Origin of the sequence: Rhizobium sp. FY34 (assembly GCF_005222845.1) — a bacterium.
GTDB lineage: Bacteria > Pseudomonadota > Alphaproteobacteria > Rhizobiales > Rhizobiaceae > Neorhizobium.
Window position 1 is genome coordinate 486648 of record NZ_STFZ01000011.1, and the last position, 112334, is coordinate 598981.

Here is a 112334-nt window from a genome sequence, read left to right on the forward strand (position 1 = left end):
CTTCGGTTGCGTCTCGGGTCACGACTGCGCTAATCGAAATGCCAGCACGTTTCGGCAGCGCGTCGATTCGAACGTCAGAGGATGAACGCCATGGAAAGACCGCAGATCCCGGTCGGCCTGCCGGACAATATCGAAGACAAGAAGGTGCGCGCCCGCGCCTGGTTCGAAAGCCTGCGTGACACGATCTGTGCAAGCTTCGAGGCGCTGGAAGACGAGCTTGCAGGCCCCTTGAGCGACCAGCCGGCTGGCCGTTTCACACCGAAGGACTGGCTGCGGGAAGAAGGCGCCGGCGGTGGCGGGCGCATGTCGATGATGGAAGGTCGCGTCTTCGAGAAGGTCGGCGTGCATACCTCGACCGTGCACGGCGAATTTTCAGAGGAGTTCCGCAAGCAGATGCCCGGCGCATCGGAAGATCCGCGCTTCTGGGCCTCTGGTATCTCGCTGATCGCTCATCCAGTGAACCCCAATGTGCCGGCCGTGCACATGAACACGCGCATGGTGGTAACGTCCAGCCAATGGTTTGGCGGCGGTGCCGATCTGACACCGGTTCTGTCGCGCCGTCGCACGCAGGACGACCCAGACAGCCAGCTCTTCCACAAGGCGCTGGAAATCACCTGCCGCCGCCATGAGACGGTTGCCGATTACGATCGCTACAAGACATGGTGCGACGAGTATTTCTTCCTGCCGCATCGCAACGAGGCGCGCGGCATTGGCGGCATTTTCTTCGACTGGCTGCACCCGCAGGCAGAGAAAGGCGGCTGGGACGCCAATTTCGCCTTCGTGCAGGATGTCGGCAAAGCCTTTCACATTGCCTATCCGAAGATCGTCCGGGCCAATTTCAACAAGAGCTGGACGGAAGCCGATCGCGATGAGCAGCTCATCCGGCGCGGGCGCTATGTGGAGTTCAACCTGCTCTATGACCGCGGCACGATCTTCGGTCTGAAAACCGGCGGCAATGTCGAATCGATCCTGTCGTCTCTCCCACCGGTTGTGCGTTGGCCCTGACACATTAGTGCATTGACAAATGCGATATCCGAATCATCCTGCCGGTGTTAGTCTTTGTCGACTGCACCGGAGGAGGATCCGCCATGGTCATATCGAACAGCGTGCCAGTACCCCCGAACGCCGACCCGGCTCGGATTATAGAGAGCCCTGAACTGATTGATCGAATGGCGGCAGAGCTGCGCGCGCGCAGTGATACGGACTTGCCCCACTCCTTCTATGTCGAGCAGATACGCCGCCAGTTGGCCGGCCAGGCCATTGCCGCACAGGCGGTCGCCAATGACGATCCGATGCAGACAAAGCGTGCTGGACAGGCTCATCCATCCGTCTTTCACGCCTGGGCCCTTTCGGACTGATTGTCGGTCTGACGGGCGGACCATGCATTTACGTCAAGGCGGACCGAGACCCGCCTTGACCGTTCGGTGCATGACCGTGTCGGCCTTCATTCAGCCGAGCGTTTCGCGCCCATGCGTGCTATCGAAATCCAGAAGCGGCCCGAGCGGCACAATACCGGTTGGATTGATCGTCTCATGGCTGCGATAATAGTGCTCCTTGATATGACGCAGGTTGACCGTCTCGCGCACGCCCGGATGCTGGTAAAGATCGCGCAGATAGCCTGAAAGGTTCGGGTAGTCGGCAATACGGCGCAGATTGCACTTGAAGTGGCCGACATAGACCGCATCAAACCGGACAAGCGTGGTGAACAGGCGCCAATCCGCTTCCGTCAGCCGGTTGCCGACGAGATAGCGGTCGGCGGCAAGCCGTGCGTCCAGCTGATCGAGCGTCTCGAAGAGGATCGTAACAGCCTCCTCGTAAGCCTCTTGCGTGGTGGCAAAGCCCGCCTTGTAGACGCCATTGTTGACGCTGTCATAGACGAGGCTGTTGACCGCATCCACCTCTGCCCGTAGCGCTTGCGGGTAAAAATCAACGGTAGAGCCGGTGATCCCATCAAAGGCGCTGTTCATCATCCGGATGATATCCGCCGATTCGTTGGAAACGATGGTATTGTTCTCTTTGTCCCAGAGGACCGGCACGGTAACGCGGCCGCTATAGTGCGGATCGGCCTTCAGATAGACTTCGTAAAGCGCCTGCGACCCGAAAAGAGCATCCGCCGTCGCATCCGCATCGTCCTGTGGGCGAAACTGCCAGCCCTTGTCGCGCATCAGCGGATGCACGACCGAGAACGAAATCGCCGCCTCCAATCCCTTCAGCGCCCTGAAGATCAGTGTGCGATGCGCCCAGGGACAGGCAAGCGACACATAGAGATGATAGCGGCCGATCTCTGCCGGAAAGCCACCCGCGCCGCTTGGGCCAGCGGCGCCGTCGCGCGTCACCCAGTTGCGAAACTGCGACTGGGACCGCTTGAAGCGCCCGCCGGTGGATTTCGTGTCATACCACACGTCCTGCCAGACGCCGTCCACGAGCATTCCCATGATATTTCCTTCCTGCAATCATCCAACAAGTACACTTTGCCAGCCTCGACAGCCGATGGCGAGGTCGCAGACAGTGACGGTGTGTTTTATATGGACGACCGGAATTTTTGCTGTTATTGGCGATCGTCAAGCAAGGATCATATCCCGACATGAGTGAAGCTAGGACCCTACGACGACGCTGAACGAGATGCCCGACACCTTTCGTGTGTCGCTCACGATCCCGTTGTCCTGTCCGTATATTGGTTTCCGCTTCTCATGCACAGCCACGAACTTGTTTACCTCACAGAGGACGCGTCGCATGACGCCATCATCGAACTCATCAATGCCGAGGCCTTCGGTCCGGGTCGCTTCGCGAAGGCTGCGGCGCGCATTCGCGAACAGGGCCCGCATGATCGTTCGCTCTCCTATATCTGCGCCGACGATGGCGAGACCATCGCCTCGGTGCGAATGACGGCGGTGAAAGCCGGTGGGGTCGATGCCCATCTGCTTGGTCCTCTGGCCGTGCGCCCCTCGCACAAGAACCTCGGCATTGGCCGCGAACTGGTGCGCATCGCCATTGAGGCGGCGCGGCGCAAGGGCTCGGAAGCCGTCATTCTGGTCGGTGATCCGCCCTATTACATGCCGCTCGGTTTCGAGAAAGTCTCCTATGGCGCGCTGACTTTTCCAGGCCCCGTGGATGCCGGTCGCGTGCTCGTCGTGCCGCTGGCAGAGGGCGTGCATGCGCGGCTGAAGGGCGTGATTGCCTGGCAGGACTGGCAGCCGCAGGCCGTATCGCTGGCTGCCGCGGCGGAATAGGTTTCGCGCCTACGGCTTTTTCCATTCCATCAAATGCGCATAGGGCACGCGGTTATAGGCATCGCGTGTCTCCGGTGGCCCTCCGATGGCTGGCGGCTCTTCGAAGCGGACGAGATGCAAGCCGGCCTGAAGCAACAGCGTCATATAGCGGCTCATCGGGCGGTGATAGTTCAGGATGCGGATGCCGCGCCATTCCTGCCACTCAGCATGTTCCGTCAGATAGGTATCGACCTGCACAAACTTTTTCTTACCCGCACCATCTCTGACCCAGGCGCCGCTTCCGCAAGCAGTAATGAACGAATTGAGATTGGCGATGAGCAGGCTACCGCCGGGGGTAGTGACGCGGGCCATTTCATTGATCGCCGTTTCGATATCGGCAATATCGATCAGGGTGAAATAGCTGACGACAAGGTCGAAACTGCCATCCGGAAAAGGCAAAGCCTCTGCTTGGGCAAACCGGTAGTCACCAGCCGGATCACGGCTGCGGGCAGACGCCAGAAGCGGTTCTGTGGGGTCAATACCGGTAACAGAGGTGACCTTCTGGTGCTGCTTCAGGCGTCGGCAAAATCTGCCTTCGCCGCAGCCTACATCAAGCGCTCTTTGAAAAGATCGCTGCTCAAGCAGCCGGTCTATGGCCGGATCAAGCACAAATTGGCGATTGAAATCGCCGTCGCGACCTTGGCTTTCCACCCAGGCCGGCGCCGATTGAGACCAGCCGTTTTCCACATTGCTCACTGTATTACCTCCGGCCCATCGAAGCGCTTGGACAGCCAGGTGATGCTGAGATCGCCCGTCATCGGGCCATGACTGCCGTTTACCGCATAACCGCACCGCAGATAAGTGTTCAAGGCCTGCGGGTTCATCGTGTCGAGATAGGCGCCGATGCAGCCGCGGGCTTTCGCCTCGTCTTCGGCCAGCGCCAGAAGCTTGGGCGCAAGGCCCTGGCCGCGCTGATGTTCCGGAATGAAGAGAAGCCGCACATAGAGCCAGCCGCGCGCCGTATGGCCGATCAGCCCGCCCTCGACATCGCCTGCCTCGTCCCGCAGCAGAATGGATAGCGACTTGCGATCGCTCTTTCCGAAGGTTGCGACATTATAGGCAACCAGACGATCCTCGACCGCCTTTTCGTCCTCCGGCGCGACGTATTCGCTGATGCTGAATTTATGGCTCATAGGCAACCGCCTCCATGCTGGGAGGTGATGGTTAGCAGCCTGCCGGATGCGCGGCAAATGGGTATCGCCGATATTTACCGCCCCTCGCGCCACCACATGGCCGAAACCGCCAGCAGCAGGGCCGCCAGCCCGGCAAAGCCGGCAAATAGCGGTGTCGTGTCGATCCCGCGCAGCACTGTCTCATCGGTCATGCGAATGATCATACGATCGGGATCATTGACCCGCACCTCGCCACGCACCGGCAGGATATCAGGCAGCGTCACCCCATCGCCATTTTCAACACGGGCCACCAGGCCTCGGGTTTTCTGCGCATAGGGGGCAAGCGTCTCGGTGGTCGAGATCATCGCCTTGAATTCCGGCGCGTCCACCGTGCCGATATGCACCAGCGTCGAGAATGTGCCGTTCGACACTTCGAACAGGCCGATCTCGTTCATGCGCTGCTCGATCCGATAGAGGCCGGGCCCGGCAGCGGTAAAGGGCACCGTTTCGATACGACCGGACGGATATTTGATCGTCGCCGGTCCCGGATCATCACCGATGGTCTGGCGGGTCGCTTCCAACGTGCGGCCAAGCGCGCGCGCCGTCAGCGCCTCTTCCTCCAGTTCCGGTTCCTTCATCAGCCAATGGGCAATGCGGCGATAGAGCGACACATGCGGGCCGCCGCCTTCAAAGCCGCGCGCCCAGAGCCAGCCCTGATCGGAGAGAAGCATGGCAACACGGCCCTCGCCCTGGCGATTGAGAACGAGCAACGGTCGGCCGCCATCGCCCTGCATGACCGTCTGGCCCTGCGGCGGATCGACATCGATGGTGCGGAACCAGCGGCCCCAGGTGGGCGGTTCGCTGCCAGACCCATCGAGCCCACGGGTGACGGGATGTTTCTTGCCAGCCTCCGACAGGCGCGGAAAGAAACCGGCTGTGTGCACAGTGCCGGTTGGTGCCGCCGGCAGCACGGTGGAAAGCGGGGTCGCCGCAATCGAAGCCTCGCCGGCATGTTCGGGGCCGGCGGCAATCAGCAGCGCCCCACCCTTTTCCACATACTGGGCGATATAGTCGTAATAAAGGATCGGCAGCACGCTACGATGCTGGTAGCGGTCAAAGATGATGAGGTCGAAGTCCTCAATCTTATCAACGAACAATTCGCGCGTCGGAAAGGCAATCAGCGACAATTCGTTGATCGGCGTGCCATCCTGCTTTTCCGGCGGGCGCAGAATCGTGAAATGAACGAGATCGACGGACGCATCGGATTTCAACAGGTTGCGCCAGGCGCGCTCACCCGCATGCGGTTCGCCCGACACCAGCAGCACGCGCAGGTTCTGGCGGATGCCGTCAATGACGTGCACGGCGCGATTATTGGCCGTCGTCACTTCGCCTGGCAGTTCTGCGACGGAAAACTCCATCACATTATTGCCGCCACGCGGCACCGTGAAATTGAAGGGAACGGGCGCGCCGGGCGTTGCCTGCAGCGTGGCAATCACCTCGCCATTCATGCGCACGGTTAGAGGTGCCGCCCCGCCCCGCGCGCGCCCGTCATCGAAGACGCGCAGCGTCATAGACTGTTCTTCGCCGACAATGCCGAAACGCGGCGCACGAACCACTTCCACACGTCGGTCGAATTCATCGGCACGGCCGGTAATCAGCCCATGCAGCGGCGCATTGAAGCCAAGCTCCTGGTTGACGTCCGGCAGATCGTGGATCTGCCCGTCGGTGAGGAACACCGCACCGCCGATACGGCTCGGCGGCACATCGACCGTGGCGGAAGATAGCGCCGTGAACAGCCGCGTCGAGGGCGTATCGGACCGCTCGTCGTCCTGGACCTCCACCACGCGGGTCTCGATGCGGGGAAAGCGGGAGAATCGCTCTTGCAACTGTGCGAGAGCGGCATCGGTCTGGGCCAGACGCAGTTGGGTATCCTGGCTCTGTGAGCGGTCCACGATAACCGGCACAATGGTGGAAAGCTGCTCACGGTCTTCCTGCGTCAGCGTCGGATTGGCAAGCGCGAGAAGCAGAGCGGCCAGCGCCAGACCGCGCAAGGTCGCGCCACGCAAGCCGCGCCAGAAAGACATGGTAACCAGGCCTGCGGCAAACACACCGAGCACCAGCAGCACGGACAGAGGCAGGAAGGGCGCGAATTCGATCGTCATGGCCACCGCCTCCTCATTGTCCAAGCCGCTCGAGCAGTGCCGGCACATGCACCTGGTCGGCCTTGTAGTTGCCGGTGAGCATATACATCATGATGTTAACGCCAGCGCGGTAGGCATATTCGCGCTGCATGTCGTCGGGCGGCACCGTCGGCAGGACCGAATTCCCATTGCCATCGATCGCCCAGGCGCCGGCAAAATCATTGCCGGTAATGAGAAGCGGCGTCACGCCATCGCCGGAGGATGACAGCTCACTTTCGGAATTTCGGGCATCCTGACGCGCTTCCACCCAGAGCGGGCTGCCGGAATAGCGGCCGGGAAAACTGGTGAGCAGATAGAAGGAGCGCGCCAGCACATGGTCTGTCGGCGTCGGCTCAAGCGGCGGAATATCGACATTGGCGAGGATTTCCTGCAGCCGCTGGCTGTTGGCGCTCAGGGCACCGACCCCGTCCAGCGTCGAAATCTGATCGCGCGTATCAAACAGAACCGTGCCGCCGCTGCGCATATAGGTATCGATGCGCGAAATGGCCGCCGCAGTCGGCATGGGGGCGGTGGATGAAATCGGCCAATAGATGATCGGATAGAAGGCCAGTTCATCCTTGGAAATATCAAGGCCAACCGGGGTGCCGGGCTCCAGCGTCGTGCGATAGGAAAGAAACTGGCTCAAGCCTTCCAACCCCTGTTCGGAAATGCGATCGACATCAGCTTCACCGGTGATCACATAGGCGAGATGAGTTACATCGAGCCGTTCCAGCGCCTGTTCATCGCCCGGTTTTGCATCCTGCGCACGCGCATCCGACAGCGACAGGGCAAAGGGTGAAAGCGCCAGCAACAGGATGGCAGCAGCCGAGCGCCCTGCTCGCGACAGGCGCGAGAAGCCACCATTCATGAAGAGCACGACAAGACTATCGACCAGCAGCAGCAAAAGGGCGATGGTAAACAGCGCCGGGCGCAGCGATACGGCCTCGCGCCCGATAAGGCCTTGCCGCGTAACCGAGAGGCCAGCAATATTGGTATCGATCGGGTTGAGTTCGGTGCCCGGCGGCAAAAGGTTGACAGCGGTAAAACCATCCTCGGACCCATAAAGGCCGGGCGGATGATCAGGGCTTGCCACCGGCACCTGGCCCGGCGCGGGCGTGATCGGCTTGGCAGGTCCCGTCTCCGTCGTCAGCACTCCATCGGCGGTCAGCAACCGGTAGGGCGGCAAGGCGACAGCCGCGGCACCGGCCAAGGACGTGGTCTGCGCGCCACTGGCACGGGCAAGCTGCACCAGACGCCGCAGCATTTCGACGAAATCACCCGACAGCGGCAGATCAGACCAGGTGGCCTCGGCGCTCACATGAAAGAGCACGATACGGCCGGCCTCCACTTCTCGCGTCGTCACCAGCGGCGTTCCATCGGCAAGGCTTGCCCAGGTGCGTTCCGCCAGATCCGGCGTCGGCTCGGCCAGTACCTGGCGCTTGACGAGAACGCTTTCAGCGTGCGGCATGCCGGCAAAGGGCCCGAATGGTGGGAAATCGGCAAGCGGCTGTGGCTCGGCCCAGGACAAGGCCCCGCCCAGCGCCCGTTCGCCACGCCGCAGGATAACAGGCACCAAAGGATCATCGGTCGGTGCCGCGGCAAGCCGCGACCCGGCAAAGCGGATCAGCATGCCGCCGCGCGCGATCCAGCGCTGCAGTGGTTCATAGGTATCTGCCGGAAGCCGACCGATATCAGCCATGATGATGGCCGAGGGGTTGTTGGCAAGAACGTCTGGAAGCGAGGTCGAAAGGTCGGAGCCGCGCGGCTGGATGATATCGGCATAGGGTTGCAGCGCACGGCTGATATAATAGAGCGGCAAAAGCAGCGGCTGCATTTCATTGCCGCTGTCGCCCGACAGAAGCGCCACCCGGCGGCGCTTGAACCCATCATCCAGCAGATGCGCGGCACCGGCCGTCGCATGGCCTTCAATGGAAAGGCGGGCAAAATCATTGCGCAACTCGAAGGGAGCGGAAATCTCTGCGCTCGCCGTGCCTGAGCCGACGGCAAAGGAAAGCGGTGCCGAGGCAAGCGTGCGTCCCCGCTGGTCAAGCGCATTCACGGTAAAGCTCTGCCCTGCTGCGCGATTGAGGCGCGAGGCCGTCACGCTCATCGAAGTTGCGTTATTGGTCGCCTGCGTCAATGCCAGGGCTCCGTCGCCATCACCTTCGATAAGGCGCAGATCAGCAGGCGAAAGGCTGGCAAGATCGGCCATCATCTCTTGATCCTCGGCTGCCGCCACACCATCGGTGAGGAATGCGACAGTACCGGGGCGCAAACCGTTGAAAGCCTCGGTCAGGGCTTGCGCCGTGCGCGCCCGCTGCGGCACCAGGGGCTGCGGCCGGGCAGCCGCCAACTTTTCGCGCGCCGCCGCTGCCGTTCCCGGCACGGCATCATGGGTAGCGTCTGCGGTAAAGACGATCGAGACCGGCAGGTCTGCCTGTTGTGCATCGTCGATCAGCATGTCGGCGGTTTCGACCCGCCGTTGCCAATCCTTGGCCGCCGCCCAGCTATTGTCGACGACCAGCACCAGCGGACCACCAGACGACAGCGAGCCAATGCGCGGGTTCATCACCGGATCGGCAATCGCAAAGATCAGGGCCGCTGCCATCAATATGCGCAGCAATGTCAGCCACCAGGGGCTGTTGGCCGGCGTTTCCTGGCGTTTCAACACGGTGGCAAGAATGGCCAGCGGCGGAAACACTTCCGATTTCGGACGCGGAGGTGTCAGCCTCAGCAACCACCAGATGGCCGGCAGTGCGATCAGCGCAATCAGGATGGCGGGACTTGCAAAGGCAAAGGCGCTCATGGGCGGGCTCCGGCCATGCCCGACGGGTTGCCGGAGAGATAGCCGTAGACGGCACCCAGCGCTTCCGATGCCAGATGATCGGTGCGGTGGAAGGCAAAACTCCAGCCAAGCCGTCGCAGCGATTGGCCGAGGCTCTCCCGGCGCGCCAGATAGGCCCGCTGATAATCCTCGCGCAGGGTCTCAGCCCGGCCGGACATCAATTTTTCCCCGGTTTCCGGATCGGTAAACTCCGTGCGCCCCGTAAACGGGAACGTCTCTTCGGCCGGATCGGCCACTTCCACCACATGGCCGCGCAGATTGCGCCGGGCCAGCGGCGCAATGCGCTCCATGATCCGGTCGGCATCATCGAGAAAATCACCGATCAGCACGATATCGCTCGATCCGCGGATCATCGCCGTATCAGGCATGCCTTCCGTTTGCGGCGCATGCATGATGGCAGCCGCCAGCCGTTCGGCAGCATTGCGGGCCGAAACCGGTTCCATGACGCCAGGGCAACCGATGCGCTCGCCTGACCTGGCAAGGATTTCAGCCAGTGCCAGCATCAGCACCAGCGCCCGGCTTTCCTTGGAGACGGAACCGAGCGTCGATTTATACATCATCGAGGGCGACAGGTCGGCCCAGAGCCAAACCGTATGGGCTGCCTGCCATTCGCGGTCACGCACATAGGTATTGTCATCGCGGGCGGACCGGCGCCAGTCGATGCGCGCCAGGCTCTCGCCTTCGGTATAAGGGCGGAACTGCCAGAAATTCTCGCCTATGCCGCGCTTGCGCCGGCCATGCCAGCCGGCAATCACGGTATTGGCGATGCGGCGTGCCTCGACCATGCAATCCGGCACAAGGGCGGCTCGCTGACGGGCGCGGGCAAGAACTTCGCCGCCGGGGGTCTGCGGAACGATCTGGCCTATGGATGCCACGCCTGCTCCTTACCTGTTTTTCCGGTCTGTACTGTCCTGGTCAGCAACACGCGGCGGGTCAGCCGCGCGCCTGCTTGACCAGGCCCGCAATCACGTCGCGCACGGACATCCCTTCGGCACGCGCCGCAAAGGTCAGCGCCATGCGATGTTCCAGCACCGGTTCGGCCAGCGCATGCACATCATCCAGCGATGGGGCAAGCCGGCCCTGATAGAGGGCTCTGGCACGGGCGCAGAGCATCAGCGCCTGGCCGGCACGCGGGCCCGGCCCCCAGGCAACATGCCGGTCGGTCATCGTATTGCCATGGCCGGGACGCGCCGAGCGCACCAGCGACAGAATGGCATCGACCACCGTATCGCTGACCGGCATCTGGCGGATGAGAGACTGGATCTCCTGCAGGCGCGGCGCATCGATAATGCTGCGCGCCTTCGCCTCGGATAGGCCTGTGGTGTCGAGCAGGATCTGCCGTTCGGCGGCCAGATCCGGATAGAGCACGTCAACCTGCAAAAGGAAGCGGTCGAGCTGGGCTTCGGGTAGCGGGTAAGTACCTTCCTGCTCCAGCGGGTTCTGCGTGGCCAGCACATGGAAAGGCGCCGGCAGGTCATAGCGCTGGCCGGCCATGGTGATATGGTATTCCTGCATGGATTGCAGAAGCGCCGACTGCGTGCGCGGGCTGGCGCGGTTGATTTCGTCGGCCATCAGCAATTGCGCAAAGACAGGTCCCTTGACGAAGCGGAACGAACGGCGACCATTCTCGTCCTGGTCCATCACTTCAGTGCCGAGAATATCCGACGGCATCAGGTCGGGTGTGAACTGAATGCGGTTGGCGTTCAGGCCCAGCACCGTGCCAAGCGTGGTGACGAGCTTGGTCTTGGCAAGCCCCGGCACACCGACCAACAGCGCATGGCCGCCGGACAGGACTGCGATCAGAGTGTTTTCCACCACCTGTTCCTGGCCGAAGATCACCTTGGAGACTTCCGCCCGGATTTCGGCGATATCGGAGAGCGCCCTTTCGGCGGCTGCGATGATGGCTTTTTCATCGAGTGGAGTTTCGGTGGAAGTCATCACACCCATGTCGGTCTCCATCAGGCTTTCAACCCGGCATGATGCCCGGTCTGGCGAATCGCTCTCAATAGACGAGTGGTCCATTCTGTCCAACTTATTCCCGCCTTGGCGGCTGACAAGAACGATCTGAATGACTATCTCGTGAGACTGGACGCATAAACCGCAACCATGACGGAAATTATGGCAGGCATGACGATAAATACCGCGACGGACGCAGCAGGTCTTGCCGCATTGATCGGCCGCGCCGCCGAGCAGACCGGCGAGCAGAATCGCGGTTTGCCGCCCGTTGAGCGCTGGAATCCGCCATTTTGCGGCGATATCGACATGGAAATCCGCGCCGATGGCAACTGGTTCTATCTGGGAACCCCGATCGGCAGGCCGGCACTGGTGCGGCTTTTCTCCACCGTTTTGCGCAAGGATGAGGACGGCCAGACCTACCTCGTCACGCCTGTGGAAAAACTCGGCATTCGCATCGAGGATGCGCCGTTCCTGGCCGTGGAGATGACGCTCACGCAGCGTGACGGTGCACCGCTCATCACACTGCGTACCAATGTCGGCGATCTCGTGGAGATTGATGCGGATCATCCGCTACGCCTTGCCATCGAGCCTCAGACGGGGGCGCTCAAGCCCTATGTGCTGGTGCGCGGGCGGCTGGAAGCCCTCGTCACGCGGGCGCTCACCTATGAACTGATCGAGCATGGGCAAGTGATTGACGTGGATGGCATCGAAATGTTTGCACTATGCTCGGGCGGCGCCATCTTTCCCATCATGCCGGCCGCAGAACTGGATCGTCTGTCGCAATGAGTAACCTGCTGCTGAACCCGGATTTTTATTCGGCCGATGAATTTCGCCGCCGCGCCGCACATCAGGGGGGCCCGCCAATCGAGCTTGCCTCGCGTGAACATGGCGACCACCTGCTCAATCCCGGCATTCTGGCGCATCTGGAAGGTCTGACACTGCGCGATGCAGCGGTGCTGGTACCGGTCGTCAATGATCCGGATGGGGCCAAGATCATCCTCACACAGCGCACGGCAACCTTGCGCAAGCATTCGGGCCAGATCGCTTTTCCCGGCGGCGCCGTCGATCCGGAAGATGCAAGCGTCGAGGCGGCAGCCCTGCGCGAAGCAGAAGAAGAAATCGGCCTCGACAGGCGCTTCGTCGAGCCTGTTGGTCGCCTGCCGGATTATTTTGCTGCTACCGGTTTTCGCATCACGCCAGTGCTGGCGGTCGTCGAGCGCGGCTTTGATCTGAGGCTGAACCCGACCGAGGTCGATCAGGCCTTCGAGGTGCCGCTTGCCTTTCTGATGGACCCGGCCAATCACGAGACCGGCAGCCGCGAATGGCAGGGCGCCGTTCGCCACTTCTACCGCATGCCCTATGGCGAATGGAATATCTGGGGCATTACCGCAGGCATTCTGCGGACCCTCTATGAAAGGTTATATGCATGACGAGCCTTGCCGGACAGACCTGGCTCACCGATCCCGCTGTAGAGCGGGTGTTTGCACTTCTGAATGCAGAGGGTGGCGAGGGGCGCGTCGTGGGCGGTGCCGTACGCAATGCCCTGATGGGCGTTGCGATCTCGGATGTCGATTTTGCCACCACCAACCTGCCGCAGGTGGTGATGGAGCGCGCGCGCGCCGCCGGCCTCAAGGCCGTCCCGACCGGCATCGACCACGGCACGGTGACGCTGGTTGTCGATGGACGCGGCTTTGAGGTGACGACGCTTCGCCGGGACGTGACAACCGATGGACGCCATGCGCAGGTGGCCTTCGGCACCGATTGGCAGGAGGATGCCGAACGGCGCGATTTTACCATCAATGCGCTCTACGCGACCGTCGATGGTACGGTGGTCGATCTCGTTGATGGGCTGAAGGATATCGAGACGCGCACGGTGCGCTTCATCGGCGACGCCTCGACGCGCATTGCCGAGGACTATCTGCGGGTTCTGCGTTTCTTCCGTTTCTTTGCCACCTATGGCTCCGGCCGTCCGGATGCCGATGGCTTGCGGGCCGTTGCCAAGGCCAGGGATCGGCTCGACCAGTTATCGGCAGAACGGGTCTGGGCCGAGATGAAGAAGCTTCTGTCTGTTCCCGACCCATCACGCGCGCTTTTGTGGATGCGCACCACCGGCGTGCTGACCGCCATCCTGCCGGAAACCGAAAAATGGGGCATCGACGCCATCCATGGCCTGGTCACCACGGAACAATCCCTCGGCTGGACGCCCGACCCGCTGCTTCGGCTGGCGGGCATGGTGCCGCCGGATGGTGAGCGGATCGCCGCCATGACCAAGCGGCTTCGTACATCCAATGCAGAGGCCGAGCGGTTGGCGCTCTGGGCCAAGGCGCCGGCGCCCACGCCTGAGCTTGCCGAGACGGCACTCGACCGGCTTCTCTACTGGAATGGCAGAGACGGAATGTTGATGCGCCTGAAACTGTCTTTGTCCAGCGCTCGCACCAATGCCGTGGCAAGCGATGCCGACATGCTGAAATCCGCACGGTTTTCCACCTTGCTGAAACGTGCCGAACAGTTCAGCAAGCCGGCTCTGCCGCTGAGCGGTGCCGACGTCATGGCGCTTGGCGTGCCAGCCGGTCCAAAGGTCGGGCAATTGCTCGGCGATATCGAAAAACTCTGGGTGGAGCGCAATTTCGCGCTGGACCGCGAAGCGCTGAGCACGAAGCTGGCGGAGATGGTCGCCGGCTGACCTCTTCAGCAGAAGGCGGTCAGTGCCAGCGGTCGATCACCAGATCTCCGCCTTCTCTGCTTTGCCGGCCAGTTCGTTCAGGCGGGCAAGCGTTGCCGTCGTCACGTCTGCCGGCAGGGCATCGAGAGCAAAGAAACCGCTCTCGGCGATTTCCCGATCAGCAAGTCGCGGCGCGCTCTGGCGCACTTTCGCCCGGTAGAAAATCACATGGTCGCGCGCACTTGCCCGGCGGTTCTGGTAGACATGGAAAATCTCCGGGCTCTCCAGCAATTCGAGATTGCCTTCTTCCCGCAGTTCCTTGACAAGCGCCGCCTGCACAGTCTCACCGCGCTCCACGCCGCCGCCCGGCATGTACCAGCCGGGCACATAGGTATGGCGCACGAGGAATACCCGCCCCTCATCATCGAAGCAGGCGGCGCGCACGCCAAGCGTCATGCCACGGGTCAACGCAAAGATACGGTGCAGAAAGAACACCATGGTCCGCGTTTTCCAGCCTGAGATTTCCGCGACACCTTCGCGCTGCATGCGCCTTGCCCCCCTGCCTGCTTGGCTTTATGTCTCCTGGCATGTACACGTTTGCGCACATCTCCGATATCCATCTCGGGCCCCTGCCCCGCCTGTCAGTGCGTGAGCTGGCATCGAAGCGCATCACCGGCTTCATCAACTGGCATCGCAACCGGCGCAAGCACATGCAGGCGGATACGCTGGACCTTTTGCTCGGTGACATGCGCTTGCGCGCGCCGGAACATCTGATGATTACCGGCGATCTCGTCAATCTTGCGACGCCGATCGAAATCCGGCTGGCTGGCGAATGGCTTCGCTCGATAGGCGAGCCTCTGGATACCACAGTCGTGCCCGGCAATCACGATGCCTATGTGCCGGGCGCCCATCATCGCTCCGTACGCGAATGGTATCCCTTCATTGCCGGGGACGAAGGACCAGTGGACTGGCCGGACGAGGAACATGTGTTTCCGACCTATCGACGGCGCGGGCCCATCGCGATCATCGGTTGTTCCACGTCGAATGCCACTATTCCGTTTTCCGCCGCCGGCTATTTCAGCGCCCGCCAGGCACGCGAACTGGCCAATCATTTAAAGCGCGCGAAGGATGAGGGCTTGTTCCGGGTCGTTCTGATCCACCATCCGCCGGTGCGGGGGGCGGCCTCATCGCACAAGCGCATGATCGGCATAAGGCGCTTTGCCGCCGCCTTGTCGATTGGCGGCGCAGAACTGGTCTTGCATGGCCATACTCATCTCAACACGGTCTATACGCTGAAAACCCATCACGGCCCCGTGCCGGTGATGGGCATTGCCTCGGCCTCACAAGGGCCAGGCGGCCATAAGCCTCCGGCCGCCTACAATCTGTTTTCGCTGACGGGTGAACCGGGCGCCTGGAACCTTGCCTGCGACCGTTACGGACTGACGCCAGCAGCCGATGCCATAGTGCACGAACAGAGGCACGTGCTGCATGGCGATGCCACGGCGATCCCCGCGCAAGAATTCCTGCAACCAGTGGATTGAGCCAGCTTGGCGAAAGCCCGGCCTGCTTTATTGTTAAGCCAGAACTGATTTAGCAATCACAAGAAACCCAGGGCTCGACGGGACCGCATGGACGCACATTCCCCAGGCACGGATATTCGGCGTGAACTCGTGGCGCTTCTGCCGCAGATCCGTCGCTTTGCCATGACATTGACATCCGATGCCGGGCGCGTGGATGAACTCGTGGCGTCAGCCTGCGAGCAGGCCATCCAGAAATCGCATCAGTGGCACGGAGAAAGACGGCTTGAGCCGCGTCTCTTTGCTCTCCTGCGCGCACTCTCGCGGGATGATCCACGCAAGCGCAAGGCCGGGGAGGCTGATGCAAGGCCCGAAAAGCCGGCCGCACGCGAGAAGGCTCGACATTCGATCATGGACACGCTGACAAAGGACAATGCCGCTATATTCCTCCTCTGCGTCGTCGAGGGGCTTTCCTACCTTGAAGCAGCGGCGGTGATGGGGATCGCGCCAGAAATTATCGCCGATTCCATGGTTTCGGCACGCCGTGAACTTGCAGCAGCAGCGGCCGCCGCTGCCGAACGGAGAGCCTGATGCACGACGGGCGCGTGAAGCCAATCGATCTGCAGGTCTCGCTTCTGCTGGATGGCGAGCTCACCGACAATGAGCGCGAGGCACTCGAGGCGATATTGCAACAGGATCCGCAGGCACGCGCGCGTCTGGAGGAATTGCGCCTGTGCGACGAGCGGGCGCGCAAATCCTTCGAAGACATGCTGAAGGAACCGGTATCGCTGGACCTGGTGCGCTCGATCCGCACGGCTACACCGCCGCGTCGCGCTGTGCGCCTGCCGGGTTCCGCGCGTCCACGTCTGCCCGTCAAGCCCAGCGTCACCGCCATCATCACCGCCTCTCTGGTCATGTTCGCATTGGGTACCAGCGCAGGCTACATGCTAGCCGGTCGACCGGGCATGACGACCTATGCCGATCTTGCCGGAGATCCCAACAAGGCATGGCTCGACGATGTGGCCTCGCATTACCGACTGTTTTCGCGTCAATCCCGCCATCTGGTGGAAGTGCCGGCCATCGAATCGGCGCATATCGTTGACTGGCTGATGGCAACCACCGGCGTGTCCTTCCGCATCCCGGACCTGTCCAAGGAAGGCCTACAGTTTCTCGGTGCACGCCTCTATTCAGCCGGTGGCCGCCCGGTTGGACAACTGATCTATCGCAATGGCGATTCGGACGTGATCGCCATTTCCTTCACCAAGAGCATCGCCCCGTCGGAAACCGGCATGCGCGAGGTCATCCGCGATGATATCGGGCTCGTCGTCTGGCAGGGGCTGCAGGCAAGCTATGTGCTGACGGGCCCCTCGGCAGATGCCATGCTGGACACGCTCGCCTCCAAGGTGGCCGGGATTATCTGAGCGGGATCAGCGCGCAAAGCGTCTCGCCCCCACCACACACAGCACCACGCAAAGAGTGACCGCAATCATCATCGGGCTCACCGGTTCATGCAGCAAAAAACCGGCCAGCAGCAGGCCGAAAAAGGGTTGCAGCAATTGCAGCTGGCCGACAGCTGCGATGCCGCCCAGCGCCAGCCCGCGATACCAGAAAACGAAGCCAACCAGCATGCTGAACACCGAGACATAGGCAAGCCCGCCCCAGGCGCCCACCCCCACCGCCGACCAATCCGCCGGCAGAGTGGCGAGCGCAATGACGAGCATCGGCGCGAGGGCCAGAATCAGCGCCCAGCAGATCACCTGCCAGCCGCCAAGCCGACGTGACAGCCTTGCCCCTTCCGCATAGCCAAGGCCGCAGACGATCACGGCAGCCAGCATCAACAGATCGCCCGGTAGCGCGCCCGCGCCGCCAGTAACCAAAGCGAACCCGGCGACAACTGCACTGCCGAGGCAGGAAAACAGCCAGAACAGCGGTTTTGGCCGCTCACCGCCGCGCAGCACACCGAAGATGGCGGTGGCAAGCGGCAAAAGTCCGATGAAGACAATGGAATGGGCCGAGGTGATGGTCTGGAGCGCAAGTGCCGTCAGCAACGGAAAGCCGACCACCACGCCAGCCGCAATGACCACAAGCGAAGCAAGATCGGCACGCACTGGACGCTTTTCGCCCAGGCAAAAGAGCAGCATCGCCGCCAGCCCAGCGGCAATCACCGCGCGCGCCGAGGTCAGAAACAGCGGAGACAGATCCGCCACCGCCACCCGCGTCGCCGGCAGCGATCCGCTGAAGATCACCATGCCCATAAACCCGCTCAACCATCCATCCAGAGAAGCTTTCATTGTCCCTCGCTTTCTGGTGCCTGCTTAGGCAAAGGCGCTTGGCAGCGACAGATACGAAGAGATACAATCCATCCAAACTGTACTGGTATATTATTTGTTACACTTGGAGGAAGAATGCCCAGCAAGTCCGCCGGTACGCGCACAATGGAGGTGATGGCGGCGATCCGCACTCGCATCGAAAGCCGTGCACTCCTGCCCGGTGATCGCCTGCCTTCGGTGCGCAGTTTTGCTGGTCTGATGAAGGTTTCCCCGACCACCGTGGTGGAAGCCTATGACCGGCTGGTCGCAGACGGGTTGATCCGTGCGAAACGCGGTTCCGGCTTCTACGTCGCGGAAAGTGCCTGTGCGCCACTCTCCCTGATGAAGGCTTCAACGCCACAGGCGCGGGCCGTCGATCCCTTCTGGGTATCGCGCCAGTCCCTTGATGCTGACCAGACCGTGCTGAAACCCGGCTGTGGCTGGCTTCCCGCCGACTGGATGCCGCAGGAGGCCCTGGGCCGTGCCATGCGCCACGTTGCGCGCTCGGATACCATGCTGCTTTCCGACTATGGCAGCACGCGCGGCGCACCCAACCTGCGCCGACTGCTTGCCTCCCGCTTTGCTGACGAAGGCATGGCTGTCGATCCTGATCAGGTGCTGTTGACGGCCACCGGCACGCAGGCCCTCGATCTGACTTGCCGCTTCCTGTTGCGCCCCGGCGATACGGTACTGATCGATGATCCGTGCTATTTCAACTTTCAGGCGCTGTTGACTGTACATCAGGTGCAGACTGTCAGCGTTCCCTTTACCGCCACCGGGCCAGATCTCGACGCCTTCGAGGCAGTCCTGACCAACCATAAGCCGCGCCTCTACATCACCAATTCCGGCCTGCACAACCCGACCGGCGCAACGGTTTCGCCACAGACGGCCCATCGGCTGCTGAACCTTGCCGCCCGGCACGGTGCCACCATTGTCGAGGACGACATCTTTGCCGATTTCGAGCCAGAGGCTTCGGCAAGGCTTGCAGCACTGGATGGCCTTACCAATGTGATCCGCATCGGCAGTTTCTCAAAAACGCTGTCGGCCTCCATCCGCTGCGGTTACATTGCTGCACGAGCAGACTGGATCGACGGTCTTGTCGACCTGCAGGTGGCCACCAATTTCGGCGGGCCGAGCCCGATCTCCGCAGAAGTGGTCGCGCATGTTCTCTCCGCCGGCGGCTATCGCAAGCATATGGAGGACCTGCGTCGCAAACTCTCGCATGCCAGACGGGATGTGGGCGAACGGCTCAGCCGGCTTGGCATAGAACTGGTTTTGTCGCCCCGCGGCGGTTTTTATCTCTGGTGTCGCCTGCCGCGGGGCGCCGATTCGGCAACGATTGCGCAGCTTGCCTTGTCGCAGGGCGTAGTGCTGGCGCCGGGCAATGTGTTCAGCCTCAGCCAGACCGCCGGCCCCCTGATGCGCTTCAACGTGGCGCAGATGCAGGACCGTCGTATTGATGCGGTGCTGGCAGAGGCCTTGCAGCAGGTTTGTTGAGACACGTCGCGAGATGCTGGGTTCTGTGAGCGGGCGGATTGCCCCCTCACCCCGCAGGGTAGAAGGGACCGAAAGCGTTGTGGCATTCCATCTTCTCCCCAGCGGGGAGAAGATGCCGGCAGGAGGATGAGGGGGGCAAAGGTCACTGACGCAACCTGTTTCAACAGCCTACCGGCCTTTGTTTTATTACAAAAAACGCCCGGCGCTTGGTAGCACCGGGCATCTCCTGCACATCAAACACGAAACACGTTACTTGCCGGCCAGGACCTGGTTGGCGGCTGAGACAATCGCCTCCAGCGAGGCTGCGACGATATTGGTATTGATGCCGACACCAAACAGCTTGCCGCCGGCATGCTCCACCTCAACATAGGCAATGGCCGAAGCATTCGAGCCATGTTGCAGCGAATGCTCGGAATAATCCGCCACCGACAATTCAACGCCGAGATAGATCGACAGGGCATTGATGAAGCCGTCGATCGGGCCGGTGCCCTTGCCCTCGATGCGCTTTGTCTCGCCCTTATCGGTGATTTCGGCGGCCACCACGCGGATACCCTTCTGCTCCATGCCGGCCGGGTAGGTGTGGTGATCGACAAATTTGAGACGGCCTTCCGGCTGCTCCACATAGCGCGCGATAAAGCGGTCATAGATGCTTCTGGAAGGCAGTTCCTTGCCTTCCTCGTCGGTAATGCGCTGGATATCCTCGCGGAATTCCACCTGAAGATTGCGCGGCAGGTTGATGCCGTAATCGGCCTGCAGGATATAGGCGATGCCACCCTTGCCCGACTGCGAGTTGATGCGGATGATCGCCTCATAGGTGCGCCCGACATCCTGCGGATCGATCGGCAGGTAAGGCACTTCCCAGACCGGGGAATTGGCGGTCTTTACCGCCTTCATGCCCTTGTTGATGGCATCCTGGTGCGAGCCGGAAAACGCCGTATAGACCAGTTCACCGACATAAGGATGGCGCTCGGGAATGACCATTTCATTGGAATATTCGTAGACGGCCTTGATGCGCTCGATATCGGTGCAATCCAGTTCCGGATCAACGCCCTGCGTATACATGTTGAGCGCCAGCGCCACGACATCGACATTGCCGGTGCGCTCGCCATTGCCGAACAGCGTGCCTTCGACACGGTCAGCGCCGGCCATCAGGCCGAGTTCGGTCGCGGCAATCCCCGTACCACGGTCATTGTGCGGATGCAGAGAGATGATGACGTTTTCGCGGTTATCCAGGTTGCGGCACATCCATTCGATCTGGTCGGCATAGATATTCGGCGTCGCCATCTCGACGGTCGATGGCAGGTTGAGGATCAGCTTGTTCTCGGCGGTCGGCTTGATTTCGGCAATCACCGCGTTGCAGATCTCCAGCGCCACTTCCAGCTCGGTGCCGGTAAAGCTTTCCGGCGAATATTCATAGCGGTAGCCGCCGCCAGCCTTCTCAGCCATATCGATGATCATCTTGGCGGCATCCACAGCGATCTGCTTGATGCCCGGAACATCCTTGGCAAACACGACGCGGCGCTGCAGTTCCGAGGTGGAATTATAGAAATGGATGATCGGCCGGTGCGCGCCTTGCAGCGCCTCGAAAGTGCGGGTGATCAGCTCCGGCCGGCACTGCACGAGAACCTGCAACGAGACATCTTCCGGCACGCCGCCCTCTTCCACGCACCAGCGGGCAAAATCGAAATCGGTCTGTGAGGCGGACGGGAAGCCGATCTCGATTTCCTTGAAGCCCATGTCGAGCAGCAGCTTGAACATGCGCGCCTTGCGGTCATGCCCCATGGGGTTGACCAGCGACTGGTTGCCGTCGCGCAAATCGACCGAACACCAGATCGGCGCCTTGTCGATCACCTTGGAGGGCCAGGTGCGGTCAGGGATCTGGATCTGCGGATAGGCGCGGTATTTGCGCGATGCGTCGGGCATGCCCTTTTTGGCCGAGGCGGTCACAGTGGCGGCGGAATTCTTGGCGTCCATGGTCTCTTCTCCTTCGCGTCCAGCGTCGGCGCTTGTGGCAAAAGCCTGTGACAGCGCTCGGAACGTGGATCAAGGCCTCAGTCGAGGCTTTTGGTTTCAAATCGGGGAAATTCTGCGAGGAGCTTTGAGCCGACGGGCGCTTACGGCCGCCGGGCGCTCCTCAACGGACCCGGCAACCGCGGATAAGGCCGAGAAGAAGAAGCGAGTTTGGCACGGATGCGCGAATGCCGGCCGCAGTGCGGGCAGTCATGTCAGTCGCAGCAATGGTTGTGCCGTTGATCGTCATGGAAGTTTGATAGCGCGGGAAAATGCACAGTGCAAGCGGGTTATTCGGCGGCTGCCGCCGAAGCCGCTTCCAGTTTTTCCGTCAGCCAGATTTCAAGGAGTGCATCCCGTGTCACACCAAGTTGCTTGGCACGCCTGTCTAAGTGCAACATAGTCCCACGCTTGACCATTACCGTCATCTGAACGGGCTCCAGATTGGGCCGGGTTGCCTTACTCCAGTCGACATAGTCGCTGATGTCCTCGCCATCATCGAATTTGCGATCGAATTCTTCAGCGCTGATTGTCTTCATACCGACGCCTTTCCTGAATTCTGGCCCGACGGACAGAGATGATGCGAATATTCTCCCCACGCGGGGTGTAGATCGCCGTCCAGAACACACCATGGATGCGGCCTATCAAGACACGCCTGTTCTCTGCGACATGGTCCGTATCGAACTCGACGCCCCGCACATCATACCACAAAGCCTGGGCCTCGACAAAGTCGATCCCATGCTTTTCTTTATTGGCAGCGCTCTTGACCGGATCGAATTCGAACTCCATGCCGCATCAAAGCACGGGCGCGCGCAGGAATCGAAATCCTCAACCCTTCGTTGATATCCGTTTCAGCCCGAGCATGACCGCGCCGGCCACCAGCCCCCAGAAAGCGCCGGACACCCCGGCAAAGGCAAGGCCGGAGGCCGTGACGAGAAAGGTGATGGCAGCCGCCTCACGCGTCTCCACATCGCGAAACGCCGCCTGGGCAGAGCTGGAAAAGGCGCCGACAAGCGCCAGACCCGCCACGGCCTGCAACAGGATGGGTGGTGACAGCGCCACGAAGGCGATGATGGCGGAGGCCAGAAGCCCAAGCAGGATATAGCCGATACCGCCCACCAGCGCCGACCAGTAGCGCCGCTTCGGATCGGCATGCGCCTCTTCGCTGGCGCACATGGCCGCTGTCACGGCGGCCAGGTTGACCGGCACCGTGCCAAACAGCGCGCCGATGGCGGAAAACACGCCGGTTAGTGAGAAGAGCAGACTTGGCGAAGGCTCATAGCCATGAACCTTCAGGATCGCGATACCGGGAATATTCTGCGAGGCCATGGTGACGATGAACAGCGGCACTGCCACCGAAATGGCGCCATGCAGGGTAAACACCGGCGCGACAAAAATCATCTGCGGGTGAATGGCGTGGCTCAGTTCCGCCAGCACATCTGCCGGAAGCCCGACACCGAAGAGGAGCACAAGCGCGAAGGCGGCCAAAGCCGCCGGCACTGCCCAGAGCCGCTTCCAGATGACAAACACCATCCATGTGGCGACGATGGGCAGACCAAACAGCGGATTGAAGGCGACGGCCTTGACCGGCGCCAGGCAGAGATTGACGAGAATGCCGGCCAGCATGGCCTTGGCAAGCGGCGCCGGGATCATTCTAATCGCACGCCCAAGCGGCGAGAATAGCCCAGACAGCACGATCAGCGCCGCGCAGATGACGAAGGCGCCCACCGCTGCCGGAAACCCACCCTCGATCACGCCAATGCCCGCCAGAAGCGCTGCGCCAGGCGTTGACCAGGCGATACTGATCGGCATGCGCTTCCAGACCGGCAGGATCACGCCGAGCGACCCCATCAGCACCGACAGAACCAGCAGCGCGGATGCCACCTCATCCGGGGAGGCGCCCATCGCCGTCAACCCCTGCATGATCACCGCAAACGAACTGACGAAGCCGACAAAGGCGGTGAGCAGACCCATGATCATGGCCTGGGCGGAAAAATCTTTGAGCATAAGCGGTCTCTGAAGCAGCCACGAAGAGCGGTGAGAAGCAGAACGGCCGGCACTTGGCAAGCCGTTTTGCCGGCGCTCCCGGTCTCCCCATGCTCTCCAAACAGGCAGAGGCGCAAGGAAGATACAGCATTCCCGAAGGCCCGCTGACCATCCAGTGACGCTTTTTCGCGGAAAAACGGCAGATTGTGGCAAGATCTGGCGCTTGGCGCTTGCCTATGACAAAGCTTTTCCCTACCTCGCCATCCTTGGTTTTTCTGAAAGCGCGAGAAACAGGCCGTGATCCAGACGCCCTATTATCTGATCGACAAGTCGAAGCTGCTTGCCAATATGGAAAAGATCGCGACCTTACGCGAACTTTCCGGTGCAAAGGCGCTTCTGGCGCTCAAGTGCTTTGCCACCTGGGGCGTGTTCGATTTCATGCGCGACTATATGGACGGAACGACCTCGTCCTCACTCAACGAAGTGCGCCTTGGCCATGAGCGCTTCGGTAAGGAAACGCACGCCTATTCCGTCGCTTACGCCGATTACGAGATCGACGAGGTGATTTCCCACGCCGACAAGATCATCTTCAATTCGATCGGCCAGTTGACCCGCTATGCCGACAAGGCATCCGGCATCACGCGCGGCCTGCGTCTCAATCCCGGCGTATCCTCCTCCAGTTTTGATCTCGCCGATCCCGCCCGCCCCTTCTCGCGGCTTGGCGAATGGGATGTGAAACAGGTCGAGCCGGTGATGGATCTCGTCTCCGGCTTCATGATCCACAACAATTGCGAAAACGGCGATTTTGACCTCTTCGACCGCATGCTCGGCCAGATCGAGGAAAAATTCGCGCCGCTTCTCAAAAAAGCCGAATGGGTAAGCCTTGGCGGCGGCATCCATTTCACCGGCGAGGACTATCCGCTGGCAAAATTCGCGGAACGCCTGAAGCGCTTTTCCGGCGAGTATGGCGCGCAGGTCTATCTGGAGCCGGGCGAGGCCTCGATTACCAAATCCACGACGCTGGAAGTCTCGGTGCTCGATACGCTCTATAACGGCAAGAAGCTTGCGATCGTCGATTCATCCGTCGAGGCGCATATGCTCGACCTCCTCATCTACCGCGAAAGCGCCAAGATGAGCCCGAATGATGGCCCGCACCGCATCATGATCTGCGGCAAATCGTGCCTGGCCGGAGATATTTTCGGCGAATTCAATTTCGACCATGACCTGAAGATCGGCGACCGGATCTCCATCCAGGACGCTGCCGGTTATACCATGGTCAAGAAGAACTGGTTTAACGGCGTGCAAATGCCGTCAATCGCCATCCGCGAACTGGATGGCAGCATCAGGACGGTCCGTGAGTTTGACTACACGGACTACGAACACAGCCTTTCCTGAAAAGGCTTCTGACGATTGGACACGAAGGAGTTAGTCCTCATCATGAAAAAGAACGTTCTCATCATCGGCGCCGGTGGCGTTGCCCAGGTCGTGGCGCATAAATGCGCGCAAAACAACGACGTGCTGGGTGACATCCATATCGCCTCGCGCACAAAAGCCAAATGCGACGCCATCATCGCATCGGTTCACGAGAAGAAGGCGATGAAGCAGGCGGGCGTGCTGGAAGCCCATGCGCTCGACGCACTCGATATCGAGGCCACCAAGGCGCTGATCGAAAGGCTCGGCACGCAGATCGTCATCAATGTCGGCACCGCCTTCCTCAACATGTCGGTCCTGCGCGCCTGCATGGATACGGGCACCGCCTATATCGACACCGCCATCCACGAAGAGCCGAACAAGATCTGCGAAACCCCGCCCTGGTATGGAAACTACGAGTGGAAGCGCGCTGAAGAATGCGCAAACAAGGGCATTACCGCCATCCTCGGCGCCGGCTTTGATCCGGGCGTCGTCAATGCCTATGCGCGTTTGGCCAAGGACGAATATCTCGACAAGGTCACCGACGTCGATATCGTCGATATCAATGCCGGCAGCCATGGCAAATATTTCGCCACGAATTTCGATCCGGAAATCAATTTCCGCGAGTTCACCGGCGTCGTCTATTCCTGGCAGGGCGGCGAATGGCAGGTCAACAAGATGTTCGAGATCGGCAAGGATTACGACCTGCCGGTCGTCGGCACACGCCGCGCCTATCTCTGCGGCCATGATGAAGTGCACTCATTGGCAAAGAACATGGATGGCGCCGATGTGCGCTTCTGGATGGGCTTTGGCGATCACTATATCAACGTCTTCACCGTGCTCAAATCGATCGGCCTTCTCTCCGAACAGCCGGTCACGCTTGCCGATGGCTCCGAAGTCGTACCGTTGAAAGTGGTCAAGGCCTGCCTGCCCGACCCCTCCTCGCTTGCCCCGGAATACGAAGGCAAGACCTGCATCGGCGACTATGTGAAGGGTTTCAAGAACGGCAAGGAAAAGACCGTCTTCATCTATAATGTCGCTGACCACAAGGAAGCCTATAACGAAGTGGGAAGCCAAGGCATCAGCTACACCGCCGGTGTACCGCCGGTTGCTGCGGCCATGCTGGTTGCCACCGGCGAATGGGACGTGAAGAAGATGGCGAATGTGGAAGAACTGCCGCCCAAGCCCTTCATCAACCTGTTGAACAAGATCGGCCTGCCGACCCGTATCCAGGACGAGGATGGCGACCGCGCTGTCGAGTTCTGATCGGCGTTAGAATGTCGTGAGAGATATGACCCCGCTGGAGCGATCCGGCGGGGTTTTTTGTTGCGGGCTAAATGAATACAATTGCCACTCACATCATATCAAGAGCTGATTTAAAGCAGCAATCGCAATGAACAACTTTGCTCGAGACTAATATTTCTCGACCAACACAGGCCACACAACTATAATAAACACTGCAGCGCACCGCCTTCAACCACTGACCGAATTATGCGATGCTCAAGCCAAAATGGAGGAATCAGTGGCCGCGCTTTCAACTAAGGATTTAGACAATTTTCACAAGGCAGCAATCTCGCTGAAGTTGTTCAGCCGTGCCGAGCTCAATGACGATAAAAATCGCTCACTAATCGAGAAGCTGTATGTGGATCCGTTGCCTAACGACCACGTGTTCAAGACATTACTAGCCGACAATACAACTTTTATAATCGGAAGAAAGGGAAGCGGAAAGTCGACAGTCTTCCAGCGCGTCCAGCACGAAATCCGCAAAAATAAATCAAATATAATTTCTGCATATATGGACATTCGCAATGTATTTGAAGCATCACAAATAGATCCCGTCGCACAAACCAAGATAGAAGCTCTTGATGTAGCGATGTCTCCTGACCAAATCCAGAGATTTTTACTTTACAAACGATTTCTTAGATTGCTGATATCAGACATACGGAATGAGCTCAAGAGCCAGGTTGATCAGAGCTTTCTCACGCGATTGCGCGAGCGAGTGTCAGGGACTTCAGCGGAGGTTTTTGCTGGTCTCGACCTGCTTATAACGAAACTAGACAACCCCGACTACGAAGACATTGCCGGAATAGTATCCAAGCAAATCAAGAAAAACAACTCTGCAAGGCATGACAGCAAAGCCACCGGCAGCGTCAACTTTGAGGTGTCTAGTACCGATGTCGCTATAGGCGTCGGCGTAGGCGCAGAGGTTTCCAAGCTTGGCGAACATGCCGACGAGGAGCTCTATACGCAAATCCTTATGCGGATTATTGGCATCAATGACATAATTTCGGAGATTCAGAAAATACTGGGAGCGCTGGGTATCAAGCGACTTTATATTTTTCTTGATGATTTCTCTGAACTCCCACAACAAGCGCTGCATCTCTTGGTGGACGCCCTGATCTCGCCGTTGGCGAGGTGGTCGGACTTTATAAAGTTCAAAATCGCAGCATATCCGGGTCGAGTATACCTCGGATCATTAGATAAGACTAAGATAGAAGAAATTCAGCTTGATATGTACGGCCTCTACGGAGGGTCCGGCGTAGCAAAGATGGAAGAAAAAGCGATAGATTTCGTTCAAAGACTGGTTGAGAAGAGGATTCAGCATTTCTGTAAAGTTGACGCGGAAGTTTTCCTGAACGTGAAGCTGAATGAGTTTTGGCGAACACTTTTTCATGCATGCATGGCAAACCCACGCATCCTCGGCCATCTAATGCTCTATGCATATGATGCGCAACTGATCTATCAGAAAAAAGTTGGCATCCAGGCGGTTCAGGAAGCGTCACAGCGTTACTATGAAGAGAAAATTGCTCCATTTTTTGCAACGGGAAAGTACAAACTTGCACTAGAAGAAAGATCTTCTATTTATTCATTAAAGGAACTCCTAGAGAAAATTGTTTCACGCGCACGAGCCATTAGACAAGAGGGTTCGCGCGACGCGTCAAATACTCGGAGCCGCCCCTTCGCGAGCCACTTCTATGTTTCCCATGAGTTTGACGAGCTACTCCTGTCACTTGAGACGTCATTCTTTTTGACGAAATATTTCGAGCAATCGGACCGAGAAGGTGTTCGAGTTTCTATTTATGCTTTGAATTACGGCCTATGCACAAAATATCAAATCGGATTTGGACGACCTACAGAAAGAAGAGAGGACAGGCTGTATTTTGTAGACCGTAAGTTTGATTATAATGCACTAGCGCGGTCTTACATCCAAGAAAATCAAGAAATAAAATGTTCAGAATGCAACTCGGAATACGACCTATCGATGCTGCCAGCATTAAAGATGCTTCATATGTCTTGCCCTAAGTGTAGAAAGGGGATTTGCGCAGTTGTGAACTTATCCCAGAAGTACGGTGACGTTATAGAAGCCATCGGTCCGGAATTACTGTTACCTGAAACTGAACTCGGCATAATGCAGACGCTGTACAGTGAGAAAAAGCCTATGGTGGCAGCAGAAATTGCCGGCGATCTCGATTGCTCTGGCCAATTGGTCGGACGACGAGGCAAAAATCTTGCGGAACGCAAGTTAGTTGAGAGGACATCTTCCGGACAGGTCTACAGCTACACCCTAACAGAACAAGCAAAATCTGCTTACTTTAGCGACCCCACGGCAGGAGATTTAGATATCGCAGATAGTGGATGATTGGAATTGAAAAGCGACAAGAACGTTCGCTGACGGCACTTTACTTCGGTATCTGGAACTTCGTCGCTGAAGGAGAAACACGATGGAAGCTGACTGGAAGACGCTGCGCGCCGAACTGCCAAAGGAAATCCGAGCCCGGCTCGATGCCAAACGCGAAGAACGCCAGCTTGGCAAGGCGCAGGCGGAACACTCGGGCGCATCGAGCCCCAAACCTTCAAGCAAACCTGCGCCCTAGCCACCCTCACCCCACCAGCCATTCCCTGGCCGCCTCCACCACCGCCCGCGTCAGCTCCGGCAGCTGTTCCGCCGCCAGCCGGTTGACCTGCCAGTAGAGCGGCACGTCGAGATGCGTGCCGGGCATCAGTTCCTGCAGCCGGCCAGAGGCGAGATGGGCTTTCACCAGCGGCGCCGGGTTCATGCCCCAGCCCATGCCGGCAAGGCTTGCCTCGACAAAGCCCTCCGTCGAGGGCAGCCAATGGGTGGGGTGCGGCGGGCTTTTGCCAAAGACTTGTTTCAGCCAGTCTTCCTGCAGCCGGTCCTTCTGGTTGAAGGTGAGCGCCGGTGCCGTGTGAAAGGCCTCAAGCCTCACGCCGCCTGCAAAATGCCTTGCGATGAAATCGGGGCTTGCGGTGGCGTGATAGCGAAGGCTTCCCAGCGTCAGCACCCGGCAGCCCTGCACCGGCTTGCCATGGCCAGTCACGGCGGCCAGCACCCGTCCCCGTTGCAGCCATTCGGCGGTATGGTCCTGATCATCCACCTCGATCTTCAGCAAATGGCCGGATGTGGCGGCAAAGCGGGCAGCAGCCGTCAGAAACCAGGTGCCGAGACTATCGGCATTGGTTGCCACATGCAGCGTCACCGGCTGGCCTGCCTCGCCGGGACCGGCGAGCACCGGCAGGCGTCGGGCAAGCTCGGCCTCCAGCATGCCCACTTGCTCCATATGCCGGCACAGCCACTCGCCCTGTTCGGTTGCCCTGCATGGCGCACCACGCACGATCAGCACCGCGCCGAGGCGCTCTTCCATCTGCTTCACACGCTGCGAGACGGCAGACGGCGTGACATTGAGCAGCAAGGCCGCCTTTTCGAAACTGCCGGTCTGCACCACGAGGCTGACGGCTTTCAGGCCTGCATAATCCAGCATCGTCCTTAGCTCCACTACATTGGCATAACGAAGTTTAACTGGCCTAATGAGATTGGCAAGCCTAACCCTCGCGCCGGCAACAGTGCACAGAAGGCGCAGGGCATGGCATTTTCGGTTTACCTGACGGGCTTTTCGATGGGCCTCAGCCTGATTGTGGCGATCGGCGCGCAGAATGCCTTCGTGCTGCGTCAGGGCCTGCGCGGCGAATATGTATGTCTCGTCTGCTTCACCTGCGCGGCATCCGATGCACTGCTCATCACAGTTGGGGTGACAAGCTTTGCCAAGGTCGTTGCGCTTCTGCCCTGGCTTGATCCGGTGATGCGCGCCGCAGGCGCCGGCTTTCTTCTCTGGTATGGCGCGCGCAGCCTCCTCTCGGCCTTTCGCTCCAGCGGGGCGCTGGATGTGGGCGCCTCGGTGGCCGCACCCCTGTCGCGTGTGCTTCTCACCTGCCTGGCGCTCACCTGGCTCAACCCGCATGTCTATCTGGATACGGTCGTGCTGCTCGGCACGATTTCCACGCAGTTTGAAGGCGAGCAGCCAAGCTTTGCCGGCGGCGCGGTGACCGCCTCTTTCCTGTTCTTCTTTTCGCTCGGCTATGGCGCGCGCTTCCTGCGGCCGCTGTTTGCCAAGCCTGCCGCCTGGCGCCTGCTCGAAGCGGCAATCGGCCTTACCATGTGGGCGATTGCCCTGAAGCTCGTCTTCCTCGATTGAGATCTAAATATAGAGCGGCGCCATTCTGCGCCAGGCGCCGGCACGGTGGGCGCGACCGTCCCACAAATGCAGGCTATGCTGCACGCCTTTGTCATGGAGAAGGCGGCTCAGGTAGTGGTTGTTGTCCACAAACGGGTCCGCCTCGCCAATGGTCAGCACGATATCCACCTGGCGCAACCGCTCCAGTTTCCAGTGGCAGTTGAGGCCGGGCAGGAAATGCGTCGGCGTGTGGAAATAGACGTCATCGTCATAATAGCCATCCAGCAGATCGCCAAAGCATTCAACCTTCAGGGTCAGGTCATAACGCCCGGAAAAGGCAACCAGCTTGCGAAACAGATGCGGGTGGCGAAAGACGAGGCTTGCCGCCTGAAAGGCGCCGAGACTGCAGCCATGCGCAATCGTGCATTCATGCGGATTTTTCGCCGCCATCAGCGGCATCACTTCATGCAGAACATAATCCTCGAAGGCGGAATGGCGGCGAATACGGTCGGCGGGATGGCGTGCGCCATCGTAAAAGCTCTCATTCGCCAGCCCCTCGATGCAAAACAACTGGAGATGGCCGGCGCGCACCTTGTCGCTGAGGCTATCCACCAGTCCCAGCCGTTCATATTCCCAGAAACGCCCTTCACGCGTGGGAAACATCAGGACTTTTGCGCCGCTATGGCCGAAAACGAGAAGCTCCATATCTCGATGGAGCCTTGGACTGTACCAGCGCACATATTCCCGGATCATAGCACCTCGAAAAACCGCCGAATCTTCTGTGACAGCAGAGCATGTTGCGATGCAGAATCAGGATAGTCGAAGTGGCCGGCATCGAGAATGAAAGTTTCATTAAATTTTGATGGCATCAACGCATTGGCAATGGCGAACTGGCAGGGCGGCGCAACGGCCGGATCAAACCTTGCCACAGCCACCAGCATGGGCACCGTGATACGGCTTGCGGCAATGGCTGCATCAAACAGCGCAAGCACACCATCCACCTGCGGATGCGTCTTGCGGTAGATCTGCACGGAGGCGGCACTTCCGGTGGTCGGCAGCGTCAACCAGAGCGGCCGGTGACCGAAAGTCGGCACTTCGAGATAGCCGCGCGCGATGCGGGGGTCATAAGGCATTGCCAGCGCGCCGATGCCACCGCCGAAACTGATGCCGCTATAACCGATGCGCCCGGCAAGCTGCGGGTGAAGTGTGGTCAGCGCAGACACGGCAATCCACAGATCCTCGACACAGCCGCCGATGACATAGCTGTCCGGCTTTTCGATATCATGCAGCACATGCCACTGCGCATCGGGCGAAATCGGCGGACAGGGACTTTTCGACATGCCGCGGAAACAGGGAAACAGCAGTACGGCATCACGCACCGGATAATCGAAATCCGGCGCATCGCGCCCACCATAGCCGTGCCCGACGATGATCCCGCGGCGGATCTTTTCGCGCAGTGGCGTGAGCAGCCAGCCGCCGATGCGCATACCATCCGTTGAGCTATAGGCGATCTCTTCGACGCGGAAATCCGGATGCGACAGCGCGCAGGGACAAAGAATTGGAGCGGGCTTCACGCCAAGCACTCGGGCATATCTGCTGGCCCAGAACGCATCGAAACTTTCCGGCGCCGGCGGGGCCTTGATGGCGCGCAGCGCATCGAGGGAATAGCCGTAGCTCGGATCGAAATCGAAAGGATGCTCTGTCGGAATGCTCATGCCTGCGTTTGTTTCGCGAAACGCAGGCCGCCACAAGGGCGCAAGGGCTGGCAAAGGGTGAAAACCCCAGCAAAAACCCGCCGGCGCGTGCTGCACCGGCGGGTTGTTTAAAAGCCAATCAGGCTCAGCCGATTTCCGACTGGCTCTCGATGATCTTCGAAACGAGGCCATAGGTGACGGCTTCGTCGGCAGACAGCCAGTAATCACGGTCGATGTCCTTGGCGATCTTGTCTTCGCTCTGGCCGGTGGCCTTGGCGAAGATGCGGATCAGGCGCTGGTTCATCTTGATGATTTCATTGGCCTGGATCTGAATGTCCGATGCCATGCCGCGCGTGCCGCCAGAGGGTTGGTGCAGCAGGAAGCGGGTGTTGGGCAGGCAAATGCGGCGTGCCTTCGGCACCGAGACATAGATCAGCGCGCCGGCGGAGGCGACCCAGCCGGTACCGATGATCCAGACCTTCGGCTTGATGAACTTGATCATGTCATGGATAGAATCGCCCGATTCGACATGGCCGCCGGGAGAGTTCACATAGATGCGGATATCGTCGTCGCTGGCGGCGGCAAGGGCCACCAGCTGCGTGCAAACCTTCTGCGCCAGTTCCTGGGTAATGCCGCCATAGATGAAGATCGAACGCGACTTGAAAAGATTCGCCTCCGTTTCCTTGCCGAGCGCCAATTCCTTCGTCTTGTCGTCGTCATTCTCATCAAGCATAAAGCAGTCTCCAGTGTGGATTTCCTTACCTCGGACATAATGCGTTCGCCGCCACAAAACAATGCGCCAAAGGCAAGGAAGCTGCCGGTAAGGTGAATAGGGCCTTCGTCATTTTACGGATGGACAGATTTTTAGGCACTGCCTAATCATAGGCATTGTTGCGTCGCAGCAGGTCTGCCTGCCCGGCTCCGGAATTTTGATGAGGGGAACCTGATGTTCAAACGCCTTTTGCTCACCGCCGTCACGCTGGGTGCAGCCACCGCACCCGCCTTTGCCCACCTTGATCCGCTGGCGCATGGCTCCTTTGCCGCCGGCCTCTCGCATCCGATCTTTGGCGCAGACCATGTCCTGGCCATGGTGGCTGTCGGCCTCTGGGCCTCGCAGATTGCCGCCTCATCAGGTCGCAAGGCAGCGCTTTTTGTGGTGCCGTTCGCTTTCGTCGCCACCATGGCGCTCGGCTTCGTGCTCGCCGTTCTTGGCGTGTCGCTGCCCTTCGTCGAGCCTGCCATTCTTGCCTCGGTCATCGGCCTTGGCCTGCTGGTCGCCATGGCCGTGCGCCTGCCCGTGGCAGCGTCTGCTGCCGTTGTTGGCGTGTTCGCACTGTTCCACGGCCATGCGCATGGCGGGGAACTGGGATCCGCCGGCGCCCTGCAATTCGGCCTCGGCTTTGTGGTCGCAACAGCGCTTCTGCATGCCGCCGGTGCAGCACTTGGCCTCGGCCTTGGACGCTTTGCACCGGTCGTTGCGCGCCTCGCCGGCGGGCTGACCGCACTGGCCGGCCTGTCGCTCGTCTTTGGCAGCTGATATTTCAGGATCACCGATGGGTCGGATACGCCGACCCATCGGGCAGACACAAGCTTACCAAGATTTAAGCTTGGCACCGCTGCAAAAGCCGGATTCCGGCCCCATTTGCTCCTCATGGATTTTTAAATACCCCGTTGAGGAGACATGAAATGTCACCGGAAGAACGCCAGCTTCTGTCTACCCTGTTTGACCGCGTGCGCGCGGCATCCAACACTCCGCGCGATCCCGATGCCGAGAGCCTGATCGCCGAAGCACTGCGCCAGGTGCCGCAAGCACCCTATTATCTGGCCCAGGCCGTCATCGTGCAGGAAAAGGGGCTCGAAGCCGCCGCGAAACGCATCGAGGAGCTGGAAGCGCGCCTTCGCCAGATGGAGCAGCAGGCACAGAGCGCCAGCATGCGCCCGGCAGAACAGCGCGGCGGCTTTCTCTCCTCGATCTTCGGCTCAGCCGAGCCGCCGCCGGCCGCCCCAAGAACTCAGCAACAACAGCAATCCGGCTATGGCGGCGCAGCATCGGGCCCCTGGGGCCAAGCCTCCGGTCCAGCCCAACCGCAGGCCTATGCCCAGCAACCCGGTTATGGCCAACAGCCCGGCTACGGCCAGATGCAGCAGCCGGCCGGTCCCTGGTCAAACCCCATGCGCACGCCATCTGCAGGTGGCGGTTTTCTCACCGGCGCGCTGGGCGCAGCGGCGGGTGTGGCGGGCGGCATGCTGCTGGCCAATTCCCTGAGCGGCGTGTTCGGCAATCACATGGCAGGGCTCGGGCTCGGCAATCCCGCCGCAGAGGGCCTAACCGCGGCCCCGGTCGAGGAAACCGTAATCAACAATTATTATGGCGATGATGCCCGTCCCGGCCCTGACGCGAGCACAGACGCCTCAGACAATCGCGATGACGGCGTGCAGCAGGCCGATCTCGATGACGATGGTGCCAATGGCTGGAGCGATGATTCGGGCTCAGACGATAGCGGCTACGCGTGATAGTTCAAAAGCACGTGCGCTTGAGAACAGACCCTCATCTGCGAACGCCCCGGCCCTTCGCTTTAGGCTCCGGGCGTTCGCTGCTCAAATCGCTCCACTGGAGCGATTTGCCGGCTAAGGCCGTCGCAGCTCACCCACGACCGCGATAGGTCGGCACGCCCTGCTCCGGCAGCCACACGCCTTCGGGTGCCGTACCGGTCTGATAGAACACATCGATCGGAATGCCGCCGCGCGGATACCAGTAGGCGCCGATGCGCAGCCATTTCGGATCGAGAAGCTCAACGATGCGCCTGGCAATATAGACCGAGCAATCCTCGTGAAAGGCGCCATGATTGCGGAAGGACTGCAAGAACAGCTTCAGCGATTTCGATTCGACCAGAAACGCGTCGGGAATATAATCGATGACGATATGGGCGAAATCCGGCTGGCCGGTCATCGGGCAGAGCGAGGTGAATTCCGGCGCCGTGAAGCGCACCACGTAATCCGTGCCGGCATTGCTGTTCGGCACCTTTTCCATCACCGCCGCTTCCGGGCTTGCTGGTGCATCCACTTTCTGGCCGAGTTGCGACAGCCCGCTGACATCCGTCATGCTCATGATCATTGACCTTCTAACTTAACCCGCAGCCCGTGGGCATCCTCGCCCTCCGGCTCCACATGAATTGCAAGAGAAGCGCCGGGAATAGCCGCTTTGATCGCATCTTCCAAGCGGTCGCAAATCATATGCGCCTTGCCGACTGCCATTTCGGCCGGCACCACCAGATGAAAATCGATGAAGGCGGCAGCACCGGCGCGGCGCGTGCGCAGGTCATGCACATCGAGCACGCCCGCCGCATGGGTGGCAATGGCAGCCTTGATCGCTTCCTCCTCTTCCGGCTCCACGGCGCGGTCCATCAGCCCGCCCAGCGAATGGCTGATCACCTTCCAACCCTGGTAGAGAATGTTGATGGCGACGATGATGGCGAGAAGCGGATCAAGGATCGCATAGCCGGTGAGGATGGCGAGCACCAGGCCGATCAGCACGCCGATGGAGGTGACGACATCCGACATGATGTGATGGCCGTCGGCTTTCAGCGCCGGCGAACGGTAGCGGGTGCCAACCCGCAGCAGAAGCGTTGCCCAAATGGCATTGATCACGCCGGCGGCCCCGTTGATGGCAAGGCCAAGCAAAGGCGCATCCGGCAGGCGGGGATCGACAAGCCCGCCCCAGGCCTCGCGCACGATCAGAAGCGCGGCAACGACGATCAGCACGCCTTCCAGCACCGCAGACAGATATTCCGCCTTGTGGTGGCCGAACTGATGGTCCTCATCGGCGGGGCGTTGCGCATAGCGAATGACGAAATAGGCAATCACCGCTGCTGTCACATTGACCGTGCTTTCCAGCCCGTCGGACAAAAGCGCCACCGAGCCGGTCACCCACCAGGCGACCAGCTTCAGTCCCATGACGCCGATCGCAAGCGGTATCCCCCAGAAGGCGATCCGTTGAACGAGAAGATTGTTTGGTTCGGTCATCATCTTTCCATGCGCATGCGAGTGAGTTGCAACAGCCCTGAAACAGCGAAACCGCCGGAGCGCATATTAGCGCCCGGCGGTTTCCAATTGATGCGCTGTATGAATCAGATTGGACGAGAAGTCAAAACGGAATTGAAATGCATGCTAGACATAAATTCGTCACGACATTGCTCGTAAGCATGTTGATCATCATGGTTCGGGCGCTGGGGCATCGGCATGCAAATTCGCATATTCGCAAAACGGGCAGCACTGAGCGCGCTTGGCCTGGTATTGGCCCTTGGCCTTTACCTGGGTTATCTCCAGCTCAGCGGAAATTTCCACGAAATCTTGCCCGGAAAGTTTTACCGGTCAGCGCAGCTTTCGAGTGAAGATCTTGGCCGCGCCATTGATACCTATCACATCAAGACGGTCATCAATCTTCGCGGCACCAATACCGGCCATTCCTGGTATGATGACGAGGTTGCCGTCACGCAGGCCCATGGCGCAAAACACATCGATTTCGGTATTTCGGCACTCAAGGAACTAACGCCTGAAAAGAGCATGGCGCTTGTCGCGCTGATGCGCGATGCCGAAGGCCCACTCCTCATTCACTGTCGGGGTGGCGCCGATCGAACCGGGCTGGCATCCGTGATGTATCTCCAGCAGATCGCCGGCGTCGACGAGGAAACCGCCGAATGGCAGCTGACACCGCTCTATGGCCATATCAACCTGCCCTTCCTGGGCGCCTATGCTATGGATGATACCTGGGAACAGTTCGAGAAACTGATTGGGCTGCCAAGCTGAAATAGTGGCAGCCACAGTTGCCCTTGCGATACTCGAACCGCCAAGAGCCTGCTATGGACATGAGAGGGACAGAGGATTAAATTATCACCAGGTATTACTTGGTAATATGGAGCCCTGATGGCAACTTCCCTGAAGATTGACGACAGGCTGAAGGGTCGCGTGCAGCAGCTTGCCAGCCAGCGTCGCCGCTCGCCGCACTGGATCATGCTCGAAGCCATCCAGCAATATGTCGAGCGCGAAGAGGCACGCGAGAGTTTCAAACAGGAAGCCATGATATCCTGGGCCGCCTACACGCAAACCGGTCGCCACCTGACCGGCGAAGAGGTCAGCGCCTGGCTGAACACCTGGGGTAGCGATGACGAGAAGCCGGTGCCCGAGTGCCACGACTGATCGTGACGGAAGGCGCCGTCAAGGGCTTGCAGCGTTGCCAGCGTTTTCTTGCCGCCAGGGCACCGAAGGCTGCATCGCGGGCGGCGGAGGCGATCAAACGACAACTTCTTCAGCTTGAAACAATACCCGATATGGGCAGACCGCTGCTGGAAGAACCAGAACTGCGCGAATTGGTGATTGCCTTTGGAGACACAGGCTATGTGGCTCTCTATCGTCACAAGCCCGCAGAGGATGCGGTCTATGTTCTAGCCTTTCGGCATCAGAAGGAAGCGGGTTACTGATGCGATTGCTGGTGTTTGCGACTGTTTAGATTTCGAGGAAAGATATCAATGGCGCTCACCAGCAAAATCTCCCTCTATAATAGCCAATGGCCTTTTCAATTCTCAGCCGAAGCAGAGCGGATTGCAGAATGCTTTAATTCGGAACTTAGCAGGATTCATCATGTCGGAAGCACAGCGGTTCCCGATCTTGCGGCAAAACCTGAAATAGACCTACTGGTTGAAGTGTCCGAGCATCAAAACGAGGCCATTCGCGACGCAGCCATGCGGGATCTGGGCTATATACGTGGAAGTAATCTTTCAGAAGGCCACCATTTTTTCCGTCGCGATGTTGGAGGAATTCGAACACATAAAGTGCATATCTGCGTCATAGGTCATTGGCAGATTGAGCGAATGATCCGCTTTCGCGATCTTTTACGAGCTGATCCTGTTATTCGGCAGCAATATCAGGATCTGAAGCTTCGGTTGGAGGCCAATAACCGGGAGGGCATTGGCGAATATCTTGCGCAGAAAGCGCCTTTTATCGATGCATTGATGGGCATTCAGGATCTCAATCCAGCAACAACGCCATCTGGATGACGTCGATGAACCGCCCGTCGATTCGCACACCATCGCGCGCCACTCCTTCCGTCACGAAGCCGACCTTTTCGTAAAGTGCCTTGGCGCGGAGGTTGTCGGCATAGACGTCGAGATCAATTCGGTGAAGTTTCAGCGCGCGAGCCGCTTCGATGGTCGTTGTGATCAGCCGCCGGCCAAGCCCGCAGTCCCGATATCCGGGCACGATTCCCATGCCGAGCGTGCATCGATGGGCGTGAACCTCCCGCTGGTGGCGGCGAAGATCGCACCAGCCAATGACTTGCCCTTCCGCGATCGCGACGAATTGTGGATGGCCGTTGCGGATATTGTCCAACACAAAGTCACGGGTGCCATCCAGCGGAGGCGCCTCCAGAAAGGAGAGGTACCTGCGTTCACGGGCCACAATGTCGAGGGCCTTGTGAAAGCCCTCGACATGAGCTTCCCGGATCGGTTCAATCCGGATTTCCTTCATCTCAAGCCGCCTTTTCCTTCACCCGCCGGGCAAGCTTTTCCACGACATTCTCGATCATCCGCATGCCGGCATCGCCGCCAAGCGTCATGATCGATTCCGGGTGGAACTGTACGGCGGCCACCGGCTCGCGGGCATGTTCGATGCCCATGATCGTGCCATCCTCGCTTTCGGCGGTGATGATGAAATTCGGGTCGAGCGTGCGTGGATCGGCAAAGATCGAATGGTAGCGGCCAACCGTCACTTCGCGGCCAAGGCCTGCAAACACTTTTCCCGGCTCCAGCACGCGGATGCGCGAGGGCTTGCCATGCATGGGAACGGCCAGATGCCGCAACTCGCCGCCATAGGCTTCCGCCAGCGCCTGAAGCCCCAGGCAGACGCCGAAGATCGGCAGGTTTCTGGCGCGCGCCGCCTTGATTGTCGCCTTGCAATCGAAATCCTTCGGATTGCCGGGTCCAGGAGACAGGACGACCAGATCCGGGTTCAGGCGATCATAGATTTCCGCCGGCACCGGAGTGCGCACGGTGGAAACTTCCGCACCCGTCTGGCGGAAATAATTGGCGAGCGTGTGGACAAAGCTGTCCTCGTGATCGACGAGCAGGATCTTGACGCCCTCACCGACTTTCTGCACGTCACGCCCTCCCTTGGCGATATTGCCGGAACGGGCATCGCGGATCGCGGAAATCATCGCGGATGCCTTCAGCTCGGTTTCGGCCTCTTCTTCCTGCGGATCGCTGTCGTTCAGCAGGGTCGCACCGGCACGCACCTCGGCAATGCCGTCCTTGATACGGATGGTGCGCAGCGTCAGGCCGGTATTCATGTTGCCATCAAAACCGACCATGCCGATCGCACCGCCATACCAGGCGCGCGGGCTCTTCTCGTTCTTTTCGATGAAGCGCATGGCCCAGAGCTTTGGTGCTCCGGTTACGGTGACGGCCCAGGCATGCGACAGGAAGCCATCGAACGCATCCATGTCGGGGCGCAGGCGGCCCTCGATATGATCGACCGTATGGATGAGGCGCGAATACATCTCGATCTGCCGGCGACCGATGACCTTGACCGAGCCCGGTTCGCATACACGGCTCTTGTCGTTGCGGTCAACGTCGGAGCACATGGTCAGCTCGCTCTCGTCCTTCTTGGAATTCAGGAGCTTGAGGATCTGTTCCGAGTCGGAAATCGCATCTTCGCCGCGCTTGATCGTGCCGGAAATCGGGCAGGTTTCAATCCGCCGGCCAGAAACGCGCACGAACATTTCCGGCGAGGCGCCCACCAGATATTCCTGGTGGCCGAGATTGATGAAGAAGGAATAGGGCGACGGGTTGATCGCCTTCAGCCGGTTGGAAATCTGCGACGGCTTCGAATCGCAGCGTTCCATGAACTTCTGGCCGGGCACCACTTCGAACAGGTCTCCCCGCCGGAAGCTTTCCTTGGCCTTGACCACCAGTTCGGCATATTCGCCGGGCCGGTGATCGCCCTTCGGCGGTATCGTATTGGTCATCCGGAACGGATCCGGCGCGATGGTTTCGTCCTTGCCAACCGTCGTGTGGCCGCCGCGCGAAAAGTCATAGCGGTCGATCCAGGCCTTCGCCGCATGGTGATCGACGACAAGAATCTCATCCGGTAGAAACAGCACCATGTCGCGCTGGTCTTGCGGGCGATGCAGCGAAAGGTCGATCGAATCGAACTGGAAGGCCAGATCGTAACCGAAGGCGCCAAACAGGCCGATGGCACTATCGGCATCCGAATGGAAGAGATCGACCACGGCGCGCAGCACGGTAAACACCGTCGGCATCTTGGACCGCTCTTCCTCGGTAAAGGCGCGGGCCGGCGCATTGACGACAAGATCCAGCCGGCGCGCGCTGCGCTCGCCAAGCGTCAGTTCGCTTTCCGATGCAAGCCGTTCGGCGATGAAATCGAGCAGCACTTCCCCGCGGCCATTGTAAGCCTCGATCCACACCTTGCGGCCAAAGGATGACAGCCCGAGCGGTGGATCGACAATGGCCGTATCCCAGCGCGTATAGCGGCCCGGATATTCGTAATTGGAAGAGAAAACAGCGCCACGGCGCTCGTCGAGCTTGTCGACATAGCTGGAAATGGCATCGGCATAAGGGGCTGGTCGGCGCTTGCGGCTGACAGCAATGCCGCCACGAGTCTCATAGACCTCAGATCCGTCGTCTTCGATGATGGTAACCATGCTGCACCTCTCCACGCATTCACTGTGAGGCCCGGTCCGGCAGCGGCTTTTCCATAAAAAAGCCGCCTCGGGTTTCGGGCGGCTTCGTCTTGTCTCTGGACATGACTGGTCAAGGCCGCGTGTTAGCGAGCCCACCACCAGATGGAAATGACCAATGACGTTTTCATGGGATTTTGATAGCGCGGCAAGAAGCAGGTGGCAAGCCCCTTTTCCACGGCCAGATTGGCGACGCGAAGCATGTGTGCACTGCAATTAGTATTTGCATAACCAGTTTATGATTTAGTTAATCCGCATCTAAGTTCAAGCATCGACACCACCATGCCAAGCAAGGCTGAAGCTTCCGGAGCGTAAAGCATGACAATGACCCTATCCCGATTCCTGATCGCATTCGGCGTTACATTGCTGACCGGCTTTTGCCTTGCGCTCGGCATCCTGCTTTACTCGCTTCAGCAGGTGAAGATCGAAGGGCCGAAATACAAGCAGATCATCGATTCCAAAGATCTGGTGGCCGACATCCTGCCGCCGCCGATGTTTCTGGTCGAGGCCTACCTGACGGCGACAGAAACCGCCCGGCATCCGGAGGAGACGGACGCCAATATTGAAATCCTGCAAAAGCTGCAAAAGGACTTCGATACGCGCATGACGGTCTGGGCTTCCAAGGATCTGCCGGCAGATATCCGCGCCCATCTCGATACCAAGCTGAAACCAGCCACCGATGCCTTCTGGGAACAGCTGTTCCGGCGCGCCGTGCCGCAGTTCAATCTGGCAAAAAATGATGGCCGCGACGTGAACCTTGTTCCCTTGCGCCGGGCCTATCACCAGCAACGGGCTGCCGTACTTGAACTTGTCACCATGTCGGAGCGCTATCTGAAGGATGTCGAGGAACGCGCCCGCGAACACGACCAGACCTTCCGGCTGCTGGCTATCACCGCTTGCGCCGTGGCCATTGCCATCCTGATCGGTGGTCTTGTGCTGTTCCGGCGCCTGGCGGTGACACCCATGCGCGATATGGGCCGCTACATGAGCGCACTGACAGCTGGCGACTATCGCGCCGAAGTGCCGCATCTCAACCGTACCGACGAAGTGGGCGACATGGCCAAGGCCGTGGCGCATTTTCGCGAAACAGCCATCGAAAAAGTGCAGCTGGAGGCCAACAGCGCGCATCAGGCGCAGCAGGCAGCGACCGAGCGAAACCGCCAGCTGGCGGCGGAAATGGAGCGCGCCGCCACTCTCAACAAGGTCATCGCAGATCTTGGCGCCGGTCTCGACCGGCTCTCGCGCTTCAATATTCATGTGACGCTGGATGAGCCATTCCAAGCTGAATTCGAGGTGCTGCGCGAAAACTTCAACCGGTCACTTGCCGTTTTCCAGGAAACAATGCGGCGCGTGCTTGGCAAGGCCGACGAAATCCGTGCCAATGCCGAAAGCCTTGAGGGCTCCGCCGACGACCTGGCGCGCCGCACCGAACAGCAAGCAGCAGCATTGGAGGAAACCGCCGCCGCTCTGGATGAAATCACCTCGAATGTCACCGCCTCTAGCAGCCTCACACGCAGCACCCGCACGAAAAGCAACCATGCGCGAGAGAATGTCGGTCGCTCGGCCGCCGTGGTACGCGAGGCCATCGATGCCATGAGCCGCATCGAGGAAGCCTCGCAGCGCATCGGATCCATTACAGGCCTCATCGATGAAATCGCCTTCCAGACCAATCTTCTGGCACTGAATGCCGGCGTCGAAGCCGCTCGTGCCGGCGAAGCTGGCAAAGGTTTTGCCGTGGTGGCGCAGGAAGTGCGCGCCCTTGCCCAGCGCTCGGCCAATGCAGCCAAGGAAATTAACGCCCTGATTGGCCATTCGACCCGCGAAGTGGCCGGCGGCGTGGAACTTGTCAGCCGCACCGGACAGGCGCTGGAGGAGATTGAAAGCGAAATCGCCTCGATTGCCGTTGATATCGAAACCATCGCACAGGGAACCGCCGAGCAGACGGACGTGCTGCAGGCCATCAATACCTCCGTCAACCAGATGGACCAGATCACCCAGAAGAATGCCGCGATGGTGGAAGAGATGAATGCCGCCACCCATTCGCTGACGGACGAGGTCGGAGAGATGGTAGGCCTGGTCAGCCAGTTCGTGCGCAAGCCAATGACGGGATCGACAATGACGGGATCGACAATGACCCGCGCGGCCTGAGCGACCGCTCGATAAATCACCATGTCACCATTTGCCGCTTCGCGCGTTCTCACGATCGGGAACCTGCAAGGAGCGAAAAATGATCTGTCGGGCACTGTTATGGCTGGGCGCAAGCCTGATGCTGATGAGCGTGGACCTGCCCGAAAGCGGCCCGCGCCCGGATGCAAAACCGGTAGCGGAAAGCGCTTCGCCCGAAGCGCCGAAGCCGCCGGAACCACGGCCAGCGGCTGGGGCTGGGGCTGTCGAGACACCGGCTGCCGGCGAGATTCCAATTCCGGAAGAAAAGCCCTAGACTGACAGAGAAACGCCGGCAGACGAAAAGCCTACCGAGCCGCCTGCCCCCGCTCTTCCCGCCGCTCCGGACCCTATCCCTGTCACCAAGGAAGACCCGCAGGAACTGGCAGCCTGCCTTGCCGAGCTTACGGCCATCGGCGCACGCTTTGAGGAGCGCCCGAGGATGGACAGCGACGAAAACGGCTGCGGCATCGACAGACCCATCGCGCTCACCGAAGTATTGCCGGGCATTCCTCTGTCGGACATAGGCCCGATGCGGTGCCAGACGGCCTTAACGCTTGCCCGCTGGATGAAGGAGACGGTCAATCCCACGCTGAAAATCGCCCTGCCGGAGCGGCGCATTACCGGACTTTCCAATGCCGCAAGCTATGTCTGCCGCCTGCGCAACCATGCCGAGACGGGCAAGATTTCCGAGCATGCGCGCGGCAATGCGGTCGATATCGCTGCCTTCACGCTCGACAATGGCGACACCATTGCCATGACGCCGAAGCAGGAGGATGCGACCCTGACCGGCGCGTTCCAGCGCACGGTCACCGCCGGTGCCTGTCTGCATTTCACCACGGTTCTGTCGCCCGGCAGCGATGCGACCCATCAGGATCACCTGCATCTCGACGTGATGGAGCGAAATGGCGGCTATCGCTACTGCCGATAAAGAGTGGCTAAAACAGCCCCTCGATATAACCTGCCTCATTGAGCACGATGCGCTCGGCGCTGGGTGAGCGCGGCAGGCCAGGCATGGTCATGATGTCACCGGTGATAGCAACGACAAAGCCGGCCCCGGCCGAAAGCCGCACTTCGCGCACCGGCAGAACATGGCCGGTTGGCGCCCCGAGCAGGCTCGGATCGCTCGAGAAGGAATACTGGGTTTTGGCAATGCAGACCGGCAGATGGCCATAGCCCTCAGCCTCGAAACTCTTCAACTGCTCGCGTACCGACCGGTCGGCACTTACCTCGCCGGCCCGGTAGATCTCGCGCGCCACAGTCTCGATCTTGTCGAGAAGCGGCAGGTCGTCGGCATAAAGCGGCTGGAAATCAGCCACACCCGAATCCGCCAGCGCCACGACCTTCTGCGCAAGTTCCTCGGTGCCGCGTGACCCTTCGGCCCAATGGCGACACAGAACCGCCTCGACACCGAGCGATGCCGCATAGGCCTGAACGGCCGCAACTTCGGCTGCACTGTCGGAGGAGAAATGATTGATGGCAACGATCACCGGCACGCCGAATTTCTGGACATTTTCAACATGCCGGCCAAGGTTGACGCAGCCCAAGGTGAGTGCCTCGACGTTTTCGAGGCCGAGATCGGCTTTCGCCACACCACCATTCATCTTCAAGGCCCGGATGGTGGCAACGATCACAGCAGCCGCCGGCTTCAGCCCCGCCTTGCGGCATTTGATGTCGAAGAATTTCTCGGCTCCCAGATCGGCACCGAACCCGGCCTCGGTCACCACATAATCGGCAAGCTTCAGAGCGGCCCGCGTTGCCACGACCGAATTGCAGCCATGCGCGATATTGGCAAAGGGTCCGCCATGCACGAAGGCCGGATTGTTTTCGAGCGTCTGCACCAGGTTCGGCTGCATGGCATCCTTCAGCAGCACGGCCATGGCACCATCCGCCTTCAGGTCACGGGCAAAGACGGCGGACTTGTCGCGCCGATAGCCGACGACGATGGCGCCCAGTCGGCGCTCCAGATCAGCCAGGTCCGATGCCAGGCAGAGGATCGCCATGATTTCGGATGCAACAGTGATGTCAAAGCCGGTCTCGCGGGCAAAGCCGTTGGAAACGCCGCCGAGCGGGCCGACGAACTGGCGCAGCGCCCGGTCATTCATGTCCATGACGCGCCGCCAGGTGATGCGCCGCAGGTCAAGATCCAGCGCATTGCCCCAGTAGATATGGTTGTCGATCAGCGCCGACAGAAGATTGTGCGCCGAGGTGATGGCGTGAAAATCGCCGGTAAAATGCAGGTTGATGTCTTCCATCGGCACGATCTGGGCATAGCCGCCGCCCGCCGCTCCGCCCTTCACGCCAAAACACGGTCCAAGCGAGGGTTCGCGCAGGCACACCATGGCGCGCTTGCCGATGCGGTTCAGGCCATCGCCCAGTCCGACCGTGGTGGTGGTCTTGCCCTCGCCCGCAGGCGTCGGGTTGATGGCAGTCACGAGGATCAGCTTGCCATCGGGGCGATCAGCAAGGCTAGCGAGAAAGTCTGCGGCGATCTTTGCCTTGTCATGGCCATAGGGGATGAGGCTTTGCTGCGGTATCTGCAGCACCGCGCCAATCTCCTGGATCGGCTTCTTGGCAGCTTTCCGGGCAATCTCGATATCCGATGGCACGCTTCCCATGTCTGTCCCCTGACTGTTCCTGCCCGCATTCACCGTTCTGCATAGACCATTGCAGGCCCTCCTGTGAACATGGGATCGACGGCAGGCAGAGGCTGCAAACAGAAAAGGGGCGGCACGGAAATCCGCACCGCCCCCTTCTCGCTGCATTCAAAGTCTGGAGGTCAGAACTTCTGTGTCAGCGAAATCTTGAAGGTCCGGCCAGGCTCCGAATAGAACTCGCGAGACTGAGCCGCTCCATAGGTGCGCACCGACGAATAATCATAATAGGTGCGGTCAAAGACGTTGTAGACGCCGGCATTGATGCGCATGCCCTTGACCTGTTCCGGTTCCCACCATGCCGACAGATCCACGACGCCATAGCCGGGTGTCTGGAAATAGGTCGTCTGGTCAACCTTGGTGGCATCCTTCGAGCCGGATACGCCGATCACGTCCACGCCGACGCCCCAGAATTCCGTGTCATAGCCGATGCTGGCAACGACCTTCAACGGAGCAACCGATGCCAGATACTTGTCGGTATCGAGGTTCTTGCCTGTCGAGACAGCGAGGCCGGCGCCAATGCGGAAACCATTGTCGAAGGTCTTGTGGGCCGATGCCTCCATGCCGAAGATTTCGGCACGCGCAACATTCACATATTGCGTGATGCCGCCCTGCGGGTAGGAGGCCAGCGACAGGCCCCTTGCTGCAGCTTCACTCGCAGTCAGACTGCGGATGTCGATGAAGTTCTTGTAACGGTTATAGAAGAAGTTGACGCGGCCACCGAGATCTTCGTCACCGAGATTGGCGCCCAACTCAAAGCCGTTGCTGGTTTCCGAATCAAGATTCGGGTTGCCCGTGCGCAGATAGGTACCGGCAGCGCCGAAGGAACTGTAAAGCTCGCTGGACGTCGGAGCACGGAAACCCATGGCCCACTGGCCGTAGAGTTCGATTTGCGGCGAGACCTCATAGCCCAGGCGAAGCTTGGGCGAGAGACCCGTATCTTCAAAGCCCTCGGGCAGCGAAGGCCGGCTGGCATTGGCCGCATAGGCGCTTGTCATCTGCGGATCATGCTTGATCCAGTCGAATCGAAGGCCGGGCGTCACGGTGAAACCGCTCGTGCCGATGGCAATCTGGTCGTCGATGTAGAAGCCGAGGCGCTGGCTGTCTACCTTCGGCGTATCGGCCTGATTGGTGTGCAGGTTGTTGCAGGTCGCAAGCGCGCCGGTGAATGTGCCGCTGGCTGGCTTGGGGCCGCAATTGTCATAGCCGCCGGAATATTGCTCGATCGTGCTGGTCGCCAGATCGAAACCGAAGGTGAAGAGATGGTTGGTGGCGCCGATCTCGACATTCTTCTGAACCGCACCAATGAGGCCGAAGGTCTTTTCCTCGTTTTCGTTGGCACGGCCGATCGGGCCGATGATCGATGTCGAACGATAGCCGGTATAGCCGTCCATCGTGCGGGTTTTCATGCCATAGAGCGTGGCCCAGGCATTGTCGATGAAGCTGTCTTCGCTCTCGCTTTCGAACTTGTAGTCGAGCGAAATGCGATCGCGATCATTGTCCTTGTTGCCCGTGTAGCCGCCGGGGCGATAGTTGCCGGTCAGCGTCTGCATGGTCATCATGTCGGTGTCGCGGTCCTTGCGGTAGCGCTCCGCCGTCAGGCCGATCGTGTGGCCGCCGGCCAGTTCCTGGCGCAGCTTGAACAGAAGGTTGTGCTGGTCGTAATCGGAAGGGTTCGCTTCGGTGCGGGTCGTGCTATAGCCGCCGACATCGCCATTGCTCCGGCGCTCATCGCCCTTGCGATAGCTGCCCTGGAACAGGATAGAGGTATGCTCGATCTTCTTGGCAACGGCGGCCGAACCTTCCCAGCTCTTGTCGGCGCTGTCATAGGTCGTCTTGGCCAGAACGCCCCAATCCTTGCCTTGCGAGATCAGGTCTTCCGGTTCCAGCGTGCGGTAACCGATCACGCCACCCAAAGCACCGGCACCGGCGCGGCTCGAATCGGCGCCACGCATGACATCGATCGAAGACAATGAGGAAAAGCTGAACGTATCGCTGCCGCCGGTTGCACTGCGGGTCACATCATCGAAGAAGGGCACCGGAATGCCATCCACGGTGGTCAGCACCCGAGCGCCTTCGAGACCACGGATATTCACTGAACCATTGGCGCGGTTGAAGTTGACGCCGGGCTCGGCCACACGGCCCAGCTCTTCCAGATTGGTGATCTGCTTCTTATCGATCTCGGCGCGGGTCGTCTGCGTGGCAAGCGGCGTGTCGGTGGCGCTGCCCTTGGCTGCATCCGTTGTACGCGCGCCTTTGACGGTGACGCGCTGCAGCACGGTCGTATCGCTGGTCGCTGCTTCTTGTGCGCTGGCTGCGGCACCGACGGCGACAACGGCAAGCCCGGTGCAGGCAAGCAGAGAGAGGCGGAAGCGGGACAACATGAATGACCTTTCTGTGTAAAAAGCACACCTGCGACACGACGGCGCAAGCGCGCCGAAGCGACGTTCAGGTTGAGGCGGCAAGATATCTGAGGCGCAAATTTGCCCCGTTCCAGTCGCATAAAAAACATGATTGGACTTGTCAACATTGAAGGTGACGAAAACACTCATATTTAATCACATGGACGGAGTTCAAAAACTGACATATGTTCATTTTTGAAGGAATTTACGCATGAACGGGAGAATCCCGCCCCCGAAGGGCGAGTGAGCGCGCTCAATCGTTTTACATCGGCGGAATAATACTCTGTGTCGCAATTGAAAGCGTTGCATCAAAATGGTTGTGATTTATTGCGTCTACGCTTACGATTGGGTGATACGTATTTCTCTACGTCCAGTAGAAATTTCGTTTCTGGCATGACTTAGCGAAGCAAGATCAGGTCAGGCAAAATAGCTTTGGCAAAGTCCTGCATTCTGCTATACTAAAATAATAGACAGTGGCACCTGTCGCATCAAAAAAATTGCAAAAGAATGATAACGCTCGATCGACATTGCCAGCTTAGCCGCGAAATTTCCGAAGCCGACACGCGCGCCTCTATTGTTGCTGCAATGAAGAAGCTGCCGGCTCAGTTCGGCTTTCGCTACTATGCCTTGATGAGGGCCCCGGCAGCGGCTGACACATGCATCGAGCCATTGATGGTCGAAACCAACCTGACACGCTCATACATTCGTGAATTTGACAGCAAGAAGCTGCTGGCCGTTTGCCCCGTGGCGCCTTTGCTGGCAAATATGGCCCTGCCGCTCTGTTGGACCTGTACCGAAAACATCGAGGAATGCTGGCCGCTGCAATTCACCGATGAACTGCGCCATGTGCTGACGAGCCATGGTGTATCCACGGGCGTGGCAATGCCGCTCGTCTCCTCGGACAGCTCCACCTACTTGATGCGCCTGGATGGTGAACGGCCACTTCTGACTCTGCCCGAGCTGAACGAACTCGGCATGCTCTTCGTCCAGGCCTTTCGCACCTTCGACCGGTTGCGGGCGACGGAAGTTCTTGAACGCAATTTTCTCACCGCGCGCGAGATGGAAGTCCTGCGCTGGACCTCTCAGGGCAAGACGTCGTCAGAAATTGCGAACATCCTTTCGTTGTCAGACCACACAGTCAACGCTTACCTTAATAAGGCAATCAAGAAACTCGATTGCGTAAACAGAACCCAGCTGGTAGCCAAGGCAATTCGTCTTAGGTTGATCAGCTAGTCGGGCCTCGCCGATGATGCTGTATCAACAGGGGTCACAGCATTGCCGGATATACAATCGACCATGGAAATTACTGCCGAAGAAATGCAATATTTCGGCTTGATAGAACGCGATCTTATCGAGATTTTCTCCACCTTCACGCCGATCGGCCTATGGCGGATCGATCTCGACAGCGGCCACAAATTCTGTTGCAGGAGTTACTGCAAACTGTTCGGCCTCACCTATACGCCCGGTCCGGTCAACATGATCGAATTGACCTCGCACATCCATCCCGAAGACCTGAGCAATGTCATGGCAAGCCAGGAAGCGGCTTCCGTGCAGCGCATGTCCTATCAGAAAGTGCATCGGGCAACCGCTGACGGCATCAATTACCGCTATATATGCTCGATCGGGCGCTTCCGCGAAAAGCCGGGCACCAGCGGCGAGATTATCGGCGTCGCCTATGAGGTGCCACCGCACCGCTGCGAATTCCGCTACGAGACGGAAACCCCGTCCGCCTGAGCGGACGGGACATCAACTTCCGGCAGACCTATCGGTCGAGCACCGAACGCACTTCCACCAGATTGGAACGCGTGCGCAGGATATAAAATCCCATTGTCGCCAGATGGGTCGGCATCAGCCAGCCCGACTCGCTGCCATTCGAAATGATAGCCGGCTGGATGCGCAGCGCCGACTGGAATTGCGACAGCGTATCCGTCCAGAGCGGCACAAGGCTGCGCTCGCGGATGACCTGGTCGAAATCGGCCCGAGCGGCCGAAAGCACGGCATAATAGCCATAGAGCTGGCCATAGGCGAACCAGAAGCGGTCATCCGCCCGCGTATCGAACCAGCCGGCATTGTAGTTTTCGGACCGCTCCCGCAGGACGGCCGAGGTCGAACCCAGATCATTGGCGATACGATCGACAAACTGCACGAGATTGTCGGCCCGGCCATCAAACACGGCATTGCAGGCGGCAAGATCCGTATTGAACTTGCGCAGGCTATTGAGTGCTGCCCGGTAATAGGCTGGCGTCGGCGTCTTGAAGCCGAAGGGATCGAGGCCGAAATACCAGGAATACTCGTCAAACTGCAGATTGCCGCGCGCATCCTGCAGATCGCCATTGATACCGGACGTACCACGCACACGCCCCAGCGTATCCACCAGTTCCACCGCGGTGCGGCGCACGGCCTGGTTTACGCCACGCTGGAAGGAGGCCTTGTTGTCAAGGAAAGGCGTATGATCCCAGTCGACGCCGAAAAGGCCCAGCCGGTAGAGCAGCATGGACGAGATCCAGGCATTCTGGTTGACATTCTGGTCGGTAAGTTCGGCCGCAACATCGACAATGGCCGAAGGCTGGCAAGACCGGGCCGCCGCCGGTGCGGCAGGCGCCCCAGCCCCAGCCGCCGCCGCCGCCGCCGCCGCCACTGTCGGCAATTCCTGGCCTGCCGCAAGATTTCGTTCCGAAAGCCGATAGCGATCGACGAAATTCGGGTCAAAACCGCTCCACACCTGCGTCTGCCAGATGAAATTGCCATAGAGGCCGACAAGAACCAGCAGGGCGAGCGCCAACGGCAGCTTGATCAGCCAGTTGCGCTGGCGGTACCAGCCATGCGCTGCCATGAAGGGCCAGCCCAGCCAGGCAAAGGCCAGCCGAAAGATCTGCCCGAGGCCGGAGCCCAGGCGGCGGAATAAGGCAGTGACGGCATCCATCATCAAGAAGATCTCCAGTGTGATACCAAGTGTCGAGGATAGGAACCGACACTGGCATAGGCCATCAGGTAGTCATCCCGCACGCGCTTGTCGAGAACCTGCCATCCGGCGGCGAAACGCTTCATCCAGCCGCAACTTGGCCGTGGCCACGCCACCGACGCTCAAAAGCCTCCGGCGCGCCCGTGCAAACAGGGGGGCGAGGCGTGGCAGCGACGCCTCAGAGGCGAACAGGCTATCTTCGATCGAGACGTCACCAAGCAGGGCGCTAATCGAAAGGACCCTTTGCTGCGCATCGAGCCTCAGCTTGCCCACCATCAGATTGACACCAACCATCGCCTCGATCAGAAGATCGGTCAGGTCCTGCAACAGGTCTATGCACAGCGCCAGCCTCTCGATCCGCGTCTCCATCTCGATATCATCGCCGCTGCGGCGCTTCGGATCAGCCAGGATCTTGAGACAGGTCAGCGCCTCGTCAAGCCGCGCTTCGCATAGGGGCAATTGCAGCTTGAGAAACGCCTGCTGCGCCTCCAGAATACTGATCAGGCCATCGGTCGGCGACAGCTGACGGCCAAGCCCTGCGACCACCTGCTGTTCCCGCTTGAGGCGCTCTGCCTGCGGGTCCTGCCTGCGCAGTTGAGGCAGGAACCTGGCAGACCGGCGAGTGGCGGGCGGCTGGTCAGCCAGGGCGATGAGCGGCCCGGTCTCGGCATCAAGCCGGGCAATCTGCCGCGCCATCAGGCTTTCCGCACGGCGCATGTCCAGCCCCAGACGATCGATCTGCCCGATCCAGGCATCGACATCCTGTCGTGCATCGGCATGCGGATCGATCCTGCCGGCAGACAGGGCTTGCAAACCGCCGGCCAGTTCCGCGACCAGGGAACCGATCTCACTGCAAAGGGCTGCCATCATCGAGTCCAGCGCCACGATGTCGCTCTGCCCGATCTCCCCCTGTCCGACCATGCCCCACCTCCCTGAAACATAAGGCAAGCGTCACGCTTCCCAAGTTCCTAACTTAGGGGAATCAGATACAAAGGCACAACCTTGTTTCGCAGGAGGCTCCTGGAAACTGCATTCATTCAACTCTTCGGCCGGCCAGCAGCAGAGGCAATTTTTAAAGGCCGAGCGCTGCGATTTCCTTGTCCAGCCGATCGCGGGTCTTTTTGGCCATCTTCGCCGTCTTGACGGCATCGAGATTGGCCGGGCTTGCATCGCCTGCCACGATCAGCGCCACCATGCCCATGCCCCAGTGCGGCGTGCACTTGACGACATAGGCGCCTTCTTTGTCGATCGTGACGACCAGTTCCTGGTTCATCTTGCCCTTGAACTCGGCAACGCCGTCGGGGATCAGTTCCTTGACGGCAGCCGCATCATGCCCCTTGTCGCTGGGCAGGAAGTGTACCGTATCGCCAACAGCCACCCGAAGCGATGCCGGTTCAAAGACCATGGCCTCGCCATCGGCGCCCTTGTTGAGCATTTTCACCTCGAAATCGGCAGCAAGGCTGGCCGAAGCGAAAAGGGCAAGGCCAAGCGCAAGCAGGCTGGTTCTGGCAAGGGGAATGAGGGTCATGATGGCTTATCCTTTTGCGGGCGCCTCGTGCAGCGCCCATGCTTCGTGTGATCCTGCTCATACGCCAGCTTGACAGAGCCGGGTTTGACCGAGGTCAAAACACCTTTTTGCCGCATTGTCGCAAATGACCCCTGTTTCACATCGCAAACCGGCAAGCTTGCTTGCCCTTTCCAGATATTGATAATGTCTGGGGAACAAAAAAACGGAGAACCACCATGAGCGGAACCACTTCCATGAAACTGACGCTCGCTTGCGCCGTTGCAGCGATCGTATCGAGCCAGGCGCTGGCCGCCGATCCGAAGGCCTGTAGCGCGGTGCGCTTTTCCGATGTGGGCTGGACCGACATCACCGCCACGACAGCCACAGCCTCGGTCATCCTCGAAGCACTCGGCTACAAGCCGCAGGTCCAGGTTCTGTCGGTGCCGGTGACCTACCAGTCGCTGAAGAACAAGGATATCGACATCTTCCTCGGCAACTGGATGCCGACACAGGAAAATGACGTGCGCCCCTTCCTCACCGACAAGTCGGTCGAATCCTTTGGACCGAACCTGGAAGGCGCCAAGTACACGCTGGCCACCAATGCCAAGGGCGCAGAACTCGGCATCAAGGATTTCAAGGATATCGCCGCCCGTTCGAAGGAACTGGATGGCAAGATCTACGGCATCGAGCCGGGCAATGACGGCAACCGCCTTATCCTTGAAATGGTCGAGAAGAACACCTTTGGCCTGAAGGGCTTTGATGTGGTGGAATCCTCCGAGCAGGGCATGCTGGCCCAGGTTGCCCGCGCCGACCGCGCCGGTCAGCCGGTGGTCTTCCTCGGCTGGGAACCGCATCCGATGAACTCCAATTTCAAGCTCACCTATCTCACCGGTGGCGACGACATTTTCGGACCGAATCTCGGCGGCGCAACGATCTTCACCAATGTGCGCGCCGGTTACACGACCGAATGCCCGAATGCCGGCAAGTTCATCACCAACCTGAAATTTTCCCTGCCCATGGAAAACGAGATCATGGGCAAGATCCTGAACGACGGCAAGGATCCGCAGGTCGCCGCCAAGGAATGGCTGAAGGCCAATCCGGCCTCCGTCACCCCCTGGCTTGCCGGCGTCACCACCTTTGACGGCAAGGAAGGTCTCGCCGCTGTCAAGCAGAAGCTCGGTCTTTAAAGACAAGGCGAAAAGTGGATGCGAGACGCCGGCCGAGCAAGCCCGGACGCCTCGCATCCGCCCCGGTGAAAGGACCGTGCGAGCCTGCCTTCATGCCCGCACGGCAATTTCCAATGAGTGACCGGCCCTGCATATGGCTGGGGTCCGATCTCTCCCGATAGTTCCGCTCCAGAACGGGAAGACGCCTTTGGAATTTCTGACCGAACACCGCATTCCCATCGGCATGTGGGCAAAACGCTTCGTCGATTGGCTGACCATGAATGGTGCATGGTTCTTCGACTGGCTGTCGGCCATGCTGTCGACTGTCATCAACGCCCTGCTCTTCGTGCTGCAATATCCGCATCCGCTGGTCATCGTTGCCGCCTTTACCGGACTTTCCTGGTACCTCCGACGCTCGCCATCCGTGGCAGCCTTCACCTGTCTTGGGCTGATGCTGATCATCAACCAGGGTTATTGGAAGGAGACCACGGAAACACTGGCCCTGGTACTGGCCGCCACCGCCGTCAGCATGGTCATCGGCGTGCCGATCGGTATTGCAGCGGCCCGACGCCCCTGGCTCTACGAGGTGCTACGCCCGGTGCTCGACCTGATGCAGACCATTCCCACCTTCGTCTATCTCATCCCGGCCCTCATCCTGTTCGGGCTTGGCATGGTGCCGGGCCTGATCGCCACCGTCATCTTCGCCATTCCCGCACCGATCCGCCTCACCCGGCTGGGCATCATCTCGACGCCCGGCGCGTTGACAGAAGCCGCGATCGCCTTTGGCGCAACGCCCTCCCAGGTGCTGCGCAAGGTAGAACTGCCCTTTGCCATGCCGCAGATCATGGCGGGCCTCACACAGACCATCATGCTGTCTCTGTCAATGGTGGTGATCTCGGCTCTGGTGGGTGCCAATGGCCTCGGGGTTCCCGTCGTTCGGGCGCTCAACACGGTCAATATTGCACGCGGCTTCGAAGCGGGTCTTTGCATCGTGATCCTCGCAATCATCCTTGACCGGATGTTCCGCACAGAAAGTTCGGGAGAAGGCGCATGAGCGACGCGATCATTTTCGGCAATGTGGATATCGTCTTCGGTGATCGCCCGGAACGGGCATTGGAACGGATGGACCGCGGCGAGACGCGCGAGACGATCAGCGCCGAGACCGGCCTTGTCCTGGGTGTCTCCAAGGCCTCGCTGACCATCCAGGAGGGCGAGATCCTCGTCCTAATGGGCCTGTCTGGCTCGGGCAAGTCCACGCTCCTGCGTGCCGTCAATGGCCTTGCCCCTGTGGTGCGCGGCAGCGTGACTGTGATGTCGAAGACCGGCTCCGTCGATCCCTATCGCTGCTCGCCCAAGGCTTTGCGGGATCTGCGCATGCAGACCGTTTCCATGGTGTTCCAGCAATTCGGCCTCCTGCCCTGGCGCACGGTAGCGGAAAATGTCGGCTTCGGGCTGGAACTTGCCGGCGTGCCGGAGGCTGAGCGCAAGCAGCGCGTCGCCGAACAGCTTGCACTCGTCAACCTGTCCAGCTGGAGCGACCGCAAGGTGGGCGAATTGTCGGGCGGCATGCAGCAGCGCGTCGGACTTGCCCGCGCCTTCGCCACGGGTGCACCGATCCTGCTGATGGACGAACCCTTCTCGGCGCTCGATCCTCTGATCCGCACGCGGCTTCAGGATGAGTTGCTGGAGTTCCAGCATCGGCTGAAAAAGACCATCCTGTTTGTCAGCCACGATCTGGACGAAGCCTTCCGCATCGGCAACCGTATTGCCATCATGGAAGGCGGGCGCATCATCCAATGCGGCACGCCGCAGGAAATCGTTCGGGCGCCAGCCGACCAATATGTCGCTGATTTCGTGCAGAACATGAACCCGATCAACATGCTGACGGCGGGCGACATCATGCGCAATGGCGCTTCTCCTGCGCCCGCTCCGGTCACGGCAACCGCCAGGGCGGAAACGCCGCTGGTCGATATTCTCGATGCTCTGGCACGTCAGCCGGGCGTCATCGGCATCGTCGACAATGGCATGGTCATCGGCACGATCGGCGCTGAAGAGGTGATTGCCGGCCTGACGCGGCACCGGCGCCGGGAAGCGGTGAACTGACCGAAAGCCTGCCTCTACAAGACATGGCGGGGTTGCCCAACCCCGCCACCGCATGGGATAGCAAGCGGAACTGGTGGCTATCACTTGCGATGAGAAAGGCACTACCGCCATGGCCGAGACACAATCCGTCCTCCGGCAAACCGATGACGAATCACGCCGGCTGGCACGCAAGCTTCTGCGCGGCGCTTCCTTCGTGTCACTGGCGGTCTGTGATCAGCAGAGCGGATTTCCAGCGGTGAGCCGGGCGCTGACCGCGACCGACTATGACGGCGTGCCGGTCATTTTGATCTCCAGCCTTGCCGCCCATACGAAAAGCCTGCTTGCCGATCAACGCTGTTCGCTTCTGGCAGGCGAGCCCGGAAAGGGCGATCCCCTGGCGCATGCCCGCATCACTGTGTTTGCGCAAGCGCATGCCGTAGACCGCGACAGTGAGGCGCATGGCAGCATTCGCCGCCGCTTCCTGAACCGGCATCCCAAATCCGCTCTCTATATCGATTTCCCCGATTTCGCCTTCTTCCGGCTCATGCCCATGTATGCATCGTTGAATGGTGGCTTCGGTCGGGCCTTTGCATTGGAGAGCCAGGACCTGCTAACGCCCGCTGGTTCCTCTGCATCAGACTGGCTCAGACTGGAAGAAGAAATTATGAGCACGAATCAGGATGCAACTCAGCTGGCCAGGACTCTGGGCTACGCGATCACGAAAAAGTGCCATCTCACTGGTGTTGACTCATCGGGAATTGATTTTGCTACGGGAAGTGTTTCATTTCGATACGAGTTTAAGAGTCAACAGCCAGACCCACAATCTGTGATTGATGAAATTTCGCGCATACTTGATATTGTTTAGCTGGTGTACAAAATTTAGGGATATACAATCCTTCCTCCAACTTGCTAGATTTCCGATACATTGTTACCGACCGACCAGTCGGCGACTAGGTGCTAGGGGACGACTGAGGGAATTGATATGACGCCACTCACAGAGCATTCGGCTGCAGCTGCAAATCTGCTGTCTGCCATGGCAAATCCGAAACGGCTTATGATCTTGTGTTGCCTGGTCAAGGGCGAGGTTGCCGTCGGGGCGCTGGCGACCAAGGTTGGCCTGAGCCAGTCGGCACTGTCGCAGCATTTGTCCAAGCTGCGGGCGCAGAAGCTGGTGAACACGCGTCGCGACGCGCAGACCATCTACTACTCCAGCTCGGCCGAATCCGTCATGCGGGTTCTCGAAACTCTGGAGACGCTGTATTGCGAGGTCGAGCAGACTAAAACTGCGGCCTGATGACAGCGCTGACATTTTGATGAAACAAGGGCAGGCGCCGCCTGTTCGGCTGTTTTTCAGCCTGCCCTTGTGTTTCTCCACCGCTTCGCTCTGGCGCCCGGTGACGACGACATATCCTGGATCTTGCACTCCGCTGATTTCAGCCTGCCTTCTTCTTGACGCCTTGCCGATGCTTGATACCCTGATCATACAGGGTCGCGAACTGTTCTGTGCACTGGAGCAGCACAATGCTCGCACCAGCAAGCTTCGGCCCACCTCTGTCGAGAACACCATGAACCGCTTCACATTTGCTATCATGCTGCTTTTCTCAGCCGCCCCGCTGTCGGCGCAGAGCCTGCCATCCATAGACTGGAGCAAAGCGGGCAAGGGCGATGCGCCCAAGACGCAAGGGCAGCCTCTTCAGCCCCAGCCGGAGGCCAAGGCTTTGCCGGATAGCGGCTTTGCCTGCGGCACGGTCACTCGCCTGTCCATGGAGCAGGACCGCCTCCTTCCAGATAGCGGCAACGGCCTGCCCAAGCAGGTGCAACGCTGTAGCCGCGACGGCCTGAGCTTCGAAGTCACCCCTCCCCAGCCTTGATGGCGCCATCACAGCATGCGTGCGCGATAGTCCGGCGATGGCACCCAGCAGCGATCGTGGCGACCGAACAACCGATAGCGATTGCGGGCAATCAGGCGATAGACCCGGTTTCGCACGGTGCGCGGCACAAGACGCAGCATGGAGGTGGCGCGCCACGGCCAGCCCAGACCGGCATAGATGGCCAATATCGCATCGCTATCGCGCAATACCCTGTCACCATCAACGACGATCAACGTATCGGGATCGGCCGGATCAATGCCATGCCGGCGAAACAGAGCGGCCCCCGCCTCGCCCTGCATCGAGGCCAGCCGGAAACGCGCCGCCTTGTCATGCGTCAGCACGAACTGGGCATTGGCCGAACACAGGATGCATTCGGCATCAAAGACGATGATGGGGCCGGGTCGATCAATCTCTTGCATGAAAAACATGTAGTGATGCGCACGCCTTGCTTCAATTGCGGCAAGGATGCCGTGATCGTGCTCGACGCCGACGGCTCGCCGATTTATGAGTTTTCCCCATGACCACGCCCAAGACTGAAACCATTGCCGTGCGGATCAGCCGGATCCTGGCCGAGCGCATCATTGCCGGCGGGATGCAGGCCGGCATGCGGCTGGCGCAGGATCATATCGCCGAGGAATTCGGTACCAGCCATGTGCCGGTGCGCGAGGCCTTTCGCAGGCTTGAGGCGCAAGGGCTGGTGGTGAGCGAACCACGGCGCGGCGTACGCGTCGCAGGCTTCACCATGGCGGAAGTGAAGGAAGTGGCGGAGATGCGAGCGGCACTGGAAGTGCTGGCGCTTCGCCATGCAGCCCCTCACCTCACCCGCTCCATCCTCGACCAGGCAGAGGAAGCAAACCGAGCCGGTGACAAAGCCGGCGATGTGCAGTCCTGGGAAGAGGCAAACCGCGCCTTCCACCGCCTGCTGCTCGCCCCCTGCGGCATGCCGCGTCTGTTGAAATCCATTGATGACCTGCATGCGGCAAGCGCCCGTTTCCTGTTTTCCGGCTGGCGCGCCGAATGGGAGGCGCCTACGGATCGCGACCACCTCGCCATTCTGTCTGCATTGCGCGCCGGCGATATCGAAACGGCAGCCGCGGTGCTGGCCCGCCATGTGCAATGGGTCGGCCAGCCGCCCCGCACCAAGCCGGTCCGCCAGCCGCTGCCCCGCTCCGCCTGACGCCGCGCAGCGGCGCATTCCAACCAGAAGAGAGACGCTTCGTTTTTCCGTAAACCGGCAGACGCTCCCGTCTGCGGCACGGGGTTTCATGCCGTCATCGTGACAATTATAGATAATATGAAGAAATTGGCCTGATGAATCAGCGCGCATGATGCACTTTCTCAGTTTCAGCTTGCCAGAAGCACACCATCATGGATTCATTTGGCGATAGATAGGATAAATTATCTATAATTTTATGAGGACATTCATGACTGAAATTAGCGAACCACTGCGCACCTCCGGCCTCCGCTTTGCCCGCAGACTGCCGATCGTGCTTCTGGGCACGGCCCTGATGACGCTGGCCGCCAAGACGCAGATCCCCTTCTGGCCAGTTCCCATGACACTGCATGTGGTAGCCGTCATGGCCTTTGCTGTGCTTCTCGGCCCGCGCATGGCCACCGGCATCTTCGTCACCTATCTCGCCGCTGGCGCTGCCGGCTTACCGGTGTTTGCCGGTAGCCCGGAGCGCGGTATCGGCCTTGCCTATATGATGGGACCGACCGGCGGTTATCTTGCCGGCTTCCTGGTCGCGTCCTACCTCGTCGGCACCCTGTCTGCCGGTCGCGGCATGATCGGCCGCTTCAGCGCCATGCTGGCAGGCCTTGGCATCATCCATGCTTTCGGTCTTGCCTGGCTTTCCTTCTGGGTGCCGGCAAGCGGCTTGCTGGCGGCTGGTTTCACGCCCTTCATCCTCGGTGACCTCGTCAAGATTGCCGTTGTGGCGATCGGCAGTTCGCTGCTTGCCCATAGCCGCCTGCGCCTGCCGGGTCTTGGCCGATGAGTGCGGTCGATAGCACCATCCGCTACGATTGGACGGTCGAGGATATCCTCGACCTCCATAACCTGCCGCTGCTCGATCTGATCGGCCGCGCCAATGCCGTGCACCGCGCCCATCACGATCCGAACCGGGTGCAGAAGGCCAGCCTTCTGTCGATCAAGACCGGCGGCTGTCCGGAAAACTGCGCCTATTGTCCGCAATCGGCCCATCACCGAGAGGTAGACCTGACGCGCGACCGGTTGATGGACCCGAAAACCGTGATCGGCATGGCTGCCCGCGCCAGGGATGCCGGTGCCGAACGCTTCTGCATGGGCGCGGCCTGGCGCCAGGTGAAGGACGGGCGCGAATTCGATGCCGTGCTCGACATGGTGCGCGGCGTGCGCGATCTCGGCATGGAGGCCTGCGTCACGCTTGGCATGCTCAAACCCCATCAGGCAGAGCGGCTGGCCGAAGCGGGGCTGACCGCCTATAACCACAATCTCGATACCAGCCCGGAATTCTACGGCCAGATCATCACCACCCGCACCTATGAGGACCGGCTGGAAACGCTCGCCACCGTGCGTGCCTATGGCATCGATCTGTGCTGCGGCGGCATTATCGGCATGGGCGAAACGGTGCGTGACCGCGCCGCCATGCTTCAGGTCCTGGCCCGCATGGAACCGCATCCAGAAAGCGTGCCGATCAATGCCCTCGTGCCGGTCGCTGGAACGCCGCTTGCCGGCCAGCCGCCCATCGATCCGCTGGAACTGGTGCGCATGGTAGCGACCACCCGTATTGTCATGCCCATGGCCACCGTGCGCCTGTCTGCCGGTCGCTCAGGTCTCACCCGCGAGACGCAGATCCTCTGCCTCGTGGCCGGTGCCAATTCCGTTTTCTATGGCGACACGCTTCTGACGACGCCGAATGCCGGGATTGGCGAGGATGCCGCCCTGTTTGCAGCCCTTGGCCAGTGCGAGCGCGCCGCTGAACCGGTCAGCGCACAGGCAAGCGCTGCCTGATGATACGCCGGCGGCAGGCGCGCACCGCCTGCCGCCTCATTCTCAGGCACAAAAGAACGCCGTTGCGGCCCGCTCTTACAGCACCATCTGCATCCACGCCCTTCCCGCTTACGCTCCATGCCGGTAATCTGGCGAAAATGAATCGGAGTGACGAAGATGAGCGACCTTGAACACCGCATCGACCAGGGCACGGGCCGCGTACCCGCCGATATCGTTTTAAAGGGTGGCCGCTTCTTCGATCTGGTCACCGGCGAACTGGTCGCCTCCGATATCGCCATTTGCGGCCAGACGATCGTCGGCACCTGCGAGAGCTATGAAGGCAAAGAGGTGATCGACATCACCGGCAAGATTGTCGTGCCCGGCTTCATCGACACGCATCTGCATATCGAATCCTCGCTTGTCACACCGCATGAATTTGACCGCTGCGTGCTGCCCTATGGCGTCACGACCGTCATCTGCGATCCGCATGAAATCGCCAATGTTCTGGGCACGGAAGGCATCGAATTCTTCCTGCAATCGGCCGAACAGACGATCATGGATATCCGCGTCCAGCTATCCTCCTGCGTACCGGCCACGCATCTGGAAACCGCCGGCGCCGATTTGCCCATCGAGCGGCTCCTGCCCTTCCGCAATCACCCGAAGGTCATCGGCCTTGCGGAATTCATGAATTTTCCGGGCGTGATCCACAAGGATCCGATCTGCATGGCCAAGCTTGAAGCCTTTCAGGGCGGCCATATCGATGGCCATGCGCCGCTTCTGTCCGGCCATGGCCTGAATGGCTATCTCTCGGCCGGCATCCGCACCGAGCATGAGGCGACCAGCGCCGAAGAGGCGATGGAGAAGATCCGCAAGGGCATGCATATCCTGGTGCGCGAAGGCTCCGTGTCCAAGGATCTGCACGCGCTGATGCCGATCATCACCGAGCGCCTGTCGCCCTATCTGGCGCTCTGCACCGATGACCGAAACCCGCTCGATATTGCCGAGGAAGGCCATCTGGACTTCATGATCCGCACGGCCATTGCCCATGGCGTCGAGCCGATCGCCATTTACCGCGCCGCCTCGATTTCGGCAGCCCGCGCCTTCGGCCTTCGTGATCGCGGGCTGATTGCCCCCGGCTGGCGCGCCGATCTGGTCGTCATCGACAGCCTGGAAAACTGCAAGGCCGACATGGTGTTTGCCGCCGGCCGGCATGTCACGCCGCAACTATTTGCCACGCGCGGCACGGTCGAACCGGTCGGGCTCGACAGCGTCAAGGCACGCATCGTCAAGGCGGCCGATTTCACCGTGCCGGTCAAGACCGAGGAACAGCCGGTGATCGGCGTTCTGCCGGGCAAGATCATCACCGAACATCGCCGCTATCGCCTGCCCTCTTCCGGCAACCAGACCACGGTCGATCTCGCCAATGATATCATCAAGGTCGCCGTCATCGAACGGCATGGCAAGAACGGCAACCATGCCAATGGTTTCGTGCAGGGCTTTGGCCTGAAAAAAGGCGCCATCGCCTCCACCGTCGGCCATGACAGCCACAATATCTGCGTGGTCGGTGTCAGCGAAGACGACATGGCGATTGCGGCCAACCGCCTGGGCGAGATCAAGGGCGGCTTCGTCGTGGTCGAAGATGGCAAGGTGACCGGCGAAATCCCGCTTCCCGTCGCCGGCCTGATGAGCCTTGAGCCCTATGAAAGCGTGCGCGACACGCTGACGGAACTGCGCAAGGCAGCCTTTGCGCTGGGCACGACGCTGGCCGAACCTTTCCTGCAGGTGGCCTTCCTGCCGCTGCCGGTCATCCCGCATCTGAAGATTTCCGACAAGGGCATGGTCGATGTCGACAAGTTCATGCTGATAAGCTGAACAAGGCCGCTATTCAGGTCGCTGGTCACCGGCGGGTTTCAGAGCATGGGCCACCGCCTCAGCCGCCGATGTGGCGGAACTCCTGATCGCCTGGGCAATCGCCTCGACCCGACCCATCTGGGCCTGGAACTTGTTGAGAGCCGGGCCGTGCAGACTGGTGCCGGCCGGCATTTCCGCCTTGGTCGGGTCGGCATATTTGTCGCCCACCCGCAGCTCGTAATAGAGATGCGGCCCGGTCGACAGACCGGTCGAACCGACAAAGGCAATCACCTGCCCCTGGCTTACCCGCTGACCAACGGCAATCCCCTTGGGCGTGCCGGCAATATGGGCATAGGTGGTGGTATAGCCGCCGTCATGGCGGATGCGTATATATTTGCCATAACCGCTTTCCGATGAAATCGTCACCACCACGCCATCGCCGGCGGCCACGATCGGAGACCCCTGCGGCGCACGGTAATCCACGCCATTGTGGAACTTGCGCACATTGAGAATGGGGTGCACGCGCCAGCCGAAACCATCGCCGAGCTGGCCGGCCTGAACCGGCTTGTGCATCAGCTTCTTCGACATCGACCGACCCTTGTCGTCGAAATATTCCGGCTTCCCGTCATCGGTGGCGCTGTAGCGATAGAAGCGCTGTTCCTTGCCATCCTTGTGGATTGTCACGGAGACCAGTTCCTCGCGACCATCCTCGGCCTTGCGGAACACGAGATCGATCACCGGCTCGCCATCTCTTTGCGACCACTCGATATCATTGTCGCGCAGCAGATCCGCCACCTGAAGGCTGACGCGCGGCGGAACCTTGGAAGCGGCCAGATGCGTCATCAGCTTGGGATAATCGGACCTTGCCCGCGCAAGCGCCCTGTCATCCTCGGGTCGTGCCGGGCTGCTCGGCTGCGGGCTCGTCTTGTCGGCGGAAAGCGCCTCGGCAGTCATCCGGTCATAGAGATGTCTGTCGGCAACCTCCTGGAAACGGCCATCATCGCGCCGTGCCAACAGCCTTTCTTTGCCCCTTTCCGTTCGGTGCCGGGCAAATACGATCTGCAGCGGTCGCGCGTCTCCCGCCCCTTCGCTGACCAGCAGATCGAGCTCCTCACCGGGCTTGACGCTGCGGGCGCCAAGCTCCTCGCCCAGCCTCTGAAATTCTGCATCGGGCACATTCAGGGCACCACGGATCGTGCCGAGTGGTTCTTCCTGCGCCGGCATGGAGACGAGATGGCGCACCTGAGCCGCCGGACGCAAGGGCGCGATGCTGACATTGATCGGCTCGCCGCGCACCTGCCACAATCGCTGCGATTTGCGCACCAGCGCATCCAGCCGGTGGGCGGAAAGATCCGGTTGTAAAACAAGCCCGAATGGATGGTCGGCGGCTTCGCTCTCCTGGTAGGAATTCAGCATGGCCGGCTCGCGGGATTTTGGCGTTTCGAGTTCATCATTTGCGCCAACCGACACGTCGAAATAGGCAGAGTGAACCATCGAACCATCGCCCATGCGCTCGATGAGGTCGAGTTTGCGCGGACCGTCAACCACACCCGGCATCCACACGCGGCTGGTCTTTGGCGTGCTGACCGGCGCACGGCGCGCACGTGCCACCTGAACGGATTTCTGCGGCACCGGCAGCCGCGCCAGCGAGTGGCTGATATAGCCGCCCAATAGCGCCGACGACCCGACGGCCAGAAGCAAAATGGCAAGCGTCACCCGCCAGTGGCCTCTCAGCGTGAATGCAATGACGGTCTGGCGCGGATGAATGGTGCCGAACACCGCATCATCGCCTTGCAAGACCATATTGCCGTTCCGCTGCACCATGCATTCGCCCTTCACTATGAAGCGCGCACAGGTGCGTGGGCTCCATGGCGGAAATGTGTCGCAGCCGGCGCGGTGAGTGACGCAACCTGCGTCATCCACCGGGCCAGTCCCGGTCAGACCCTGGCGCAGAACACGTCGAAGGCCGAAAGGTGAACCACTTTGTCCTCCACTGCGGGATTGTAACCCGGCATCGGCTCCGGCTGGCAGGCGGTGAAATCTGCCGGCAGCAGGTAATCCTGCGGCGCGCGTGTCAGGTTGAAGACGAAGAGCAGACGCTCGCCGGCCTTTTCGCGCACGAAGGCGAGAAGATCCGCCTGCGTATCGAGAAAGGTCATGTCGCCATCCAGAAGTGCCGCATGCGCGCGGCGGAAGGCGAGCGTGCGGCGATAATGGTTGAGCACCGAATCTTCGTCATGCTCCTGCGCACTCACGGAAAGCGACTGGTGCTCGGGCGGCACGGGCAGCCAGGCCCGTGTGCCTTCGCTAAAGCCGGCAAGCGGCATTTCAGCCTCCCAGGGCATCGGCGTGCGGCATCCATCACGCCCCTTGAACGCCGGCCAGAAGCGGATGCCATAGGGATCGCGCAGATCTTCAAATTGCAGGTCGGCCTCCGGCAGGCCCAGTTCCTCGCCCTGATAGAGGCAGATGGAGCCACGCAGCGCCGACAGCACGCTGATGGCAAGCTTCGCAATCACCTCCCGCTCCTCTGGCACCTCCATGAAGCGCGACACATGGCGGACGACGTCATGGTTGGAAAAGGCCCAGCAGACCCAGCCGTCCGTGACGATTTCCTGGCATTTCGACACGGTGTCGCGGATATGATCGGCCGTAAAGCGTGGGCTGAGAAGATCAAACGTGTAGCACATATGCAGCTTGTCATTGCCGCTGGTATAGCTTGCCAACGTCTGGAGCGAGCGGTCTGCATCGCCCACCTCGCCCACCGTCGTGCGGCAATCATACTGGTCGAGCAGGGCGCGCAAGCGTTTCAGAAACGCGATATTTTCCGGCTGCGTCTTGTCATAGAGATGGTCTTGCATGGAATAGGGATTGGTATCGGTCTCCAGGCCCGTCGAATCGGGGTCGTAGAGCATTGGCGGATTGTCGCGCAGCTGGCTGTCGTGGAAGTAGTAGTTGACGGTATCCAGCCGGAAGCCGTGCACGCCGCGATCCAGCCAGAACTTGACGGTGGCCAGCATCGCATCCTGCACAGCCGGATTGTGGAAGTTGAGATCCGGTTGCGAGCCGAGGAAATTGTGCATGTAATATTGCTTGCGCACGCCATCCCATTCCCAGCCCGGCCCGCCGAAAATCGACAGCCAGTTATTGGGCGCCGTGCCATCCGGCTTGGGATCGGCCCAGATATACCAGTCGGCGCGCGCATTGCTGCGGCTTGATCGGCTTTCGACAAACCAGGGATGCTGGTCCGACGTGTGCGAAATCACCTGATCGATCACCACTTTGAGGCCCAGACGCTCGCACTCGGCCATCATGGCGTCGAAATCGACAAGCGTGCCGAACATCGGATCGACATTGCAATAGTCGGAAACGTCATAGCCCATATCGGCCATTGGCGAGGTGAAGAAGGGCGACAGCCAGATGCCATCGACCCCGAGCGAGGCGATATAAGGCAGGCGCGCCGTGATGCCCTTGATGTCGCCAATGCCATCGCCGGTCGTATCCTGGAAGGACCGCGGATAGACCTGGTAGATCACCGCGCCGCGCCACCAGTTCGGATCACCCTTCTGTGCCGTTACCGTCGCCATGCGTCATCTGCTCCTTGCATGTTTTCATCAAACGCCAACCTAGTGAGCTTCGCGCAAAAGACAAAGGTGCAGATGGACGTCGCTCAAAAAATCCGGTCGCAAAGCCTTTCTCCTCTGCGCCGCCGGGTCTTGCCATGCAAACGCCTTCGTCCTATTCCGCAAGCTCAAGGTGGAGGAAATCTATGGCAAAGCGTGTTCTTTCAATCGGCGAGTGCATGGTGGAACTGTCGCAGGCGGGTCAGGGCCTGCTGCGCAAGGGCTTTGCCGGCGATACGTTCAACACGGCCTGGTATCTGCGCGCCAGCCTGCCCAGCGATTGGCAGGTGGATTATCTCACCGGACTTGGCGACGATCCGCTTTCCGACGAAATGCTTGCCTTCATGGAGAAAGCCGAGATCGGCACCGGTGCAATCCGCCGCATTGCCGGTCGCGCGCCCGGCCTTTACCTGATCTCGCTGAAGGATGGCGAGCGCACCTTCAGCTATTGGCGCGACAGTTCTGCCGCCCGCCTGCTGGCTGATGATCCCGACCATCTGCGCCAGTCGATCGAGGCAGCCGATATGCTGTATTTCTCCGGTATAACACTTGCCATTCTGTCCCCCCAGGCAGTCGATACGCTGCTTTCGGAACTGCGCCGCGCCAAGGCTGCCGGCAAGCCGGTCGCCTTCGATCCGAATATCCGTCCAAGGCTGTGGGCCGACAAGGTGCGCATGCTTGAGACGATTTCCGCCGGCGCCCGTGCCGCCTCGCTGGTGCTGCCAAGCTTTGACGACGAAGCCACCCATTTCGGCGATATCAACGTCAATGCCACGATCGAGCGCTACCAGTCGCTGGGTGTCGAGTGCGTTGTGGTGAAGAATGGCGCACAGGGCGCCACGGTGGCCCGAGACGGCCAGACAATCTTCATTCCCGCAGTGCCGCCGGAACGCCTGGTGGATACGACCAGCGCCGGCGATAGTTTCAACGGCGGCTTTCTCGCAAGGTTCATGACCGGTGCCTCGCCGGCGGAAGCCTGCGCGCATGGCGCGGCGGTCGCCTCCGTCGTCATCGGCCATCACGGCGCGCTGATCGACCATGCCCTGCTGCCGGGGTGAACTCGGCTTGACAAGCCACAGCGCTCGCAAGATACAGCCATAAGCTGCAATCTGGACGCTCCGACTTGGCAACATGGTATGATGGCCTGGGTGCTTGTCTTGGCGATCGCGACGCCTACGAGCTGAATACCTGGGCAAATTCCGAACACATGCAAGCGCTTGCCGCCTCGCATGGACTGACGCAGCCGCAGCTCAACAGCCTGCATGCCTATACGCTGAACCATGAGCACGACGGGGCGACGGTGTTTCAGCGGCTCAACCATTTTCTGCGATTCCCACGCGAAGCCATCGATCACCGAAGCGAACTGGAAGCCTTGGTTATCAAGCTCATCTCGGCCATCGATGAACTGCCGCCGTGGCGTGGGACTGCCTATCGCAGGGCAAACCTGCCGGGCGATCTTCTGGACATGGCAAGACTGGGATATTTTGCAGATGCAGGCTTCTTGAGTTGCACAACAAAACCCGACCTGAAGGTTTTTGACGGCCGCGACTGGTTGACTCTTCGAGCCATAACCGGACGCCTGATCGACAGCCTATCGGCCAATCCCGACGAAGGCGAAGTGATCTTTCGCCCGAACACACGCTTTGCGGTCTCCCGTTTGGAAGAGACTGAGGATGGTGCTATATTGATCCTGAACGAGGTCTAGTGTGCGATGAAGCATCAGCCGACAGACGATGAACTCCTGATAGAGGCACGAACCTTTCTCAAGGCACAGGGCAAGGCGGATCTGCCCGCCCTGCGCCATGACGCACCCTTGCGCGCGACACGCAGCGTCATCGCCGACCTCAAGTCCATACCATCATTGGATGGCGAGAGCGGCATTCACGGCACTCTACTGTCACTCAACGCGATCTGCGCCTATGCATTGGAAACAGTCACGGCGCAAACCCTATCGCTGGCACAGGGCGAGCGCGTCAATGGTCTGGCCATGCAGAGCCGTCAACTATTGGACGCCGTCCAATCGGTCCTGCCCCTGCTCTTCCAAGCCACCGGCCGCCCTGCATATCTAGCGCCCTCGCAAGACGTCGAAGAACTGCGCAACGCCAGTGGCTGGATGCTAAGACCAGACGATGACGACCGTGGAACCGATGCCTCGGCATGGTTTGCGCTGCTCGGCGCAGTGCTGAACGACAAGCTCAATACGGTACTCATGTGGGCGGAAGAGCATCAGCTTGGCAAGCCGGCAGCTTTGGTCCGGCCGCTTCTGGATCAGCTTCGCTGGCTTCAGGATTCGATTGAAGAAGCCCAGGCCGCGGACAGAACATCATCAAAACACCATAGGCCTGTCGGCAAGTTTCGCACCGCCCCCTGACATCCGTCTGTAACACAAAAGGCCGATAAGGTCCGTGAATCGCCGGAGGCGCTCATCGCCTCCGGGCTGAAAGGGGCTGGCGGAACAGATGACCAAGATCACCATCGTCACGGATGCCTGGTATCCGCAGATCAATGGCGTCGTGCGATCCATCGAAAATACCAATCGCGAACTCACCCGCATGGGCATCGAAGTGTCGATGATCACACCGCAGGATTTCTCCAGCGTGCCCTGCCCCACCTATCCGGAAATCCGGCTTTCGGTTGCAAGCTATGCCGCCGTTGCCCGCGCCATCGAGAAGTTCAGCCCGACCTCCGTGCATATAGCGACCGAAGGCCCCCTCGGGCTTCTGGCGCGCCGCTGGTGCCTGAAGAACAACCTGCCCTTTTCCACCAGCTACCACACCCGCTTTCCCGAATATGTGGCGGCCCGCTTTCCGGTGCCGATCCGCTGGCTGCGCGCCTTCGTGCGCTGGTTCCACAATGCTGGCAATGGCTGCATGGTGGCAACCGCAAGCCTGGAACGCGAACTGTCAAAGCTTGGCCTGAAGAACCTGTTGCGCTGGAGCCGTGGCATAGACCAGACCCAGTTCCACCCCATGCCGCTGGAGGACATGCCCTTTGGCCTGAAGCGGCCGATTTTCCTCACCGTGAGCCGCATTGCCGTGGAAAAGAACCTGCCGGCCTTTCTCGATCTCGACCTGCCCGGGTCCAAAGTCGTGGTAGGTGACGGGCCCGGGCGCGAAGAACTGCAGCGGCGCTATCCTGATGTGCTGTTTACCGGGCTGAAGACCGGCGAGGATCTGGCCCATGCCTATGCGCAGGCCGATGTCTTCGTCTTCCCCTCAAAGACCGATACATTTGGCAACACGATCCTGGAGGCGCTGGCAAGCGGCGTTCCGGTCGCAGCCTATCCGGTCACCGGCCCGATCGATATCATCGACCCGTCAAGCGGCGCCGGCGCCCTGAACGAGGATCTGCGCACGGCCTGCCTGGAAGCGCTGTCCTGCTCGCGTGAGGATGCGCACCGCCTGGCGCGCAGCTTCACCTGGGAAGCCGCGTCGCGCCAGTTCCTCAACAATGTCCTGATTGCGCAAGGCCGCAAGGCGCTGCCACGCCAGCCCGGTCCAAAGGGGCCGGCAAGCGGCTACCGCGCACTGCCCTCGTAAGCGTCAGCGCTTCTTGCGCTTGTTCTCGAACGGGTTTTCAGACGCCCGCAGATGGATGCGGATCGGCACGCCGGGCATGGCGAAATCGGCACGCAACCCATTGGTCAGATAGCGGATATAGGATTCCGGTACCGAATCCGGTCGCGTGCAGGAAATCATGAAGGCGGGCGGGCGGGCCTTCACCTGCGTCATGTATTTCAGCTTCAAGCGGCGCCCGGAAACCGCCGGTGGCGGATGCTGTACCTGGACATTGTCCAGCCAGCGATTGAGCTTGGCAGTCGAGATGCGCTTGTTCCACACCATGTCGGTGTCGATAATGCTCTGCATCAGCTTGTCGAGCGCATAGCCGGTCTGGCCGGCAATCGGCACGGCGCGAATGCCACGCGCCTGCGGCAGCAAGCGCTCGGTCTTTTCGCGCAGTTCCGTCAGAAGCGCCTGCGGATCTTCCACCAGATCCCACTTGTTGAAGGCGAGCACGGCAGCGCGACCCTCACGCAGCACCAGATCGACGATCTGCAGGTCCTGCTTTTCAAACGGAATGGTCGCGTCAAACACGATCACCACGGTTTCCGCAAAACGGATGGCGCGCAGCGCATCGGCCACGGACAGCTTTTCGAGCTTTTCCTGCACGCGTGCCTTGCGGCGCATGCCGGCGGTATCGAACATCTTGATCGTGCGTCCGCGCCAGTCCCATTCCACGGAAATGCTGTCGCGGGTAATGCCGGCTTCAGGACCGGTCAAAAGCCGGTCTTCACCGAGGAAACGGTTGATCAGCGTCGATTTGCCGGCATTCGGACGCCCGACAATGGCGACGCGCAAGGGCTTCGTCTCGTCATAGGCCGGTTCATAGTCTTCGTCTTCGCTCGACAGATCGCTGTCGCGCACGTCGACATCGGTTTCAGCCTCGTCGTCATCATCGCCAAATGCCATTTCCGGGCCTATGGCCTCGACAATGGCATCGCGCAGATCGATCATGCCCTGGCCGTGTTCGGCGGAAATCGGCACCGGATCGCCAAGACCCAGCGTAAAGGCGTCATAGAAACCGCCGTCGGAACCGCGTGCTTCGGATTTGTTGGCAACCAGAACGACGGGCTTGCCGCGCCGGCGCAGCATTTCGCCGAGCGTCTGATCGACGGGCGTGAGGCCAAACTTGGCATCGACGACGAAAAGCGTCAGATCCGCCTCGTCAATGGCGGTTTCCGTCTGGGCGCGCATGCGACCCTGCAGCGTTTCGGGCCCGGCCTCTTCAAGACCGGCCGTATCGATGATGGTGAAGCGCAGGTCGATCAGCTTGGCATCGCCCGGACGACGGTCACGGGTCACGCCGGGAGTATCATCCACCAGCGCGAGCTTCTTGCCCACCAGCCGGTTGAACAGCGTGGACTTGCCGACGTTCGGACGCCCGACGATGGCGACTGTGAAGCTCATGGGTGGGTCCCTTTCTGGGCCTTCTTCTTCAAAAGTTACGGCGCTTTGCCGGATGCGGCAATCGTATCCAGCATGATTTGCGCGCGGTTTGCCACGTTACGCGGCGATTGTGCGTCATTGGCAATATCCTGGAACCATTGCTTGGCCTTTTGGATATCGCCGGCCTTGTAGGCAGACAGGCCCAGTGCTTCGCGCGCGGAATGGCGCAGCGCATGGTTGGGCACGGCCATCACCTCGACTTCGGCCGAGACCTGCGCATAGGTGCCCGTATCGATAAGCAGCCAGGCGGCGCGCATCTTGGCGACATCGCGAACGATCTGCGGCACGGACGAATCGCCCGCCACCTGGTTGAAGGCAGCAATCGCGCCGGCGGCATCGCCCTTCTGCGACAGAAGCGTGGCGGAACGCAGTCGCGCCAGAACCGGATAGGAACCGCCGCCTTCTGCTTCCAGCGTCTGCAACGCGGCCAGCGCCTCGTCGGTCTTGTTGTCCTTGGCAAGCTCAAGCGCTGCGATGAACTGGTCGCCATAGACCGAGGCATTGTGGCTATGCCAGTATTCGTAACCGCGATAACCGGCCGTGCCGAGAACGATCAGCGCTGCACCGCCGATGATGTAATAGCGGAACCGCCGCCAGACGCTGCTGATCCGATCGGATCGCAGTTCCTCATTCACCTCGCGGATAAAGCTGTCGTTATCGTGTGCCATACCAAACTCCGACCGAAAGACGGCCCTTAACTCGAAAGCCTGCCTTCTAACCTATTTTGCTAAGGATGTAAGGGGGTGAGTTGCGACGGCGTAGCCGGCAAATCGATCCAGCGAATCGATTTGAGCAACGAACGCCTCGAGCCTGAAGCGAGAGGCCGGCACGGTTGCGGCAATCTTCGCTCCCATTCCGCCGCCAACCCGATTTCAATTCTTATGAAGCAGACCGCCCTTCACCTAAGCTTTGCCGCATTCGGCCCCGAAAAGGCCAATCCCTGTTCCTCATGCCCGGTTTTATCTCTTGCGTCTTGCCACAATAGTCACTGCTGCCCTGCTTGCCTGCCCGTCTCACGGCGTGGCTGGCGAAAAGCCGAAGCAATTGCTGCTGATTTCCTTTGATGGCGCCGGCAGCAATGCGCTCTGGGCAAGAAGCCGGGCTATGGCAGAGCGCGCCCATGCACATTTCACCTACTTCCTCTCCTGCACGCTCGTGATCGACCGGGCACGCGCCAAAACCTATCAGGGGCCGAACCAGAAGCCAGGACGCTCGAATATCGGCTTTGCCCAGAGCCCGGAGGAAGCGCTGACGCGGCTCGACCATATCTGGCAGGCGCAGGGCGAAGGCCACGAGATTGCCAGCCATACCTGCGGCCATTTCGATGGAAGGGATTGGTCAAACGCCGACTGGCGAACGGAAATGACGAGTTTCCGCACCATCCTTTCATCGGCCTGGCGGGATCTGGGCGAGCCGGATCGCGAGCCGCCGGGCTGGCAGTCCTTCGTCTCCGGTATCAAGGGGTTTCGGGCGCCCTACCTGTCCACCAGCGATGCATTGACGGATGCCGAACGGCGCGAGGGGTTCACCTATGATGCGAGCGGCATAACGAAAGGCCCGATGCTGCCGCAGGCCTCGGGCGGCGTCTTGCAGTTTGGCCTGCCGCTTATTCAGGAAGGTCCGGAAAACCGGCGCATCATCGCCATGGACTATAATCTCTTCATCCGCCACTCGGCGGGTGTGGAAAATCCCAGCCGTACGGCCGAGTTCGAGGAACGCGCCTATTCAGCCTTCCGCGCCGCCTTTGATGCGCAATATCAGGGCGAGCGAGTGCCGCTGCAGCTTGGTTTTCACTTTGTCGAGATGAATGGCGGCGCCTACTGGCGGGCGCTCGATCGGATTGTGACGGAAGTCTGTCACCTGCCGGATGTCGGCTGCGTCACCTATGGCGAGGCGATCCGGATGCTTTCGGAGCGTTCCAGCGGCGACGAGCCAGACCAGACATCGTCGGGGCTTTGAGCCGGGGCTGACACGAGGGTGGCAATTCCCGTCATTCCGTCATGATCGGGCCTGTCCCGACCATCTGCCGACATCGCTTCGCATGCGACCTCGGTGGCTCCTCGGGACAAGCCCGAGGATGACGTCATCAACCGCTGAAGCCTCAAAAGGCAAAGCCAAAGCCCATCACACCAGCTTGTTGGCTGCCATCTCGCCTTCTTCAGCCTCGCGCTTCAGATAGGTCTGGTCGATTTCCGGCAAAGGCGCGCCATCGATGGCTGCTTCGAAGGCCTGCAAACGTTTATAGATCGACATCAATTCAACGAAGACCGACCATGAATTGATCAGATACTGGAACGAACTGCGCACCTGATCGAAGACGTTGCTGATCTGGGTAAAGATGCCAAGCGTGACTTTGCCGGCAGCGATGGACGGAATAAGCACGATAGTGCTGTAGAGATTGTCCGCCTGAAGATAGAAAATCCGGGCAATATTGAAATAAAGATAGTGGAAATACAACCGAAAGTAGTTTTTTCGCACATTTTCAAACAATTGCGCAACGGTAACCGGCTGAGCGCGACCTTCGTGATCCTCACCGTAGACCAATTCCTTGCGATAGGCTGCTTCCACGCGCTGGTTGCGGAATTCCAGACCCGGAAGCTTGATACCCACCAAAGCCAGAAAGACGGTACCGAAGAGTGACCAGACAATGGCGGCCCAGACCAGCGCATGAGGGATTTCGCCAATGATTGGCAGCTCGGTGATCGTCTGCGAGAAAGAAAAAAGTACGGGCAGAAAGGCAATCAACGTCATGATGGCGCGCACAAAGCCTACACCGAGCCCCTCGACCGTCGAGGAAAAGCGCATCGTATCTTCCTGCACGCGCTGGGAAGCGCCCTCGATATGTCGAAGCTTATCCCAGTTGGCCATGTAGAATTCGTTCATCGCCATGCGCCAGCGGAAGATGTAGTGGCTGACAAAAAACAGGTTGAGCACACCAACCGTCACCGCCAGAAACAGAATGCCAGAAACGCTCAACATGCCAAGATACAACTGTTCTGCGGTCACTGGCGCCGTCTTTGCAAGCGCCTGCTGGATCAGATCGTAATAGGGGCCGTACCAGGCATTCAACGCGACGCTGACCTGAACCGAAAAATAGGTCGCAAAGATTATCAGGGCAGAACCGAGCACCGACCACGTCTGCCAAAAGTGCGGACTGAACCAGAACCAGAATGCCGAAAACAGCAGAACGCCAACGGTGTAGTAAATGTAAAACCACAGAAATGGCGTAGACAAGAAAACCGAGACGCCGACAGGCGGCGACTGGCCTTCAGCCAATGCCGGCAGCCCAAACATTGCTCCGGCAGCTGATCCCCCCGCATACCAAAGGACGATCATCACTGCGCCCCACAGGGCGGCCGAGGTAAAGAAGAGCTTGGGCTTTGGGAAGAATGAGTGAAACACGGAGAGGGGGTTCCCTTGCTGCGGTTGAACGGCAGTCGCGATCCGCGGCATATTGCCGACAAGAGCCTGTCAAATCAGCAGAATCTCTAAGCCAGATCGGCAACACCAGCAATGGCGAACCGTGCTGGTTACGCAATTGTAACGACGTTTGCCACCCAAGCGCGAAAACCCGCCAATGCCCTTACCCGTGCGGCTTACACCAAGCATCGGCGCTAGGCCGCGCTTGCCTTCAGAACAAAGTCCGCTTCGATTTCCGAATAGGGAACGATAATGCGGCCATCTTCCGCCTTCTCGACCAGTCCCCACTCGATCAGTAGCACCACATCCTCATGCACCCGCTTCACATCCCGGCTAAGCGCGCGCGCCAGAGCACGAATGCTTGAGGCGCCAATTGCCTGCAACTGCTCGATCAATTGCCACCGCTTGGGCGACAGGACGGAGAACAGCTGGCTGGGCGTCTCGAAGGTGATGACGCTGAGCGGCTCGACTGTTTCGCCCTTCCAGGCCTCGATGAAGCGAGCGCCCATGGCGTTGAGATCAGCGTCTCGGTTCTCGGCTGCCCTTACCCGGATCAGTGCCTTGGCCATGCTATAACCTCCGCTTCACCTGCCTCAGAAAATCCTCGACCAAACCCTCGACATTGATGAATGAATACGGCGCTTCGACACCATCCAGATGGCAATGGTCGCCTTTGCCTCTTTCATTGTCGAAACCAACAATGCGCCTGCCATTGCGGCCAAAATAAAGGCTGTACTTGAAACTGTGCCTGCTGCCGAGCACTGGCGCCGGCAACTTCCAGACCACCATCTCCACAATCGCGCCATCATCAAGGATGCGCTTGTCATGCATCAGCTTGGTCGCCTTCATGGCCATCTTAGGCCGCAGGCGACAGCTGTTGTCAACAATGCCAACAGCATTGCCGGCCGGACCTGAACAGCCTACTCCGCAAGCGTCAGGATCAGCGGGCCGTTGCGGGTCACGACAATCGTGTGCTCGAACTGCACGGTGGGCGCCTTCGGATCGCTATACAGCGTCCAGGGGTCGCCATTGCCGCCATCTTCGGCCCAGTGCCCGCCGAGCGACAGAAAGGGTTCGATGGTAAAGACGAGGCCTTCTTCCATGCTGCGTGTCTCGTCCGGGTCCGGCCAGGTCGGCACTTCGGTCGGCTCCTCATGCAGCGAGCGGCCAACGCCATGGCTCGCCAGATTGGTGATCAGCGTATAGCGGTTCTTCTTGGCAAAGGCGCCAATGGCATGGCCGATGCCGGCCAGTGGCTTGCCCGGCCGCACCTGCTGCAGGCCGGTCCACAGGGCGCGGCGCCCGTCGCGAACCAGTTTCTCGATCTCGCGTTTCACCGGCGGCACGGCAAACGAGGCGCCGGTATCACCGAAGAAACCGTCTTTCACGGCAGAGACATCGATATTGACGAGATCGCCGGCCTTGATGATCCGCTCGCCGGGAATGCCATGCGCCACTTCCTCGTTGACGCTGATGCAGGTGGCGCCGGGAAACTGATAGCAGACTTCCGGCGCCGATTGCGCACCGGCCTCGTCCAGAAGCCGCCGGCCAATACCGTCAAGCTCCAGCGTGGTGATGCCCGGCTCCAGCGCCTTGCCCATGACATTCACCGCATGGGCGCAGATGCGGCCGATCGCCTTCAGTCTGTCCAGTTCATCTTCTGTGGAAACGATCATGCAAGCTATCCCGGCGCGCCTTTCAAGCGGCCGGTTTCGCGCCAACCGCTGCAGGCGTCAATGCTTTTCTGACAAGCGGCGCCACGCGCGTGCCGAAAAGTTCGATGCCGCGCATGATCTGCTCATGCGGCATCAGGCCAATCGCCATCTGGATCAGCAGCCGATCATTGCCGAACACCTGATGGGCAGCAATGATCTTTTCCGCCACGGTTTCCGGATCGCCGACAAAGAGATTGCCGGGGGCAGAGCGCGCCCGGTCGAACTGTGCCCGATTGGTCGGGCCCCAGCCGCGCTCGCGCCCGATACGGTCCATCACGGCGGCTTGCGGGCCGTAGAACTGGTCGGCGGCAGCTTGCGTTGTATCGGCCACGAAGCCATGCACATTGATGCTGGTCTTGAGTTTGCCGGCATCCTGGCCGGCGCGGCGCGCCGCCTCCCGGTAAAGGTCGAAGAAAGGGGCAAAGCGCGCATAATCGCCGCCGATAATGGCGACTGCCAGCGGCAGGCCCATGGCGCCGGCGCGCGCCACCGATTGCGGCGTGCCGCCCACCGCAATCCAGATCGGCAGCTTTTCCTGCAGCGGACGCGGATAGACGCCGCGCCGCTCGATCGGCGCACGAAGTTCGCCCGCCCAATCGACAATCTCATTGTCGCGCAGCGTTAAAAGCAGTTCCAGCTTTTCGGTAAACAGCCGGTCGTAGTCACTGAGATCATAGCCAAAAAGCGGATAGGATTCGATGAAGGAGCCGCGCCCCGCCATGATTTCCGCCCGCCCGTTCGACAGAAGATCGACGGTCGAAAACTGCTGGAAAACCCGGATCGGATCATCGGAGCTGAGGACGGAAACGGCGCTCGACAGACGGATGTTCTTCGTCTTAACCGCCGCTGCCGCCAGCACCGTTGCCGGCGAAGACACCGCATAGTCAGGCCGGTGGTGTTCGCCAAGGCCAAAGACATCCAGCCCCACCTGGTCGGCCAGTTCGATTTCCTCCAGAAGATGCTTCAGCCGCGTGGCGGCATCCTGGCCCCGGCTGCCGCTGGCAATCGCCGGATCGACGTCCGCAAATGTGTATAGGCCCAGTTCCATCATCGTCATCCGTTCTTCGTTTCAAATGCGTACATAGAAAGCACTGCGCCAAACGCAAAGGCGAAAGTTTCGAAGGCATGCGTCGAAAAAATGGATAGGCGCGAACATGCGAAAATGAGTCTGCAATCATGTGCTTGTCGATGTTTGTAGAGCAACCACGCAAGGCACTTGAAGTGATCTGTCAGCCAGATCCGCAAACCGCTTGCCAGACGCCTGATCCTGAAACACAGCGTTCAGCATCAAGCCCCTCCCCGCCTCTGGCAATGCCGACGCCCGTCGTTATAGTCACCGGCATCCCAAGCCCAAAGGACCTCCCATGGCCGATTTGTCCACCTTCCCGATCACCACCCGCTGGCCGGCAGCCAATCCGGATATTCTGCAGCTTTACTCGACGCCGACGCCCAACGGCGTGAAGGTGTCGATCATGCTGGAGGAAACCGGCCTCGCCTATGAGCCGCATTTCATCAATATCGGCCAGAACGAAACCTGGGGGCCTGAATTCCTGTCGCTCAACCCGAACGGCAAGATCCCCGCCATTCTCGATCCGCACGGTCCGGACGGCAAGCCGCTGGCGCTGTTCGAATCGGGTGCCATCCTGATCTATCTCGCCGAAAAGACCGGCCAGTTCCTGCCGACGGATGGTGCGGCCCGCTATGAAACCATCCAATGGGTCATGCTGCAGATGGGCGGCATCGGCCCGATGTTCGGCCAGCTCGGCTTTTTCCACAAATTCGCCGGCAAGGAGTACGAAGACAAGCGCCCGCGTGATCGCTATCTCAACGAAACCAAGCGCCTGCTCGGCGTGCTGGAAACCCGCCTCGCCGGTCGCGAGTTCATCATGGGCGATGAGATGACGATTGCCGATATCTCCATCGTCGGCTGGATCCGTGCCCTCATCGGCTTCTACGAAGCGGGCGAACTGGTCGGCTATGACAGCCTGACGGCGCTGCCGGCCTGGTTTGATCGCATGATGGCGCGCCCGGCCGTGGCCCGCGGCGTCGACATTCCGGCCCGCCCGTAACAGTCTATTTGAGACAATCCTCAAAAAAACCAGATGGCCTGTCAGATCTGCTTAAACCCTTGATCTGCAGGCCATGCGGACACATAGCATCAACCCTTTGTGAGGCTTTGCGCATAAGGGTTGATCCCCCCGTTAATCTTTCGATAACTCTCCTACCGTTCAATCGGGCGCTGTCGCAGCCGTTTGCATTTCGCGTCCGGGCTGTTCCGATCCGTGAACTTTCGAGGAGAATTTGATGTCGCCCAAGACATGCACCCTTGCCGTTTCCGTCGTCCTGCTGTCGGCCATGAGCGCCAGCGCGCAGCCAACTCGGGTCAAGCAATTCGATGCATGGGGCGTCTATTCCTATGGCAGCGGCAATGCCAGGAATTGCTATGCGCTGTCGGTCCCCGTCTCGCAATTACCGGCCAGCGTCGCCCATGGCGAGAATTTCTTCCTCGTCGCGCCCCAGGCCGGCACCTCCGGCCTGATGCCGCAGGCGATCATGGGCTATGGAATCAAGGCAGATTCGCGCATCACCGTCACCATCGGCAGTGAAAGCTTCATCCTGGTCCCGAAGGAAAACGCCGCCTGGGTGCGCGATCCGGCCCGCGAGCCGGCGCTGGTGGCGGCCATGCGCGGCGGCTCCGACATGACCCTGAAGGCCACTTCTGCGCGCGGCACGAACACGACCTATACGTTTTCGCTGAAAGGCGTGAGCGCCGCACTGAACGAGGTCAACCGCTGCAACTGATCTGCCTGCCCCGGCTGGCGCGACAGGCGCCGGCCGGGCGTCATCACTGCGCCGTTGCAACACACATGGCTTTGGGCATAACTTCCTTTATCGCGATGCAGCAGAACGCCGCGCCAAAGGGAGAAGTAACATGGCCAGAACCGTCGTCGTCACCGGATCCACCAGCGGCATAGGGCTAGGTATTGCCCGCGCCTTTGCAGCAGAAGGCGCCAATGTGGTGATCAACGGCTTCGGCAAGGCCGACGAAATCGAAGCGGCGCGCGCCGATCTCGACACGCTGGGTGCAGGCACGGTGCTTTACCATGGCGCCGACATGACGAAGCCCGAAGAGATTGCCGATCTCATCGACACGGCGGTCAAGGCCTTTGGCACGGTGGATGTGCTGGTCAACAATGCCGGTATCCAGCATGTGGCAAAGATCGAGGATTTCCCCATCGAGAAATGGGATCAGCTGATCGCCATCCTTCTGTCCTCGGCCTTTCACACCATGCGCAACACCATTCCCCTGATGAAAAAGACCGGCAAGGGCCGTATCATCAATGTGGCATCCGCGCATGCGCTTGTTGCATCGCCTTACAAATCGGCTTATGTCGCTGCCAAGCACGGCATTCTTGGTCTGACCAAGACTGCCGCACTGGAATTGGCCGAATTCGGCATTACAGTGAACGCCATCTGCCCCGGCTACGTGCTGACGCCTCTCGTGGAAAAACAGATCCCCGACACGGCGCGCGAGCGTGGTATCTCGGAAGAGGCGGTCAAGACGGACGTTATGCTCCGTTTGCAGGCGACGAAGCAATTCGTCAGCATTGAAGAGGTAGCTGCCACCGCGCTTTACCTTGCCAGCGACGCCGCACGACAGATCACCGGAACCCATATCTCCATCGATGGCGGCTGGACCGCCCAATAAAGACTGCAGGGGCACGCATGACATCAGCCATCCGCTTCATCCTCAATGGCGACGATATTTCGCTTGGTGATTTTTCTCCAACGGAAACCTTGCTGGACTATCTGCGCCTGAGACGGCGGCTGACGGGCAGCAAGGAAGGCTGTGCCGAGGGTGATTGCGGTGCCTGCACCGTACTGGTGGGGCGGCTGATCGGCGGCGCGCTGCGCTATGAAAGCGTCAATGCCTGCATCCGCTTTCTCGGCTCCCTGCATGGCACGCATGTGGTGACAGTGGAACATTTGGCCGGCAAGGATGGTAAGCTGCATCCCGTGCAGCAGGCCATGGTGGATTGCCATGGCTCGCAATGCGGCTTCTGCACGCCGGGCTTCGTCATGTCGCTCTATGGGCTGTGGATGGCGAATGAAGAGCCAAGCCGGGCCGAAATCGAAATCGCACTACAGGGCAATCTCTGTCGTTGCACGGGCTATGAGCCGATCGTCAAAGCCGCCGAACAGGTGGCGACCGAGCGCCCAAGCGCGCTGTTTGATCCGATCGAGCGCGACCGCGCCGAGATCATGGCCAAACTCTGGACCATCCGCGCCTCCTCCGACACCATCACCGTGGAGAAAGACGGCAAGCGCGCCATCATTCCCGGCACGCTGGCGGGCCTTGCCGCAACGCTGGAACAGGAGCCGTCAGCCACGATCATTGCCGGGTCCACCGATGTCGGGCTCTGGGTGACCAAACAGATGCGCCCGATCAATCCGGTCGTCTTCATCAACCACCTGACGGACCTGCAGACGATTACCGAAGACGAGACCGGCATTACGCTGGGTGCCGGCGTGACCTATGCCCAGGCGCTGTCGGTTCTGGAATTCGCCTATCCGGCCATGGGCCGGCTGATCGACCGCATCGGCGGCGCGCAGGTGCGCAATATGGGCACGATCGGCGGCAATATCGCCAATGGCTCGCCGATCGGCGACATGCCACCGGCCCTGATTGCGCTCGGCGCCAGTGTCACGCTGCGCTCGGCATCCTCCTCGCGCACGCTACTGCTGGAAGACTATTTCATCGAATATGGCCGCCAAGACCGCAAGCCCGGCGAATTTGTCGAGAAGATCTTCGTGCCCGTTCGCAATGAAGAGGCGTTTTTTGCCGCCTACAAGATCACCAAGCGCCGCGACGAGGATATTTCCGCCCTTCTCGGCGCCTTCTACCTGACGCTGGATGCCGAAGGCTGCGTGGAAACCTGTCGCATCGCTTTCGGCGGCATGGCCGGCACGCCCAAACGCGCAACGAGCGTGGAGGCAGCGCTTGTCGGCCAGCCATGGAGCTGGAACGCGGTTGCCGCCGCGCAAATGTCTTTCGCCGAGGATTACCAGCCGCTGACCGACTGGCGCGCCACGGCAGAGTACCGGGCGATCACCGCCCGCAACCTGCTGACCCGCTTTTTCCTCGAAACCGCCGGCCAGCCGCAGGAACTGGTGCGGTTCGAGCCGGAGGAGGCTTGAGTATGGCCTATTCCTTTGGTTCCTCTGTGCTGAACTACCCCCCTCTGTCCTGCCGGCCTGCTGGGGACGAGCCCGGCGGTTCGGTGCGCCTTTCGGGCCGCTTCAATAGCAGCTTCGTTGCTCGGGTGAAAAAAGCCCCCTCCCCAACCCCTCCCCACAAGGGGGAGGGGCTTAATCTGCCGCACCCTCAGCGCTCACATGTGGCAAAGGCATTACCGCTGGTCCTCTCCCCCCTTGTGGGGGAGATGGCGGCAGCCAGAGGGGGTCTTTCGCTGGCCGGACGGAGTAATCGCCATCAGACCATTGGAAAACATAACGTCATCGAAGGAACGCACTGATGGACAACACCACCTTCGACGCGAAACCCGTCATCAATGGCTCGGTGCACACATCACTGCGCCATGATTCGGCCCACAAGCATGTGACCGGCAGTGCCGAATATATCGATGACATGCCGGAACCCGCCGGCACGCTGCATGCAGCGCTTGGCATGGCAGACAGGGCGCATGCCGATATCCTGTCTCTCGACTTATCCGCCGTCAAAGCCGCGCCGGGTGTCGTCGCCGTCATCACGGCGTCCGATATTCCAGGCGTCAACGATGTCTCCTCCAATGGCAGCCATGACGAACCGCTGCTGGCGACCGACAAGGTCGAATTCCATGGCCAGCCGATCTTCGTCGTCATCGGGCAAACGCGTGATGCGGCCCGCCGTGCCGCCCGTCTGGCCAAGATCGAATACCGCGACCTGCCGCACTGGACCGATATAAAAGGCGCGCAGGCCAATGGTGCACCGCTCGTCATCACGCCGATGACACTGAAGCGCGGCGAGCCGGAAACGGAAATGCAAAAGGCGCCGCTTCGCCTGCAAGGCCAGATGGAAATCGGCGGGCAGGAGCATTTCTATCTCGAAAGCCAGATTGCGCTCGCCATTCCCGGTGAAGACGAGGATGTTACCATCTGGTCATCCACCCAGCATCCGACCGAGGTGCAGCATATGGTGGCGCATGTGCTAGCTTGCGCCAACCATGCCGTGACCGTCAACACACGGCGCATGGGCGGCGGGTTCGGCGGCAAGGAAACGCAAGGCGCACATTTCGCCTGCCTCGCCGCATTGGCCGCCAAAAAGCTCAACCGCGCCGTAAAATTCCGTCCAGACCGCGACGAGGACATGGCGGTGACCGGCAAACGGCATGATTTTCGCGTCGACTATGAACTGGGCTTTGACGAGGAAGGCCGCATCCATGCGGTGGATGCCACATTTGCGGCACGCTGCGGCTTCTCCTCGGATCTTTCCGGGCCGGTCACCGACCGTGCGCTGTTTCATGCGGATTCCAGCTATTTCTATCCGCATGTGCATCTCACCTCCCAGCCGCTCAAAACCCACACCTGTTCCAACACCGCCTTTCGCGGCTTCGGCGGGCCGCAGGGCATGCTGGGCGGTGAGCGCTTCATCGAGGAAATAGCCTATGCGGTGGGCAAGGACCCGCTCGATATCCGCAAGCTGAACTTTTATGGCCAGCCGGGGTCCGGGCGCACGCTGACCCCCTATCACCAGGAGGTGGAGGACAATATCCTGCTGCAGCTGGTGGAAGAGCTGGAAGCCTCCAGCGACTACCGTGCAAGACGCCAAGCGATCATTGACTACAATGAAAACAGCCCGGTCATCCGCAAGGGCATTGCGCTGACGCCGGTGAAATTCGGCATATCCTTCACCATGACCGCCTTCAATCAGGCCGGTGCGCTGGTGCATGTCTATTCGGATGGCTCGATCCATCTGAACCATGGCGGCACGGAAATGGGCCAGGGGCTTTACACCAAGGTGGCGCAGGTGGTGGCCGATGCCTTCAATGTCGATATCGAACGAGTGAAGATCACCGCAACCACGACCGGCAAGGTTCCCAATACATCGGCCACCGCCGCCTCCTCCGGCTCGGATCTGAACGGCATGGCCGCTTACGATGCCGCCCGCCAGATCAAGGAGAGGCTGGTCGAGTTTGCCTGCGGCAAATGGCAGGTCGAGGCAAAGGATGTGGAATTCCTGCCCAACCGCGTGCGGATCGGCAGTGAAACGATCAGTTTCGACGCTCTGGTGAAGGCGGCCTATTTCGGCCGGGTGCAACTGTCTGCCGCCGGCTTTTACAAGACGCCGAAAATCCATTGGGACCGGGCCGCAGGGCGCGGCAGGCCCTTCTATTACTTCGCCTATGGCGCCGCCTGTTCAGAAGTGTCGATCGATACGCTGACCGGCGAATACCTGATGGATCGCACCGATATCCTGCATGATGTCGGCAAATCGCTCAATCCGGTCATCGATATCGGCCAGATCGAGGGCGCCTTCGTGCAGGGCATGGGCTGGCTGACGACGGAAGAACTGTGGTGGGATGCCAAGGGCCGGCTTCGCACCCATGCACCGTCCACCTACAAGATCCCGTTGGCTTCAGACAGGCCAAAAATCTTCAACGTCAAACTGGCCGACTGGTCGGAAAACCGCGAACCGACGATCGGTCGCTCGAAAGCTGTCGGCGAACCGCCCTTCATGCTGGGCATTTCGGTGCTGGAAGCACTGTCCATGGCCGTCGCCTCGATTGCCGATTACACGGTCTGCCCGAAGCTTGACGCGCCGGCAACGCCGGAACGCGTGCTGATGGCCGTGGAGCGGATGAAGGCGATGTGATGGGGGCAGCGATGCCGCATTTCGAAGTGCCGGTTCGAAATCGTCAAAGCGCGCGGCGTATGCGTCGCGCGTTGACCGAACCAGAATTGAAGTTCTGGAATGCGGTGCGGGCTCATCGGTTGATGGGACTGAGTTTTCGACGCCAGATGCCGATTGGCGGCTATATTGCCGATTTCGCCTGCCCGGACCACAAACTGATCATTGAGATCGATGGGTCTGGCCATTCGTTCGACAAGCAGATTGTCCATGATCATCAACGTGATGCAGTCCTGGCGGAACTCGGCTGGCAGGTCATTCGCTTTACCAGCGGCGAAATCATGACGCATCTTGATGATGCCTGTATGCATATCCTGCAGGTGATAGGAATTGGCCGCTTTGAATAGTGTCGTTTTCTCGGTCGTATCGCTTGAGATGCACCCCCCTCTGTCCTGCCGGACATCTCCCCCTCAAGGGGGGAGATCAGACAGAAGCAGCCGCTTGGCTCACTCCACGACAATACTAGCCGCTCGCAACACCATCGAAATTGTTCCGCGCCTGAGCCGCTTGTCGATCTCCCCCCTTGAGGGGGAGATGTCCGGCAGGACAGAGGGGGGTGCCGTTCGGCATGATAGAGGAAGCATGTCATGACCTCGCTCACCGCCTTCCTTGCCGCAAACCCGGACACGATCCTCGTCACCATCAGCCAAGCGAAAGGCTCGACGCCGCGTGAACAGGGCGCCTATATGCTGGTATCGCCCTCAGCCAGTTTCGGCACGATCGGCGGCGGACAGCTGGAATTCATGGCGATCGACAATGCGCGCGCGCTGATCGGCGGTGAAGGCATGCCCGAGATGGACATTCCGCTTGGGCCAGACATCGGCCAATGCTGCGGCGGGCGCACGCGGCTGTCGTTTAGCAAAGTCACGCCAAGGGTGGCAGCTGACCTTGAGTCTGACCGTGCCGCAGAGTCTGCCGCTTACCCTCGAGTCATACTGTTTGGGGCCGGCCATGTGGGGCAGGCGCTCGTGCGGGCGCTGTCACCCCTGCCCTTTTCCGTCACCGTCATTGAGACCCGCGCCGAAGCGCTCAAGGATCTGCCACCCGGCATCGAGGCCAGACATGTGGCCATGCCCGAAGCGCTGGTGCGGGATCTTGCCCCCGGCAGTGCCGTGCTGATCCTCACCCATGACCATGCGCTGGATTTCCTCATCGCCCGCGAGGCGCTGGCCCGCAGCGATCTGGCCTATGTCGGCATGATCGGCTCCGCCACCAAGCGCGCCACATTCAAAAGCTGGCTGGCGCGCGAAACGCATGGCACGATCTCAGCCGATCCCCTCATCCTGCCCATCGGCGGAACGGCTGTGCACGACAAGCGCCCGGAGGTGATTGCGGCCATGGTGGCCGCCGAACTGCTGACCACCCTTTCGAAGACTGATTAGAGCGGCCGCCGCAGAAAGACGTCGCGCGCCGCGTCGAAGGCACTTGGCGGCCGGGCCATCCGGTGGCGGCGGTCATGCAGGTCGATGAATCCGAGATCCTGCTTCAGATATTCGGGCATGACCTCTGCATCAAATCTGTTGCCCTTGCTACACTCCGTTTCAATGGGTCTACGGCTCTTGTAACCTGCGACAGAAAGCAGGGCGCGGACCAGCCCGGCTGGCGTAATCAATTGTAATCTATGCATCTTGCATCACCATTTGCAGAAGTATCTATTGGCAGGATGCAAGGTATGAGGACAGCGATCCAATCGAAGCTTCATCTGCATGGATCAAGAGGACAAATGCATGAAGATGTCGAAACAGTTCCCGCTGAACGCGCTGCGCGTGTTCGAGGCGGTCGCTCGCCACCTGAGCTTCACCAAGGCCGGCGAGGAACTGGGCCTCACGCAAACGGCCGTCAGCTATCAGGTAAAGCTTCTGGAGGATACGCTGAAGGAAACCCTCTTCCTGCGGCAGCCGCGCAGGATTGCCTTGACAGATGCCGGAGCGCGCTTGGCACCGAAGGTCTCGGAAGGCTTTGACATGCTACAGGCCGCAGTCAACGAGATGCAGGGCAGTGCCGAGGGCACTCTGACCATTCACGCCACCAGCACTTTTGCCAGCCATTGGCTGGCCCGTCACCTCGGTATCTTCCAGCTCGACAATCCGTCCGTTGCGGTGCGCCTGGAAACCTCTCAGGAGGTCATCGACTTTAACAAGACGGAGGCCGATCTGGCGATCCGGGTGGGCAAGGGAGAATGGCCGGGCCTGCGAGCGCATTTTCTCATGCGCAACCATTTCACGCCGATGCTGAGCCCCCAGCTTGCCGAGACCATCGGCGGCGTGCGTGAGCCGCTGGATCTTCTGAAGCTGAAGATCATCGATCCAAGCGATCACTGGTGGCGCATCTGGTTCACCGCCGCCGGCCATCCGGATGCACCGCTGGAAAGCACATCCAGAAGCCGGCTTGGCTCACAGGCCGTCGAAGCGGCGGCGGCCATTGCCGGCCATGGGGTCGCCATTCTCAGACCGGAATTCTACCAGGACGACGTGGCGATGGGCCGCTTGATCCAGCCTTTCGAACTCGCCTGCGAGGACGGATCACATTATTGGCTGGTTTATCCGGAAAACCGGCGCCACACCGCCAAAGTGCGTGCCTTCCGCAATTTCCTCAAGAAGACCCTTCCGAGCTTCGACACGTCCCCCGCCGGCAGCCCAGGCGCCGACGACGGGGCGGGTTCCTATCCTCCGGACTCAGCATAAACCACCGGTCATCAAAGCGGCGGCAACCTTGCCGCACGTATGCGCGCCCACAGATCTTCCTGCGGCACCGGCAAAGGTCGGGACAATGCGAGATCCGGGCGCAAATCCTCCGGCACATCGTCCGACGGTCGCGTAGCGGATACGGTGCGACGGGACAGAAGCCCTTTCACCCACATAAAGGCCGCAGATCTGCGCCCGGCAGAACCTCTGGTCCACACCGCCATAATAGCCTCCAGTACTGAAATATTTTGATGCCTGGCTCGACAAATGCGGCCAATTCCGGTGTCATACCACCCGTTTCCTGCGCTCTACCAATTCAATCGAACAGGCCAGCCAGAAAGAAAACTTATCCATGAAGCTATCGCGCAAGCTGCCGCTCAATGCGATCCGGGTGTTCGAGGCCGTGGCACGGCTCGGCAGCTTCACCAGGGCTGGCGAAGAGCTGGGCATGACGCAGACGGCCGTCAGCTATCAGGTCAAGCTTTTGGAAGAACATCTCGGCGAACTGCTGTTTATCCGCGAGGCACGGCGCATCACTCTGACGCAGACGGGTGAACAGCTGCTGCCAAAGGTTTCTGAAGCCTTCGGCCTTCTATCGGAAGCCATATCGGAAGCGCGCCAGGAGGCGGGCGGCATTCTGGAAATCCGCTCGACGCCAACCTTTGCCAGCCACTGGCTGGCCCGCCATATCGGCGCCTTCCAGCTGCAGAATCCGGGGTTGGCGGTGCGCATCCTGCGCATCGAAAAGCCGATGGATTTTCGCCAGGATAATGCCGATATCGCCATCTGGCGGGGCGAGCGTCCGCCGGCGGATGTGGATGCGCAGGAGCTTTTCCGACTGCACTATGCACCCATGCTGAGCCCAAAACTGGCCGAGACAATCGGCGGCGTGACGAACCCGGCGGATCTTCTGAAACTGCCGCTGATCGGCGGCAGCAGCAAATGGTGGAGAATCTGGTTTCAGTCGAACGGCACCGACACACCTCTGCCCGGCACAAGCACGATCGACGCCGACGGTGCGCTGGATCTGGAAGGCAGTGCGGCGATTGCCGGCCATGGCGTGGCGCTGCTGAGCCCGTTTCTTCACCGCGAGGAACTGAATACCGGCCGACTGATCATGCCGTTCGACGTCTTCAAAGAGGACGACAAGACCTACTGGCTCATATCGCCGAAAAGTCGACGCAAGTCGGCAAAGGTCGTGGCCTTCCGCCAATGGATGACAGAAACGCTGCCGCCCTCGGCCGCACCCGGCGCATCAGCAGATCAATAGGCCATATCCGGCGCATAGAAGCAGCGCAGCGTATCCTCATTGGGATAGAGACAGAGGTGATATTCCTCGTCGCGGCTGCGGCGCGCCTCGCTTTGTTTCACCGAAAAATCATGCCGCTTGGTCACCAGCCGGTGTTCGCCGGGCTTCAGCGAGATTTCATAGCCCTGCGCGGTGACCTTGACATTCTTCGTCGAGATCATCTGGCAATCGCCATTGTGCTCGTTGCCATTGCAGCAGAAGGCTTCGTATTTCCATCCGGACATGGCCTCGTGAGCACCGAGGCTGGATGGGAACGCAGACGCATACGCAATCATCACAAGGGTTGGAATGCTTCGCATCAGCTTAGTCTCCGTTGATGAATGCCTTTCATCACCGGTGAAGCCGCAATACTCGCCTTCACCGGCTGTCTTGCATCCGTCATATTAGCGCAGTTGCAGGCGCAAGCTAATCCGTAAGTTTTCGCGATGCACAAATAACAGTGGCCGACAGGCTGGCGAAAGCTTCAGCGCCTGCCGAAATTCAGGGGAGCAGTCCCTTTTGCAGCGCACTCTCCCCCTTTCCTTCGGTGGAAAATTTTCGCAAAGTGACTGGTCGGGGAATGTGAAGGGATTCTGCAATGTATGAATATGCCGTGGCCTGGGAATGGCTGAGCTTTGCCGCGCGCTGGCTGCATGTGATCACTGCAGTCGCCTGGATCGGCTCGTCTTTCTATTTCATCGCGCTGGATCTTGGCCTGGTGAAGCGCCCGCATCTACCCGCTGGTGCCTATGGCGAGGAATGGCAGGTGCATGGCGGCGGCTTCTATCACATCCAGAAATATCTCGTCGCGCCGGCCTCGATGCCGGAACACCTGACCTGGTTCAAATGGGAAAGCTATGCCACCTGGATGTCCGGCTTCCTGATGCTTGCCATCGTCTATTATGGCGGCGCCGACCTGTTCCTGATTGATCACAGCGTGCTGCCGCTGGCCCCCTGGCAGGCCATCTGTCTGTCCATCGCCTCGCTCTCGGTCGGCTGGATCATCTATGACCAGCTTTGCAAATCCCCGATCGGCGAGAATACCTGGGGGCTGATGGCGCTGCTCTATGTCGTGCTCGTCGCCATGGCCTGGGGCTATACGCAGGTATTTACCGGCCGCGCCGCCTTCCTGCATCTGGGTGCCTTCACCGCCACCATCATGTCGGCCAATGTCTTCTTCATCATCATTCCCAACCAGAAGATCGTTGTCGCTGACCTGATTGCCGGGCGCACGCCCGACCCGAAATATGGCCGCATCGCCAAGCAGCGTTCGCTGCACAACAATTACCTCACGCTGCCCGTCATCTTCTTCATGCTGTCGAACCATTATCCGCTGGCGTTTGGCACGCAGTTCAACTGGGTCATCGCAGCCCTGGTGTTTTTGATGGGCGTCACCATCCGCCACTGGTTCAACACCACGCATGCGCGCAAGGGAAAACCCACCTGGACCTGGCTGGTCACAGTGATCCTCTTCATCCTGATCATCTGGCTGTCCACCGTGCCGAAAGTGCTGACGGGGGAAACGCAGGCTTCGCTCTCGCCCATCCAGCAGAAATTTGCCGGCAACGTGCATTTTGCCGCAGCGCGCGATGTGGTGCAGGGCCGCTGCTCCATGTGCCATGCGGCAGAACCGGTATGGGAGGGCATCAATTTTGCCCCAAAGAACGTGAAGCTGGAGACGGATGGCGAGATTGCCGCGCATGCCCGCGAGATCTATATCCAGGCCGGACGCAGCCATGCCATGCCGCCCGGCAATATCACCGCCATTTCACCGGAAGAGCGCAAGCTGCTCACCGCCTGGTATGAAAGCGCCATTGCCGGCGCCGGAGCAATTCAGCAATGACATCTCTTCTTCTGCGCGGCCGCCTGCTTTCCTTTCACCGCGCGCCCGATAGCCTGAGCGACAGAGACAGCTACTTCTATGAGGAAGATGGCGGCCTACTGATCGAGGATGGTCGCATCGTCAAGACCGGCACCTATGCCGACGTGAAGGTGGCCGCCGACGAGGACACGCAGGAGATCGACCACAGGCCGCATCTCATCTTGCCCGGCCTTATCGATACCCATGTGCATTTCCCGCAAATGCAGGTGATTGCCTCCTATGCGGCAAATCTGCTGGAATGGCTGGAAACCTATACTTTCCCCGAGGAATGCCGCTTCGTGGAAAGCGCCCACGCGGCGCGCATCGCCACGCATTTCTATGATGAATTCCTGCGCCAGGGCACCACCACCGCCGTTGCCTATTGTTCCGTGCACAAGGCATCCGCCGATGCCTTCTTTGCAGAAGCCATGCGCCGCAACATGCTGATGGTGGGCGGCAAGGTGATGATGGACCGCAATGCGCCACAGGGCCTGCTCGACACCGCCCAGCTCGGTTATGACGAAACCCGCGCAGTCATCGAACAATGGCATGGGCGTGGCCGCAACCATGTGGCCATCACCCCGCGCTTTGCCATCACCTCCACACCGGGACAGATGAGCGCCGCCCAGGCGCTGGCGCAAGAATTTCCAGATCTGCATATCCAGACGCATCTGTCGGAAAACCACGATGAGATCCGCTACACCTGCGAGCTATATCCTGAAGCCACCGACTATACCGATATCTATGCCCGCTACGGCCTTCTCGGCAAAAAGACACTGCTCGGCCATGCCATCCACCTGTCGGAACGCGAGGCCGATGTGCTGTCCGAAACCGGCTCGGTTGCCGTGCATTGCCCGACCTCCAACCTCTTCCTCGGCTCCGGCCTGTTTCCGCTCAAAGCACTGGCACGCCGCGAGAAGCCGGTGCGCATTGGCGTGGCAACCGACATCGGCGGCGGTTCCAGCTATTCCATGCTGAAAACCATGGATGAGGCCTACAAGATCCAGCAATTGCTGGGAGAGCGCCTGAACCCGCTCGACAGTTTCTACCGCATGACACGCGGCAATGCCGAGGCGCTGTCGCTCGTCGATCGCATCGGCACGCTGGAGGAAGGCACGGATGCCGATCTCGTCGTGCTGAATGCCAGCGCGACCCCCGCCATGCGGCTGCGCATGGAAACCGTCAACACGCTGCCGGAGGAGCTTTTCCTGTTGCAGACGCTGGGCGATGACCGAAGCGTGGCGGAAACCTATGTGGCGGGTGTGGCGGCGAAATCCGGTCTATGACCGCTTCCGGCTTGTCTTGTAAACTTCGGAGCGCTCGCGCTTTCCTATAGCCACGACAACAACAGTGATCCGCTCGTCTTCCACCTGGTAGACGAGCCGGTAACCAGCCGCACGCAATTTGATCTTGTAATGATTTGGCAGCCCACTCAGGCGATCCGCCGGAACATGTGGCGTGATCAGACGCTCAGCCAGTTTTTTCTTGAACTGATCGCGAAGGGTCGCGCCCAGCTTTTCCCACTCTTTGAGAGCACTGGGAAGAAATTCGAGCCTATAGGTCATCCAGCGAAACCGGAATTCCGCGCTCTCCCACCCGCTGTCGCGCAATCTCGACAAGCGCTTGGTCATCCAGCGCGTCCATCATCGCTTCATAGGTGCCGGCGGGCACCATATAGGCCATGACCCGGTTATGGTTCAGCACCGCGACGGCATGACCATCGGCACCTTCAACAATTGCAGTCGGGTTCTTTTTCAGATCAGAAACACTGACCGCCATTTCCGCTTCGACACGCTGCATGGTCCACTCCATTTTGAGTACCGATTTAAGTACTATATATCATGCCAAGTGACGCTGTGACAGGGGAGCGCAGCGGCTCCATGCTCGCTGAAATCACTTTCCTCCCGCTCACCATATGCTACTTGTCGGAGAATAGTTTCGGAGGAAAAGCCATCCCATGTCCAAGCCACTGACCATCGCCGACCTGAAAACGCTGGCACGTCGCCGGGTGCCGAAAATGTTCTTCGATTATGCCGATAGCGGTTCCTGGACGGAGGGCACCTACCGGGCGAACGAGAGCGATTTTGCGGCGATCAAGCTGCGCCAGCGCGTGCTGGTGGACATGACGAACCGCTCGCTGAAGACGACGATGATCGGCCAGGATGTGGCCATGCCCGTGGCGCTGGCGCCGACCGGCCTTACCGGCATGCAGCATGCCGATGGCGAAATGCTGGCGGCAAAGGCTGCCGAAGAGTTCGGTGTGCCGTTCACGCTGTCGACCATGAGCATCTGCTCGATTGAGGATATCGCCTCGGTCACCACAAAACCCTTCTGGTTCCAGCTCTACGTGATGCGGGACCGCGAATTCGTCGAAAACCTGATCAACCGCGCCAAGCGCGCCGGTTGCTCCGCGCTTGTCGTCACCGCCGATTTGCAGATCCTTGGCCAGCGCCACAAGGATTTGCGCAACGGCCTGTCTGCACCGCCAAAATTCACGCCGAAGCATATCTGGCAGATGGCAACACGGCCGAAATGGTGCCTCGACATGGCCCTCACCAAGCGCCATGGCTTTGGCAATATCGTCGGCCATGCGAAGAATGTCTCGGACCTGTCTTCGCTGAGCGTCTGGACGGCCGAACAGTTTGATCCGCGCCTCTCCTGGGCCGATATCGCCTGGATCAAGGAGCGATGGAACGGCAAACTGATCATCAAGGGCATCATGGATGAGGAAGATGCACGCGCCGCTGCCGATACCGGCGCCGATGCCATCATCGTTTCCAATCATGGCGGCCGCCAGCTGGATGGCGCGCCCTCCTCGATCAGCATGCTGCCGAAGATCGTCGAGGCCGTCGGCGATCGCATCGAGGTGCATCTGGATGGCGGCATCCGCTCCGGCCAGGACGTGCTGAAAGCCGTCGCACTCGGCGCCAAGGGCACCTATATCGGCCGTCCCTTCCTCTATGGCCTCGGCGCCATGGGCAAGGAAGGCGTCACACTGGCGCTCGACATCATCCGCAAAGAGATGGACACCACCATGGCGCTGTGCGGCAAGCGCGACATCCAGACGGTTGACCGCTCGGTTATCGCCCATAATCCCTATTGAGGGTCTATCCCAACCACCCCGTGGCGAGAGCCGAGGCCCATTGCGCCCGACCTTTCTCCTGCGCCAGTCGTGACTGGCGCATGTGGTCGTAAGGCACGAGCCGGAAGGTGACGGTCCAGGCGCCATCCCGCTTTTCGCAAATGGCATAGGATGCCATCGGATTGCCGGTCTCGACCTGATGAAAACAGGGTTGATCATCATCATAGGCCGGGCAGCCGACACTGCCCGGATTGACGATCAGCCTTCCATCCGAAAGCCGGACGGCGCGTGGCAGATGCGAATGGCCGCACAGCATCAGCGATTGCGTGATACCCTCAGCCAGTATCTCGATATCGCCGCGCGGCTTCTGGTAGAGATGGCCTTCCGGCGAGACGGCATCCAGCCAATAGGTATGGTCGTCCTGCGGCGTCGCATGACAGAGAAACACATCACCGTGCCAGACGGTTGAAAATGGCAGATCCTTCAGCCAGGCCAGATGATCCGGCGTCAACTGGCCATAGGCATCCGCCTCCCAGGAATGCATTTTGCCCGCATCGTGTTCGATAAGATAGCGGTCATGATTGCCGCGCACCGTGACGATATCGAGCGACAGCAGCAGATCCGCCGTCTTGCCTGCTTCCAGCGGACCTGACAGGCAATCGCCCAGATTGACGATGGCATTGGTCGCAATGCCTTGCGCACCAATATCCTGCAGGACCGCATGCAGGGCGGCGCAATTTCCATGAATATCGGCGATGGCGGCAAAACGCATCACTGTCAGCTCCCTCGATAGGTGGAATAGCCGTAAGGCGAAATCAGAAGCGGCACGTGATAGTGCCCGGCCTCGTCGGCAATGCCGAAACGGATGGGGATAACGTCGAGAAAGGCGGGCTCTGCAAGCCGCGCACCACTGGTTCTCAGGTAATCGCCGGCATGGAAAACCAGCTCATAGGTGCCGGCCTTGAATATCTCGCCGATCAGAATCGGCCCACCATCGACGCGCCCGTCGGCATTGGTGGTCACCGTCTTCAGGTGAGCACGCGTGTCGCCCTCCAGTCGGTAGAGATCGATCCGCAAGCCTTCCGCCGGCGTGCCAAGGGCTGTATCGAGAACATGGGTTGTCAGTCCGGTCATGAATTGGGCTCGCTGATGAGGAAGGGCTGATCGAAAAAGAATTCTTCCAGATTGTTGCCCGGCCCGTCGCGATCGACAACCAGAAAATCGCAGATCTCGCCAATCGTCATCAGGGGATGGTGCCAGACATTGGCGGCATAGTTGACGCCCTGATCACCGCGCGCCAGAAACACCTGTGGCATGGCCGGACGGCCACTCTCGTCTTCAGATACGACAACGAGATAGGGTTTGCCGGAAAGCGGCGAAAAGCTCTGACTGCCGAAAGGATGCCGCTCCATCATGGTAACCGAGTAGGGAAAGGCGCGCGGCTTGCCCCGGAAGAGGTTGAGGATGACGCGCGCGCCCTCGCCCAAAGCCTCGGCCTCTCCAAGCGCATGAAAGCGCTCGGTATTTCCGCCATTGATCAGTTTCAGTGTGGACAGATCGGCTTCGATCACTTGGCCGAAGGGGAGGAAGGCGTCGCGCGTCAGCGGACGAATGGAAAGGGTCTTGGGCATTTCGGGGTCATTCACCTTGAGCGCGGATCTGGCGCAGCATGCGGAGTTGGGAGAGAAGTGGCGGGAGGTCATCGTGCACGGTCATCCAGACCGCGTCAAACTCCAGCTCGAAATATTCATGAGCGACCAGATTGCGCATGCCCTTGATCTTCTGCCACGGAATATCCCCATGATCATCCGCGATGTGAGGATACATAGCGAGAATACGCGAAACGCTCTCACCCATTATGATAAAGGCCATGGAAACCGCCATCTGGGTTTTTACATCCGCAAGGAAGGCGTGTTTGTCCATACCAGCGACAAACGCCATAGCCTGTTCGACAGCCTCTTCCATCTGCTCGATAGCATCGAGAAGCGCTTGATGCTGACGGCTCATATTGCCGCAGCTTCAGAAAGGATTCGGTCCCGCATCTTCGGTCTCAGCCTGCCGCTCGTGGCCAGATCGACGCGCATACCAAGCAGACTTTCCAGCTCATGCTGAAGCCCGCCGAGATCAAACAGCGTTGTCTCTGCCAGCGTATCGACCAGAATATCGAGATCACTGTCCTCGCGGTCCTCGCCGCGGGCAACAGAGCCGAAGACACGGGCATTGGCCGCCTTGTGGCGAACCACGAGCGCGCGAATCGCTTCCCTGTTCTTCTCCAGCACATCCGATGGCCGCATAGCACAACTCCCGTCGGTTCAAAGCACGACAGCTCGGTTTACAAGACCACCCCCCTCTGCCCTGCCGGGCATCTCCCCCTCAAGGGGGGAGATCGGCACGACAAACCTAGTCAGTACATGCCTATGACACCAAGCTCCTGGACAAATAAGCGGTGCCTGGCATTTGCTGCAAGTCAATCTCCCCCCTTGAGAGGGAGATGCCCGGCAGGGCAGAGGGGGGTATGAAGCAAAACTCCAGCACTCCAGTTGATCAACTATAGGCTATATTGAAGCCGAAGGCAGCATGGCTTGCAGCCTGAGCAGCGCGATGCGCTCCACCTGGCCGCAGGCGGTGGCGAACTCGTCGTCGCGGCTGTTGTGAATGCGCAGCTCGAAGGCATGCAGAATGTCGTCCTTGGTCAGTCCTTTGACCGCGATGATAAATGGAAAGCCGAACTTTTCCACATAGCTCGTATTGAGTTCGGTAAAGCGCACATGCTCCGCCGCGCTCAAGCGATCGAGCCCGGCGCCGGCCTGCTCCTTGGCGCTATCCTCCGTCAAACCGCCGGCAATTGCCAGCTTGCCGGCAAGATCCGGATGGGCGCGCAGCACGCCGAGCCGTTCTTGCGCACTTGCCGCCCGAAACACGCTCACCAGCGCTGCATGCACAGCATTGGCCGCCAGCGGTTCACCGGGCACCAGATCACCCTCATAGGCGCGCTCGGCAATGAAGGGCGAGTGTTCGAAAACACCACCAAAACGGGTGACGAAATCGGTGCGGTTCATCATCATCAAATACTGTCCGGTCTGTGGTGCTCATGCCAGTGACGGGCGATCTCGATACGTTTCGGGATCCATACCTTTTCGTGGGAAAGCACGTATTCCATGAAGCGCTTCAGCGCAGCGATACGGCCCGGACGCCCGACAAGCCGGCAATGTAGGCCGATCGACAACATCTTCGCCGCACCCTCGCGGCCTTCCTCGTAGAGCGTATCAAAGCTGTCCTTCAGGTAGGTGAAGAACTGGTCGCCGGCATTGAAACCTTGCGGCGTGGCAAAGCGCATGTCGTTTGCGTCGAGCGTATAGGGAATGATCAGGAAGGGCTTGCCGTCCACACCCTTCACCCAGAAGGGCAGGTCATCGGCATAATTGTCGGAGGAATAGAGGAAACCGCCCTCCTCCTGCACCAGCCTCAGCGTGTTCACCGAAGGCTTGCCCTGATACATGCCATAGGGCCGCTCGCCGGCCACCTCCGTGTGCAGGCGCACGGCGTCCAGAATATGCTGGCGCTCCAGTTCTTCCGGGTAATCCTTGTATTCGTGCCAGCGAAAACCATGAGAGGCGATTTCCCAGCCCGCTTCGTTCATAGCTGCCACGGCATCCGGATTGCGCACCATGGCAAGCGTCACGCCATAGACCGTGCACGGCACGTTCAAGCCCGTGAACAACCGGTGGAGGCGCCAGAATCCGGCGCGCGAACCATATTCGTAGATCGATTCCATATTGAGATTGCGCTGGCCGGGCCAGGCCGCAGCGCCGACGATTTCCGACAGCAGGCTTTCCGAGGCCGGATCGCCATCGAGAATGCAACTCTCGCCGCCCTCTTCGTAATTGATGACGAATTGCACGGCAATGCGCGCATCGCCCGGCCATTTCGGATCGGGACAATTGCGGCCGTAACCGACGAGATTGCGGGGATAGGGGTCTGCCACCATCGAAAATCACCTTCTGAATCAGCGACCTGACGGTAGCATCCTGACGCCCAATGTCGAGCGTTTCTGATGCAGTGCAAACAAAGGATCTTGGCGGGTCTCTCAGGCAATACGGCGCGAGGCGACACTGCCGAGCGGATGCAGCGAATGGACAAGAAAAGGCGCGCCGGGCTCCGGCTCGATGAACAGCGCCAGATTGCCGACATTCACCGGCCTCTCCAGAAATGGCTCGAAATAGCGGCGCAACACCTCTTCAAAGCGACCGATCTCTTCCGGGCCGACGGCGCCGGTCAGCGTCATGTGAAAACGGAATTCGTCCATGACGAACGGATGGCCATAGCGATGCAGATTGGCAAACTGGCCGGCAGATAATTGACCGGGATCGGCCCGTTCCAGCTCCGCTTCGCTCATCGGTGCGCGCAAGGTCTCGACATGCTGGACGACGGACGCGGCAAGATGGTGAAGATCATCGCAGGGCCTGCTCGGCATCAGGGCAAAGCGATTGCCCAGCCGTACCACTTCCATCTTGGGCAGGCGCACCGGCTGCTGCTGGCCGGCGAAATGCATCAGTTGGCGCAGAAGCAGCGGTTCTATCACCCCATCCGCCAGCCGGAAGGGAGGTCGCAGCGTGCCATGAAAACCATAACGACGTGGCACCGCCGTGTTGAAGGCAATCTCATGCAGGCCAAGTCCGCGAATGGCTGGCGGCTCCATCGCTTCGCCGGAAAAGGCGTTGCGGCCCAGCCATTGCGAAGCGGCAAGCGTCAGTGGATCACTCGCCGGCGGCGTAAAATTGATCGCATAGCGCATCCGTCAGCGTCCTTCAGCCTGTCCCTGTCTGCCCCAGCCAGCATCTAGGTGATTTGCGTGACAGATTGACGACGCGGCATTCGGGTTAAACGTCTTGTGACGCAACCCTCAGATGGTGCTCGAATAAAAACGAGGGCGGAAGGTCGAGAGCAGCGCCCGACAGGCCAGAAAGAGCGGCATCGGCCAGACGGTGGGCTATACCGAAACTGACCTTGAAGCCGCCGGTCAGTGCGGAAATGCGCGGAAAATCCGGATGTGGCCCGACTATGGGATCGCGGTCGATCGCGCGTGGGCGAAGTCCCGCCCAGCGTTCGATGACCGGAGCCTCGGCTAGCGCTGGCGAAAGAAGCCGCGCCCGCGCAATCAGATCATCCAGCAGGTGATCGGTGGAAAAGGCTTCCTCGAAACGGTTCTCGCTGGTGCTGCCGATGGCCACATGCCCGCCCTCATGCGCCACAACATAGAGCCCGTTGAGGAAGATCACCGGCAGAAACGGATCGACATCCGCCTGCAAAATCGCCGCCTGGCCTTTGACGGCGCTGCCCAGCGGCTGCAGAAGTGGCAAAGCCTCCGGCGCCTGAAGCTTCTGCAACAGCGCAAAGGATTGATGCCCGGCGGCGATCAGACAATGGCCAAAGCCGATCCTCGTGCCGTTTTCCAGCACGGCATGATCGCCAAACAGGCGGGCCACCGGCGCGCCACTCATCCGCCGTACAGAGTGCGACTGATCCACGGCACGCGTCAGAGCCGAGACCAGCCCGCGCGGCGCAATGCGGCCCGCTAGCCCATCATGGGCAATGCCGGCCATGGCGGCCTGTGGCGATAGCCATTGCGGTGAGGGCGAATGGTCGAGAACCGACCAGTCGAAGCTGCGCTCCCCTGCCCGCCAATGGATCGCAGCATCCCTGGCATGGCCTTCAGCAATCTGCCGCAGATGCGGCTTTGGCAGCGGAATGAGCCGGCCGGAACGGCGATAGCCACAGGAATGCCCGGTCTCGGCTTCCAGCTGTGCCACCTCGTCTTCAAGCGAGACCAGCGCGTCGAACTGGAACTGTTTCTTGTCGCTCCAACGGTCGGGCAAATGCGCCATCAGCGCGCCGAGCAACCCGCCGCTTGCGCCGGCACCCGGACGGTCTGCCTCCAACAGCAGCGCCGACAGGCCAAGCCGCGCCGCCTTGACGGCAGCCCAGAGCCCCATGACGCCACCACCGATGATGAGCAGATCGACCGTGCCCGGCAGATCCTCGCATTGACCGGGCGCAGCGACAGGACTATCGGCATGTGCGGACGAATAATGGACCATGATCAATCCCGTGCCTCATCCTTCAGACGATCTTGACGAGAACGCCGCGACTGTCACCACTCCGCTGGAATGGCGCGAGGGCGATATGCCCTATTCGACCCAGTTTGGCGATCACTTTTACTGCCAGACCGATGGAAGGCAGGAATGCGGCCATGTATTTCTGGCCGGAAACGGCCTGCCGCAGCGCTGGCCGGCAAGCGGCACATTTTGCATCGGCGAACTGGGTTTCGGCACCGGGCTGAATGCCTGCGAGACATTCCGGCAGTGGAAAAGTGCCGAACGCGGATCGGCCATCCTGCATTTCACCTCGTTCGAACTCTATCCCATGCAGGCGCCGGAGATCGACCGGGCGCTGTCGCATTGGCCGGAAATCGACGCGGAACGTCAGGCTCTGGTGGCTGCCTGGCCGGATGAGCCGGGCGGCATCATCGATCTGCAACTGGCACCCAATATGCGGCTGACCGTCATCTGCGGGCGGGCACAGGAGACGGTGCCGCAGTCAGAAACGCCATTCGATGCCTGGTTTCTCGATGGATTTGCGCCATCGCGCAATGGTGACATGTGGTCCCTGGAGCTGATGAATGCGGTTTTCGACAAGACCGTCGAGGGCGGCAGTTTTGCCACTTATGCCGCTGCCGGCTTCGTGCGTCGCAATCTGCAGGCCGCAGGCTTTGCCGTGGAGCGGCGGCCGGGCTTTGCCGGAAAACGCGAAATGCTGTGCGGCGTAAAGCGGCTGTCAGCCGCGTGACGCTTCGCCCGCCTCATGCGGCCGGCGCCATTCACCGATCTTGGCCTCCAGCAATTCCGGGCTGATCGGCTTTGAAAGGTAGTCATCCATGCCGGCGGCAAGGCAGAGGTCGCGGTCGCTTTCCAGGGCATGTGCCGTCACGCCGATGATCGGCACATGACCGCCCATTTCCCTTTCGATATCTCGAATGCGGCGGGCGGCCTGATGGCCGTTCATCACCGGCATAGAGACATCCATGAGGATGATATCGGGCCTGTCGCTACGCCAGGTATCCACCGCCTCTGCACCATTGTTGACGATGCGGAAGGAAAGCCCCGTTGTCTGAAGGATCTGCGTGAAGACAATCTGGTTGACGTCATTGTCCTCGGCCACCAGCACATCAAGATGCGCTGTGCGCCGATCCGCAGTGCCCGTCTCAGCAGTCGACGGAACCTCTTCGAAAACCGAGACGGCAAGTGGAGGCGCAGCCGTCGCGCGCATACCGGCGCCAGTCGCAGCCTTCGGCAATTGCCGACGTTTCTGGCGGCTTGCCTGCACGACATCCGTCACCGTGGTGCGCAACAGATGCGCCCGCGCCGGCTTCATCAGATGCGCCTGGATGTTGAGATGTTCAAAGGCCTGCTCGGTGCTGGCCGTATCCATCGAGGTCAGGAAAATGATGGGCAGGTCATGCAGGAGTGGATCGTTGCGAATGATATTGGCAACCGCAAGACCATTCATCAAAGGCATCTGGTAGTCGAGGATCAGCGCATCAACAGTAATGCCCATATCCGCCGCAGCCTTCAGCACCGCAAGCCCCTCGCTGCCGCTCTCCACCGCAACCGCATCAAAATTCCACTGCGCCAATTGTTCGATGAGAATGCGCCGGTTCACCGCATTATCGTCGATCACCAGAATGCGGGCACCAAGCACGCTCTGGGCCACGCCCTCGACCAGCAGCCTTTCGGTTGACAGCGCAAAGGACAGGGTGACGGTGAAAATCGAGCCTTTACCCACATGGCTTTCCACCGTGATCTGACCGCCAAACAGGTCGACCAGACCTGATGTGATGGCAAGCCCGAGGCCGGTTCCTTCGTGACGACGCGTGGAGGAACCATCGACCTGCGAAAACTTCTCGAAAATGGTCTCGATCATGTCGTCGGGAATGCCGATGCCTGTGTCTTCGATACGCACCGTCAACGCCACGCGTCCGTCATCGCCGGCCTTCGACACGACATCGATCAGGATATGGCCGCGCTCGGTAAACTTGATCGAATTGCCGATCAAGTTGGTGATCACCTGGCGGAAGCGCCCCGCATCGCCCAGCACGACATGGTGGGTGTCGGCGCTGCGCACGATAAGCTCGATATCCTTTTCCGCCGCCGAGGACGACAGAAGCGTCGCCACGTCCTCGATGGCATCGAGCGGATCAAACGGCGCCGTGCGCAAGGTCATCTGGCCGGCATCGATCTTGGAAAAATCGAGGATATCGTTGATGATCGTCAGCAGCGCATTGCCGGACTTCACGATAATATCGGTAAAGGTCTTCTGGCGCGTGTCGAGATTGGATTTTGCCAGCAGTTCCGCCATGCCCAGGACACCGTTCATCGGCGTGCGGATTTCGTGGCTCATATTGGCGAGGAATTCCGATTTTGCCCGATCGGCGGATTCGGCGCGCTCGAGCAGGCGCTCCAGGTCGCGTTCGCGCTGCTTGGCTTCCGTCACATCGGTCAGCACCATCAGGAGATGATCGGTGCCACTGAGCTTGGCTTCCATATCGACCCAGCGCCGCTTCTCGATCACGCAGGAACCAGTGATAACACTGCCCTGGTGAAGCACCTCGGTCCAACCTCGATAGGCCGCCTCGGCCTCTTCACGCGTGCCGAAATCACCGCGTTGGACCTGATGCTCGAAGACACTCCGCCAGGAGCGGCCAACGTTGATAAATTCGGCCGGCACCTCCAGAATGCTGGACGTGGCATCATTGGCAAACACGATTTCATCACCGCGCAGGATCACCAACCCCTGCGACATGGTGCTGGTGGCATCATGCATCATCACCGCATGCTGATCGAGCGCGGCGCGGGCAGTCTGAACATCCTGCTCATGCTTGCGCAGCGCACTGATATCGACATAGCTGAGCAGGATCTTGCCATCGGCCAGGTGATCACGCGTCATCATGATGCGGCGCCCGGCCCGGCTGGTCATCTCGACCGGAACAAATTCGCCCGGCCCCGTAATGGCCTCGATACGCGCGGCAAAGAAGGCCTCGAACTCAAGAGCAGCCTGACCATAGGCCCCATCGTCGAAATTGTGCCGGACGAAGTCCTTGTAGGCTTTGCCCGTCCACTCGGTGGAATCCTCAGCACCTGTGCGCCACAGCGCCAGAAGCGTGCGGCTGGCATGTTCCATTTTCAGGTCAGGGTCGAGAATGAGAATGCCGACCGGAAGCGCATCGAGAATGGTCTGCACCTCACGATGCAGGCGCTCCGATTCCTTCTGCGCCTCGCGTATCAACGTCACATCGGAGATCGATCCAACGATATAAGGCTCGCCCGCCGGCGAGGAAATCAGGCCGAGACGGGTAATCGCCGCCATGCTGCGCCCGTCGAGGAAGGGAATGTCCTCCGCCTTTTCCAGCGAGCCGCCTTCGGCGAGGATCTTCTCGTTTTCCTGACGGAAACGAACGGCAGCATCGGGAAACATTTCCTCGTCGGTCATGCCGATGAATTTTTCGCGGGCGTCGCCCAGCATGACTTCATAGGCGGCATTCGCATAGGTCAGCCGCCGGTGGCCATCGCGCAGGAACACGGCCACCGGCAGATCCTCGAAGGCCGCCCGAAAGATTTCCGCTTCCTCGACATTCTTGCCCAGATGCATTTCCTGCACCTTGTACTCGGTCACATCCTGCCGCAACATGATCAGCCAGCCATTGTCCAGCCGCTTGTTGACGCTGCGCAACCATCGGCCATCCGGCAAAGGTTCGGTCGCCTGCCAATGGTCGGCACGCAGCGTCGTCATGCGCTCGCCAATCCAGTGGTCGCGCAGGCTGCATGCGGCCAGATCGTCCAGATCGCGGACATGATGACTGTCGTAAACCCCCTCGATCAGGCTCTGTAACATCATGCCCGGCTGCGGCGTCACGCCAAGCGAGGTGAAATAGCTGTTGAGCTCGCCATTGGAATAGATCAACCGCTCATCTGCGGTGAAGATGCCCACGCCTGCATCAAGTAGATCGAGCGCTTCGCCCAGCATTTTCACGCTGAAGCGGCCGGTTGCGATCTCGTCGTCTTCAGCGGCAGGCGCATCGGCTGCAGGCTCCTCGAAGGCACCGAATACATAGGCCCTGTCGTCGTCGCACAGAAATCGTTCGATCCGCACACTCGATACGCGACCGGACGCCTCACGGCAGGTGGCAAGCTCATCGCTGCCGAAGACCAGCGCGCGGCGTTGCTTTTCGAGGCAATCCTCTTCGTCCAGAGACGCGGAAAATATACCGGACTGGTGGCCGGGGAAGTCCTCGCGGTGGCGCCCCATCAGGCGGGCATAGGCATCGTTGACGGCGACATAGCGCAGCATTCCGTCCTTGATAAAGGCCGGCACGTCCAGATCGTTGATGCGTTCGCAGGCTCGCTGCAATAGTTCGCCGTCGGTTTTCAATCCATCCCCCAACGAATGCGGCTGCCGCTACAGGCACGATTCGTATGATGCTCAATTATTGAGAGAAATGACATCGATATGGTTAACGCGCCATTGCGGTGAATCAATTCCATCCTTCGGCAAGGCTGAATTGCTCACGCACCATCGCGGGCCTATCCCATAAAAGTCAGCCTCTGGTCGCTTTTGGAAAAGGACCGCAGGCCAGGCGCTGCAACACTGGCCATGACGCAAGGGGAACAGCGATGAGCCAGATCACGACAGATGCCCTTCACGACACCGGCGATCAAACCGCCCCCGAACGCCGTCGCAGGTCCGGCGGACGAGGTGGGGAGCGCAACCGCACGACATCCTCCGGCGAAAAATACAGACGGCTGGTCAACCACCTTGCCCGGACCGAACTCCTGTCACCGGAAGCGCTGGAGGATATTCACACAGCCTCCCTCACCGTGCTGGAAGAGATTGGCATGGACATCATGCTGCCGGAGGCGCGCGAGCGCATGAAGGCCGCCGGTGCGGATGTCGTGGCAGGCAGCGATCGCGTCCGCTTCGATCGCAACCTGATCCTGGACCTTATCGCCAGCGCGCCGAAAACCTTCACCATGCATGCGCGCAATCCGCAGCGGAACCTTGCCATTGGCGGCAACAACCTCGTCTTTGCCCAGATCGCCTCGGCACCCTTCGTGGCCGACAGGGAGGGCGGGCGCCGCGCCGGTAACCAGGAGGATTTCCGCAAGCTGGTGAAACTGGCGCAGTGCTATGACGTGATCCATTGCACCGGCGGCTATCCGGTCGAACCCGTCGATATCCATGCCTCTGTGCGCCATCTCGCCTGCCTGTCGGACCTGGTGAAACTGACCGACAAGGTGTTCCACTGCTACTCGCTCGGCCGGCAGCGCAATCTCGATGCGCTGGAAATCGCCCGGATCGGCCGCGGCATTTCGCAGGATCAGATGCAGCGCGAACCCTCGCTGTTTACCGTCATCAACTCCTCCTCGCCGCTGCGGCTGGATGGCCCTATGCTGCAGGGTATGATCGAAATGTCATCGCGTGGACAGGTGGTGATCATGACGCCTTTCACGCTTTCGGGCGCCATGGCGCCAGTGACGATTGCCGGCGCACTGGTACAACAGAATTCCGAGGCGCTGGCGGGGATCGCCTTCACCCAGATGGTGCGTCGGGGCGCACCGGTGATCTATGGCGGCTTTACCTCCAATGTCGACATGAAGACCGGAGCGCCGGCCTTCGGCACGCCGGAATATATGAAGGCGGTGATTGCCGGCGGGCAGTTGGCGCGGCGCTACGGCATTCCCTACCGCAGTTCCAACACCAATGCTTCCAACACGCTCGATGCGCAGGCCGCCTATGAATCCATGATGTCGCTCTGGGCGCTGACGCAGGGTGGCGGCAATTTCGTGCTGCATGCCGCCGGCTGGTCGGAAGGCGGCCTGACAGCCTGCTTTGAAAAATTCATCCTTGATGTCGATATGTTGCAAATGGTGGCGGAATTCCTGACGCCGCTCGATGTCAGCCCGGACGGTCTGGCGCTCGATGCCATTCGCGACGTTGGCCCCGGCGGCCATTATTTCGGCACGGCCCATACATTGGCGCGCTTCGAGACCGCCTTCTATCAGCCCATCCTCTCCGACTGGCGCAATTTCGAGACCTGGGACGAGGCAGGTCGCCCGACCACCTATGACCATGCCAACCGCATCTTCAAGGAAAAGCTCAAAGCCTATGAACGGCCGCCGCTGGATCCGGCCATCGAGGAAGAACTCGACAGCTTCGTGGCACGACGCAGCCAAGAGGGCGGTGTGCCGACTGATTTCTGAAGCAGACTCAGCTACACGGATCTGCCGGCATCCCGCCGCACCTGCGCCATATTACCACCGGCCCGCGCCGCCCAGAGGTTCTGGATCAACCGGGAGCTTTGTTTAGCTGAACGGATGTTCAGACTTATCCTTTTGTTTTTTCATTATTTTGCCGAGGTTTGGGATGATCCTTAATCCCGTACCCAAGCAATCAAGGGTGAAAGGAACAAACACATGTCCGTTTTGCAAAAGTCTGTCACTGCGGGCCTTGTTGCGCTCTCATTGACCAGTGCCCTTCTCGCCACTGCACCGGCCGCTGAAGCCCGTGACGATTTCTGGGCCGGCGTTGCAGCCGGCGCGGTGGGCGGCATCATCGGCGGCGCGATCGCCTCGCAGCCCCGTGGCCCCATCTATCAGGAGCCGGTCTACGTTGCCCCGCCCCCGCCGCCACGCCGCGTCGTCTATGAGGAACGCGCCTATTATCGTCCAGCACCCGCGCCCCGCTGCCATTTCGAATGGCAGGAAAATCAATGGGGCGATGCCTACCGGGTGCGCGTCTGCCCGGCCTATTGAGGCTCACCTGCGATAAAGCATTTCAACCCGCCTCCTTGCGGTGACATGCGACAGAAAGATGACGGAGCCCACGCTGTAACGGACGTGGGCTCTTGACTTTTACCGCACAAAGAAGCACATGCAGCATCAGCTTTCACCTTCCGGCCGCCGCGTGAGTTGGCCCTGCGACGACAATGGTTCGCGAAGAAGGAACAAGGCGCTTCGATCAAGGCCCGAGAGGCCAGCGCTGGAAAGCAATTTCCACTGACAAGTTCCCACTTCACGCGGGGTTCTTGACGCCACAAGCAGACTGCACGGCATGGTGCCGCGCAGATCTTATGCTTTTGGCGCCCCGAAAAGGTATTCGACTTGACGAATTTCCACGAGCTTGGCCTGACCAAGCAGCTGGTTGCCGCTCTGACCACCCTTGGCTACGATACCCCGACGCCCATCCAGGCGCAGGCCATTCCTCTTCTGCTCGAAGGCCGCGACATGATCGGCCTTGCCCAGACCGGCACAGGCAAGACCGCAGCGTTCGGCCTTCCGCTCATCGAAATGCTGCTCAAGGAACAGAAGCGCCCGGACAACCGGACCACCCGCACGCTGATCCTGGCACCGACGCGCGAACTGGTGAATCAGATCGCCACCAACCTGAAGAGCTATGTCCGCAACACGCCGCTGAAGATCAATTCCGTCGTCGGCGGCGCTTCGATCAACAAGCAGCAGATGCAGCTGGAAAAGGGCACCGACATCCTGGTCGCCACGCCCGGCCGCCTGCTCGACCTGATCAGCCGCCGCGCCATTGGCCTCACCACCGTGCGCTATCTCGTGCTGGACGAAGCCGACCAGATGCTGGACCTCGGCTTCGTGCATGACTTGCGCAAGATCGCCAAGATGGTTCCGGCCCGCCGCCAGACTCTCCTCTTCTCGGCCACCATGCCAAAGGCGATTGCCGATCTCGCCGGCGACTTCCTGACCAATCCGGTCAAGGTTGAAGTCAGCCCTCCGGGCAAGGCTGCCGACAAGGTCGAGCAGTATGTTCATTTCGTCAACGGCAAGAACGACAAGACCGACCTGTTGAAGGCCTCGCTCGAACAAAACCCGGATGGCCGCGCCATGGTGTTCCTGCGCACCAAGCATGGCGCCGAAAAGCTGTTCAAGTATCTCGAGCACCTGCAGTTCAAGGTCGCCTCGATCCATGGCAACAAGAGCCAGGGCCAGCGCGAGCGTGCCCTGAAGTCCTTCCGTGATGGCGAAATCCGCATTCTCGTGGCAACCGACGTTGCCGCCCGCGGTATCGACATTCCCGGCGTAACGCATGTGTTCAACTACGACCTGCCGGAAGTGGCAGACGCCTATGTGCACCGCATCGGCCGTACAGCCCGTGCTGGTCGCGACGGTATTGCCATCGCATTCTGCGCACCGGATGAAACCCGCCTGCTGCGCGATATCGAACGCCTGATGGGCATCGACATCACCGTTGCCTCCGGCGAACGCCCGACGACGCTTGCAAGCCCGGCGCGCTCCAGCGGCAAGCCTGCCCGCAATGGCGGCGGCCGTGGCCGTGATGGCGGTGGTCGATCAGAAGGTGGACGTGGTGAAGGTGCAGGCCGTGGCCGCGCTGAAAACCGTCCGTCGCGCCGCCCCCGCACGCCGGAAGGCGAAGCTCTGGCGGCCCGCACCCAGCGTCGCGAAGAAGGTCAGCGCTTCGAAGCCGACAACGACCTCAGCTCGACCTCGGATTTCCGTCCCGCCAAGAAGCCTTTCGCCGGTCGTCCGGGTGAAGGCCGCAAGGCAGGTCCTGCCGAAAACCGTCATGCACCGCATGCGGCCCATGGCGCGCATGAGCCGGGCACACAGCGCACAGCTCGTAACGGCCAGGGCCGTCCCGCCAATGCCAACGGCCAGAAGCCGGGTGGCGCGCGTGGCGGACCGGTAAAGTTCGGCGGCGAGAACCGCACCGGCGGCCAGGGCGGCCGCAAGCGCGACCGCGCCTAAGCCAGTCCAGAATTTGGTTTTGACATGATGAAACACCCGCTTCCGGCAACGGAAGCGGGTGTTTCCATGTTTTCGCCCATATTTTTTCGCTTCCATTCAAAGCAATTTTTGGGAGTGAACGTATGTTTGTCACAATCATACCGGCCATACCGGCGCGCCGATGGGGGGCCGCCTTCTTTCTCTCCATGCTGACCCTCGCATATTCGCTGTTCGTTGCCTTTCACGTAACCGGAAACCCAATGGGAACGGTGAAAGTGACGCAATTGCTCGCTTATGGCGGAACCTCTTTTGGCAGTCTCGCAGACATGGAGATCTGGCGTTTAGCGACGTCTCAGCTTGTCCATGCAAAGCAATTGCATATGCTTCTCAACGTGGCCGGCCTGTATTTTCTCGGATCACTGTTGGAAGCACGCATCGGGGCAGCATGCCTCTTTGCCATATGGCTTATCGCCGGAGGTGTCGCAACAGCAGTCAGCCCCCTTGGCGTCGAGTCACCATGGAACGTCGGCACAGGCGCTTCTCAAGCAACGTTCGCATTCGCTACCGCAGCACTCGTCATTGCCGTGACACAAAAACAGGCGCGCGTTGGGTTGTTGGGCCTTTCTGCCTTCATCCTCTTGCCCGGCCTGACTCTGGACTTGATGGCAGCCGGCTACCCAAAGCCAGGCCACTTGATGGCCATGCTGTTGGGCGCTGTCTTCGGTCTCGCTTTTTCTGCAAACAACAGCAATGCAAATACCGACCACGCCCCTGCGCAGAAGCAGCTATAGTCATCCATCTACCGCACCATGCAGCGACCGCTTTACTTGCGGCGGTCCGACAGTGCCGATCAGGCTCGTTTCAGGCGGTCCAGTTCCTCCGGGTGCCGATCCAGCAGGCGAAACAGATTGACCACCGCGGGAGCAGGCACGACCTTGCCGGTCTCATAGCGCGAAAAGGCGTTATGGCCACCACCCGTCAGCTGGGACGCCTCAACCTGGTTCAAGCCAAGCCGCTTGCGGATGCGCCGCAATTCGGCACCGGCAGCGTGTCTGGCTGCCAGCACCAGCATATCGCCGGCCGCCGCATACCGCTCTGCGCTGTCTTCATCAAATTCGATTTCACCGCAAGAAGCACAGCGGAACCCGGAGAGATCCGCCACAGCGACAGATGCCCCCTGATAGTCCACCTGATGCGTTTCGCCGGCAAAGGGCAGCAATGCGGTACCGCAGCAGATGCAGGATCGGATCATCACAACAACTCCTTGAACTGTATGACTGGCGCACCGTCTTCGCGCAGTGTCAGCTTCACATAGGCTTTTCCGACCGGCGTATCGGCATGGTAGACATCCTGCCAGACGGTCGGATCCTGATAGGTGGTCATCGACTTGTAGAGGCGGCGCGGTGTCAGGCTACACACGACGTCGATCATTTCGGACATGGTGAGGCCCATTCTGCGGCCGCCATCGATCGCGGTCTTTGTAAAAGCCGAGGCACCACGCAGCCTCACAACCACAAGAACTGCCGCAAGATCGTAATGCGCGGATCGCTTTTCCATGGGCTATATTACCCTCAGAGGGTATATTTTCAAGCCCCTCACCCCTTGCGGTTCACCAGATACACGCCGGCAACGACGATCAGCGTGCCCGCGACCATCGGCGTGCTCAAGGGTTCGCCGAAGAACAGCGTCGCTTCAACGGCCACCAGCGGCGGCACCATATAGATGAGCGAGGCCGCACGAGACACCTGGCCGCGGCGAATGAGATAGAGCAAAAGGCCAACGGCACCCATCGACAGGCCGAAGACTGACCAGGCCATCGCAGCGATAGCAGCAAGCGTCCAGTCGAAGCGCAAGCTTTCGAGCGAAAGGGCAAGCGGCAGCGTGACGCTGACAGCGCCGAGATATTGCCACACGGCAATGGAGCGCAGGTCACCTGCTGCCAGATAGCGTTTCTGGAAAAGCGTGCCGAGTGTCACCGACAGCATGGCGACGAGATTGACCGTGACCGGAAAGGCAAGACCTGTAAGCCCCTGCGTCAGGAGGCCGGAAAATTGCGGCGAGACTGCAAGCATGATGCCGCAAAAGCCGAGCGCCAGCCCGACAGCCTGAAGCGGCTTCATCCGCTCGCCGAGCAGCCAGGCGGCCAAGAGAGCCGTCAGCAGCGGCTGCAACCCGGCAATGATACCGGAAAGCCCGGCCGGCACGCCCTGGCCAATCGCCCACCAGAGCCCGGCAAGATAAAGCCCGTGCAGGAAGATGCCGGAGAAGAAGGCTCCGGCGCGGGCACGTGCCGTTGCCGGCCATTCGGCACCCACAAAGGTTGCAAGACCGGCAAACACCAGGGCCGCCAGCGCATGGCGCGCAGACAGGAATGTCAGCGGATCGGCATGGGCGGCGGCCACCTTCGCCACGATCCAGCCCGTCGACCAGAGAAGCACGAAAATGGCCGGGGCAAAGCGATCCAGCATGGAAAATCAGCTTTCGATTGTATGCCGCGACAATGGGCAGTTGAGCCCTAGCCTCTGGCGAAATTCCAGTCAAAGCAGAAATTCTGACGCTTGATTACAGGTCTTCTGATCGTGGAAGGCCCGCCCTGCAAGGGCTTTGCATGGGGCGCCGCCCCTTCGTGTGCACAAGTCTTAGGCGGTCCCCGGACATCCTGAAACGCTTGCAAAGCGGCTGGCGATTAAATTCGCGTCACCACTGCGCATGCTTCTTGCAATGCCATCTGCGTTGTACTCTTATGATCAAAAACCGGGGAACGCACCATTGGCATTTGATGAAATGTTAACAGCGGACAATCAGCCGCGACCGCCATACAAGACTTACCAGGAGTGGTACCAGAACCAGGATCCGGCGCATCTGATCCAGAAATCGCGGGATGCCGAAAACATCTTCCGCAAGACGGGCATTACATTTGCAGTCTATGGTCACGCCGATTCCTCGGAAAAGCTCATCCCGTTCGACATCATTCCGCGCGTGATCTCGGCCCGCGAATGGCGAAAGCTGGCGCAGGGCATCGAACAGCGCGTGTTGGCTCTCAATGCCTTTCTCGATGACATTTATCACAAGCAGGAGATCATCCGCGCCGGCCGCATTCCCCGCGCGCTGATCGAAAACAACGATGCCTTCCTGCCTGAAATGATCGGCTTCAAACCGCCGGGCGGCGTCTACACCCATATTGTCGGCACCGATATCGTGCGCACCGGCGAAGATCAGTTCTACGTGCTCGAAGACAATGCCCGCACCCCCTCCGGCGTCTCCTATATGCTGGAGAACCGGGAAACCATGATGCAGATGTTCCCGGAACTGTTCACGATGAACAAGGTGCAGCGGGTGGAGGATTATCCCTATCTCCTGCGCCAGTCGCTGGCATCGCTGGCACCTCCCGGCTGCAAGGGCAAGCCACGCGTGGCGGTTCTCACCCCCGGCATCTACAATTCCGCCTATTACGAGCATTCCTTCCTCGCCGATACCATGGGCGTGGAACTGGTCGAGGGCTCGGACCTGCGCGTCATAGACGGCAAGGTGAAGATGCGCACGACCCGCGGTTATGAGGCAATCGACGTGCTCTATCGCCGCGTCGACGACGATTATCTCGACCCGATGACCTTCCGGCCAGATTCAGCGCTTGGCATTCCGGGCATCATGGATGTCTACCGCTCCGGCAATATCACCATTGCCAATGCGCCCGGCACCGGCATTTGCGATGACAAGGCGATCTATTCCTACATGCCGGAAATCGTCGAATTCTACACCGGCCGCAAGCCGCTCTTGGAAAACGTGCCGACCTGGCGCTGTACGGAGCCCGACAGCCTGAAATATGTGCTGGAACACCTGGAAGAGCTGGTGGTGAAGGAAGTGCATGGCTCCGGCGGCTATGGCATGCTGGTCGGCCCGACAGCCTCCAAGAAGGAGCGTGCCGATTTTGCCGAAAAGCTGAAGTCCAATCCGTCCAACTATATTGCCCAGCCGACACTGTCTCTGTCGACGGTGCCAATCCTCGTCAACAAGGGCATTGCGCCCCGTCACGTGGACCTGCGCCCCTATGTGCTGGTCTCCGACAAGGTGAAGATCATTCCTGGCGGGCTGACCCGCGTGGCGCTGAAGCAGGGCTCGCTGGTGGTCAACTCCAGCCAGGGCGGCGGCACCAAGGATACCTGGGTTCTGGAAGATTGAGGGCATGAGCATGCTGGGAAGAACTGCCAACGGCCTCTACTGGATGTTCCGTTACATCGAGCGTGCCGAAAACATCGCCCGCCTGATCGATGCGGGCATGCGCGTCTCGCTGACGCGGGCGGGATCGAGCGACGAAGACTGGGCGGGCGTGCTGCAAAGCGCCGGCGTGCGTGAAGCGTATGACGAGGTGCATGACACGATGACGGCGGCCAATGCCATCGATTATCTGCTGCGCGATACCGCCAATCCGTCCAGCGTCATGTCCTGTATCGATTCGGGCCGCAACAATGCCCGCATGGTGCGCACGGCCCTGACGCGCGAGACCTGGGAAGCCACCAATGAATGCTGGATCGAGCTGAAACAGCTTCTGTCGCGCAAGGTGAAGGCAGCCGACTTGCCCGAGGCAATCGACGTCATCAAGCGGCGCGCCGGCCTTATCCGTGGCGCGT

Annotated in this window: 113 protein-coding genes (1 of these 113 only partly in view); 60 read left to right on the forward strand and 53 right to left on the reverse strand. The window is 60.1% G+C overall.

The window, feature by feature from the left end; genetic code table 11:
• The first annotated feature begins 90 nt into the window (after positions 1 to 90).
• Together hemF and E8M77_RS09310 are read left to right on the forward strand one after the other, a co-directional pair.
• Complete coding sequence (gene hemF, locus E8M77_RS09305) at positions 91 to 1005, forward strand: oxygen-dependent coproporphyrinogen oxidase (RefSeq protein ID WP_137130340.1); 915 nt, start codon at positions 91 to 93, stop codon at positions 1003 to 1005.
• Positions 1006 to 1088: 83 nt separating this feature from the next.
• Positions 1089 to 1358 (forward strand): hypothetical protein, encoded by a 270-nt coding sequence (locus E8M77_RS09310; protein ID WP_137130341.1) that lies wholly within the window; start codon positions 1089 to 1091, stop codon positions 1356 to 1358.
• Positions 1359 to 1448: 90 nt separating this feature from the next.
• Here the strand turns inward: E8M77_RS09310 and E8M77_RS09315 are convergent, their stop codons facing one another.
• Positions 1449 to 2435, reverse strand: a complete 987-nt coding sequence (locus tag E8M77_RS09315) for a glutathione S-transferase family protein (protein ID WP_137130342.1) — start codon at positions 2433 to 2435, stop codon at positions 1449 to 1451.
• Positions 2436 to 2690: 255 nt separating this feature from the next.
• On the opposite strand from E8M77_RS09315, the gene E8M77_RS09320 reads away from it, so the two are divergent.
• Positions 2691 to 3230: an N-acetyltransferase gene (locus tag E8M77_RS09320; protein ID WP_137130343.1), complete on the forward strand. Its 540-nt coding sequence runs from the start codon at positions 2691 to 2693 to the stop codon at positions 3228 to 3230.
• A 9-nt stretch (positions 3231 to 3239) separates the two neighbouring features.
• Here the strand turns inward: E8M77_RS09320 and E8M77_RS09325 are convergent, their stop codons facing one another.
• The 6 genes from E8M77_RS09325 to E8M77_RS09350 all read right to left on the reverse strand — a co-directional run bounded on the left by E8M77_RS09325 (position 3240) and on the right by E8M77_RS09350 (position 11353).
• Positions 3240 to 3965: a class I SAM-dependent methyltransferase gene (locus E8M77_RS09325; protein ID WP_137130344.1), complete on the reverse strand. Its 726-nt coding sequence runs from the start codon at positions 3963 to 3965 to the stop codon at positions 3240 to 3242.
• Entirely contained in the window at positions 3962 to 4402 is a 441-nt protein-coding gene (locus E8M77_RS09330; RefSeq protein ID WP_137130345.1) for a GNAT family N-acetyltransferase, read from the reverse strand. Before E8M77_RS09330 ends, E8M77_RS09325 begins: the two co-directional genes overlap by 4 nt.
• 74 nt (positions 4403 to 4476) lie before the next feature.
• Positions 4477 to 6543 (reverse strand): hypothetical protein, encoded by a 2067-nt coding sequence (locus E8M77_RS09335; protein ID WP_137130346.1) that lies wholly within the window; start codon positions 6541 to 6543, stop codon positions 4477 to 4479.
• A 13-nt stretch (positions 6544 to 6556) separates the two neighbouring features.
• Positions 6557 to 9367 (reverse strand): DUF4159 domain-containing protein, encoded by a 2811-nt coding sequence (locus E8M77_RS09340; protein WP_137130347.1) that lies wholly within the window; start codon positions 9365 to 9367, stop codon positions 6557 to 6559.
• Complete coding sequence (locus E8M77_RS09345) at positions 9364 to 10281, reverse strand: DUF58 domain-containing protein (RefSeq protein WP_137130348.1); 918 nt, start codon at positions 10279 to 10281, stop codon at positions 9364 to 9366. Before E8M77_RS09345 ends, E8M77_RS09340 begins: the two co-directional genes overlap by 4 nt.
• Before the next feature lie 58 nt (positions 10282 to 10339).
• On the reverse strand, positions 10340 to 11353 hold the full coding sequence (locus tag E8M77_RS09350; protein WP_137130349.1) for a MoxR family ATPase: 1014 nt from the start codon (positions 11351 to 11353) through the stop codon (positions 10340 to 10342).
• A 171-nt stretch (positions 11354 to 11524) separates the two neighbouring features.
• Here E8M77_RS09350 and E8M77_RS09355 point away from each other — a divergent pair, with 171 nt between their 5' ends.
• The 3 genes from E8M77_RS09355 to E8M77_RS09365 are packed head-to-tail and all read left to right on the forward strand — an operon-like array spanning position 11525 to position 14045.
• Positions 11525 to 12148 (forward strand): DUF1285 domain-containing protein, encoded by a 624-nt coding sequence (locus tag E8M77_RS09355; protein WP_137130478.1) that lies wholly within the window; start codon positions 11525 to 11527, stop codon positions 12146 to 12148.
• 11 nt (positions 12149 to 12159) lie between these two features.
• Positions 12160 to 12792, forward strand: a complete 633-nt coding sequence (locus E8M77_RS09360; protein WP_137130479.1) for a CoA pyrophosphatase — start codon at positions 12160 to 12162, stop codon at positions 12790 to 12792.
• Positions 12789 to 14045 carry a CCA tRNA nucleotidyltransferase gene (locus E8M77_RS09365; protein WP_137130350.1) on the forward strand — a complete coding sequence of 419 codons (1257 nt, stop codon included), beginning with the start codon at positions 12789 to 12791 and terminating at the stop codon, positions 14043 to 14045. Before E8M77_RS09360 ends, E8M77_RS09365 begins: the two co-directional genes overlap by 4 nt.
• A gap of 36 nt (positions 14046 to 14081) precedes the next feature.
• Here E8M77_RS09365 and E8M77_RS09370 read toward each other — a convergent pair whose 3' ends face one another.
• Positions 14082 to 14570, reverse strand: a complete 489-nt coding sequence (locus tag E8M77_RS09370; protein ID WP_137130351.1) for an NUDIX domain-containing protein — start codon at positions 14568 to 14570, stop codon at positions 14082 to 14084.
• 41 nt (positions 14571 to 14611) lie between these two features.
• On the opposite strand from E8M77_RS09370, the gene E8M77_RS09375 reads away from it, so the two are divergent.
• From E8M77_RS09375 to E8M77_RS09385, 3 genes are all read left to right on the forward strand, one after another.
• On the forward strand, positions 14612 to 15565 hold the full coding sequence (locus tag E8M77_RS09375; protein WP_137130352.1) for a metallophosphoesterase: 954 nt from the start codon (positions 14612 to 14614) through the stop codon (positions 15563 to 15565).
• Between the two features lie 87 nt (positions 15566 to 15652).
• The gene (locus tag E8M77_RS09380) at positions 15653 to 16132 is read left to right on the forward strand and encodes a sigma factor-like helix-turn-helix DNA-binding protein (protein ID WP_137130353.1); all 480 of its coding nucleotides are present in this window, start codon (positions 15653 to 15655) and stop codon (positions 16130 to 16132) included.
• Entirely contained in the window at positions 16132 to 16962 is an 831-nt protein-coding gene (locus E8M77_RS09385) for an anti-sigma factor (protein ID WP_137130354.1), read from the forward strand. The genes E8M77_RS09380 and E8M77_RS09385 overlap by 1 nt, the downstream gene beginning before the upstream one ends.
• A 6-nt stretch (positions 16963 to 16968) precedes the next feature.
• Here E8M77_RS09385 and E8M77_RS09390 read toward each other — a convergent pair whose 3' ends face one another.
• Complete coding sequence (locus E8M77_RS09390) at positions 16969 to 17832, reverse strand: DMT family transporter (RefSeq protein ID WP_137130355.1); 864 nt, start codon at positions 17830 to 17832, stop codon at positions 16969 to 16971.
• A gap of 114 nt (positions 17833 to 17946) precedes the next feature.
• Between E8M77_RS09390 and E8M77_RS09395 the strand changes: the two genes are divergently transcribed.
• Positions 17947 to 19347, forward strand: a complete 1401-nt coding sequence (locus E8M77_RS09395) for a PLP-dependent aminotransferase family protein (RefSeq protein WP_137130356.1) — start codon at positions 17947 to 17949, stop codon at positions 19345 to 19347.
• A 249-nt stretch (positions 19348 to 19596) separates the two neighbouring features.
• On the opposite strand, the gene leuA is transcribed toward E8M77_RS09395, so the two are convergent.
• From leuA to E8M77_RS09415, 4 genes are all read right to left on the reverse strand, one after another.
• On the reverse strand, positions 19597 to 21321 hold the full coding sequence (leuA, locus tag E8M77_RS09400) for a 2-isopropylmalate synthase (RefSeq protein WP_137130357.1): 1725 nt from the start codon (positions 21319 to 21321) through the stop codon (positions 19597 to 19599).
• Between the two features lie 326 nt (positions 21322 to 21647).
• On the reverse strand, positions 21648 to 21896 hold the full coding sequence (locus E8M77_RS09405; RefSeq protein ID WP_170975802.1) for a CopG family antitoxin: 249 nt from the start codon (positions 21894 to 21896) through the stop codon (positions 21648 to 21650).
• Entirely contained in the window at positions 21877 to 22146 is a 270-nt protein-coding gene (locus E8M77_RS09410) for a BrnT family toxin (RefSeq protein ID WP_137130358.1), read from the reverse strand. The genes E8M77_RS09405 and E8M77_RS09410 overlap by 20 nt, the downstream gene beginning before the upstream one ends.
• A gap of 39 nt (positions 22147 to 22185) precedes the next feature.
• The gene (locus tag E8M77_RS09415; protein ID WP_137130359.1) at positions 22186 to 23364 is read right to left on the reverse strand and encodes a benzoate/H(+) symporter BenE family transporter; all 1179 of its coding nucleotides are present in this window, start codon (positions 23362 to 23364) and stop codon (positions 22186 to 22188) included.
• A gap of 276 nt (positions 23365 to 23640) precedes the next feature.
• Between E8M77_RS09415 and E8M77_RS09420 the strand changes: the two genes are divergently transcribed.
• The 4 genes from E8M77_RS09420 to E8M77_RS09435 all read left to right on the forward strand — a co-directional run bounded on the left by E8M77_RS09420 (position 23641) and on the right by E8M77_RS09435 (position 28628).
• Positions 23641 to 24738 carry a carboxynorspermidine decarboxylase gene (locus tag E8M77_RS09420; protein WP_137130360.1) on the forward strand — a complete coding sequence of 366 codons (1098 nt, stop codon included), beginning with the start codon at positions 23641 to 23643 and terminating at the stop codon, positions 24736 to 24738.
• A 42-nt stretch (positions 24739 to 24780) separates the two neighbouring features.
• On the forward strand, positions 24781 to 26019 hold the full coding sequence (locus E8M77_RS09425; RefSeq protein WP_137130361.1) for a saccharopine dehydrogenase family protein: 1239 nt from the start codon (positions 24781 to 24783) through the stop codon (positions 26017 to 26019).
• A 256-nt stretch (positions 26020 to 26275) separates the two neighbouring features.
• Positions 26276 to 28393, forward strand: coding sequence for a hypothetical protein (locus E8M77_RS09430; RefSeq protein ID WP_137130362.1), 2118 nt, complete (start codon positions 26276 to 26278; stop codon positions 28391 to 28393).
• 82 nt (positions 28394 to 28475) lie between these two features.
• Positions 28476 to 28628, forward strand: a complete 153-nt coding sequence (locus tag E8M77_RS09435) for a hypothetical protein (RefSeq protein WP_205910469.1) — start codon at positions 28476 to 28478, stop codon at positions 28626 to 28628.
• 6 nt (positions 28629 to 28634) lie between these two features.
• Here the strand turns inward: E8M77_RS09435 and E8M77_RS09440 are convergent, their stop codons facing one another.
• Positions 28635 to 29534 carry a LysR family transcriptional regulator ArgP gene (locus tag E8M77_RS09440; protein WP_137130363.1) on the reverse strand — a complete coding sequence of 300 codons (900 nt, stop codon included), beginning with the start codon at positions 29532 to 29534 and terminating at the stop codon, positions 28635 to 28637.
• A gap of 102 nt (positions 29535 to 29636) precedes the next feature.
• Between E8M77_RS09440 and E8M77_RS09445 the strand changes: the two genes are divergently transcribed.
• Positions 29637 to 30245, forward strand: coding sequence for a LysE/ArgO family amino acid transporter (locus tag E8M77_RS09445; protein ID WP_137130364.1), 609 nt, complete (start codon positions 29637 to 29639; stop codon positions 30243 to 30245).
• Positions 30246 to 30248: 3 nt separating this feature from the next.
• On the opposite strand, the gene E8M77_RS09450 is transcribed toward E8M77_RS09445, so the two are convergent.
• From E8M77_RS09450 to E8M77_RS09460, 3 genes are all read right to left on the reverse strand, one after another.
• Positions 30249 to 30977, reverse strand: coding sequence for an alpha/beta hydrolase-fold protein (locus E8M77_RS09450; RefSeq protein ID WP_137130365.1), 729 nt, complete (start codon positions 30975 to 30977; stop codon positions 30249 to 30251).
• A complete protein-coding gene (locus E8M77_RS09455; RefSeq protein ID WP_137130366.1) occupies positions 30974 to 31939 on the reverse strand; it encodes an acetylxylan esterase in 966 nt (321 codons plus the stop codon). Before E8M77_RS09455 ends, E8M77_RS09450 begins: the two co-directional genes overlap by 4 nt.
• A gap of 124 nt (positions 31940 to 32063) precedes the next feature.
• Complete coding sequence (locus tag E8M77_RS09460; protein WP_137130367.1) at positions 32064 to 32651, reverse strand: ATP-dependent Clp protease proteolytic subunit; 588 nt, start codon at positions 32649 to 32651, stop codon at positions 32064 to 32066.
• A 213-nt stretch (positions 32652 to 32864) separates the two neighbouring features.
• On the opposite strand from E8M77_RS09460, the gene E8M77_RS09465 reads away from it, so the two are divergent.
• On the forward strand, positions 32865 to 33455 hold the full coding sequence (locus tag E8M77_RS09465) for a HupE/UreJ family protein (protein WP_137130368.1): 591 nt from the start codon (positions 32865 to 32867) through the stop codon (positions 33453 to 33455).
• A gap of 149 nt (positions 33456 to 33604) precedes the next feature.
• Positions 33605 to 34432 (forward strand): DUF2076 domain-containing protein, encoded by an 828-nt coding sequence (locus E8M77_RS09470; RefSeq protein WP_137130369.1) that lies wholly within the window; start codon positions 33605 to 33607, stop codon positions 34430 to 34432.
• A gap of 130 nt (positions 34433 to 34562) precedes the next feature.
• Here the strand turns inward: E8M77_RS09470 and queF are convergent, their stop codons facing one another.
• Together queF and E8M77_RS09480 are read right to left on the reverse strand one after the other, a co-directional pair.
• On the reverse strand, positions 34563 to 35027 hold the full coding sequence (gene queF / locus E8M77_RS09475) for a preQ(1) synthase (protein WP_137130370.1): 465 nt from the start codon (positions 35025 to 35027) through the stop codon (positions 34563 to 34565).
• A 2-nt stretch (positions 35028 to 35029) separates the two neighbouring features.
• Positions 35030 to 35941 (reverse strand): cation diffusion facilitator family transporter, encoded by a 912-nt coding sequence (locus E8M77_RS09480; RefSeq protein ID WP_137130371.1) that lies wholly within the window; start codon positions 35939 to 35941, stop codon positions 35030 to 35032.
• 216 nt (positions 35942 to 36157) lie between these two features.
• Between E8M77_RS09480 and E8M77_RS09485 the strand changes: the two genes are divergently transcribed.
• The 4 genes from E8M77_RS09485 (at position 36158) to E8M77_RS09500 (ending at position 37971) form a co-directional block, all read left to right on the forward strand.
• Positions 36158 to 36724, forward strand: a complete 567-nt coding sequence (locus E8M77_RS09485) for a tyrosine-protein phosphatase (RefSeq protein WP_137130372.1) — start codon at positions 36158 to 36160, stop codon at positions 36722 to 36724.
• Positions 36725 to 36841: 117 nt separating this feature from the next.
• Positions 36842 to 37114 (forward strand): CopG family ribbon-helix-helix protein, encoded by a 273-nt coding sequence (locus E8M77_RS09490; RefSeq protein ID WP_137130373.1) that lies wholly within the window; start codon positions 36842 to 36844, stop codon positions 37112 to 37114.
• The gene (locus tag E8M77_RS09495) at positions 37102 to 37395 is read left to right on the forward strand and encodes a type II toxin-antitoxin system RelE/ParE family toxin (RefSeq protein ID WP_137130374.1); all 294 of its coding nucleotides are present in this window, start codon (positions 37102 to 37104) and stop codon (positions 37393 to 37395) included. Before E8M77_RS09490 ends, E8M77_RS09495 begins: the two co-directional genes overlap by 13 nt.
• 48 nt (positions 37396 to 37443) lie before the next feature.
• Positions 37444 to 37971 (forward strand): GrpB family protein, encoded by a 528-nt coding sequence (locus E8M77_RS09500; protein WP_137130375.1) that lies wholly within the window; start codon positions 37444 to 37446, stop codon positions 37969 to 37971.
• Here the strand turns inward: E8M77_RS09500 and E8M77_RS09505 are convergent.
• On the reverse strand, positions 37943 to 38440 hold the full coding sequence (locus tag E8M77_RS09505) for a GNAT family N-acetyltransferase (protein ID WP_137130376.1): 498 nt from the start codon (positions 38438 to 38440) through the stop codon (positions 37943 to 37945). The genes E8M77_RS09500 and E8M77_RS09505 overlap by 29 nt on opposite strands.
• A 1-nt stretch (position 38441) precedes the next feature.
• The gene (locus E8M77_RS09510) at positions 38442 to 40631 is read right to left on the reverse strand and encodes an anthranilate synthase (protein ID WP_137130377.1); all 2190 of its coding nucleotides are present in this window, start codon (positions 40629 to 40631) and stop codon (positions 38442 to 38444) included.
• Between the two features lie 354 nt (positions 40632 to 40985).
• Here E8M77_RS09510 and E8M77_RS09515 point away from each other — a divergent pair, with 354 nt between their 5' ends.
• The 3 genes from E8M77_RS09515 to E8M77_RS24460 all read left to right on the forward strand — a co-directional run bounded on the left by E8M77_RS09515 (position 40986) and on the right by E8M77_RS24460 (position 43761).
• On the forward strand, positions 40986 to 42815 hold the full coding sequence (locus tag E8M77_RS09515) for a methyl-accepting chemotaxis protein (RefSeq protein ID WP_137130378.1): 1830 nt from the start codon (positions 40986 to 40988) through the stop codon (positions 42813 to 42815).
• A 79-nt stretch (positions 42816 to 42894) separates the two neighbouring features.
• The gene (locus E8M77_RS24455; protein WP_348639897.1) at positions 42895 to 43107 is read left to right on the forward strand and encodes a hypothetical protein; all 213 of its coding nucleotides are present in this window, start codon (positions 42895 to 42897) and stop codon (positions 43105 to 43107) included.
• A gap of 105 nt (positions 43108 to 43212) precedes the next feature.
• Positions 43213 to 43761: an extensin family protein gene (locus tag E8M77_RS24460; RefSeq protein ID WP_348639900.1), complete on the forward strand. Its 549-nt coding sequence runs from the start codon at positions 43213 to 43215 to the stop codon at positions 43759 to 43761.
• 7 nt (positions 43762 to 43768) lie between these two features.
• Here the strand turns inward: E8M77_RS24460 and E8M77_RS09525 are convergent, their stop codons facing one another.
• Complete coding sequence (locus E8M77_RS09525; protein ID WP_137130379.1) at positions 43769 to 45448, reverse strand: formate--tetrahydrofolate ligase; 1680 nt, start codon at positions 45446 to 45448, stop codon at positions 43769 to 43771.
• 161 nt (positions 45449 to 45609) lie between these two features.
• Entirely contained in the window at positions 45610 to 47868 is a 2259-nt protein-coding gene (locus tag E8M77_RS09530; RefSeq protein WP_137130380.1) for a TonB-dependent hemoglobin/transferrin/lactoferrin family receptor, read from the reverse strand.
• A gap of 525 nt (positions 47869 to 48393) precedes the next feature.
• Between E8M77_RS09530 and E8M77_RS09535 the strand changes: the two genes are divergently transcribed.
• Positions 48394 to 49119 (forward strand): LuxR C-terminal-related transcriptional regulator, encoded by a 726-nt coding sequence (locus E8M77_RS09535; protein WP_137130381.1) that lies wholly within the window; start codon positions 48394 to 48396, stop codon positions 49117 to 49119.
• Positions 49120 to 49182: 63 nt separating this feature from the next.
• The gene (locus E8M77_RS09540; protein WP_137130382.1) at positions 49183 to 49620 is read left to right on the forward strand and encodes a PAS domain-containing protein; all 438 of its coding nucleotides are present in this window, start codon (positions 49183 to 49185) and stop codon (positions 49618 to 49620) included.
• 28 nt (positions 49621 to 49648) lie between these two features.
• Here E8M77_RS09540 and E8M77_RS09545 read toward each other — a convergent pair whose 3' ends face one another.
• From E8M77_RS09545 to E8M77_RS09555, 3 genes are all read right to left on the reverse strand, one after another.
• Positions 49649 to 50812, reverse strand: coding sequence for a DUF2333 family protein (locus tag E8M77_RS09545; protein WP_137130383.1), 1164 nt, complete (start codon positions 50810 to 50812; stop codon positions 49649 to 49651).
• Between the two features lie 69 nt (positions 50813 to 50881).
• Positions 50882 to 51769 carry a hypothetical protein gene (locus E8M77_RS09550; protein ID WP_137130384.1) on the reverse strand — a complete coding sequence of 296 codons (888 nt, stop codon included), beginning with the start codon at positions 51767 to 51769 and terminating at the stop codon, positions 50882 to 50884.
• 151 nt (positions 51770 to 51920) lie between these two features.
• A complete protein-coding gene (locus tag E8M77_RS09555; protein WP_137130385.1) occupies positions 51921 to 52376 on the reverse strand; it encodes a pseudoazurin in 456 nt (151 codons plus the stop codon).
• A gap of 215 nt (positions 52377 to 52591) precedes the next feature.
• Here E8M77_RS09555 and E8M77_RS09560 point away from each other — a divergent pair, with 215 nt between their 5' ends.
• The 6 genes from E8M77_RS09560 to E8M77_RS09585 all read left to right on the forward strand — a co-directional run bounded on the left by E8M77_RS09560 (position 52592) and on the right by E8M77_RS09585 (position 57474).
• Positions 52592 to 53542: a choline ABC transporter substrate-binding protein gene (locus E8M77_RS09560; RefSeq protein WP_137130386.1), complete on the forward strand. Its 951-nt coding sequence runs from the start codon at positions 52592 to 52594 to the stop codon at positions 53540 to 53542.
• A 187-nt stretch (positions 53543 to 53729) separates the two neighbouring features.
• On the forward strand, positions 53730 to 54575 hold the full coding sequence (gene choW / locus E8M77_RS09565; protein WP_137130387.1) for a choline ABC transporter permease subunit: 846 nt from the start codon (positions 53730 to 53732) through the stop codon (positions 54573 to 54575).
• Positions 54572 to 55624: a choline ABC transporter ATP-binding protein gene (choV, locus tag E8M77_RS09570; protein ID WP_137130388.1), complete on the forward strand. Its 1053-nt coding sequence runs from the start codon at positions 54572 to 54574 to the stop codon at positions 55622 to 55624. Before choW ends, choV begins: the two co-directional genes overlap by 4 nt.
• Positions 55625 to 55733: 109 nt before the next feature.
• Complete coding sequence (locus tag E8M77_RS09575) at positions 55734 to 56468, forward strand: pyridoxamine 5'-phosphate oxidase family protein (protein ID WP_137130389.1); 735 nt, start codon at positions 55734 to 55736, stop codon at positions 56466 to 56468.
• Positions 56469 to 56579: 111 nt separating this feature from the next.
• Positions 56580 to 56897 carry a metalloregulator ArsR/SmtB family transcription factor gene (locus tag E8M77_RS09580; RefSeq protein WP_170975808.1) on the forward strand — a complete coding sequence of 106 codons (318 nt, stop codon included), beginning with the start codon at positions 56580 to 56582 and terminating at the stop codon, positions 56895 to 56897.
• A gap of 169 nt (positions 56898 to 57066) precedes the next feature.
• On the forward strand, positions 57067 to 57474 hold the full coding sequence (locus tag E8M77_RS09585) for a hypothetical protein (RefSeq protein WP_137130391.1): 408 nt from the start codon (positions 57067 to 57069) through the stop codon (positions 57472 to 57474).
• 8 nt (positions 57475 to 57482) lie between these two features.
• On the opposite strand, the gene E8M77_RS09590 is transcribed toward E8M77_RS09585, so the two are convergent.
• Positions 57483 to 57893: a thiol-disulfide oxidoreductase DCC family protein gene (locus E8M77_RS09590; protein WP_170975803.1), complete on the reverse strand. Its 411-nt coding sequence runs from the start codon at positions 57891 to 57893 to the stop codon at positions 57483 to 57485.
• 98 nt (positions 57894 to 57991) lie between these two features.
• Here E8M77_RS09590 and E8M77_RS09595 point away from each other — a divergent pair, with 98 nt between their 5' ends.
• The 4 genes from E8M77_RS09595 (at position 57992) to ade (ending at position 62317) form a co-directional block, all read left to right on the forward strand.
• Positions 57992 to 58651 (forward strand): GntR family transcriptional regulator, encoded by a 660-nt coding sequence (locus tag E8M77_RS09595; protein WP_137130393.1) that lies wholly within the window; start codon positions 57992 to 57994, stop codon positions 58649 to 58651.
• Between the two features lie 247 nt (positions 58652 to 58898).
• Entirely contained in the window at positions 58899 to 59471 is a 573-nt protein-coding gene (locus E8M77_RS09600; RefSeq protein ID WP_137130394.1) for a biotin transporter BioY, read from the forward strand.
• The gene (gene bioB, locus E8M77_RS09605) at positions 59468 to 60466 is read left to right on the forward strand and encodes a biotin synthase BioB (RefSeq protein WP_137130395.1); all 999 of its coding nucleotides are present in this window, start codon (positions 59468 to 59470) and stop codon (positions 60464 to 60466) included. Before E8M77_RS09600 ends, bioB begins: the two co-directional genes overlap by 4 nt.
• 156 nt (positions 60467 to 60622) lie before the next feature.
• Positions 60623 to 62317 (forward strand): adenine deaminase, encoded by a 1695-nt coding sequence (gene ade, locus E8M77_RS09610; RefSeq protein ID WP_137130396.1) that lies wholly within the window; start codon positions 60623 to 60625, stop codon positions 62315 to 62317.
• Positions 62318 to 62326: 9 nt separating this feature from the next.
• Here ade and E8M77_RS09615 read toward each other — a convergent pair whose 3' ends face one another.
• The gene (locus E8M77_RS09615; protein WP_137130397.1) at positions 62327 to 64120 is read right to left on the reverse strand and encodes a M23 family metallopeptidase; all 1794 of its coding nucleotides are present in this window, start codon (positions 64118 to 64120) and stop codon (positions 62327 to 62329) included.
• Positions 64121 to 64233: 113 nt separating this feature from the next.
• The gene (locus tag E8M77_RS09620) at positions 64234 to 65883 is read right to left on the reverse strand and encodes an alpha-glucosidase (RefSeq protein WP_137130398.1); all 1650 of its coding nucleotides are present in this window, start codon (positions 65881 to 65883) and stop codon (positions 64234 to 64236) included.
• 182 nt (positions 65884 to 66065) lie between these two features.
• Between E8M77_RS09620 and E8M77_RS09625 the strand changes: the two genes are divergently transcribed.
• The 4 genes from E8M77_RS09625 to E8M77_RS09640 all read left to right on the forward strand — a co-directional run bounded on the left by E8M77_RS09625 (position 66066) and on the right by E8M77_RS09640 (position 69458).
• Positions 66066 to 66977: a sugar kinase gene (locus E8M77_RS09625; protein ID WP_137130399.1), complete on the forward strand. Its 912-nt coding sequence runs from the start codon at positions 66066 to 66068 to the stop codon at positions 66975 to 66977.
• 65 nt (positions 66978 to 67042) lie between these two features.
• On the forward strand, positions 67043 to 67624 hold the full coding sequence (locus E8M77_RS09630; protein ID WP_137130400.1) for an ADP-ribosyltransferase domain-containing protein: 582 nt from the start codon (positions 67043 to 67045) through the stop codon (positions 67622 to 67624).
• 108 nt (positions 67625 to 67732) lie between these two features.
• Positions 67733 to 68290 carry a hypothetical protein gene (locus tag E8M77_RS09635; protein ID WP_137130401.1) on the forward strand — a complete coding sequence of 186 codons (558 nt, stop codon included), beginning with the start codon at positions 67733 to 67735 and terminating at the stop codon, positions 68288 to 68290.
• Between the two features lie 88 nt (positions 68291 to 68378).
• A complete protein-coding gene (locus E8M77_RS09640; RefSeq protein WP_137130402.1) occupies positions 68379 to 69458 on the forward strand; it encodes a glycosyltransferase family 1 protein in 1080 nt (359 codons plus the stop codon).
• Between the two features lie 3 nt (positions 69459 to 69461).
• On the opposite strand, the gene der is transcribed toward E8M77_RS09640, so the two are convergent.
• Positions 69462 to 70886: a ribosome biogenesis GTPase Der gene (gene der, locus E8M77_RS09645; RefSeq protein WP_137130403.1), complete on the reverse strand. Its 1425-nt coding sequence runs from the start codon at positions 70884 to 70886 to the stop codon at positions 69462 to 69464.
• A 35-nt stretch (positions 70887 to 70921) separates the two neighbouring features.
• Positions 70922 to 71593 carry a tetratricopeptide repeat protein gene (locus E8M77_RS09650; protein ID WP_137130404.1) on the reverse strand — a complete coding sequence of 224 codons (672 nt, stop codon included), beginning with the start codon at positions 71591 to 71593 and terminating at the stop codon, positions 70922 to 70924.
• Positions 71594 to 71906: 313 nt separating this feature from the next.
• Here E8M77_RS09650 and E8M77_RS09655 point away from each other — a divergent pair, with 313 nt between their 5' ends.
• Positions 71907 to 72884, forward strand: coding sequence for a polysaccharide deacetylase family protein (locus E8M77_RS09655; RefSeq protein ID WP_246659197.1), 978 nt, complete (start codon positions 71907 to 71909; stop codon positions 72882 to 72884).
• Positions 72885 to 73049: 165 nt separating this feature from the next.
• Here E8M77_RS09655 and sbmA read toward each other — a convergent pair whose 3' ends face one another.
• The 5 genes from sbmA to E8M77_RS09680 all read right to left on the reverse strand — a co-directional run bounded on the left by sbmA (position 73050) and on the right by E8M77_RS09680 (position 77108).
• Entirely contained in the window at positions 73050 to 74327 is a 1278-nt protein-coding gene (gene sbmA, locus E8M77_RS09660; protein WP_137130481.1) for a peptide antibiotic transporter SbmA, read from the reverse strand.
• A gap of 212 nt (positions 74328 to 74539) precedes the next feature.
• Positions 74540 to 74914 (reverse strand): transcriptional regulator, encoded by a 375-nt coding sequence (locus E8M77_RS09665; protein ID WP_137130406.1) that lies wholly within the window; start codon positions 74912 to 74914, stop codon positions 74540 to 74542.
• A gap of 1 nt (position 74915) precedes the next feature.
• Complete coding sequence (locus tag E8M77_RS09670; RefSeq protein ID WP_137130407.1) at positions 74916 to 75194, reverse strand: DUF6516 family protein; 279 nt, start codon at positions 75192 to 75194, stop codon at positions 74916 to 74918.
• 71 nt (positions 75195 to 75265) lie between these two features.
• Positions 75266 to 76021, reverse strand: a complete 756-nt coding sequence (map, locus tag E8M77_RS09675; protein WP_137130408.1) for a type I methionyl aminopeptidase — start codon at positions 76019 to 76021, stop codon at positions 75266 to 75268.
• 22 nt (positions 76022 to 76043) lie between these two features.
• Positions 76044 to 77108, reverse strand: coding sequence for an LLM class flavin-dependent oxidoreductase (locus E8M77_RS09680; RefSeq protein ID WP_137130482.1), 1065 nt, complete (start codon positions 77106 to 77108; stop codon positions 76044 to 76046).
• A 316-nt stretch (positions 77109 to 77424) separates the two neighbouring features.
• On the opposite strand from E8M77_RS09680, the gene E8M77_RS09685 reads away from it, so the two are divergent.
• The 7 genes from E8M77_RS09685 (at position 77425) to xdhC (ending at position 85351) form a co-directional block, all read left to right on the forward strand.
• Entirely contained in the window at positions 77425 to 78129 is a 705-nt protein-coding gene (locus E8M77_RS09685; RefSeq protein ID WP_137130409.1) for a glutathione binding-like protein, read from the forward strand.
• Positions 78130 to 78364: 235 nt separating this feature from the next.
• Positions 78365 to 78862 (forward strand): invasion associated locus B family protein, encoded by a 498-nt coding sequence (locus tag E8M77_RS09690; RefSeq protein ID WP_137130410.1) that lies wholly within the window; start codon positions 78365 to 78367, stop codon positions 78860 to 78862.
• A 130-nt stretch (positions 78863 to 78992) separates the two neighbouring features.
• Positions 78993 to 79769: a 3-hydroxybutyrate dehydrogenase gene (locus tag E8M77_RS09695; protein WP_137130411.1), complete on the forward strand. Its 777-nt coding sequence runs from the start codon at positions 78993 to 78995 to the stop codon at positions 79767 to 79769.
• A 17-nt stretch (positions 79770 to 79786) separates the two neighbouring features.
• Positions 79787 to 81259: a xanthine dehydrogenase small subunit gene (gene xdhA, locus E8M77_RS09700; RefSeq protein ID WP_137130412.1), complete on the forward strand. Its 1473-nt coding sequence runs from the start codon at positions 79787 to 79789 to the stop codon at positions 81257 to 81259.
• Positions 81260 to 81596: 337 nt separating this feature from the next.
• Positions 81597 to 83933 (forward strand): xanthine dehydrogenase molybdopterin binding subunit, encoded by a 2337-nt coding sequence (gene xdhB / locus E8M77_RS09705; protein ID WP_137130413.1) that lies wholly within the window; start codon positions 81597 to 81599, stop codon positions 83931 to 83933.
• A gap of 11 nt (positions 83934 to 83944) precedes the next feature.
• The gene (locus E8M77_RS09710; RefSeq protein ID WP_137130414.1) at positions 83945 to 84316 is read left to right on the forward strand and encodes a DUF559 domain-containing protein; all 372 of its coding nucleotides are present in this window, start codon (positions 83945 to 83947) and stop codon (positions 84314 to 84316) included.
• 240 nt (positions 84317 to 84556) lie between these two features.
• A complete protein-coding gene (gene xdhC, locus E8M77_RS09720) occupies positions 84557 to 85351 on the forward strand; it encodes a xanthine dehydrogenase accessory protein XdhC (protein ID WP_137130415.1) in 795 nt (264 codons plus the stop codon).
• Here the strand turns inward: xdhC and E8M77_RS24375 are convergent.
• Positions 85348 to 85470: a hypothetical protein gene (locus tag E8M77_RS24375; protein ID WP_281408182.1), complete on the reverse strand. Its 123-nt coding sequence runs from the start codon at positions 85468 to 85470 to the stop codon at positions 85348 to 85350. The genes xdhC and E8M77_RS24375 overlap by 4 nt on opposite strands.
• Before the next feature lie 226 nt (positions 85471 to 85696).
• Between E8M77_RS24375 and E8M77_RS09725 the strand changes: the two genes are divergently transcribed.
• Both E8M77_RS09725 and E8M77_RS09730 read left to right on the forward strand, forming a co-directional pair.
• The gene (locus E8M77_RS09725) at positions 85697 to 86653 is read left to right on the forward strand and encodes a LysR substrate-binding domain-containing protein (RefSeq protein WP_137130416.1); all 957 of its coding nucleotides are present in this window, start codon (positions 85697 to 85699) and stop codon (positions 86651 to 86653) included.
• Positions 86654 to 87005: 352 nt separating this feature from the next.
• Positions 87006 to 87923 (forward strand): LysR substrate-binding domain-containing protein, encoded by a 918-nt coding sequence (locus E8M77_RS09730; RefSeq protein ID WP_137130417.1) that lies wholly within the window; start codon positions 87006 to 87008, stop codon positions 87921 to 87923.
• Here the strand turns inward: E8M77_RS09730 and E8M77_RS09735 are convergent.
• Positions 87917 to 88261, reverse strand: coding sequence for a hypothetical protein (locus E8M77_RS09735; protein WP_137130418.1), 345 nt, complete (start codon positions 88259 to 88261; stop codon positions 87917 to 87919). The two genes, E8M77_RS09730 and E8M77_RS09735, sit on opposite strands and share 7 nt — an antisense overlap.
• Before the next feature lie 278 nt (positions 88262 to 88539).
• Between E8M77_RS09735 and puuD the strand changes: the two genes are divergently transcribed.
• Both puuD and guaD read left to right on the forward strand, forming a co-directional pair.
• The gene (puuD, locus tag E8M77_RS09740; RefSeq protein WP_137130419.1) at positions 88540 to 89784 is read left to right on the forward strand and encodes a urate hydroxylase PuuD; all 1245 of its coding nucleotides are present in this window, start codon (positions 88540 to 88542) and stop codon (positions 89782 to 89784) included.
• Positions 89781 to 91088: a guanine deaminase gene (gene guaD, locus E8M77_RS09745; RefSeq protein ID WP_137130420.1), complete on the forward strand. Its 1308-nt coding sequence runs from the start codon at positions 89781 to 89783 to the stop codon at positions 91086 to 91088. Before puuD ends, guaD begins: the two co-directional genes overlap by 4 nt.
• On the opposite strand, the gene E8M77_RS09750 is transcribed toward guaD, so the two are convergent.
• Both E8M77_RS09750 and E8M77_RS09755 read right to left on the reverse strand, forming a co-directional pair.
• A complete protein-coding gene (locus E8M77_RS09750) occupies positions 91083 to 91367 on the reverse strand; it encodes a type II toxin-antitoxin system RelE/ParE family toxin (RefSeq protein WP_137130421.1) in 285 nt (94 codons plus the stop codon). The genes guaD and E8M77_RS09750 overlap by 6 nt on opposite strands.
• On the reverse strand, positions 91357 to 91602 hold the full coding sequence (locus tag E8M77_RS09755) for a type II toxin-antitoxin system Phd/YefM family antitoxin (RefSeq protein ID WP_137130422.1): 246 nt from the start codon (positions 91600 to 91602) through the stop codon (positions 91357 to 91359). Before E8M77_RS09755 ends, E8M77_RS09750 begins: the two co-directional genes overlap by 11 nt.
• Before the next feature lie 157 nt (positions 91603 to 91759).
• Here E8M77_RS09755 and E8M77_RS09760 point away from each other — a divergent pair, with 157 nt between their 5' ends.
• Positions 91760 to 92905: an alpha-hydroxy acid oxidase gene (locus E8M77_RS09760; protein ID WP_137130423.1), complete on the forward strand. Its 1146-nt coding sequence runs from the start codon at positions 91760 to 91762 to the stop codon at positions 92903 to 92905.
• A gap of 4 nt (positions 92906 to 92909) precedes the next feature.
• On the opposite strand, the gene E8M77_RS09765 is transcribed toward E8M77_RS09760, so the two are convergent.
• The 9 genes from E8M77_RS09765 to E8M77_RS09810 form a co-directional block, all read right to left on the reverse strand.
• Complete coding sequence (locus tag E8M77_RS09765; protein WP_137130483.1) at positions 92910 to 93656, reverse strand: metallophosphoesterase family protein; 747 nt, start codon at positions 93654 to 93656, stop codon at positions 92910 to 92912.
• Between the two features lie 5 nt (positions 93657 to 93661).
• On the reverse strand, positions 93662 to 94018 hold the full coding sequence (uraH, locus tag E8M77_RS09770) for a hydroxyisourate hydrolase (protein WP_137130424.1): 357 nt from the start codon (positions 94016 to 94018) through the stop codon (positions 93662 to 93664).
• Positions 94015 to 94515: an ureidoglycolate lyase gene (locus E8M77_RS09775; RefSeq protein WP_137130425.1), complete on the reverse strand. Its 501-nt coding sequence runs from the start codon at positions 94513 to 94515 to the stop codon at positions 94015 to 94017. Before E8M77_RS09775 ends, uraH begins: the two co-directional genes overlap by 4 nt.
• A gap of 7 nt (positions 94516 to 94522) precedes the next feature.
• On the reverse strand, positions 94523 to 94891 hold the full coding sequence (locus tag E8M77_RS09780; protein ID WP_246659182.1) for a HepT-like ribonuclease domain-containing protein: 369 nt from the start codon (positions 94889 to 94891) through the stop codon (positions 94523 to 94525).
• Positions 94888 to 95178, reverse strand: coding sequence for a nucleotidyltransferase family protein (locus E8M77_RS09785; protein WP_137130426.1), 291 nt, complete (start codon positions 95176 to 95178; stop codon positions 94888 to 94890). Before E8M77_RS09785 ends, E8M77_RS09780 begins: the two co-directional genes overlap by 4 nt.
• Positions 95179 to 95439: 261 nt before the next feature.
• Positions 95440 to 95946 (reverse strand): 2-oxo-4-hydroxy-4-carboxy-5-ureidoimidazoline decarboxylase, encoded by a 507-nt coding sequence (uraD, locus tag E8M77_RS09795; protein ID WP_137130485.1) that lies wholly within the window; start codon positions 95944 to 95946, stop codon positions 95440 to 95442.
• Positions 95947 to 95948: 2 nt separating this feature from the next.
• A complete protein-coding gene (gene puuE, locus E8M77_RS09800; RefSeq protein WP_137130427.1) occupies positions 95949 to 96872 on the reverse strand; it encodes an allantoinase PuuE in 924 nt (307 codons plus the stop codon).
• A 99-nt stretch (positions 96873 to 96971) separates the two neighbouring features.
• Positions 96972 to 97679: a DUF1045 domain-containing protein gene (locus tag E8M77_RS09805; RefSeq protein ID WP_137130428.1), complete on the reverse strand. Its 708-nt coding sequence runs from the start codon at positions 97677 to 97679 to the stop codon at positions 96972 to 96974.
• Between the two features lie 85 nt (positions 97680 to 97764).
• The gene (locus tag E8M77_RS09810; protein WP_137130429.1) at positions 97765 to 98982 is read right to left on the reverse strand and encodes an FAD-binding oxidoreductase; all 1218 of its coding nucleotides are present in this window, start codon (positions 98980 to 98982) and stop codon (positions 97765 to 97767) included.
• 85 nt (positions 98983 to 99067) lie between these two features.
• Between E8M77_RS09810 and mnmD the strand changes: the two genes are divergently transcribed.
• The gene (gene mnmD / locus E8M77_RS09815) at positions 99068 to 99730 is read left to right on the forward strand and encodes a tRNA (5-methylaminomethyl-2-thiouridine)(34)-methyltransferase MnmD (protein WP_246659199.1); all 663 of its coding nucleotides are present in this window, start codon (positions 99068 to 99070) and stop codon (positions 99728 to 99730) included.
• On the opposite strand, the gene E8M77_RS09820 is transcribed toward mnmD, so the two are convergent.
• Entirely contained in the window at positions 99719 to 103369 is a 3651-nt protein-coding gene (locus tag E8M77_RS09820; RefSeq protein ID WP_137130431.1) for a response regulator, read from the reverse strand. The two genes, mnmD and E8M77_RS09820, sit on opposite strands and share 12 nt — an antisense overlap.
• Before the next feature lie 242 nt (positions 103370 to 103611).
• Between E8M77_RS09820 and E8M77_RS09825 the strand changes: the two genes are divergently transcribed.
• The 4 genes from E8M77_RS09825 (at position 103612) to E8M77_RS09840 (ending at position 108497) form a co-directional block, all read left to right on the forward strand.
• Positions 103612 to 105198, forward strand: coding sequence for a trimethylamine methyltransferase family protein (locus tag E8M77_RS09825; protein ID WP_137130432.1), 1587 nt, complete (start codon positions 103612 to 103614; stop codon positions 105196 to 105198).
• A 213-nt stretch (positions 105199 to 105411) separates the two neighbouring features.
• Positions 105412 to 105750: a hypothetical protein gene (locus tag E8M77_RS09830; RefSeq protein ID WP_137130433.1), complete on the forward strand. Its 339-nt coding sequence runs from the start codon at positions 105412 to 105414 to the stop codon at positions 105748 to 105750.
• Positions 105751 to 106098: 348 nt separating this feature from the next.
• Entirely contained in the window at positions 106099 to 107727 is a 1629-nt protein-coding gene (locus E8M77_RS09835; RefSeq protein WP_137130434.1) for a DEAD/DEAH box helicase, read from the forward strand.
• 122 nt (positions 107728 to 107849) lie between these two features.
• Complete coding sequence (locus tag E8M77_RS09840; RefSeq protein ID WP_137130435.1) at positions 107850 to 108497, forward strand: rhomboid family intramembrane serine protease; 648 nt, start codon at positions 107850 to 107852, stop codon at positions 108495 to 108497.
• 59 nt (positions 108498 to 108556) lie between these two features.
• Here E8M77_RS09840 and E8M77_RS09845 read toward each other — a convergent pair whose 3' ends face one another.
• Genes E8M77_RS09845 through E8M77_RS09855 form a run of 3 tightly spaced genes read right to left on the reverse strand, consistent with a single transcriptional unit; the run spans position 108557 to position 110174 of the window.
• Positions 108557 to 108958, reverse strand: coding sequence for a type II toxin-antitoxin system MqsA family antitoxin (locus E8M77_RS09845; protein ID WP_137130436.1), 402 nt, complete (start codon positions 108956 to 108958; stop codon positions 108557 to 108559).
• Positions 108958 to 109263, reverse strand: a complete 306-nt coding sequence (locus E8M77_RS09850) for a type II toxin-antitoxin system MqsR family toxin (protein WP_137130437.1) — start codon at positions 109261 to 109263, stop codon at positions 108958 to 108960. The genes E8M77_RS09845 and E8M77_RS09850 overlap by 1 nt, the downstream gene beginning before the upstream one ends.
• A 38-nt stretch (positions 109264 to 109301) precedes the next feature.
• Entirely contained in the window at positions 109302 to 110174 is an 873-nt protein-coding gene (locus tag E8M77_RS09855; RefSeq protein ID WP_137130438.1) for a DMT family transporter, read from the reverse strand.
• Between the two features lie 301 nt (positions 110175 to 110475).
• Here E8M77_RS09855 and E8M77_RS09860 point away from each other — a divergent pair, with 301 nt between their 5' ends.
• The gene (locus tag E8M77_RS09860; RefSeq protein WP_137130439.1) at positions 110476 to 111885 is read left to right on the forward strand and encodes a circularly permuted type 2 ATP-grasp protein; all 1410 of its coding nucleotides are present in this window, start codon (positions 110476 to 110478) and stop codon (positions 111883 to 111885) included.
• A 10-nt stretch (positions 111886 to 111895) separates the two neighbouring features.
• Positions 111896 to 112334, forward strand: the start of a protein-coding gene (locus E8M77_RS09865; protein WP_137130486.1) for an alpha-E domain-containing protein. 503 nt of this gene lie beyond the right edge of the window; only the first 439 of its 942 coding nucleotides appear in the window; the start codon lies at positions 111896 to 111898; its stop codon lies off the right edge, out of view.

Excerpts from the sequence above, each read along its gene's own strand:
- E8M77_RS09845 (WP_137130436.1), bottom strand. The coding sequence starts at position 108,958 with ATGATCCGATCCTGCATCTGCTGCGGTACCGCATTGCTGCCCTTTGCC.
- xdhA (WP_137130412.1), top strand. The coding sequence starts at position 79,787 with ATGACATCAGCCATCCGCTTCATCCTCAATGGCGACGATATTTCGCTT.
- E8M77_RS09480 (WP_137130371.1), bottom strand. The coding sequence starts at position 35,941 with ATGACCGAACCAAACAATCTTCTCGTTCAACGGATCGCCTTCTGGGGG.
- E8M77_RS09390 (WP_137130355.1), bottom strand. The coding sequence starts at position 17,832 with ATGAAAGCTTCTCTGGATGGATGGTTGAGCGGGTTTATGGGCATGGTG.
- E8M77_RS09830 (WP_137130433.1), top strand. The coding sequence starts at position 105,412 with ATGTCCGTTTTGCAAAAGTCTGTCACTGCGGGCCTTGTTGCGCTCTCA.
- uraH (WP_137130424.1), bottom strand. The coding sequence starts at position 94,018 with ATGACCGGACTGACAACCCATGTTCTCGATACAGCCCTTGGCACGCCG.
- E8M77_RS09330 (WP_137130345.1), bottom strand. The coding sequence starts at position 4,402 with ATGAGCCATAAATTCAGCATCAGCGAATACGTCGCGCCGGAGGACGAA.
- E8M77_RS09850 (WP_137130437.1), bottom strand. The coding sequence starts at position 109,263 with ATGGAAAAGCGATCCGCGCATTACGATCTTGCGGCAGTTCTTGTGGTT.
- bioB (WP_137130395.1), top strand. The coding sequence starts at position 59,468 with ATGAGTGCGGTCGATAGCACCATCCGCTACGATTGGACGGTCGAGGAT.
- der (WP_137130403.1), bottom strand. The coding sequence starts at position 70,886 with ATGAGCTTCACAGTCGCCATCGTCGGGCGTCCGAACGTCGGCAAGTCC.
- E8M77_RS09620 (WP_137130398.1), bottom strand. The coding sequence starts at position 65,883 with ATGGCGACGGTAACGGCACAGAAGGGTGATCCGAACTGGTGGCGCGGC.
- E8M77_RS09825 (WP_137130432.1), top strand. The coding sequence starts at position 103,612 with ATGAGCCAGATCACGACAGATGCCCTTCACGACACCGGCGATCAAACC.
- E8M77_RS09375 (WP_137130352.1), top strand. The coding sequence starts at position 14,612 with ATGTACACGTTTGCGCACATCTCCGATATCCATCTCGGGCCCCTGCCC.
- E8M77_RS09600 (WP_137130394.1), top strand. The coding sequence starts at position 58,899 with ATGACTGAAATTAGCGAACCACTGCGCACCTCCGGCCTCCGCTTTGCC.
- xdhC (WP_137130415.1), top strand. The coding sequence starts at position 84,557 with ATGACCTCGCTCACCGCCTTCCTTGCCGCAAACCCGGACACGATCCTC.
- xdhB (WP_137130413.1), top strand. The coding sequence starts at position 81,597 with ATGGACAACACCACCTTCGACGCGAAACCCGTCATCAATGGCTCGGTG.
- mnmD (WP_246659199.1), top strand. The coding sequence starts at position 99,068 with ATGCCCTATTCGACCCAGTTTGGCGATCACTTTTACTGCCAGACCGAT.
- E8M77_RS09710 (WP_137130414.1), top strand. The coding sequence starts at position 83,945 with ATGCCGCATTTCGAAGTGCCGGTTCGAAATCGTCAAAGCGCGCGGCGT.
- uraD (WP_137130485.1), bottom strand. The coding sequence starts at position 95,946 with ATGATGAACCGCACCGATTTCGTCACCCGTTTTGGTGGTGTTTTCGAA.
- E8M77_RS09685 (WP_137130409.1), top strand. The coding sequence starts at position 77,425 with ATGGCCGATTTGTCCACCTTCCCGATCACCACCCGCTGGCCGGCAGCC.
- E8M77_RS09640 (WP_137130402.1), top strand. The coding sequence starts at position 68,379 with ATGACCAAGATCACCATCGTCACGGATGCCTGGTATCCGCAGATCAAT.
- E8M77_RS09765 (WP_137130483.1), bottom strand. The coding sequence starts at position 93,656 with ATGCGTTTTGCCGCCATCGCCGATATTCATGGAAATTGCGCCGCCCTG.
- guaD (WP_137130420.1), top strand. The coding sequence starts at position 89,781 with ATGACATCTCTTCTTCTGCGCGGCCGCCTGCTTTCCTTTCACCGCGCG.
- E8M77_RS09855 (WP_137130438.1), bottom strand. The coding sequence starts at position 110,174 with ATGCTGGATCGCTTTGCCCCGGCCATTTTCGTGCTTCTCTGGTCGACG.
- E8M77_RS09680 (WP_137130482.1), bottom strand. The coding sequence starts at position 77,108 with ATGGAACTGGGCCTATACACATTTGCGGACGTCGATCCGGCGATTGCC.
- E8M77_RS09450 (WP_137130365.1), bottom strand. The coding sequence starts at position 30,977 with ATGATCCGGGAATATGTGCGCTGGTACAGTCCAAGGCTCCATCGAGAT.
- E8M77_RS09805 (WP_137130428.1), bottom strand. The coding sequence starts at position 97,679 with ATGCGCTATGCGATCAATTTTACGCCGCCGGCGAGTGATCCACTGACG.
- E8M77_RS09455 (WP_137130366.1), bottom strand. The coding sequence starts at position 31,939 with ATGAGCATTCCGACAGAGCATCCTTTCGATTTCGATCCGAGCTACGGC.
- E8M77_RS09625 (WP_137130399.1), top strand. The coding sequence starts at position 66,066 with ATGGCAAAGCGTGTTCTTTCAATCGGCGAGTGCATGGTGGAACTGTCG.
- E8M77_RS09615 (WP_137130397.1), bottom strand. The coding sequence starts at position 64,120 with ATGGTGCAGCGGAACGGCAATATGGTCTTGCAAGGCGATGATGCGGTG.
- E8M77_RS09555 (WP_137130385.1), bottom strand. The coding sequence starts at position 52,376 with ATGACCCTCATTCCCCTTGCCAGAACCAGCCTGCTTGCGCTTGGCCTT.
- E8M77_RS09435 (WP_205910469.1), top strand. The coding sequence starts at position 28,476 with ATGGAAGCTGACTGGAAGACGCTGCGCGCCGAACTGCCAAAGGAAATC.
- choV (WP_137130388.1), top strand. The coding sequence starts at position 54,572 with ATGAGCGACGCGATCATTTTCGGCAATGTGGATATCGTCTTCGGTGAT.
- E8M77_RS09320 (WP_137130343.1), top strand. The coding sequence starts at position 2,691 with ATGCACAGCCACGAACTTGTTTACCTCACAGAGGACGCGTCGCATGAC.
- E8M77_RS09780 (WP_246659182.1), bottom strand. The coding sequence starts at position 94,891 with ATGAGCCGTCAGCATCAAGCGCTTCTCGATGCTATCGAGCAGATGGAA.
- E8M77_RS09575 (WP_137130389.1), top strand. The coding sequence starts at position 55,734 with ATGGCCGAGACACAATCCGTCCTCCGGCAAACCGATGACGAATCACGC.
- E8M77_RS09810 (WP_137130429.1), bottom strand. The coding sequence starts at position 98,982 with ATGGTCCATTATTCGTCCGCACATGCCGATAGTCCTGTCGCTGCGCCC.
- E8M77_RS09595 (WP_137130393.1), top strand. The coding sequence starts at position 57,992 with ATGACCACGCCCAAGACTGAAACCATTGCCGTGCGGATCAGCCGGATC.
- E8M77_RS09785 (WP_137130426.1), bottom strand. The coding sequence starts at position 95,178 with ATGCGGCCATCGGATGTGCTGGAGAAGAACAGGGAAGCGATTCGCGCG.
- E8M77_RS09465 (WP_137130368.1), top strand. The coding sequence starts at position 32,865 with ATGTTCAAACGCCTTTTGCTCACCGCCGTCACGCTGGGTGCAGCCACC.
- E8M77_RS09350 (WP_137130349.1), bottom strand. The coding sequence starts at position 11,353 with ATGGGTGTGATGACTTCCACCGAAACTCCACTCGATGAAAAAGCCATC.
- E8M77_RS09695 (WP_137130411.1), top strand. The coding sequence starts at position 78,993 with ATGGCCAGAACCGTCGTCGTCACCGGATCCACCAGCGGCATAGGGCTA.
- E8M77_RS09530 (WP_137130380.1), bottom strand. The coding sequence starts at position 47,868 with ATGTTGTCCCGCTTCCGCCTCTCTCTGCTTGCCTGCACCGGGCTTGCC.
- E8M77_RS09415 (WP_137130359.1), bottom strand. The coding sequence starts at position 23,364 with ATGCTCAAAGATTTTTCCGCCCAGGCCATGATCATGGGTCTGCTCACC.
- E8M77_RS09590 (WP_170975803.1), bottom strand. The coding sequence starts at position 57,893 with ATGCAAGAGATTGATCGACCCGGCCCCATCATCGTCTTTGATGCCGAA.
- E8M77_RS09365 (WP_137130350.1), top strand. The coding sequence starts at position 12,789 with ATGACGAGCCTTGCCGGACAGACCTGGCTCACCGATCCCGCTGTAGAG.
- E8M77_RS09665 (WP_137130406.1), bottom strand. The coding sequence starts at position 74,914 with ATGGCCAAGGCACTGATCCGGGTAAGGGCAGCCGAGAACCGAGACGCT.
- E8M77_RS09370 (WP_137130351.1), bottom strand. The coding sequence starts at position 14,570 with ATGCAGCGCGAAGGTGTCGCGGAAATCTCAGGCTGGAAAACGCGGACC.
- E8M77_RS09440 (WP_137130363.1), bottom strand. The coding sequence starts at position 29,534 with ATGCTGGATTATGCAGGCCTGAAAGCCGTCAGCCTCGTGGTGCAGACC.
- E8M77_RS09670 (WP_137130407.1), bottom strand. The coding sequence starts at position 75,194 with ATGAAGGCGACCAAGCTGATGCATGACAAGCGCATCCTTGATGATGGC.
- E8M77_RS09540 (WP_137130382.1), top strand. The coding sequence starts at position 49,183 with ATGGAAATTACTGCCGAAGAAATGCAATATTTCGGCTTGATAGAACGC.
- E8M77_RS09445 (WP_137130364.1), top strand. The coding sequence starts at position 29,637 with ATGGCATTTTCGGTTTACCTGACGGGCTTTTCGATGGGCCTCAGCCTG.
- hemF (WP_137130340.1), top strand. The coding sequence starts at position 91 with ATGGAAAGACCGCAGATCCCGGTCGGCCTGCCGGACAATATCGAAGAC.
- E8M77_RS09735 (WP_137130418.1), bottom strand. The coding sequence starts at position 88,261 with ATGCGAAGCATTCCAACCCTTGTGATGATTGCGTATGCGTCTGCGTTC.
- E8M77_RS09510 (WP_137130377.1), bottom strand. The coding sequence starts at position 40,631 with ATGGTTACCATCATCGAAGACGACGGATCTGAGGTCTATGAGACTCGT.
- E8M77_RS09840 (WP_137130435.1), top strand. The coding sequence starts at position 107,850 with ATGTTTGTCACAATCATACCGGCCATACCGGCGCGCCGATGGGGGGCC.
- E8M77_RS09535 (WP_137130381.1), top strand. The coding sequence starts at position 48,394 with ATGATAACGCTCGATCGACATTGCCAGCTTAGCCGCGAAATTTCCGAA.
- E8M77_RS09545 (WP_137130383.1), bottom strand. The coding sequence starts at position 50,812 with ATGATGGATGCCGTCACTGCCTTATTCCGCCGCCTGGGCTCCGGCCTC.
- E8M77_RS09505 (WP_137130376.1), bottom strand. The coding sequence starts at position 38,440 with ATGAAGGAAATCCGGATTGAACCGATCCGGGAAGCTCATGTCGAGGGC.
- E8M77_RS09310 (WP_137130341.1), top strand. The coding sequence starts at position 1,089 with ATGGTCATATCGAACAGCGTGCCAGTACCCCCGAACGCCGACCCGGCT.
- E8M77_RS09425 (WP_137130361.1), top strand. The coding sequence starts at position 24,781 with ATGAAAAAGAACGTTCTCATCATCGGCGCCGGTGGCGTTGCCCAGGTC.
- E8M77_RS09315 (WP_137130342.1), bottom strand. The coding sequence starts at position 2,435 with ATGGGAATGCTCGTGGACGGCGTCTGGCAGGACGTGTGGTATGACACG.
- E8M77_RS24455 (WP_348639897.1), top strand. The coding sequence starts at position 42,895 with ATGATCTGTCGGGCACTGTTATGGCTGGGCGCAAGCCTGATGCTGATG.
- E8M77_RS09585 (WP_137130391.1), top strand. The coding sequence starts at position 57,067 with ATGCTTGATACCCTGATCATACAGGGTCGCGAACTGTTCTGTGCACTG.
- E8M77_RS09515 (WP_137130378.1), top strand. The coding sequence starts at position 40,986 with ATGACAATGACCCTATCCCGATTCCTGATCGCATTCGGCGTTACATTG.
- E8M77_RS09750 (WP_137130421.1), bottom strand. The coding sequence starts at position 91,367 with ATGACCTATAGGCTCGAATTTCTTCCCAGTGCTCTCAAAGAGTGGGAA.
- E8M77_RS09380 (WP_137130353.1), top strand. The coding sequence starts at position 15,653 with ATGGACGCACATTCCCCAGGCACGGATATTCGGCGTGAACTCGTGGCG.
- E8M77_RS09395 (WP_137130356.1), top strand. The coding sequence starts at position 17,947 with ATGCCCAGCAAGTCCGCCGGTACGCGCACAATGGAGGTGATGGCGGCG.
- E8M77_RS09335 (WP_137130346.1), bottom strand. The coding sequence starts at position 6,543 with ATGACGATCGAATTCGCGCCCTTCCTGCCTCTGTCCGTGCTGCTGGTG.
- E8M77_RS09775 (WP_137130425.1), bottom strand. The coding sequence starts at position 94,515 with ATGCCCAAGACCCTTTCCATTCGTCCGCTGACGCGCGACGCCTTCCTC.
- E8M77_RS09355 (WP_137130478.1), top strand. The coding sequence starts at position 11,525 with ATGGCAGGCATGACGATAAATACCGCGACGGACGCAGCAGGTCTTGCC.
- E8M77_RS09560 (WP_137130386.1), top strand. The coding sequence starts at position 52,592 with ATGAGCGGAACCACTTCCATGAAACTGACGCTCGCTTGCGCCGTTGCA.
- E8M77_RS09690 (WP_137130410.1), top strand. The coding sequence starts at position 78,365 with ATGTCGCCCAAGACATGCACCCTTGCCGTTTCCGTCGTCCTGCTGTCG.
- puuE (WP_137130427.1), bottom strand. The coding sequence starts at position 96,872 with ATGGTGGCAGACCCCTATCCCCGCAATCTCGTCGGTTACGGCCGCAAT.
- ade (WP_137130396.1), top strand. The coding sequence starts at position 60,623 with ATGAGCGACCTTGAACACCGCATCGACCAGGGCACGGGCCGCGTACCC.
- E8M77_RS09410 (WP_137130358.1), bottom strand. The coding sequence starts at position 22,146 with ATGGAGTTCGAATTCGATCCGGTCAAGAGCGCTGCCAATAAAGAAAAG.
- E8M77_RS09725 (WP_137130416.1), top strand. The coding sequence starts at position 85,697 with ATGAAGATGTCGAAACAGTTCCCGCTGAACGCGCTGCGCGTGTTCGAG.
- puuD (WP_137130419.1), top strand. The coding sequence starts at position 88,540 with ATGTATGAATATGCCGTGGCCTGGGAATGGCTGAGCTTTGCCGCGCGC.
- E8M77_RS09755 (WP_137130422.1), bottom strand. The coding sequence starts at position 91,602 with ATGCAGCGTGTCGAAGCGGAAATGGCGGTCAGTGTTTCTGATCTGAAA.
- E8M77_RS09525 (WP_137130379.1), bottom strand. The coding sequence starts at position 45,448 with ATGGGAAGCGTGCCATCGGATATCGAGATTGCCCGGAAAGCTGCCAAG.
- E8M77_RS09340 (WP_137130347.1), bottom strand. The coding sequence starts at position 9,367 with ATGAGCGCCTTTGCCTTTGCAAGTCCCGCCATCCTGATTGCGCTGATC.
- map (WP_137130408.1), bottom strand. The coding sequence starts at position 76,021 with ATGATCGTTTCCACAGAAGATGAACTGGACAGACTGAAGGCGATCGGC.
- E8M77_RS09500 (WP_137130375.1), top strand. The coding sequence starts at position 37,444 with ATGGCGCTCACCAGCAAAATCTCCCTCTATAATAGCCAATGGCCTTTT.
- leuA (WP_137130357.1), bottom strand. The coding sequence starts at position 21,321 with ATGGACGCCAAGAATTCCGCCGCCACTGTGACCGCCTCGGCCAAAAAG.
- E8M77_RS09760 (WP_137130423.1), top strand. The coding sequence starts at position 91,760 with ATGTCCAAGCCACTGACCATCGCCGACCTGAAAACGCTGGCACGTCGC.
- E8M77_RS09550 (WP_137130384.1), bottom strand. The coding sequence starts at position 51,769 with ATGGTCGGACAGGGGGAGATCGGGCAGAGCGACATCGTGGCGCTGGAC.
- E8M77_RS09485 (WP_137130372.1), top strand. The coding sequence starts at position 36,158 with ATGCAAATTCGCATATTCGCAAAACGGGCAGCACTGAGCGCGCTTGGC.
- E8M77_RS09405 (WP_170975802.1), bottom strand. The coding sequence starts at position 21,896 with ATGAAGACAATCAGCGCTGAAGAATTCGATCGCAAATTCGATGATGGC.
- E8M77_RS24375 (WP_281408182.1), bottom strand. The coding sequence starts at position 85,470 with ATGCCCGAATATCTGAAGCAGGATCTCGGATTCATCGACCTGCATGAC.
- E8M77_RS09650 (WP_137130404.1), bottom strand. The coding sequence starts at position 71,593 with ATGGCACACGATAACGACAGCTTTATCCGCGAGGTGAATGAGGAACTG.
- queF (WP_137130370.1), bottom strand. The coding sequence starts at position 35,027 with ATGAGCATGACGGATGTCAGCGGGCTGTCGCAACTCGGCCAGAAAGTG.
- E8M77_RS09490 (WP_137130373.1), top strand. The coding sequence starts at position 36,842 with ATGGCAACTTCCCTGAAGATTGACGACAGGCTGAAGGGTCGCGTGCAG.
- E8M77_RS09460 (WP_137130367.1), bottom strand. The coding sequence starts at position 32,651 with ATGCTTGATGAGAATGACGACGACAAGACGAAGGAATTGGCGCTCGGC.
- E8M77_RS09470 (WP_137130369.1), top strand. The coding sequence starts at position 33,605 with ATGTCACCGGAAGAACGCCAGCTTCTGTCTACCCTGTTTGACCGCGTG.
- E8M77_RS09730 (WP_137130417.1), top strand. The coding sequence starts at position 87,006 with ATGAAGCTATCGCGCAAGCTGCCGCTCAATGCGATCCGGGTGTTCGAG.
- E8M77_RS09385 (WP_137130354.1), top strand. The coding sequence starts at position 16,132 with ATGCACGACGGGCGCGTGAAGCCAATCGATCTGCAGGTCTCGCTTCTG.